This is a genomic window from Streptomyces sp. NPDC008092 (genome assembly GCF_042957285.1).
Taxonomy (GTDB): Bacteria; Actinomycetota; Actinomycetes; order Streptomycetales; family Streptomycetaceae; genus Streptomyces.
Window position 1 is genome coordinate 510,154 of the sequence record NZ_JBIBHY010000007.1, and the last position, 81,615, is coordinate 591,768.

Here is an 81,615-nt window from a genome sequence, read left to right on the forward strand (position 1 = left end):
AGCCACCGGGACCGTCGTACCCTCGCCCGCGCCGCCCAGCCGGTGACCCACGAGCCGGCCTGGACGCACGCGGCTCTGGTGAGCCCGGAGCGGGCCTCTCAGTGGTCGGTCTCCAAGTGGAGCTTGAGCAGGTCGACACCGTAGTCGCCGCCGTTGGGCGTGCGGATGATGGTGTGGATGTGCTGCTGGGTGGGCGTGCCGTTCGGGCCGCCCATACCACCGCCGCCCGGCCCGCCGGAGGGCATCCCGCCGGTGGGCTGCCCGGTCATCTGACCGGTGGGCTGCCCCGTGGGCTGTCCTGAGGGCTGCCCGCCGCCGGTGCCGGTCTTCGTGCCGTAGGCGAGCGGGGACTGGGCGTCGTACTCGATGAGGACGACCGGGCTGTGCACCCGGTAGTAGAAGGCCGAGGTGTCCTTGGTCCCGCCCAGCCAGTAGAAGTAGGTCTGGTCGAGGTGCTTCTCGACCTCCGCCATCTTCACCCCGGCGTGTCCGTCGTCCATGTAGCCGACATACACGCGCACCAGGTCGAGGAGCTTGTCCCGCTGGGCCGAGGTGAGCTCGGAGCCGGGCAGGCCCTGGTAGGCGAGCTTGAGGTTGTCGGAGCCGGCGCCCGCCTTCATGTCGGTGCCGGACTTGCTCACCTCCGAGTCGATCACCTTGGCGCGCTGGGCCGAGGTCAGGGAGCGCAGCAGCGTCAGGCCGGCCTTGGTCTCCGGCTTGAAGAGGGTGATCTTCTCGCCGTTGTAGGTGGCCGAGGTCGGCTCGGAGCCCATGAAGGTCGGCGTCATCACGACCTGGTCGCCGAGGACGAAGTAGTTGATGGCGACGTGGTGGCCCTCGTACTGGAAGCCCCACGGCCTGCTGGTCGACGGGGTGCCCATGAAGGTGAAGAAGTACGCGCCCTCGGTGAGGGTGTCCCGGTTGCCGCCGTTGTAGTCGCCCAGGAACTGGTTGAGCTTCATGATGTTGCGGGTCTGGGTGAGGCCCTTCGCGGACAGCGCGGCACCGAGCAGCGCGAAGCCCAGCTCCCGCTTCCCGTCCGTGATGTCGCCCATCCGAACGCCCTTGCGCTCGTAGCCGTCGACGTTGCTCCAGGCCAGCCACTCGTCGTCGGCCACGTCGAAGGTGCAGGACTTGCGTTCCTTCGCGCTGAGCCCGTCGAGGAACGCCTGCGCGGCCTTGACGACCTTGTCCGTGGAGACGCCGGTCGAGTGGACCGAGTACAGGCCGTCGACGGCCTTGCCGTCCGTGGTGAGGCCCGTGAAGTCCTTGTACTTGACCTCGCTCTGGCCGGGGCCCATGCCGCCGGCTCCGCCGGGACCGCCCGAGGGCATGCCGCCGCCGGGGCCTTCGGAGGAGGAACTCGACGCGTCGGACGAGCCGTCGGAGCAGCCGGTCATGGTCGCCAGCGCGGCGGCACCGCCGGCGAGCAGCGCCTTGTTCATGAACCAGCGGCGGCTGCGCTCGGCTTCGGGGGTGCGGGGGTGGTGTCCGTGCATGCGCCCAAGGTTCCGGGACAACCTGAAGCGTTCCTGAAGACCGTCAGGGCAGGGAACGGGACAGATAGGGCGCGGTGGCGCTGCCCGCGGCCCGGGCGACCTCGGCCGGCGGGCCCGCCGCGACGATCCGGCCGCCCCGGTCCCCGCCGCCGGGCCCCAGGTCGATCACCCAGTCGGCGTCCGCCACCACCGTCATGTCGTGCTCGACCACCACGACCGTGTGCCCGGCGTCGACCAGCCCGTGCAACTGCCGCATCAGCACCTCGACATCGGCCGGATGCAGTCCCGTCGTCGGCTCGTCGAGGAGGTAGAGGCTGTGGCCGCGCCGGCCGCGCTGCAACTCGCCCGCCAGCTTGATGCGCTGGGCCTCGCCGCCGGACAGCTCCGTGGCGGGCTGCCCGAGTCGCAGGTAGCCGAGGCCCACGTCGAGGAGGGCGGCCAGGCTGCGCGCGGCGGCCGGGGTGTCCGCGAAGAACTCCGCCGCGCTCTCCACGGTCAGGTCCAGCACCTCGGCGATGTTCCTTCCCCGGTACGTCACTTCGAGCGTCTCCGGGTTGTAGCGCGCCCCGCCGCAGTCCGGGCAGGGCGCGTAGGTGCTGGGCAGGAACAGCAGCTCCACGCTGACGAACCCCTCGCCCTGGCAGGTCTCGCACCGGCCTCCGGCCACGTTGAAGGAGAACCGCCCGACGCCGTAACCGCGCTCCCGTGCCTGCCCGGTGGCCGCGAACACCTTCCGTACGACGTCGAACAGGCCGGTGTAGGTGGCCAGGTTGGACCGCGGGGTGCGGCCGATCGGCTTCTGGTCGACGGAGACCAGGCGCCCGACCCCGGTCGGCCCGTCGCCGATCTCGCCCACCTCGCCCACCTCGCCCATCGCGCCGATCTCGCCGATCGCGCCGATCAGGGTCGACTTGCCGGATCCGGAGACCCCGGTGACGGCGGTGAGGACACCGAGCGGGAACTCGGCGGTGACCGCACGGAGGTTGTGCCGGGTCACCGGTCCGACCGTCAGCCAGCCCTCGGCGGGCCGCGGCGCGCGTGCCGGGACGGGATCGCGCGCGAACAGGTAGCGGGCGGTGGCGGACTCCGCGACCCCGGCCAGCTCCGCCACCGGTCCGCTGTGCAGCACCTCGCCGCCGTGCTCGCCGGCCCGCGGCCCCACGTCCACCAGCCAGTCGGCGCCGCGCACCACGTCCAGGTGGTGCTCCACCACGAACACCGAGTTCCCGGCCGCCTTCAGCCGCTCCAGCACGGTGAGCAGCGCCTCGGTGTCCGCCGGGTGCAGACCGGCCGAGGGCTCGTCCAGGACGTAGACGACACCGAAGAGCCCGGAGCGCAACTGGGTGGCCAGGCGCAGGCGTTGCAGCTCCCCCGCGGACAGCGTGGGCGTGGCCCGGTCGAGGCTGAGGTAGCCGAGGCCCAGCTCGACGACCGGGGCGATCCGGGAGGTGAGGTCCGCGGTGAGGACCCGTACGGTCTCCGAGGCGTCCCGGTCGGCCGCGTCGTCCAGGAGCCCGGCCAGCTCGGTCAGCGGCAGCGCCACGAGGCCGGCGATCGTACGCCCCGCGAACGTCACCGCGAGGGCCTCCGGCCGCAGCCTGCTGCCGCCGCACACCGGACAGGGCGCACTGGTCAGGAACCGCTCCGCCCTCGCCCGCAGCGTCGGGCTCCTGGAATCGGAGAAGGTCTTCAGCACGTACCGGCGGGCGCTCATGTACGTGCCCTGGTACGGCCGTTGGATGCGGTCCGCGTCCCGGACCGGGTGCACGGTGACCACCGGCTGCTCGTCCGTGAAGAGGATCCACTCGCGCTGTTCGGCGGGCAGCTCGCGCCACGGCCGGTCGACGTCGTGGCCGAGCGCGTCCAGGACGTCCCGCAGGTTCTTGCCCTGCCAGGCGCCCGGCCACGCGGCGATCGCGCCCTCGCGGATGGACAGCGACGGGTCGGGGACCAGCGACTCCTCGGTGGCCCGGTGCACCCGGCCCAGGCCGTGGCACTCGGGGCAGGCGCCCGCCGCCGTATTGGGGGAGAACGCGTCGGAATCGAGCCGCTCCGCGCCCGGCGGGTAGTCCCCGGCGCGCGAGAACAGCATGCGCAGGGAGTTCGAGAGGCTGGTGACCGTGCCGACCGAGGAGCGGGAGGTGGGGGCCGAGCGGCGCTGCTGCAGCGACACCGCCGGCGGCAGCCCGCTGATCTCCGCCACCTTCGGCGCCCCGACCTGGTGGATCAGCCGGCGCGCGTACGGCGCGACCGACTCGAAGTAGCGCCGCTGGGCCTCGGCGTAGATCGTGCCGAACGCCAGGGACGACTTCCCCGAGCCGGACACACCCGTGAAGACGGCCAGCACGTCCCGGGGGATGTCCACGTCGACGCCCTTGAGGTTGTGCTCACGGGCACCACGCACACGGACGTACGGGTCGTGGGGGCTGTGCATCGGACGGACACTCCGTGAAGGGCGGCTCGCGGGGCAGGGACAAACCCCGCGATCCTAGCCCGGAGCAGCTCGCTACTGCGGAGGGTCGCCCTGCCTCCGCTGCCGTTCGATGTAGTCGTCGGCCTGCTTCTGGGCCGTGTCGACCTGGGACTGGTACTTGTTGCCGGTCCGCTGGTCGATCATGTCGCCGCCCTTTTGGACGCCCTGCTTGGCCTGGTCCTCGTGGCCCTTCAGCATCCCCTTGAGCTTGTCCAGCATGGACATGGCAGCCCTCCTCGCTGGTTGCGGCTTCCACCCCCCAGCGTCACCGGGCGGGGCGCCGTCCGCATCTCGGCGGCCGTCCCCGTGCGGGCCCGGCGCGCCTGTGCGAGCTTGGAAGACGCGGACTTCCGCCGATCGCGGAGCCCTCCGGAGAGGCTCTCGCGCAGCCGCCCCGCGGAGCCGCCCCACACAGCTGTCCGCAGAAAGGCCCGGCCCCATGAGCACTTCCGGTTTCGGATTCGGACGCAGTCCCTTCGAGGAGTTCGACGAGCTGATGTCCCGCTTCTTCGGCGGTTCGGGGGCGGGCGCCCAGCCCCGCCGCCCGCAGCGCGTCGACATCGGCAGCCTGCTGTCCGAGCGGGCCCGGGAGCTGGTCGCGGACGCCCGCGACCTCGCCGCCGTCGAGGGCAGCGAGGAACTGGACGCCCGGCATCTGCTGGCCGCCGCCACCAACCACGACTCCACCCGGCGGCTGCTCGCCGAGGCGGGCGCCGACCCCGACCAGCTCAGGCAGCGGCTCACCGCCGGCCACGGCGGCGGCGAGAAGACCGAACCCACCGCCCTCACCCCGGCCGCCAAACGCGCCCTCCTCGACGCCTACCAGATCTCCCGCGCCGAGGGCGCCTCCTACATCGGCCCCGAGCACCTGCTGCGCGCGCTCGCCGTGAACCCGGAGTCGGCGGCCGGCCGGGCGCTCGCCGACAGCGGCTGGGAGCCGACCAGGATGCCGGCCGAGGGCGCGGGGGAGCGCAAGAAGCCCAGTACCACGCCGACCGTCGACGAGTACGGCCGTGACCTCACCGAGGACGCCCGGGCCGGGCGCCTGGACCCGGTGATCGGGCGCGACGAGGAGGTCGAGCAGACCATCGAGGTGCTCTCCCGGCGCAGCAAGAACAACCCGGTGCTGATCGGTGACCCCGGCGTCGGCAAGACCGCCATCGTCGAGGGCATCGCGCAGCGGATCGTCGCCGGGGACGTGCCCAAGACCCTCGAAGGCAAGCGGCTGGTCTCCCTGGACCTGGCCGGGATGGTGGCCGGCACCAAGTACCGGGGCGAGTTCGAGGAACGGCTGAAGAAGCTGCTCGACGAGGTCCGCGAGCACGGCGACGAACTCGTGCTGTTCCTGGACGAGTTGCACACCGTGGTGGGCGCGGGGGGCGGCGGCGACGGTTCCCTCGACGCGGGCAACATCCTCAAACCCGCCCTCGCCCGCGGCGAGTTGCACCTCATCGGTGCGACCACCGTCGACGAGTACCGCAAGCACATCGAGAAGGACGCGGCCCTGGAGCGCCGGTTCGCGCCCATCCTGGTCGGCGAGCCCACCGTCGACGACACCATCGAGATCCTGCGCGGCCTGCGCGACCGCTACGAGGCCCACCACCAGGTCCGCATCACGGACGAGGCGGTGGTGGCGGCGGCCGAGCTGTCCGACCGGTACATCACCTCCCGGTTCCTGCCCGACAAGGCGATCGACCTGATGGACCAGGCGGCCGCCCGGGTCCGGCTGCGCTCGAAGACCCCGCCCACCGACACCCGGGACATCGAGGACCGGATCGCCGCCCTGAACCGGGAGAAGGACCAGGCCGTCGCCGACGAGGAGTACGAGCGCGCCAAAGAACTCCGCGACCGCATCAAGGCGACCGAGGGCGAGCTGGAGCAGGCGGGCACCGCCGAGGAACACGCGCCCAAGGTCACCGCCGAGGACATCGCCGAGGTCGTCTCCCGCACCACCGGCATCCCGGTCGCCGAGCTCACCGAGGAGGAGCGGGAACGGCTGATGAAGCTGGAGGAGCACCTGCACGAGCGGGTCGTCGGCCAGGACGAGGCGATCACCGCCGTAGCCCGCGCGGTCCGCCGCGCCCGCGCCGGCATGAGCGACCCCAACCGTCCCGTCGGCAGCTTCCTCTTCCTCGGCCCGACCGGCGTCGGCAAGACCGAACTGGCCCGCGCCCTGGCCGCCGCCCTCTTCGGGGACGAGACCCGCATGATCCGCCTCGACATGAGCGAGTTCCAGGAGCGCCACACGGTCTCCCGGCTGGTCGGCGCCCCGCCCGGATACGTCGGCCACGAGGAGGCCGGCCAGCTCACCGAGGCGGTGCGCAGGCAGCCCTACGCCGTGCTCCTCCTCGACGAGGTGGAGAAGGCGCACCCGGACGTCTTCAACACCCTGCTCCAGCTCCTGGACGACGGCCGCCTCACCGACGCCCAGGGCCGTACCGTCGACTTCAAGAACACCGTCGTCATCATGACGTCGAACATCGGCGCCGACCGCATCCTGGCCGCCGGCACCGAGGACTACACCAAGGTCCGCGAGGCGGTCATGCCGGCCCTCCAGCAGCACTTCCGGCCGGAGTTCCTCAACCGCATCGACGAGATCATCGTCTTCCGCGGCCTGGACCGCACCCAGCTGCGCGAGATCGTCGACCTGCTGCTGGAGCACACCAGGCACCGCCTGCACGCCCAGGACGTCAGCCTCGAAGTCACCGACGCGGCCGCCGTGCTGCTCGCCAACCTCGGCCACGAACCGGACTTCGGCGCCCGTCCGCTGCGCCGCACCATCCAGCGCGAGGTCGACGACCGCCTCGCCGACCTGCTGCTCTCCGGCCAGCTGGTGGCGGGCGAGCGCGCGGTGGTGGACGCGGCGAACGGCGAGATCGTGATCAGATCCGACAAGCCTGCCACGGTCTGAGCGGCCTGGTCCTGATTGTCGTGCCTGATCCCGAGCGGCCTGATCCTGGGCGGCCTGGTCCCGATCGGTCCGCTCAGGAGGCGGCGACGATCGCGGCCAGCCGCCGGTACGAGTCCAGCAGTGCCGCCCGGTCGTGGGTGCTCGTGGTCACGAGCACCTCGTCGGCACCGGTCTCCTTCAGGACCGTCTCCAGCTCGTGCGCGACCTGGTCCTCGGTGCCGGCGACGTGCCCGGCGAGCCCGGACTCGTAGAAGCCGCGTTGCCGCGCGGTCATCGTCCGGGCCTCGACGGCCTCGGCCGGGGGCAGCGGCGGGAACGTGCCGTGGGTCCGGGAGTAGGCCGTCGACCAGGCCTCCGGGACGAGCAGCCGGCGCGCCGCCTCGGGGGTGTCGGCGACGGCGACCGTCCCGGAGATCACCACGTACGGCTCGGCGGCCCAGGAGGAGGGGCGGAAGCGGTCGCGGTAGTGGTCGATGCCGCGCCGCATCTTCTCGCGGCCGCGCAGATCGCCGATGACCATGGGCAGCCCGGCCCGGGCCGCGATGTCCGCGCCCTCGCCCATCGCCAGCACGAACGGCGGTACGCGCAGCCCCTCGGCCGGGCGGGCCCGTACCCCCGTCGGCGAGGTCCCCTCGAACCAGCCGAGCAGCTCGTCCAGCTGGGCCGCGAAGTCCTCGGCGTCGCCCTTGTCCCGTCCCAGCGCCCGGCGCACGCCGTCGGTGAAGCCCACCGACCGGCCGAGCCCCATGTCGATCCGCCCCGGATACAGCGACTCCAGTACGCCGAACTGCTCGGCCACCACCAGCGGCCGGTGGTTGGGCAGCATGACCCCGCCGGTCCCCACCCGGACGGTCCGGGTCGCGGCGGCCACGGCCGCGGCCAGCACGGTCGGCGCCGAACCGGCGACCCCGGGCACCCCGTGGTGCTCCGACACCCAGAAGCGGTGGTAGCCGAGCGCCTCCACCTCGCGCGCCAGCGTCACGGTGTCCCGCAGTGCCTCGGCGGGCGGGTGCCCCTCCCGGGTGCGGGAGCGGTCGAGGACGGAGAACCGGGTCCGGGCGATGGCTGCGTTCACACACGGTTCAACAGCCGCGCGGCCACAGGATTCCCGCCGGGCCGGTCCGCCCCGGGCCGTGGGCGCGGTGCGGCCGCCGCCGGCCGGATCGCCGGGGGCCGTCGCGCTCTAGGGTTGCCGTGTGACCGAGAGCAGCAAGCGTCCGATCGCCGTGTTCGACATCGACAACACCCTCGCCGACACCGCGCACCGGCAGCGGTTCCTGGAGCGCAGCCCCCGGGACTGGGACGCGTTCTTCGCGGCGGCGCCGCACGACCCGCCGATCGCCGAGGGGGTCGCGCTGGCCGTGGCGACCGCCGAGGAGTGCGAGATCGTCTACCTCACCGGACGGCCCGAGCGCTGCCGCCGTGACACGCTGGACTGGCTGGCCGCCCACGGGCTGCCCGAGGGGCGCGTGCACATGCGGCGCAACGCCGACCGCAGGCCCGCCCGGCACACCAAGCTGGAGATCCTGCGGCGGCTGGCCGAACGGCGCGAGGTCCGCGTCCTGGTCGACGACGACGAGCTGGTGTGCGACGCCGCCGAACGGGCCGGGTTCACCGTCGTACGGGCCCGCTGGGCCGACCGCTCGGCGGCCCTGGAGCAGGCCCAGGAGGGGGAGGGGCGGACCTGACGGCAGGGCCGTCAGCCCTCGTCGTCGATGCGGAAACCCACCTTCAGGCCCACCTGGTAGTGCTCGATCTGCCCGTTCTCGATCTGGCCCCTGACCTGCGTCACCTCGAACCAGTCCAGGTTGCGCAGAGTCTGGTTGGCGCGGGCGACACCGTTGCGGATGGCCTGGTCGATGCCCTCGTGCGAGGTGCCGACGATCTCGGTGACGCGGTAGGTGTGGTTCGCCATCGGGGGAACTCCTCTCGTCGTCACTCCACCGTGCCCCATCCGGAAGCGGAACGCGAGGCGTCGGTTCCGAAACGCTGACAGCCCTTGACCCTCCGTATTGGTCCATACCAAAATCCCGTACACCCGTACGAGCCCCGGTGCTCGTTCCCCCACGTCGGGCCCGTTCGCCTGTCCGCCAGACAGAACAGGAACCCCCGTGAGACATCCACGCCCGCTCGCCCTCGTCTGTGTGTCCGCCGCCCTGCTGAGCGCCTGTGGAGTCCTGCCGGGCGAAGGGGGTGGTCGGCACACGGTCACGGTGTGGCTGATGCGGAACAGCGCCTCGGCGGGCTTCCTGCACCGGTTCACCGCGGACTTCGAGCGCACCCACAAGGACATCCGCCTGGACATCCGCATCCAGGACTGGACCGGCATCGTGGACAAGGTGCAGACGGCCCTGAAGAGCGACTCCGCCGACGCGCCCGACGTCATCGAGGTCGGCAACACCCAGGTCCCGCAGTACGTCGAGGACGGCCGGCTCACCGACCTCACCCTGGAGTCGATGCGCGACTGGGGCAAGGACCACTGGCTGCCCGGCCTCGCCGAGCCCGGCCGGGACGACTCCCGCCAGTACGGCATCCCCTGGTACGCCGCCAACCGGGTCGTCATCTACCGCAAGGACCTGTTCAAAAAGGCCGGGATCACCTCCCCGCCGAAGACCCGCGAGGAGTGGCTGGCCGACACCGGGAAGCTCAACTCCGGCGGGAACCAGGGGATCTACCTCGCCGGGCAGGACTGGTACACCCTCTCCGGGTTCGTCTGGGACGAGGGCGGCGACCTCGCCCAGGAGACGGACGCCGGCTGGAAGGGCACCCTCGACAGCCCGGCCGCGCTGCGCGGGATGGACTTCTACCGGCAACTCCAGGCCCTCGGCAAGGGACCCGTCGACGCCGACGAGGAACACCCGCCCCAGGCGCAGGTGTTCGCGGGCGGCCAGGTCGCGCAGATCATCGCGGTGCCCGGCCTCGCCCAGTCCATCGTCCAGGAGAACCCCGAACTGAAGGACCAGATCGGCTACTTCCCGGTCCCCGGGCTCACCGCGGACCACCCGGGCGCCGTCTTCACCGGCGGCTCCGACCTCGTCGTACCGCAGAACACCGACCGGCCCTACGACGCGACCGCGGTCGTCGGCGCGCTGACCGGCGCCAAGTGGGACACCGACCTGGCCCGCACGATGAACTACGTGCCCAACAAGACCACCCTGGCGGGCGCGGTGGCCGGGGAGGAGGGGGTCGCCGCGATGGCGGCGGGTGCCGCGCGGGGGCGGGCGACGCCCCACTCCCCGGACTGGCCGGCCGTCGAGGCCGACAACCCGATCAAGGGCTACATGACCAAGGTGCTCGGCGGAGCGGACCCCGCGACCGAGGCCCGCCGCGCCTCCCGGAAAATCACCGAACTGCTCGCACCGGACTTCGGGTGACCGGGCGTCCCCGGTTCCGCAGCGCCCCAAAGGGGCACTGGGGGTACCCCCGGCCGAAGGCCGGGGGAGGAACCGCGCGACCAGCCACGACGCTGCCGCAGACGACGATTCAGCGGGCCACGCTCAGCGACAGCGCGAAGCGCCCCTGCGCGTCGGTCCACCAGTTGGTCAGCTCCAGCCCCGCGGCGGCCAGCTCGGCGGTCACGCCGTCCCGCCGGAACTTCGCCGACACCTCGGTGCGCAGCTCCTCGCCCGCCGCGAAGTCCACGGCCAGGTCGAGCGCCGGCACCTTCACGGTCTGCGCCACCCGGGAGCGCAGCCGCATCTCGATCCACTCGTTCTCCGCGTCCCACAGGGCGACGTGGTCGAAGGCGTCCGGGTCGAAGTCGGCGTCCAGCTCCCGGTCCACGACGGCGAGGACGTTCTTGTTGAACTCGGCCGTCACCCCGGCCGCGTCGTCGTACGCCCGGACCAGCACCTCCTCGTCCTTGACCAGGTCGGTGCCGAGCAGCAGCGCGTCGCCGGGGTTGAGCCGCCGGCGCACCGAGGCCAGGAACTCCGCCCGCTCGGCGGGCAGCAGGTTGCCGATCGTGCCGCCGAGGAACACCAGCAGCCGGGGCCCCGGCGTCTCGGGCAGCTCCAGCCGACCGGTGAAGTCGGCGATCAGGGCGTGCACGGACAGCCCCGGCCGCTCCGCGACGAGCGCCTGGCCGGCCTGCGTCAGCGCGCTCTCGCTGACGTCGACCGGGACGTACACCTCGAGACCGGTGAGCGCGTCGATGAGCAGGCGGGTCTTCTCGGAGGAGCCGGAGCCCAGCTCCACCAGGGTGCGGGCACCGCTCGCGGCGGCGATCTCGCCGGACCGGGCGAGCAGGATCTCCCGCTCGGCCCGGGTCGGGTAGTACTCGGGCAGCTCGGTGATCTGCTCGAACAGCTCGCTGCCCCGGGCGTCGTAGAACCACTTCGGCGGCAGCGTCTTGGGGGTCGCGGTGAGGCCGGTCAGGACATCGGCGCGCAGCGCGGCGTCCGTCGCGTCCTCGGGAAGGGTGCGGGTGACCAGGAAGGGACTCACGTACAAGGCTCCTTAGGTGGTACCGATGCCAGGTCCCCGACCGGGTTCTCGACGGGCGTGAGGACGACGCCCGCGCGGCTCGCGGTGAGCAGCGTGCGGTCGGGGACCTCCTGCCAGCGCGGGTCGTCGTCGTACGGCTCGGAGGCGACGACGGTGCGCAGGCCGGGTTCCGCGAGGTAGTGGAGGCTGTCGCCCCAGGCGGTGGCGGTGATGGTCGCGCCGTCGGTGAGGAGGAGGTTCAGCCGGGCGGCGGGGGCCGCCTCCGCTATCTGCTGAACCGTTTCGGCAAGGGCCGGGCCCGGCTCCGTACCGGACCGCAGCCGGTGCAGGGCCAGCGCCCAGACGAACGCCGAGTCGGTGCGGGCCTCCATCGACAGCAGGTCGGCCGGGGGCAGCAGCGGGACCAGGGGTGCCATGGACCCCGGCCAGCCCGGGATCGCCCCGTTGTGGCTGAACAGCCAGCGGCCCGCGGCGAACGGCGCCGCCGCGGCCTCCCCGTCGGCGCCCGCCAGGGTCGCGTCCCGGACGGCGGCCAGCAGCGCGCCGGTGCGCACGACCCGGGCCAGGTCGGCGAAGGACGGGTCGGCCCAGATCGGCCCGGCCCGCCGGTAGCGGGCCGGCTGCGGATCGTCCGCGGCGTACCAGCCCACCCCGAAACCGTCGGCGTTGACCGTTCCGTAGCGCTGCCGCCGGGGCGCCCACGACTGGCGGTAGAGGGAGTGCCCGGGCTCCACGAGGAGCCGGCCGAGCGGCTCCTCGGGTCCCAGACAGGCCAGATGGCGGCACATCAGACGGTCTCCGCGGCCGAACGGGCGGTGCGGAAGCCGGAGAAGATCTGCCGCCGGATCGGGTAGTCCCAGTTGCGGAACGTCCCCCGGCAGGCCACCTGGTCCACGGCGAACGAACCGCCGCGCAGCACCTTGTACTCGGGGCCGAAGAACACCTCCGAGTACTCCTTGTACGGGAAGGCGGTGAAGCCGGGGTAGGGCAGGAAGTCGCTGGACGTCCACTCCCACACGTCACCGATCAACTGCCGTACGCCCAGCGGCGACTCGCCCTCCGGGTAGCTGCCCGCCGGGGCCGGGCGCAGGTGCCGCTGGCCCAGGTTGGCGTGGGCCGGGGCCGGGTCGGCGTCGCCCCACGGGTAGCGCCGGGACCGGTTCTCGCCCGGGTGGTGCCGGGCGGCCTTCTCCCACTCGGCCTCGGTGGGCAGCCGGCGCCCGGCCCAGCGGGCGTAGGCGTCCGCCTCGTACCAGGACACGTGCAGCACCGGCTCCTCGGGCGGCACGACCTCCGTCACCCCGAACCGGCGGCGCAGCCACTGGCCGCCCTCCCGGTGCCAGAAGTGCGGCGCGGTGATGGAGTGCTGCCGGATGTGCGCCCAGCCTTCGGGCGTCCACCAGCGCTCCTGCTCGTAACCGCCGTCCTCGATGAACGCCAGGTACTGACCGTTGGTCACCGGAGTGGTGTCGATCCAGTAGGGCGCGACCTCCCGCCGGTGCGCGGGGCGTTCGTTGTCCAGCGCCCAGGGCTCGGTGGAGGTGCCCATGGTGAACGGGCCACCGGGGACCAGGACTTCGGAGGGACCGGTGAACGGCGGCGCCGGGGCCGGGTCGGGGGCGGTCAGGGCCTGTGGGCCCCTGCGGAGCTGATGGGTGATCAGCATCGTCTCGTCGTGCTGCTGTTCGTGCTGCGCGATCATCCCGAAGGCGAAGCCCGCCTCGGTCAGCCGGGTGCCGCTGAACGCCGCGCTGTCCAGCAGGTCAAGCGCCCGGCCGCGGACCTCCGCCGCGTACTGCCGGGCCTCGGCGGGCGGCAGCAGCGGCAGCGAGGGCCGCTCGGAGCGCGGATGCTCGAAGGCGTCGTAGAGGCTGTCGATCTCCGGGCGCATCGCCTCCCGGCCGCCGACGTTGCGCAGCAGCCAGAGCTCCTCCTGGTTGCCGATGTGCGCCAGGTCCCAGACCAGCGGGGACATCAGCGGGGAGTGCTGGGCGGTGAGGTCGGGCCCCTCCACGCAGCTGGTCAGCAGCGTGGTGCGGTCCCGGGCGGTGGTCAGGGACTTCAGCGCCCGGTCCCGCAGGGTCTCGATATCGATGTCGACGTCGGTCTCGGTCATGCGCTGATGTCCTTCCCACGGGCGCGACCTGCCGTGCCGCGCAGTCGGTCCAGCAGGTCGTCGGCCGGGCAGCGGCCGCGCAGCACGTACCGGTCCCGGTACGCCGCCACGGCGTCCATGACCCCGGGGGCCGCGCCGATCCTCGGCAGGGCCTCCAGCGCCGCCGTGAAGCAGGCGACGGCGGCCTCGTGCAGCTCCGGGTCGCGGAGCCCGGTGCGGGCCGCGTCGATCCAGAGCGGGTTGTTCGGGGCGGGCCGCGGCCCGGCGCGCTCGGCCAGCGGCTTCACCGTCCGGTACGCGGTCTCCGCGGCCTCCGGGTCGTCGAACAGGGCGGCCGTCACCGCCAGCGGCACGATCCACCCGTCCTCGCCCGGCTGCGCGTCGATCATCCGCAGCTCCAGATGACCGCGCGGCCTGACCGGCGGGAACAGCGTGGTGAGGTGGTACGCGAGATCGGCGCCGGTGGGCGGGGCGGGCGTCCCCGACCGGGTCCAGGCCCGGAAGGTCAGGCCCTCGGGCACCTCCCAGGGGCCGCCGTCCCGCCGTACGCACATCACGGGTGCGTCGAGCACGTGCCGGGCCCAGGCGGTGCGCGGGTCGCCGTCCAGCGGGGGAGCGCCCGCGCGGCCCGCGCCGATCTCCATCCACAGCAGCTGCCGGGTGGAGACCCAGCCGGTGGGCCGCTGCCCGACCAGCGGGGAGTTCGCGAACGCGGCGACCAGCACCGGGCCCAGCTGATGGGCGAGCCACCAGCGGCGGGTGTAGCCGAGCGGGCCGGGCTCCTCGTGGCCGGCGTCCAGGCAGACCTGGACGGACGCCGAGGAGCACATCATGTGGCGGCCGGCCGTGCCGGTGCGGTCCAGGCAGCTCTCCATCGCGTCGTAGCGCGGCTCGCGCAGGAAGCGGCGGGGGGTGTGCCAGGGATCGTGACCGACGCCCACGAGTCCGAGGTCCTGTGCGGCGAGGACCTTGCGGACGGCGTCCAGGTCGGCGGAGACGGTGCCTGTGCACTCCGTGAGGGAGGCGGCGGGCGGCGAGCTGAGCTCCAGCTGGCCGCCGGGTTCGACGGTGAGCGCCGACCCCAGGGGCACCGTGCGCAGTGCGGCGTAGGCCGCTTCGAGTCGTTCGGGTGTCACCGGGAGCTGCGGCGTGCGCAGCTCGTGGACCAGCCATTCCACTTCTACCCCGAGCGTGCGGGGCGGGCCGGTCTTGAAGCAGATGCCCTTGACCAGGGCCTCCACCTCGGCCTCGGTGACAGTCGTGCGGTCGTCCGAGAAGTCGGTCCTCACCGAGCCGTCGGTACAGTCGCCGCTGTCGGATATTGAATCGGACATGTCGGGATCCTCCTGAGATTCCACCATGCCACCGTCCCGGTCGTGGATACGTCCGGGGCGGCATCGTCCGTTCCACCCAAGACCGTCGCGCCCGTTCGCACAAGGGCACCTGTCGGGACGTCCTAGATCGGTAACCTCTGCTTCCTTGCTGCTTCGTCGGTGCTTCGTTGCCTGTTTCCGGCCGTTTCGGGACAGGGAAACCCCGTTGCACGGCACCACCAGCATCACCCAGGATGACTGCATGAGCACGACGGGGGAGGCCGCGCGGGCCGCGGTCATGGCGTCCACGGGGGTGGCGCCATGAGTGCGCGCCTGCGCGGCATCGCACGGCAGACCGAGGAGATCGTGGCGGCGGGGAGCTACCGCACGCCCGACGGCCGGGAGGTCCTGCTGGCCGCCGACATCGCGGCAGCACGGGCGGGGACGCGGCTGTACGGCCCGGAACCGGTGCCGGTCCCGCAGGCCCTCGACCTGGACGCCGTGTACGAGGTCACCGGCGAGAGCAGCCTGGAGGCCGCCCGCCGCCTCGCCGACGCGCCGGTGGCCGTGCTCAACTTCGCCTCGGCCCGCAATCCGGGCGGCGGCTACCTGAACGGCGCCCAGGCGCAGGAGGAGGCCCTGTGCCGGGCCTCCGCGCTGTACACGTGCGTGCGCGAGGCGGCCGCGTACTACGACCACCACCGCACCCACCGCGACCCCTTCTACACGGACCGCGTGATCCACTCCCCGGCCGTCCCGGTCTTCCGCGACGACCGCGGCGCGCTGCTCGCCGAGCCCTACCGCGCGGGCTTCCTCACGGCCGCCGCGCCCAACGCCGGAGTGATCCGCCGTACGGCTCCGGAGCGGGCCGGCGAACTGCCGGAGGCCCTCGCCGTACGGGCCGAACGGGTGCTGGAGGTGGCCGCCGCGCACGGCTACCGGAGGCTGGTCCTCGGCGCCTGGGGCTGCGGGGTGTTCCAGAACGACCCGGCACAGGTCGCGGGCGCCTTCCGGGGGCTGCTGGGCCCCGGCGGACGGTTCGCAGGAACCTTCAAACACGTGGTCTTCGGGGTCCTGGACCGCACGCCGGGATCGGTGGTCCGGGGCGCCTTCGCGGAGGCCTTCCGGACCGTGGAGGTCTGAGCGGATCGCGCCCCGTAGGGGCGCGGGGAACTGCGCGACCAGCCACGATGGTGCCGCGGACGGCAGACGGCAGACGGCGCCTCGCGGCAGTTCCAGCGGAGCGCCCTGCTCAGTTCCAGCCGTAGCGCTCGTGCAACCGGTGCCGTACGAGGTTGAAGCGCCCCCGGTCGAGCGCGCAGGCCTCGCGGCGCATGCCGTCCTCGTGCAGGCGCAGGACGCGGTCCACGTCCACCCAGGAGTCCCGCCCGGTGCGGTCCCACGGCCCGCTGCCGATCGCCACCCACTCGCGGTCGTTGTCGTGCCGCTTGCTGGACAGCTGGACGGCGAGCAGGGTGCCGGCCGCCTCCCGGGCGACGACCAGCACCGGCCGGTCCTTGCCCCGCCCGTCGTTCTCCTCGAAGGGCACCCAGGTCCACACGATCTCCCCCGGGTCGGGGTCGCCGTCGTGGGCGGGGGAGTACTCGGTGCGCACCTTGCCGACCTCGTGCGGGTCGGCTTCGGTGGTCGCGGTGGGGCCGTACCGGCCGGGGATGTTCTCGTCGTCGATGTACGCAGTCACGAGGGCACCCTATGGGGCCTCAGCCTGCGAGAACAGGCGGGGTGCCGGTGCGGTGCAGCTCCGCCTCGATCAACTCGACCGTGACGTCGGGGCGTTCCAGGTGCGGAAGGTGGCCGGCCTCGGGGATCGGCTCGAACCGGCCCTGCGGGAAGGCCTTCGCGTAGGCGGCTCCGTACGCGGGCGTGACGACACGGTCGCTCTCGCCCCAGATCACCAGCGCGGGCTGCCGCACCCGCCCCAGCCGGGGCAGCAGCTTCGGGTCGGTCATCCGGCCGCCGTCCGTGAGCAGCCGCATGGTCGCCATGTTGGCCTGGCGGCGGGCGAGTTCGGCCGCGGGCAGGGTGGCCGGGTCGACGTAGAAGCGGTCCGGGTCGTGCCAGGAGTGCTCGGCCTGGGCGCGCGGATCCAGCGCGAAGAAGTCGGTGACCTCTTCGCCCTCGATGTCCGCGCCGACCGCGTTGATGAGGACCAAACCGGTGATCAGCCCGGCCGTGTCACGTATGGCCATCTCGGTGACGAGTCGGCCGCCCAGCGAGGAGCCGATGACCAGGACGTCGCTCAACTCCCTGTCCTGGAGCAGGTGGAGGTAGGCGACGGCGAGGTCGTCGACGCTGGTCAGCCAGTCGGGGCGGGGCGTGCCGTCCCAGCCGGGGTGGACCGGGGTGATGGTGTGGGCCGACTCGGCGAGGCGGGCGGCGAGGCCGGCGACGGTGGCGGGGCCGCCGCCTCCGTGGAGCACGAGCACCGGGCGGCCGGAACCGGCCTCGGTCAGGGAGACGGGGAGGTCGGGGTACACCTGTGCGATGTGGTTCGTCGTCATGCCGCTCAATCTAACTAAGGATGTTGATATAAACAAGCTTAGTCATCGGTTACAGTGGAACCATGCACGATGACCTGCAAGTTCTCGGAAGAGCGGTGAAACAGGCCCAGTACCGGCAGCACCGGGCGATGGACAGCGCGCTCTCGGCCGTCGGCACCACCCTCGCGCAGTGGGACGCGCTACGCGCCATCGACCGGTCGCCGGGCGCCTCGGCGCGCGAGCTGGCCGGGGCCACCTTCCAGAGCGAGCAGGCCTTCGGCACGCTGGTGGGGCGGCTGGTCGCGCAGGGCCTGGTGGAGCGGCGGCCGGGCCACGGGCGGCGGATCCGGCACCACCTCACCCCCGACGGGGAGCGGACGCTGGCGGCCGGGCACGGGGTGGCCGGCGAGGTCCTCGCCGACTGCTTCGCCGGGCTGTCGGCGGCAGAGCGGGCGACGCTGCTGGAGCTGCTGCTGCGGCTCAACGCGCAGGAGGGACCACAGGGGTGACCGCAGGAGCGACCACAGGGGTGACCGCAGGAGTGACCACTGGGGTGCCCCCGGCCGCGGCCGGGGGCACCCCAGTGCCCGGGTCGTTCCCGGCGGTTACTCGCCGCCCTCCTCCACCTGCACCTTCTGCGACGTCGGGGCCGTGACCCCGTTGAGGGCCGGTGAAGTCCCGCCCGGCGCCTGCCCGTTCTGGTTCATCGACGCGAGGAGCTGGCGGGCGAGACCGAGCCCCGTGCCGCCCATGGTGAGTGCCTTCGCGAACAACTCGGCCATGCCGTCGGCGCCGTTGAGCAGCACCATGTTGTCGACGTTGCCGAAGGCGGAGGCGCCGGCCTTGACGATCTCCGGCCAGTTCTCGGCGAGTTGCTGGGCGACGACCGCCTCCTGGTTCTCCGCGAGGGCGGCGGCACGGGCCTTGATGGCCTCCGCCTCCGCGAGCCCCTTCGCCCGGGCCGCCTCGGCCTCCGCCAGCCCCTTGGCCTGTGCGGCGGCCGCCTCGGCCTCACCGGTGGCCCGGGTCGCCGCCGCGGTGGCCGCACCCCGGGACTTGGTCGCCTCGGCCTCGGCACCCGCGGCCGCCTTGACCCGGGTCGCCTCGGCCGCGGCCGCCAGCTCCGTCTCCTTCGCCTTGGCCTGGGCCGCCGAGATACGCGCGTCACGCTCGGCCTCGGCCAGCGTCCGCTTCTCGTAGGCCCTGGCGTCGGCCGGCTTGCGGACGTCCGCCTGGAGCTGCTGCTCGCGCCGGTGCGCCTCCAGTTCGGCGACCCGTGTCTCCTGGACCACGACCTCCTGCCGGGCTGCCGCATCCGCGAGCGGACCCGCCTGACGGGACTGGGCGGCCGCCTTGTCCCGCTCGGCCTGGTAGCCGGCCTGGAGGATCTCGCTGTCCCGGGTGGCCTCCGCCATCCGGGCGAACGACTGCTGCTCCGCCTCGGTGGCGAGCCGGTTCGCCTCCGCCTGCGCGATCCGCGCGTCCCGCTGCACGGCCGCCGCGTGCGGCATCGCCAGGTTCTGGATGTACCCGGTCGGGTCCTCGATCTCGTGGATCTGCAGGGAGTCCACGATGAGCCCCAGCTTCTCCATCTCGGTGCCGCAGGCGGCCCGGGTCTGCCCGGTGAGCTTGTCCCGGTCGCGGATCATGTCCTCGACCGTCAACCCGCCCACGATGGACCGCAGATGACCCGCGAACACGTTGTGCACCCGCTCGGACATCATCTTCTGCTGGTCCAGGAACCGGCGGCCCGCGTTGGCGATCGACACGAAGTCGTCGCCCACCTTGAAGATGACCACGCCCCGCACCTTCAGCGGAATGCCCTGCTGGGTCACGCAGTCCACCGACAACTCGGTCTCATTGAGGTCCAGGGACAGCTTGCGCACCGCCTGCACGCCCGGCAGCACCAGCGTGCCGCGCCCCGTGACGATCCGGAACCCCATGCCCTCTTCGAGACCCTCGGTCCGATGCTTCGAACCGGAGATGATGAGCGCCTCGTTCGGCTCGGCGACCCGCCACATCATCTTGAAAATACCGATCAGCACGAGAACGGCGAGAACCGCCACCCCCGCAACGACGCCGACAACCATCGGCATACGCCCCCTTTGAATGGTGCCCTTTCGGCACCGAACGAAGGGAGTGTGCGCCCGCGCGAGCGCCGGGTGAAGACGCTGACGATTCCTTGTTGCAATCTTGACGCATACGCCCCTCACCTGGGGCTATGCCCGCTCAACTGTCGTACGCGGGTGTGACGTAGACCGTCCGCGGCGGCAGGTACTCGACCACCATCACCACCGTGCCCCGCTCGATCCGGCCGGTGCCGTCGGCGGCGTACGCGAGGAAGTGCTCGGCGCCCCCGCGGACCCGGACGATCACCTCGCCGACGAGCCCGGGCCCGATCGTTCCGCTGACCCGACCCACGAGCCCGACCATCGACGCATCTTCCATGGTCAGAGGGTACGGGCAGGTCAAGCGGCGGGAAAGTGGCCTGCTCCCGGTCTGCTCCCGGCCTTCTCCCGGTCTGCTCTTATGCGGCCGGGGTGTCGACGGCCGCGGACTGCGGCGGCCAGAGCTGGTGCCAGCGCAGTTCGGCCTCCAGCCGGGCGGCGACGGAGACGAGCAGCGGCTCGCTGTCCGCCGGCCCGAGCAACTGCGCGCCCACCGGCAGCCCGTCCCCGACGAACCCGGCCGGCACGTTCACCCCCGGCCACCCCAGCACGTTCCACGGCCAGGCGTAGGGGCAGGCGGCGATCATCGCCCGGTCGGTGGCGAACTGGCCCAGGCCCAGCAGCGCGCCGACGCGGGGCGGGGGAGCGGCGGTGGTCGGCGCGAGGACGACGTCGTACGTCGTGAAGAAGGCGCCGATCCTGTCCCGCAGGGCGGTCTCCGCGCGCCGGGCGGCCCGCAGCGGGGCCCCGCCGAGCAGCCGGCCCAGGCGGGCCGCCTCCAGGGTGCGCCGGTCGAGCAGGTCCGGGTGCGGTGCCTCGCGGACCCGTTCGGCGATCCCGACCGTGGCGCGCGGGACGAAGGTGAGCCCGATCTGGCCGTAGGGCGGGTCGGCCTCCTCCACGGTGTGGCCCAACGCGGCCAGTTTCTCCGCGAGTTCGAGGATCCGGGTGCGCACCTCCGGCTGGAGGCGGGCGGGGAGCGCGGTGAACGGCGGCTTGAGGGAGAGGGCGATACGCAGCCGTCCGGGGTCGCGGCCGACCGCGTCGGAGAGCGTCAACCGGGCGGGCCGGTGCGGGTCCTGCGGATGGTTGCCGCTCGCCGCGTCCAGCAGCAGGGCCGCGTCGGCGACCGTGCGGGCCAGGGTGCCGTTGACCGTGATGCCCTGGAACGACTCGCCGCGCGGCCAGGTGGAGATGCGGCCGCGCTGCGGTTTGATGCCGACGAGGTGGGTCCAGGCGGCCGGGATGCGCACGGATCCGGCGCCGTCCGAGCCGAGCGCGGCCGGCACCAGACCCGCCGCGACGGCGGCCGCCGACCCGCCCGAGGAACCGCCCGGAGTGTGCCGGGGCTGCCACGGGTTGCGGGTGGCGCCGAAGGCCGGCCCCTCGGTGAACGGCCACTGCCCCAGCTCACACGTGTTGGTCTTGCCGACGATCACCGCCCCGGCCGCGCGCAGCCGCCGTACCGCCTCCCCGTCCTCGGCCACCGGCGGGAACTCGCCCGGGCAGCCGAAGGCGGTCGGCTCGCCGGCCACGTCCGTGTCGTCCTTCACCGCGACCGGCACCCCGAGCAGCGGGCGGCGCACCCCGGCGGCCAACTCCCGGTCGGCGGCCTCGGCTTCGGCGAGGGCGGCCGTACGGCGCACGATCCGGAAGGCGTTGAGGGAGTCCTGGGTGGCCTCGATGCGCGCGAGGCACTCCTCGGTGAGCTGACGTGACGTCACTTCACCTGCGGCCAGCGCGCGTACGGACTCGGCGAGGCCTGCGGAACGGTCGTACGACATACGGTGACCCACCTCCGGGGCGCAGCGTTTACCGGAGAGTAACGTCGATCCGCATCGCGCAGGACAGGTTTCGCACAGCCGGCGTCCAGCTGTGCCCCAGTCCTGCGCAAAGCATTGACGTGCACCTGGCGTGACTTCTACTTTCTGCGTCGACTTATCGAACTCAGTTCGAAATACCGGACGCGCCGCTGCGTCCCCGTCTGCACGAGCCCCGGAGAGCCGCCGTGACCACACGTCCCCCCACCCCGTCCCGCCGCACCCTGCTCCGCGCGCTGGCCGCCCTGCCCGCGACGGCCCTGGCCCTGGGCGAACTGCCCGGCCTGCTCGGCGCCGCCGACGCCGCCGCACCCGCGAGCGGCTCTGCCACCCGCTACACCATCGTCCCGTTCCTCAACAGCGACGACGGCACCGTGAACGTCTACCAGTCCGACGACGCCACCGACTTCCGCCTCCTGCAGTCCTCGGCCTACACCCCGCCCAGCAACCGCATCCGCGACGCCAGCATCTTCAAGCACACGGACGGCTACTACTACCTCACGTACACCACCCACACCTGGGAGGACGAGAGCACCACGATCGGCTTCGCCCGCAGCGCCGACCGGGCCGCCTGGACCTTCCTGTACGACTACACGATCCCCATCACGAACCTGTCCCGGGCCTGGGCGCCCGAGTGGTTCGTCGACAGCGACGGCAGCGTCAACGTCATCGTGTCCTGCTCGACCACCGACGACGAGTGGATCTTCACGCCCTACGTCCTGACGGCGACCGACTCGGCCCTCACCGCCTGGACTTCACCGGCCGCCCTGTCCGGCATCGGCACGAACCACATCGACACGTACATCGTGAAGAGCGGCTCGACCTACCACGCCTTCACGAAGAACGAGACGGCGAAGTACATCGAGTACGGCACGGCGTCCAGTCTCAAGGGCCCCTACACGATCTCCAGGACCGGCGACTGGGCGGGCTGGGGCAGCTACCGCGAGGGCCCCTCCGTGATCCAGCTCGACAACGGCGGCTGGCGGATCTTCTTCGACGGCTACGGCGACGGCAACTACTACTACAGCGACAGCTACGACACGTTCGCCACCTGGTCCGCGCCGACCGCCCTGCCGACCCTCTCGGGCACGGCCCGGCACTTCACGGTGATCAAGGAGACGGTGTCGGGCGGCGCGTCGGTCACGAAGAACGCGACCCGCTCCTTCCAGTCGGTCAACTACACCACCAGGTACTGGGAGGAGGTCTCCGCCCTCCTCAACCTCCCGGTGGTGACCAGCTCCAGCGCCACCGCCGACAAGCAGGCCGCCACCTTCACCGTCGTCGCGGGCCTCGCCGACAGCAATGGCTACTCCTTCCGCGACGCCGCCGGCAACTACCTGCGCCACTACGACTTCCGGGGCCGCTTCGACGCCAACGACGGCACGGCGGCGTTCGCCCAGGACGCCACGTTCATCGCCCGCACGGGCTCGGCCGGCGGTTCGGTCCGCTTCGAGTCGTACAACTACCCGGGCTACTACCTGCGCCACTACAACTACCAACTCCGCGTGGACATCTCGAACGGCACGGACCTCTTCCGGCAGGACAGCTCGTTCGTTCCGGTGACATCCTGGGCATGACCTGAACCGATGCTGACCTGGGCAAACGTTTTGATGACCCGTCAGTGGTTCCCGCGAGTTCCCTCGATGTGCCGGGATTTCCCGCGGAGATGTGCACTGGTTGTGCACTGGGCCTAGGGCGGCGGGGCTGACGCTCACGCGCAGTACCAGTGGCTCTGCCCCGCCCTATCAGTCAGAGGGCGGGGCAGGATCCGTGTTCTTCTTGTAGCCCGGTGCTGCGTGCGGCAGCGGGCTTGTCAGTGGCCGGCGACCTGTGCGGAGGTGATCGTCGCGCCGTCGCCGTTGGCTTCGAGCGAGACGTGCTTCCATGCCTCCCAGGTGTCGAGGCGGGACTTGTAGAGGTCGGGCACGAGCTGGGTGGGGAAGGTTCCGAAGAAGACGCGCAGCGGCGGCTGTTCGGCGTCGACGATCTTGAGCAGGGCGGGTCCGGCGGCCTTCGGGTCACCGATCATGCCGGCGGGAAGGCTGTCGCGCTGTTCTGCCATCTCGGCACGCAGGGGGTCGTACGCGGACAGTGTCTCGGCCCAGACGGCGCTGTTGCCCGCCCAGTCGGTGGCGAATCCACCGGGCTCGACGAGTGTCACGTTGATGCCCTGGCCGGCGACTTCCTGAGCCAGGGATTCGGTCAGACCCTCCAGCGCCCACTTGGACGCGTGGTACCCGCCGAGCAGGGGGAAGGCCGCGACGCCACCGAAGGTGGAGATCTGGACGATGTGTCCGGACCCCTGTTCGCGCAGGACGGGCAGGACCGCCTGGGTGACGTTCAGTACGCCGAAGAGGTTGACCTCGAGCTGGTCACGCAGCTGCGCGACACTGATCTCCTCGACGGCACCGAACAGACCGTATCCGGCGTTGTTGACGACGATGTCGATGCGGCCGAGACGGCTGTGGGCCTCCTGGACCACGCTGAACGCCTGTTCGCGGTCGGTCACGTCGAGCTGGAGCGGCACGATCGCGTCGCCGAACTGCTTGACGAGGTCGTCCAGCGCGGCGGTGTCGCGCGCCGTGGCGGCGACGCGGTCGCCGCGGTTGAGGGCGGCGAGGGCGAACTCGCGGCCGAATCCGCGACCGGCGCCGGTGATGATCCATGTCTTGGACATGAGTGTTCTCCGTGGGTTTGTCGGGCTGGTGTGGATGGTCGAGGTGCTGTCGCGATGTACGGGCGCAGGCGGGAACGGTCACCGGCTGCGCCGCAAGCGGCAGTGGCTGTGGCGTGAGGCGTCGGGCCGCCGTCAGAAGTCCTTCCGAGCCATGTTCGCTCGGGTGGCGGACCCGATCATCCTGGTCAGGTTGAACCAGGTCGGGCGGATCGTGTAGCGGGCGTTCGCGGCCATGAGCCGGTCGAACGGCGCCTTCTTGGTGTAGAGGAAGTGGGTCATCGACACGAACTGGTCGTAGAGGACCGCCTTCTGCACGTTCGCGTAGCCGAGCAGGTTTCCGAAGTTGCCGTGGCCCGAGACGACTTCGCCGTCGCGGTCGGCGCCACCCCAGATCAGGTAGGGGTTGGTGAAGAGCAGCGCCGGGATCGTGTTGACGGCGATGGCTCCGTACCGGAGGTCGTTGATCGCGGTGTCCAGCGCGCCCTGGTGGCTCTTCTTCGTGTCCTCGTCGATGACGATCATGCACGCGAGCGAACCGAGCAGCCGGTTGTTGCAGTACGTGACCGCCTGAGCGAGGAACTCCTCCGCGTCCGCGGGCGCGTCGAGCGCGATTTCGGCGATGACCTGGCAGAAGGCCTCGTTCGCCGCGGCGAAGCCGTCCGGTTCGGCTCCGACGATCAACAGCCCGTCGCTTGCCGCCTGTCTGCCGTGCTCGGGAACCAGTACCTCGGCATCCGGATACTGGGCGGCGAAACGCTCCTTGGCGGCGCCGCTGCCGGGGTAGTAGCTGCTGATCGCGGGGGTCTCCTCGACGAACGCCCTGCGTATGGCGTCGAGGAACTGCTCGCGCTGAGGCCAGTGCTTGGAGGTGACCAGGGTCTGGGCGCGCCCGCACACGGCTCCTCCGTTGATCTTCGCGAGGGACACGTACTGCTGGGCCTGGTGGACGATCTCCTTGTCGGTCCACGGCCGGTCGCCCGGCACGACGATGCACGGGTTGTTGCCGCCGCACTCGGCGACGACGGGGGTGTCGGTGGCCGCCATGATCGCCTGGGCCGATGCCGCACTGCCGGTGAAGTAGATCGCGGTGAGCCCGGGCAGCTGCGTGAGCTGGCTGCCCTGGTCGGCGTCGCAGTAGGCCAGTGCCCCGATCTCGACCAGTGGTGCGAACACCTTCTGCCAGACGGCGTCACTGGCGGCGTTGAGCGGGTGGGGCTTGTGGATCACCGCCTTGTTGTCCCAGAACAGCGCCTTGACCGTCTCGGTGGACGCGCTGTAGTTCCCGGCTCCCAGCACGGCGATGACTCCGGGAGCCCCCTCGCGGGGGTCCACCTGACGGGGTTCGCCCTTGACCCGAAGGTGCCCGCGCTGCCGGCCGGCCGTCATCCCGTCCTTGCGGGTCTGAGGGTAGACCTCGACGTCGTAGGTCCCGTCGCCGAACGCGGTGATCTGCTGGGCGGCAAGGGGCTTGCCGCGCAGGATCGACTGGTACAGATCGACGGTGGCGGCGATGGTTCCGCCGATCAGACCGACGGTGGAGTTCAGGTTCAGGCCCACGGAGAACACGTGCTGTTCGACCAGGCCGTCCTTCATCGTGCCGTCGGCCTCGGCGAGTTGATCGGCGTACTGGGCCATGTTGCGCTGGATCCGGTCGAGCAGCTTCAGCCGCTTCTCCAACGGCATGGCGGCCCAGGCATCGGGCTTGAGGGTCTGAAGAGCCTCGGTGGCGTGCATGACTGCTTCTCCTTGTCAGGTGTGGGAAGTTCTGGTGCTGGGGAAGTTCTGTGCTGCTCGGCAGGTCAGAGGACGACCGGGGCCTCACCGCTGCGGATCTCCTCGGGGATTCCGTTGCGGAAGAGAAGTGCGCTCAGCAGCGCGCCGCCGGCGAAGATGCCGGCCGCGACGGCGTAGGCCACCGAGTAGCCGTGCAGGGCCGCGTTCTGGAGTGCCGCGGCGCCGGTGCCGTGCGAGGCGATGTAGTTGCCGGCGGCAGAGGCGCTGAGCGTGCTCAGCAGCGCGATGCCGATCGAGCCGCCGACCTGCTGCGTGGTGTTCACCAGCGCTCCGGCGACGCCGTGGTCGCTCTCCTGTACGCCGCTGGTTCCCAGGTTGGTGGCTGTCGGGAAGATCATGCCGACGCCGACGCCGAGCAGCACCAGTGCAGGCAGGATGTTCTGCGCATAGCTGCTGTCGGCATCCAGCCGGGTGAGCCACAGCAGGTTCCCAGCGGCCAGCAGCATGCCGGCCGGGATGCTGACACGGGGGCCGATGAAGCGCGGGAACACGCTCAGCGCGAGGACGGAGCCGGCGAGAGTGCCGCCGATCAGCGGCAGGAAGGCCAGCCCGGTCTGGACGGGGGTGTAGTGGAGCGTGACCTGCAAGTAGTAGGTGAGGAACAGGAACGCTGAGAACACTCCCGTGTTCACCAGCAGCAGTGCGAGCAGCGAGGCGGCACGGTTGCGGTCGGCGAAGATCCGCAGCGGCATCAGAGGTGCACTCGCCCGTGCCTGCCAGGCGATGAACGCGGCCAGCAGGACTGCGCTCGCGGAGAGGCTCGACCACGTGGCGGTGCCCGACCAGCCGACGACCTCGGCACGACTGAAACCGAACACGAGCGCGAACAGGCCACTGGTGACCATCAGCGTGCCCAGCACGTCGATCCGCGCCCGTGACGCGGGCCGGTCGGGCCTGACGGTCAGCAGGGTGCCCGCGACCGCGACCACCGACAGTACGAGGTTGACGTACATCGTCCAGCGCCAGTTCAGGTGTTCGGTCAGCAGGCCGCCGACGAGCAGGCCCACGGCGGCTCCCAGTCCTGCGACCGTTCCGAAGACGCTGAAGGCGCGTGCGCGCTCGGTCGCGCGGGTGAAGGTCGCCTGGACGGTGCCCAGGGCCGCCGGTGCCAGCAGTGCGCCGCCCACGCCCTGCACTGCGCGGGCCGCGGCCAGCACGCCGAAGTTGCCGGCCGCCCCGCCGAGCGCGGACCCGATCCCGAACACGGCGAGGCCGACCAGCAGGGTCCGGCGCCGCCCGAGCGTGTCGGCGATGCGGCCGCCGATCAGCAGGAGGCTGCCGAACGTCAGCGCGTAGGCGGTGATGGCCCACTGGCGCGAGGAGTCGGAGAAGCCCAGCGCCCGCTGGGCCTCGGGCAGCGCGACGTTCACCACCGTGACGTCCAGCGCGATGATCAGCTGCGCCAGGGACATCACCGCCAGGACCCACCAGCGACGCCGGTCGGGTACGGACTGCGTGCTGGCCGCGGACGACGCGGCCTTTCCTACGGTGGCGCCGGTCGGCGCCGTCTCGGCATGCCCATCCATCTCAGGGATCCAATCAATGAGTTCCTCAATGAGTTGTCCAACATAAGCATGAGTGATTCAATGAAGTCAATAAATTGTTTGGGTGCGGACGGGAGGACCCCGCGATGCGATCGGAAGCTGACCAGGAGGCCGAGCGAGTGAGCCTGCTGCGGTTGGTGGTCTCCGCCTCGGATCTGGTCCGGCGGCAGACGGAACTGACGCTCAGGCAGACCGAGCTCACCGAACCCATGATCACGATGCTGTGGGTCCTCCAGCCGAGCACGGACATGTCGATGCGCGAACTGGCGGCCAAGCTGAACTACGACCCGTCGAACGTCTCCCTGCTGGCCGACCGGCTGGTCTCGATGGGCCTGGTCCAACGCCTGCCCCACCCCACGGACGGCCGCCGGCGCGTCCTGCGGCTCACCGAGCGGGGTGACGCGCTGTACCACGAGATACTTGAGCAACTGTTCGAGAGGTCGCCGATCTTCAAACTCTCCGCGGAGGAGCAGCACCAGCTCAGAGAGCTGCTCACGAAGATCCGGTCGTTCGAGTCGGCCGCGGACGACCACATCAGGCGGGTCCTTGACAGCTGATGTCGTCGCCGCGGCCACGCACACGAGACGGTGCGCGACTGCCGCGTCCGGCTCGGCGGCAAGGGGCTGGAGGCCGGACCGGAGCTGACATGTTGAAGAGCGTGTCGAGTCGTCCGTGACGGGCTGGTTCAGATTCGGTAGACGCGCGTGGCCGTCGCGGCGAAGAGAGCGGTGCGCTCATCGGCGGAGAGGCCGCTGGTGAGGGCCCGGGCACCGGAGACGACGACGTCGTACTCGGCGGCGAGCGTGCAGACCGGCCAGTCGGAGCCGAACATCAACCGGTCGACGCCGAAGGCCTCCAGGGCGATGTCCATGAACGGTTGCAGGTCGTGGGGCGTCCATCTGCTCCAGTCGGCCTCCGTGACCAGTCCCGAGAGCTTGGCGACGACATTGGGCAACTGGGCCAGTTCCCGCAGGTGCCGGGCCCAGGGGTCGACCTGGCCGGTGGCTACGGGCGGCTTGGCCAGGTGGTCGAGGACGAAGACGAGGCCCGGAAGCGCGGCGGCGGCCCGGATCGCCGCGGGCAGCTGCCACGGGGTGATGACCAGGTCGTACACCAGGCCCGCATCCTGGATCGTCCTCAGCCCGTGCTGCACGTCAGGGCGCAGGAGCCAGTCGGGATCGGGCTCGGACTGGACCTGGTGCCGGATGCCGACGAGATGTGAGCCGCCGTGACCCTCTTTGAGCGCATGGAGTCGGTCTGCGACGTCGACAGCGGTCAGGTCCGTCCAGCCGACGACGCCCGCGACGAGGTCGCTGCCCGCGCACAGGGTCAGGAGTTCGGGGGTCTCCTCGGCGACGGTGACGGTCTGCACCACCACGGTCCTGGTCACACCTGCGGCGCGGGCCTGCGGCTGGAAGTCGGAGAGCAGGAACGAGCGGCGGAGCGGTCGCAGGGCCTCCGCCCTGGTCCAGCCCTGGTCACGGACGGCCAGGTCCCAGAGGTGGTGGTGGGCGTCGACGATCTGCGTCATGTCGCCGCTCCCGAGTCCGTGGGCAGCGGGGCGTCCCAGGGGAGGAGCCCGCTCAGGCGCAGGGTGTTCCAGAGCTCCGCGGGGACGGGGTGCTGGATCATGCGGGCCGCGTCCTCGGCCTCCTCCGCGGTGCGGGCGCCGACCAGGACGCCGGCGATGGCGGGATGGCCGAGCGGAAACTGCAGGGCAGCCGCTCGCAGCGGGGTGCCGTGCTGCTCACAGACCGCTTTGAGGGCGAGGGCACGATCGAGGACGGCCGGGTCGGGAGGCCGGTAGTCGAAGGTCGCCTCCGGGCGCGGGTCGGCGAGGAGTCCGGAGTTGAAGACGCCGCCGACGATGACGGAGACACCCCGGCCGGCTGCCTGGGGGAGCACCGTGCTCAGGCCTGTCTGGTCGAGCAGGCTGTAGCGGCCGGCCAGGAGCACCACGTCCACGTCGGTGTCGCGAACGAAGCGCTCCAGCATGCGGGTCTGGTTCATGCCGGCGCCGATCGCTCCGACGATGCCCTCGGCGCGCATCCGCTCCAGCTCCGGATAGGCGCTGCCGAACGCCTCGTCCTCGTGGTCGTCGGGGTCGTGGAGGTAGACGATGTCGACGCGGTCCAGGCCGAGGCGGGTGAGGCTCTCCTCCAGACTGGCGCGCACACCGCGGGCGCTGAAGTCCCAGACGCGGCGGTGCGTGGCGGGGACGGCGAATCCGTTGGCGATGTCGTCGCCCGCCGGTGAGGTGTGCCGCAACAGCCGTCCGACCTTGGTGGAGAGGGTGAACTCCGCGCGGGGCTTGGCGCGCAGCACCTCGCCGAGACGGCGTTCCGAGAGGCCGAGACCGTAGTGCGGTGCGGTGTCGAAGGTGCGAATGCCGCTGTCCCAGGCCGCCTCGACCGCCGCCGCGGCCTCCTTGTCGCCGACCGCGGTGATCAGGTTGCCGATCGCCGCCGCTCCGAAGGCCAGCTCTGTGACGCTCACGGTGCCGCGTCCTAGCGTCGTCGTGCGCATGAGTGGGGGGTTGCCTCTCTTGGGTGGGGCCCGACCGGGCCGACGGGGGGCGAGTCTTCGGCCTCGTACGCTCGGACGGTGCTCGCCCTGGTCGGGGTCGGGCAGGTTGGCGCGGGGGGGGGCGTCAGCTTGCGACGGGGCGCAGCCGCAGGCCCGCCATCCCGCCGTCGACGGCCAGGGCCGTGCCGGTGGTGGAGCCCGCGAGCGGGCCGGCGAGATAGACGATGGCGGCCGCGACCTCCTCGGGGGAGACGAGCCTGCCGTGGGGTTGACGGGCGTTGAGGGCGGTGCGTTCGGCTGCGGGGTCGTCTGCCGCGTCGAGCAGACGGGAGACCCAAGGGGTGTCCACTGTGCCGGGGTTGACGCAGTTGACACGGATGCCTTCGCGGACGTGGTCGGCGGCCATGGCCAGAGTGAGGGAGAGCACGGCCCCCTTGCTTGCCGAGTACAGGGCGCGCTGGGGCAGTCCTGCCGTGGCGGCGATGGAGCACACGTTGACGACGGCGGCGTGGCCGGAGGCGCGCAGATGTGGCAGGGCGGCCCGGGTGGTACGGACGATGCCCAGGACGTTGACGTCCAGGACCGCGTGCCACAGCGCGTCGGGGTTGTCCTCCACGGTGCCGACGGCTCCCCGGCCGGCGTTGTTGACCAGGATGTCCAGGCCGCCCATGGCGGTGGCGGCCGCCTGGATCGCACCGCGGACGGAGTCGTCGTCGCCGACGTCGGCCCGGCAGCCGTGCATCGGCTCGGTGATTCCCCCGGGGTCGAGGTCCAGGACGCAGACCTCGGCCCCGCGGTCGGCGAGGAGACGAGCGGTGGCGGCGCCGATACCCGAAGCGCCGCCGGTGACGACGGCCCGCAGGCCCTTCAGCTCGCTCATGCCGTCGCCTCCCTTGCCGCGGTGAAGGTCTGGCGCTGGCTGCCCAGGCCGTCGATCTCCAACTCGACTACCTGGCCCGGTCGCAGATACGGGGCATCGGGCAGCCCCAGAGCGACGCCCGCGGGTGTCCCGGTGTTGATCACGTCGCCGGGCTCCAGGACCATGTACTGGCTCAGGTACCAGATCACGTGGGCCACGTCGAAGACCATCTGCTTGGTGTGGCCGTTCTGTCGCTGTACCCCGTCCACACGCAGGCGCAGGCCCAGGGACTGCGGGTCCGGTACGTCGTCCGCCGGGACCAGGACCGGTCCCAGGGGATTGAAGCCCTCGCAGGACTTGCCCAGGTCCCACTGCGACGAGTACTCCAGCTGGAACTCCCGCTCGGACACGTCGTTGCTGATCGCGTAGCCGGCCACGTACTCCAGCGCCGTGTCCGGTGAGACCAGGTAGCGGGTGCGTCGGCCGATGACGACCGCCAGTTCGACCTCCCAGTCGGTCTTCGTCGAACCGCGGGGAATCGGCACCGTGTCGTAGGGACCGACCACCGTACCGGGATCCTTCATGAACACCACCGGGCGTGCGGGGACGGCGGCGCCCGTCTCCTCGGCGTGGTCGCGGTAGTTCAGCCCGATGCACACCACCTTTCCCGGGCGGGCCACCGGCGCCCCGACGCGCACACCGGACACCGGCAGTTCCGGGAGGCCCCGGTCAATCGCGTGGCGTACCAGACGCAGACCACCGGCCTCCCAGAAGCCCCGGTCGATGTCGCGGGTCACCGGAGAGAGGTCGAGTACCCGCTCCCCGCCGTCGGCGTCGGCTGTCAGGACGGCCGGGACCTCGTGTCCGACGTCTCCGTACCTCATCAGCTTCATGGGGAAGTTGTCCCTTTCAGGGATCGCACCAGCCGGCTCCGGCCGGTCGTCGGGTTGGGCCACGCGGTGGCCCGGGTCGCTGCCGTGCCGCTCAGTCAAGATGGAAGACCTCTTCCGCCTCGGCCCAGCGTTCGCCTTCCGCAGTGCTGGCCAGGGGGAGTTGGCAGGGGTCGGTGAGAGTCCACCACCGCTGGGTGTCCGGGTCCGCGGCGATGGCGGCCATGTCCGAGGCGTAGTCCTCGCCCGTGTACTCGTAGTACGCGAACAGGGTGTCGTCCCGGAGGAAGATCGAGTAGTTCGTGATGTGTGCTCGGCGCAGTGCCGCGAGCACGGGGGCCGGGACGGCACGGTGCAGTGCCAGGTATTCCTCGGCCCTGTCCGGGCGCAATCGGATGACGGAGCCGATGCGGCGGGGCGCTGCCATGCCGTCACTCCTTGGTCGCGCCGGCGAGCATGCCGGACACCAGGGCTCGTTGGGAGAAGAGGAAGACGACCAGGACCGGCACGATGGTGATGAGGGTGGCCAGGGCCAGTTCGGGTCGCAGGATCTGGTTTCCCGTGCCGCTGGAGGTGTTGAACAGCGGCGAGGCGGCGAGCAGGTTGTTCAGCCCTACCTGGGCCGGGTACTTGGAGCTGTCGGGCAGCATCACGAACGGCAGGAAGAAGTTGTTCCAGTTGCCGACGAAGTTGAAGAAGCCGACCAGGGCGATCACCGGCTTGGCCAGCGGCATCGCGACGAGACGGAAGACCTGCCACTCCGAGCAGCCGTCGATCCGCGCGGCGGCCAGCAGGTCGGCGGGGACGTTGGAGGAGAAGTAGATGTAGGTGAGGTACACCCCGAACGGGAAGAAGGAGAAGGGCAGGATGACCGACCAGATCGTGCCGTCCAGGTGTACGGCGTTGATCTCCAGGTAGAGGGGCAGCACCATCGCGGCCGTCGGCATGAGCATCACGAGCATGGTGATCGTGAGCAGCGTCCGTCGCCCGATGAACCGGGTGAGGGCCAGCGCGTACCCGGCGGGGATCGACGTCATCAGGGTGACGACGAGCGCACCGAACGTGTAGACCGCAGAGTTCTGCAGCCAGGTGAGGATGGCACCGTCCTGGAAGGCGTAGAGGTGGTGCCAGGCGTCGGCGATCGAACCGAGGGACCCGAAGGAGAACGGGTTGTCCCGCACGATCTGGCTGTCGGTCTTGGTCGGGGCCAGCAGGAGCCACACCACCGGCACGCAGAAGAAGAGCAGAAACGGGCCCATGACGACGAGCCAGGCCAGCCGGGCGGCCAACGAGCTGGGGCGGCGGATCCGGCGCATGGGTTTCCTCGGGCTGGTACGGGCGCCGGCGGTGTGGGGCGGCTGGGTGCGGCGGACGGTGGTCGTGGGAGCTGTGGTCATCATTCGTCCCTGTCGAACAGGCCGGTACGGAAGACGACGAGCGCCGCACAGGCGAGGCCCAGGATGAGGAGGTCGACGGAGAGCGCCGCCGCGCCGTTGAAGTCGCCCGCCTGGAACGCGTACTGGTAGGACAGCTGATTGGGCGACCAGCTGTCGGGGATCATGCCCCAGCTGGCCACGGAGACCAGCTGAGGTTCGACGAAGAGCTGGGTACCGGCGGCGAAGGCCAGGATCAGCATGTACGCGATCCACTTGGTGACCATGGGGATCTGGATGCGCAGGGCGATCTGAAGGGTGCCGGCTCCGTCGATGCGGGCGGCCTCCAGGACCTCGTCCGGGATGTTGTTGAGCGCGCCGTACATGACCACGATCCAGCCCCCGGCCCCGGTCCAGAAGGCGATCACGGTGAAGAGCACCGGCAGGTGGCCGGGCGCGTTCACCTGGGCGAGCGTGTTCCAGCCGAAGTCCTTCAGCAGCCAGCCGACAGGGCTGGCCGCCGGGTCGAGCAGGATCAGCCAGAGCAGCACGCTCGCCACCCCGGCGAGGGCACCCGGCAGATAGAACAGGAACCGCAGGGTGGAGGAGGCTCTGCGCATACGGCCGTGCAGCATCAGCGAGAGCAGCACCACCAGGAACATCAGACTGCCCAGCCAGACCAGCAGGTACAGCCCGATGTGCAGGAAGGCCGGTGCGAAGCGGTAGTCGGCGAACGTGCGGGTGAAGTTGCCGATCCCGACAAGCTGGTTGCGGGAGTTGGACAGCGCCAGCCACACCGCGTAACCGGTGGGCAGGACGCCGAAAGCGAGCAGGAGCAGGACGTAGCCGGAGACGAAGACGTAGCCGGCGCGTCCTGCCGGGTTCCGGGCGGAGCGGCCGCTTCGGCGGCCGCCGCGCTCGTTCGCGAGGTGGGTGGTCATCGGTCCGCTTCGCTAGTTGACGGTGTATCCGAGGGACTTGGCCTTGTCCGTGATGGCCGTCTGCCAGGTGCCCAGGGTGTCGGTGAGGGTCTTGCCGGAGTTCAGGGCCGGGATCACGGTGGAGGAGTAGATCGCCTCCTGGCTGTACTGGGTGGCGGACCAGCCGGGCCAGATGAGCTCCGCGGCCTGCTGGAAGACGGGGCTGATGTCCTTGGCGAAGTAGCCGGTCTTCCGCTGGTTGACGAGCCAGGCGTCGGCGGCCGGCTTGTACGCGGGATAGGTGCCTGCGGTGGCCTGGTAGTCGTCGGAGGTCGTCATCCAGCTGACCAGGTCGGAAGCCGCCTTGAGGTTCTTGCTGTGGGAGGAGACGAACCACAGGCCACCGCCGACGTTGCCCGTGTAGTTCTTGGCGTCGCCTTCGAACTTCAACGGTGCGGCAGCGGCGATCCGGTTCTTGGGGATCTTGAAGGTGGAGTTGAACAGCACCTGCCCGTACCAGGAGGGGCCGGGGAGCATGAGCACCTTGCTCGCCTTGTTCTTGATGAAGCCGGCGCTGAAGACGGTGTCCTTGGAGACCGAGCCCTTGGCGATCAGGCCGTCGAGCAGCTTCGCCATCCGGGTGCACTTGGGGTCCTGCAGGCTCACGGCGACCTTCTTGGCACCGGTCGTGGTGCTGGCGGGGCACTGGCTGGCCCAGAAGTACACCTCGGGCGTCCATGCGTCCCCGGCGGTTCCGACCAGGTAGCCGGGGTGCTCCTTGGCGACCTTCGCACCGAGGGCCTGGTACTGCTCCCAGGTGGTCGGGACGGAGTACCCGAACTTGTCCATGAGGGACTTGTTGTACCAGAGCACGTTCTGGGCCAGGTCGTTGCGCAGGCAGTAGGTTCCGCCGTCGAAGGTGCAGGGGTTCAGCGAGCCGTCGGCGAAGCCGCTCAGCGTGGACTCGGGGATCAGCCCCTTGTCGACGGGCGCCGCGTAGGGGGTCTTGCCCTGGGCGGCCCAGCTGCCGTCGTTGACGTTGGCGCTGAAGGCGACGTCGGGCCAGCCGCTCCCGGTGCGGTCGAACAGCTGCACCTTCGTCTGTAGATCGTTGGCGCCGTTCGCGTCCCCGCTGTACGTGACGATCTTCATCTTCACGTCCGGGTGCGCCTTCTGGTAGGCCTGCACGCCGGGGACCCGGGCGGCGTCAGCCCAGACGGTGATCTCACTGCCGGCCTGCTGGGTGGCGGGCTTGAAGGCCGCGGGGGAGGAACTCGCCGCGGGAGCGGGGTCGGCGTTCCCGCACGCGGCGAGCGCGAGCAGAGAGACGGCGCCCAGGGCCGCGCCGGCTGCGCGTCTGACCTGGCGGCGGGAGGTGACGGGAACGTCGCTGTTCATGACTGACCTCATGTCTGCGTGTCAGTGGAGATGTCCACGGGATGTCGGCGGAGGCGCCGGATAGGGGAGGCGTGGAGGGATGTCGTACCGAAGGCGTGGAGGGAAGGGGTACGGCGGAATCGGGAGCGGGGGATTCGTGGTCGGTCAGGCCTTCGGCGGTGTAAAAGTCCCCTTGTCGACAAACCGCTGAAGGATCGGAGGGTAGTCCAGGCCGGCGGGCAGGGCCACGCCCGGCCCGGTGGGGGCGTGGACGAGTCCGTTGGCGTCGATGCCGCTCTCGCGGCTGATGGGATTGCCCATGACCAGGGACTCGTAGTAGGTGGTGTTCGAGATGGCCATGCACAGGTGCCGGTTGGGGATCTCCGGTCCGTGCACCTCGGCGCGCAGCCGGTAGGCGTCGGCGAGGTGGGCGGTGCGCATGGCGCCGGTGAAGCCGCCGCGCAGCTGGGTGGAGGCGCGGACGCCGAAGGTGGCGGCGCCGGCCTGGATGAAGTCGGCGGAGTTCATGTGGGCCCCGTCGGAGGTCTCGGCGACCAGGAGGGGCACTGCCACCGCGTCGGCGAGGCGCTTGTACGCGGTGATGCTGAACTCCCGGATCGGCTCCTCGTACCAGAGGTAACCGGCGTCGAACAGGGCGTGCCCGAGGTGGATCGCGTCGGGGAGGTCGAATCCGGCGGACGCGTCGAACATCAGGGGGACGGCATCCCCCACGTGTTCCCGGAGGGCTGTCGACAGCCGGGCGTCCCGGCGTGCGTCGCCCCAGGCGTGGAGCTTGATGGCGGGGTACCCGAGCTCCAGGGCCTGGTCGGCGATGTCCAGGTACTCCTCCACCGAGGAGTAGGTGACGGTGGAGGCGTAGGCGGGTATCGCGGTGCGGAAACCGCCCAGCACCTGCCAGGTCGGCCGGTCGGAAAGTCTGCCGGCCAGATCCCACAGCGCGATGTCGACGAGGCCGAGCAGGTAGAGGGGCAGTTCCTCGGTGCGGTCCAGTTCCCACATGCGGTGCCAGAGCCATTCCCTCTGCAGCGGGTCCTGGCCCACGAGTTCCTTGCGCAGGAAGCGGTCCAGCAGGTCCGCCAGGATGACCGCGCTGCCTCGGCGGGGTGCCATGGCCACCCCCTCGTCGCCCTCGTCCGTGACGATGCGCAGCACCGCGGCCTCACCGTCCGGCGGGCTGCCCAGCAGACCGTCACGCCAGACGAACGGCGGACTGGCTCCTGGAACCCGGACCGGATAGCTCTCCACATCGGCAATGCGCACGGTGTTGCCCCTTGCGACGGCAGCTGCTGCTGCGAAATTTTCGTGTAACGTAAGTCGTCATACGAATGCTGTCAAGGCTTCCGGCGCAGTAGACTCGGCGGTCGTCCACACCAGTAAGGGGGCCACATGGCGAAGAGCGGCAGAAGTGGTGTCGGGGATCCGCCGGCGCTCAAACCCTGGCCCAAGCGTCCTGCGCGGCTGGCCCACGCCGTCGTGGAATCCCTCACCGACGCCATCGTGTCGGGCGCCATCCCGCCGGGCTCCGCTCTGCCGGTCGAACCCGAACTGTGCGAGACCTTCGGCGTCAGCCGCATCACGATCCGCGAGGCCGTCAAGTCGCTGGAGGCCAAGGGGTTGGTACGGGCTCGGCAGGGCTCGGGCACCACGGTCACCCAGTCCGAGGAGTGGAATCTCCTGGATCCCGTCGTTCTGGCCGCCACCGTCCAGCACGACGACGAACTCGTCGTACTCGACCAACTCGTCGGCGTGCGATCGGCGTTGGAGGCCCAGATGGCGGCCCAGGCCGCCGAACTCGCCACCGACGACGACCTCCGGGCGGTGGAGCGGCTGCTCGGCCAACTGGACGAGGAGACCGCCACTCCTGCCCGCTTCGTCGAGACCGACGTGGCCTTCCACGACCGGATCATGCAGGCGTCCCGGAACAGGCTGGGCCGCTCCATCATCCGGGCCGTGCACACCCAGGCGCGTGGCACGTTCCTGTACACCGGCACACCCGACGTCCAAGCCTGTGAGCAGGCCAACGCCGAACACCGCCAGGTGGCCGAGCGGCTTCTGGCGCGCGATCCGCAAGGTGCCGCAGACGCCATGACGGCGCATATCGAAGCGGCGTGGCGCCGCCGCCGTGCGCCGCAGCCAGGTGCCACCCCCTGAGCGCACTGACCTTCTGGGTGCACTCGACCTCAACCCGCCCCCGAGCCGTCAGGCCGGGGGCGGGTTCCTTTTTCGGGCGCGGGCCTATTTCTGTCGCACATCTTGACGACATACGTATGACGACTAACGTTACGTCGCCGTATCACCTCCGAAATCACCGCCGGGCTGTCTCCCCATGACCGGGGCGCCCCGCGCGTGACCCCTTTGCACAACCGGAAGGTGCCAGATGCGCCCAACCCGCCTCCGTCCCACACTGCGTGACCGGCTCAGACCATGTCTGGCCGCACTCGCACTGCTCACCGCATCGGCCGGGGCCGTCCTCGCCCAGGCCGTACCCGCGTTCGCCGCCACCACGACGCTCTACGCGGCTCCGAACGGCACCGGTACCGCCTGCTCCGCCGGCCAGCCCTGCTCCCTCGCTCAGGCCAAGGCCAACGTCCGCGCCATCAACAGTTCGATGACGAGCGACATCACCGTCGAACTCGCCGACGGCACCTACCGGCTCTCCGCACCGCTGACCTTCACCTCGGCCGACTCCGGCACCGGTGGCTACACGGTGACCTGGAAAGCCGCGCTGGGCGCCCATCCCGTGATCAGCGGCGCGCAGCAGGCCACCGGCTGGACCCTCCACGACTCCGCCAAGAACATCTGGCAGGCCAGTGTCGGTACCGGTTTCGACACTCGGCAGCTGTACGTCAACGGCACGCAGGCGACGCGGGCCCGCGCCTCGCTCAACCGTTCCGACCTGACCGCGACCACCAGCGGTTACACGTTCACCAGCAGCACGCTGAGCTACCTCAACAGCCTCGCGAACCCGAGCCGGACCGAGATCCACGGCATCGGATCCTTCACCGACCGCTACGCCCCGGTGTCCGGCATCAGCAACGGCAGCATCACCATGGGCCAGCCGTCCTGGGACGACAACACCTTCGGCTACGACACCCTGACGAGCCCGTTCCGGGCGGGCCCGCTGTACATCGAGAACGCCTACGAATTCCTGGACGCGGCCGGCGAGTGGTACCTCGACACCGGTACCGGGACCCTCTACTACAAGCCGCTCCCGGGGCAGGACATGAGCACCGCCGACGTCGAGGTGCCAGAGCTGCAGTCGCTCGTCGACGTCGGGGGAAGCTATGGCTCTCCCGCCACCCACATCACCTTCTCCGGGCTGCAGTTCTCCGGTACCAGCTGGCTGCGGCCCAGCGCCGACGGCTACGCCAGCCAGCAGACCGGCGCCTACCTCAGCGGCACCTGGGACCGCCCGTCGGACGCCTTGACCTCATGCCAGAGCGGGTGCCCGCTCTTCGAGGCGACCCGCCCCCACTGGGACCAGATGCCGGCGGCCGTGCAGGTCTCGGCCGCCGACCACATCACCTTCACAGGCAACCGGTTCACCCAGCTCGGGCAGGTCGGCCTCGGCATCGGCAACGACGCCAACGCGCACGCGACCGGGGTGGGCCTCGGGGCCGACACCGTCACCGCCACCGGAAACGTCTTCACCCAGGACGCGGGCGGCGGCATCGTCGTCGGAGGGATCCAGGCGGACGCGCACCATCCCGGCGACAGCCGGATGACCAACCAGAACATCACCGTGAGCAACAACCTCATCCACGACGTGGCACTGGACTACCGGGACATGTCGTCCATTCTGCTCACCTATGTGAACGGCGCCACCGTGTCGCACAACGAGGTGTACAACCTGCCCTACTCCGGCATGACCATCGGCTACGGCTGGGGCACCAACGACCCCGGCGGCAGTCAGGACTACGTCAACCGCGGCCTGTACAACTACCAGCCCGTCTACACCACTGCGACCACAGCCGCGAACAACCACGTCACGGACAACTACATCCACGACATCATGCAGCAGATGAACGACGGCGGTTGCATGTACACCCTGTCGGCGTCGCCCGGCAGCACCTTCGAGCGCAACTACTGCCACACGAACAACAACTACATGGGCTTCTACCACGACGAGGGGTCCCGGAACTTCACGGACACCGACAACGTCTTCCGCGACACCGGACGCTGGGCCAACCAGAACGCCAGCTCCACCAACAACACCGGTGCCCTGACCCTCACGGACAACTGGACGAGCAACAACTCCACCAACGTCACCAACGGCAGCCGCGGGAACGTCGTGAGCGGCACCGTGGTCGTCACCGACGGCAACTGGCCGTCCGGCGCCCGGACGGTGATGGACAACGCCGGCATCCAGCCGCTCTACCGCCCCCTGACCACCGACCCGGTCACCGCCCCCTACAGCGTCTATTCCTCCACCCCGGCCTTCACCGGCCAGAGCGGCGGCCGTTTCACCATCACCGACGCGGGGGCCGACATCTGGGGCGCCGGCGGACAGCACGACGATGCCTACGGCACCGTCTACCTGGCAGGTGCCGCCGGCGACGGCACCTCGGTGACCACCCGGGTGGACAACGTGGACAACTCCAACGGCTGGGCCAAGGCCGGTGTCGTCCTGCGCAACAGCCTCACCGGCAGCGGGTCGTCGTCCGGCTACGCCGTCGCGGTGGCGACGCCCAGCCACGGCGTCTGCTTCCAGTGGGACTCCACCGCGGACGGCTACCTCGACCAGATGTCATGCACGGCGTCCACGGTCAAGGCGCCGGTCTGGGTACGACTCACCCGCACCGCCACCCAGGTGTCCGCGTTCTACTCCACCGACGGCGCCACCTTCACGCAGATCGGTTCGGCCGTCACCCTCCCGTCCATGGCCGCCGCGCAGGACGCCGGTCTCATCCACACGGCCCACGGCACCACCGTCGGCAGCGCGTCCTTCAGCAACCTGCGCATCGTCACCACCCCCTTCAAGGCCTACAGCTCCGTTCCGGCCGCCGTGGGCCAGACCCAGGGGGTGACATCCCTGACCAACGCGGGCATCGACACGTGGGCCGCGGGAACGAACCGCGACGACGACTACTCGGCGGCCTACCAGCCGGGCGCGGCGGGAACGTCGTCGACCGTGGTCGTGCACGTCGACAGCCAGGACAAGACCAACGACTGGGGCAAGGCCGGCCTGATGCTGCGCAACGACATCACCGGTACCGCCTCGTCCACCGGCTACGTCGTCCTCGCGGCCACCCCCGGGAAGGGAGTCTCCCTGCAGTGGGACTCCGACAGTGACGGCTACCTCGACACCAACACCACCAAGACCGGGAGCGCCGCCATCGCCCCCGTCTGGCTCCGCCTGGTCCGCAGCGGCACCTCGGTCACCGGCTCCTATTCGGCCAACGGCACCACCTGGACCACCGTCGGGACGGCAACGCTGACCGGAGCGAACAGCAGCGAGGACGCCGGCGTGTTCTTCACGGCCCACGGCGGAAGCCCCGGCACGGCGAACTTCAGTCAGTTCTCCGTGAACTGACGGGCCGACCGGAGCGTTCGTCCCTGATCCGGCGACCGGTCCCGCGTGGTGGTGCGGCATCACCGCCCCGCGGGACAGCGCCATGTCCGCTACCAGTTCCCCGGGGACATGGGTACTCCGCTCGTAGTACCTGCCCCCGCGGCAGTCATCGCCGGTCGTGGCTTCCTGCGCCGGGCAGGCTCGGCCCGTTCGCCAGGCCGATGCGCCGGGCGACGGCGGCGATGTGGTCGATCAGCGACTCGCGAGCGCTCCCGGGGTCACCCTCGGCCAGGGCGCGTGCCAGCGCGCTGTGTTCCTCGACGTCCTCCATGACGTGCGCGGGCCGCGTCGTCGAGGCGGCGCTGACGCGGATCTGCTGGTCCCACAGGGCCGCGTGGGAGGCGGCGAGGACCGCGTTGCCCCCGGCTCGCATCAGGCAGGCATGGAAATCACGTGCGGTCTCCAGGGCCTGGCGGGACGAGGGGCCCCCGTCCGCGTCTGCTTCACGGTTGGCCAGGGCCAGCAGCTCGGCGCCGGTGGCGCGGACGACGTCCGCGGGGCCGGCGGCCAGCGAGTCCAGGGCGAACAGTTCCATCAGCAGGCGGGCCTGCAGCACTGCCAGGGCCTCGCCGGGGGTGACCGGGACGACCATCGCGCCGCGCTTGGGGTAGAGCCGCAGGAAACCCTGGGCCTCCAGGCGCAGAAAGGCCTCGCGAACGGGGGTGCGGGAAACGCCCAGCTCCGCAGCGACCACGCCTTCCGAGAGCAGTTCGCCACCGGCGAGGTCACCGTCGAGAAGGCGGTCACGCAGACGGGTGTAGACGAGGTCGGCGGCAGGCTGAGGCTTCGGCATACACCCATTCTGGCCTGCACGAGCATTCTTTGCATCCAAGCTTGCATCCAAACTTGCATCTAAGCTTGCGTCTATCCTTGTATGCATGCTTCCATGAGCGGGCATTTCTCGCAGACCGAAAGGCGAACCGGTGAACGTCGCCCTCTTCGTGACCTGCCTGAACGACGCGCTCTTTCCTCGTTCCGGCCAGGCCGCCGTCACGCTCCTCCGCCGTCTGGGAGTGGATGTGGACTTCCCGTCCGCGCAGAGCTGTTGCGGGCAGATGCACTGGAACACCGGCTACCGCTCCGAGACGGTCCGGCTTGCCCGGCGCTTCGTCGACGTCTTCGCCGACTACGAGGCGATCGTGATCCCGTCCGCGTCCTGCGGTGGAATGCCCGCCGAGGCCTACGCCACCGCTGCCGAGGCGGCCGGTGATACGGGCCTCGTCCGGGCGGTGCGCGAACTCGTACCACGGGTGCACGAGTTGACGACGTATCTGACCGATGTGCTGGGCGCCGAGGACGTCGGCGCCTACTTCCCGCACCGGGTGACATACCACCCGACCTGCCACAGCCTGCGCGCCGCCCCCGTCGGCCACCGGCCCTACCGGCTGCTGCGCGCGGTCGCGGGCATCGACCTCGCCGAACTGCCCGCACAGCAGGAGTGCTGCGGCTTCGGCGGCACCTTCTCGGTGAAGAACGCCGCCGTCTCCGGGGCGATGTGCGCCGACAAGGCCCGCCATGTGGTGGAGACCGGGGCGAGCGTGCTGGCCGCCGTGGACAACTCGTGCCTGATGAACATCGGAGGCCGGCTCGACCGGGACGGGCATCCGGTACGCGCCATGCACCTCGTGGAGATCCTGGCCCGGACCTGGGAGGACGGCCCGGTGCCGGAACTCCCGCTGGCGGCAGGCGCGGTGGCCCGATGAGCCGCACCTTCGTCGGCTGGCCCGCCTTTCCCCGAGCTGCTGCCGCCGCCACCCAGGACATGCAACTGCGCGCCAACGTCACCCGCGCCACGGGGACCATACGCGGCAAGCGGGCGAATCTGGTCACCGAGCGGCCGGACTGGGAGGACCTGCGGGACTCGGCGGCGGCGCTCAAGGACGAGGTTCTGGCACACCTGGACCGCTACCTGCTCCAGGCCGAGGAACAGGTCACCGCCGCGGGCGGTACCGTGCACTGGGCGCGCGACGCGGCGGAGGCCAACCGGATCGTCACAGAGCTGGTGCGGGCCACCGGCGAACGGGAGATCGTCAAGGTCAAGTCGATGCTCACCGAAGAGATCGGTCTCGACAACGCGCTGGAGGCCGCCGGGATCAGTGCCCGGGAGACCGATCTCGCCGCCGCCATCGTGCAGCTGGGGGACGACCTGCCCTCGCATGTGGTGGTGCCCGCGCTGCACCGCAACCGCGGCGAGATACGGGACGTCTTCGTCCGGGAGATGGGCCGCCACGGCCGTCCGGCTCCGCAGGGGTTGACCGACGAACCGGCACAACTCGCCGAGGCCGCACGGCTGCACCTGCGGGAGAAGTTCCTCAAGGCCAAGGTCGCCGTGAGCGGCGCCAACTTCCTGGTGGCCGAGACCGGGACGCTCGTGGTGGTCGAGTCGGAGGGCAACGGCCGCATGTGCCTCACCCTCGCCGACACGCTGATCTCGGTAGTGGGTCTGGAGAAGGTCGTCCCGACCTGGCGTGATCTGGAAGTCTTCCTGCAGTTGCTGGCCCGCAACGCCACTGGGGAACGGATGGCCCCCTACACGACCACCTTCACCGGGGTCACCCCCGGCGACGGGCCGCAGCGGTTCCATCTGGTGCTGGTCGACAACGGCCGGACCAGGGCGCTGGCCGACCGGGTCGGACGGCAGGCACTGCGCTGCATCCGCTGCGGCGCGTGCATGAACATCTGTCCCGTCTACGAGCGCACCGGCGGCCACGCCTACGGCTCGGTCTACCCAGGGCCGATCGGGGCGATCCTCAACCCGCTCCTCAAAGGACCGGACGACCCTCAGACCGCCTCGCTGCCCTACGCCTCTTCGCTCTGCGGAGCCTGCAACGAGGTCTGTCCGGTGCGGATCCGCTTCACGGACGTGCTGCTGAAGCTGCGGCACGAGGTCGCCGAGGGCGACGCGAAGGTGAAACACCCGGTGGAGAAGGCGGCGTTGGGCGCGGTCGGCGCCGTCATGGAGCACCCGGCAGCGTGGAACGCCGCCGTGCGCGCGGCGGGCAGGGTAGGTCCCCTGATGCCGAGGAAACGGTTGCCCGGCCCGCTGAGCGGCTGGACGGGCACCCGCAACGTCCCCGAGATCCCCAAGGAATCCTTCCGGGCCTGGTGGAAGCGCACGGACGGGGGCACCAAGTGAGCACCGGTGCCCGCGAGGAGATCCTGGACCGGATCCGGTCGGCGACGGCCGACCTGACGACGCGGTCGCCCGAGGTGCCGCGCAGCTATCTGAGGCACGCGCCCGGCGTCGATCCGGCGGACCGCGAGACAGTGCTCGCGCTCTTCGCCGAGCGACTGGAGGAGTACGGCGCCACCGTGCACCGGGCGCGCCCGGCCGGCCTGGTGTCCACCCTGGCCGAGGTGCTGCCCGCCGGGCGTGTCATGGTGCCGGCCGGGTTCCCGATCGAGTGGCTGACGCAGTGGGCCGGGGAAGCGGTGGCGGAGGAGACGACGCCGCTGTCCAGGCGACAACTGGACGGGCTGGACGCGGTGCTGACGACCTGCGCGGTCGCGATCGCCGAGTCGGGGACCGTCGTGCTGGACACCGGTCCCGGCCAGGGCCGACGCGCGGCCACCCTCCTTCCTGACCTGCACGTGTGCGTGGTACGTGCCGGTCAGGTGTTCTCGTCGATGCCGGAGGTGATCGGCTCGCTGGATCCGCTCCGACCTCTGACGTGGATCAGCGGGCCCTCCGCCACGGCGGACATCGAGATGATCCGGGTACCGGGCGTGCACGGTCCACGCCGGCTGACGGTGGTGCTCCTGCTGGAAGAAGATCGGAGTCCCGGCGCCGCGGGATGATCAACGGCACGTGGCAGCCGAGGCGTCTCCGCCCGCCGTTTCGGCGGTTCTCAGGTGCTCGCGCAGCCACTGCTCGGTGTTGGCGACGTGCAGCAGTGCTGCGGCGTGGGCCAGCGCGGCGTCCCGCGCGGCCAGTGCGGCGTAGATCGCCTCGTGCTCGGCGAGGGTACGTCCCGCGGCCCGGGTGTCCACCAGGCCTCGCCAGATGCGGGCGCGCAGCGTGCGGCCCGAAATGCCCTGGAGAAGGGTGAGAAGTGATTCGTTCCCGGTGACGGATGCGATGGCACGGTGGAACGCGGCGTCGTGGGCGTTCAGTCGCTCCACGTCCTCGCTCGCCTCCCGCATGGCGTCCAGATGGTGCTTCACCTCGGCCAGACCGTCGGCGGATATCCGGGTGACGGCCAGTGCGGTGGCAGCGGGTTCGAGCAGGCGTCGTACCTCCATGAGGTCCAGCACGGCACCCGGGTCCCCCTGAAGCAGCTCCACCGCACCGCCAAGACCCTCCAGGAGCAGGCTCGCCTGCAGGCTTGTGACGTAGGTGCCGTCCCCTCGCCGGACTTCCAGGACCCGAGCCACAGCCAGTGCCTTGACGGCCTCGCGGGCAAGGTTGCGGGAGAGCCCCAGCTGGGATGCCAACTCCTGTTCGGGAGGCAGCTTGGAGCCAGGAGGGAGCGCTCCCGAAGCGATGAGCTGCCGAATCTGCGCGATGGCTTGGTCCGTCAGGGACAACGGGGTGCCTCCCATGAGTGCCGTCACCGGGCGGATCGCGTCCGTCGCGCCAATGAGTACGCCGGACTGTTCGGTTCATCCCATCATCCCTCAGGGGGAGTGGAGTGTCAGTGGCCGCTGAAACCCTCTTCGTGCTTCCAGACATGGGATGTCTATCGCAACAGAATGCGAATGAATGGGTTGAAAGGAGCTTGTCTCTTCGAAAGGAAGTGCCCTTCATCCCAGCACCATGGTTGACATGGCCCGGTCGAATGCACGAAGTTCGTGCCTGACATCCAATGACGCTCGCGCTGTTGTCGTTCGACGGGCAGCCCAGCCTGCTCCGTCGGAACACCTATGAATCCAGGAGTCGGACATGCCGTCAGGAAGCCCGTCCCGTCGTTCCGTCCTGGCCGCCGGCGGCGTCTCAGCCGCGACTGCGGCGCTTCCCGTGCTCTCCGGTTCGCCGGCCGAGGCCGCCACCGGCACGGCGACCGCGCTGAGAAGACTGGTGGACATGCGGTTCGGCATGTTCAACCACTTCAACATGGGGACGTTCACCGACGAGGAGTGGGCCGCGCCCGATCAGGACCCCGCCCTCTTCGCTCCGGGCACCGTCGACTGTGCACAGTGGGCCGCGGCCGCCAGGGCTGCGAAGATGAGCTACGGCGTGCTCACCACCAAGCACCACGACGGCTTCTGCCTCTGGCCGAGCAGGTACAACGACTACAACGTCGCCAACAGCGGGTACGAACAGGACATCGTTGCCCAGTACGTGAAGGCCTTCCGGGCGGAGGGGCTCCGGGTCGGCCTGTACTTCTCGATCTGGGACCGCTCGTACGGCGTTCAGGGGTACGACACCCGGCACGGGGTGGGAGCGGATCAGATCATCGTGCCCGGTGATCTGGCATACATCCTCGACCAGATCACCGAACTGCTCACGGACTACGGCGAGATCGACATGTTCGTCACGGACGGCTACGGATGGCAGATGGGACAACAGGCCATTTCGTACCAGCGGATCCGCGAACATGTGAAGTCCCTCCAGCCCGACATCGTCATGATCGACCACGGCGGACTCTCGGTGCCGTTCCTCGGCGACGCGATCTACTTCGAGGAGCCGTTGGGCATCACGGCGCCGGAGGGGAACACGCACGCGGCCGTACAGGGGCAGACGATCAGCAACGGATGGTTCTGGCGTCCCTCGACACCGACCACCGACCCCATCAGCAAGGCGTCGATCCTGTCCCACCTCGTAGATCTGGAGCCGAAGTACACCTCGTTCATTCTCAACTGCCCGCCCAACCGTGACGGCAGACTGGACGACAACATCGTGCAGAGACTGGCCGAAGTCGGAAAGGCCTGGCGGCCCGACTCCTCCCGCCCGCCGCTCCCCGCCCAACTGCCGCGCGCCGAACACCCGGTGACGCCGGTCAGTGCCTACGCCACCGGCTTCCACGACGGTGAGGGCGCCATGAACGCGATCGACGGACTCAGCGACAGGAACTTCGAGACGTGCTGGTCGACATGGAGCCTGAGCCTGCCCCACTCCATCACCATCGATCTCGGCGGGGTCTGGAGTGACGTGTCCACGCTTGAGTACCTGCCCAAGCAGTGGAACCGCAACAACTCCACCGACGGCGACATCATCTCGTACAAAATCTGCACCAGCGTCGACGGCACCCGTTTCACACAGGTGGGTGAAGGCATCTGGGGCGGCAGCCGGGCGCTGAAGGTCCTGGAATGGAGTCCTCGGGACGTGGGGTATGTGCGGATCCAGGTCGAGGAGGGCACCGGTGGCTACGCGAACGTGGGTGGTGTGCGGATCGGCGGCAGGAAGAAGAGGCCGGCACTGGTGTCGCGTGTGCTGCCGGGGGACTCGACGGTGTACCGGCTGGTGAACCGCGCCAGCGGTCAGGTGGCCGACGTTCTGGGAGGTGGCACCGCCGACGGCACCGACGTGCGCCAACAGCCCTGGCGGAACCGCGAGAACCAGAGATGGACCTTCACGTCCACCGGCGACGGCTACTACACGATCCAGGGTGTGGGCAGTGGGAAGGTGCTGGAAGTGGCCGGTCTCTCCCGGGTGGACGGGGGCAACGTCGGCATCTGGTCGGACGACAGTGTGCCCCAGCAGCACTGGGCGGTGACACCGACCGGCGACGGCTACTTCTACCTCACCAACAGGCTCTCCGGGCTGGCCCTCAACGTCGAGGACGGATCGACGGCGGACGGGGCGGACATCAACCAGTGGACCTACACCCGGGCGGAGCGGCAACAGTGGCGGATCGTGACCGGGTGACCGGTGCCGGGTCTGAAGCGGGGCGGGCACCCCTCTGGCGCGGTGCCCTCGCACATGATGATCCCTCTTGCCCGGCACCCCTCGGCCCTGCGCTGAGCCTCCCGGCGGGCCGATCAGAACCGGTGGGAGCCGAAGCGGCCCCACACGATCACCACCAGCAGAACGATGTTGATCAGGTTCCCGACAGCCTCGGAGGTTTCCGAGCGGCGCAGGTGGAGCCGGGTCGCGCCGATCATGATCGCGAGACCACCCAGTGCGGCACACGGGACGAGTACCGGTGCTGTGTCGGTAGCCCCCGGCAGGATGAGGCCGAGGCCCACCAATGTGTCCAGGACTCCGCTGATCTTGACGAACGTGTCGGAGGCCTGTCCGACCCAGCCGAAGACCGGGGCGAGCTGGACTCTGTTGCGCACGAGTTTCATCGTGCCCACTGCGAGGAAGACGGCGGCGACGAGGGACTGGAGGATCCACAGCAGAAGATTCATGGAGGACTCCCGGCGTAGAAGGCGCTTGGGTGGCGTGGGCATGGCATATGAGGGAGCGCGCGGCGGCTGTCGAGTCCTGGCATGAACGCGGCTCGCGACCTATCATGAACCGACGCTCACTTTAGTGCAAGCGTCGGGGTGGGCCGCCCGGAGGGGCGGGGCGTCGACGTGAGGGCCCCTTTGCCTTGCCTTGGTCAGCTGCTTGGAAGAGGATGAATGTCGGCTGCTTCGTATGCGGTCCCGACGTAGGCAGAGCGCCATGACGGAAGACACCGAGACATCCGGCCGGTTCCCCCCGGGGCTGCTCAGGGAGGTCCGAGGCACTGTCACGGTCGTTGTCACCGACTCCGCCGGCACGGTGACTCTCTGGAGCCGCGGTGCGGAGGCGCTGTGGGGCTGGTCTTCTCAGGAGGCCCTCGGCACCGGTCTGGCTGACCTCTTCACGTCCGACTGGGCCGTCCGGCACCGGGACGGCCGCGTGCTGGACATAGGCGTGGACGTCTGCCCGCTGCTGGTCGGAGAACGGAACACCGGGTTTCTGCTGGTGGCGGATCGCCGCGTGGAAGCGCAGGGGGCCCGGGACGAAGAATTGATGGCGTGGGTGTTCGACCAGTTCCCGGCGCCGCTCGCGATCAATGACCCCGAGGGTCGGGTCCTGCGGCACAACCGGGTCATGACCCGGCTGACCGGCCGTGAAGAGGACGAGATGCGGGGTCACTCCCTCACGGAGTCGGTTGCGGAGGCGACGACCGCGGAGGACGAGCGCAGGGTGACGCGAGTGGCCGCCACGGGCGAGCTGGAGACCACCGAGCGGTTCGTCAAGGTGCCGGGTGAAGCCAAGGCGCACGCGTGGGTCTCGGACTTCTTCCCTCTCAAGGACTCGACAGGGCGGGTGCGGGCTGTCGGTGTGACCTCTTACGACTACTCGCAGCAGTACGGCGCGCGGGAGCGGCTGGCGCTGCTGAGCGAGGCGCGGACCCGGATCGGCATGAGCCTGGACCTGGCCGGCACGGCCCGCGAGGTCGCCGAGGTGGCGGTGCCACGCTTCGCCGACACCGTGAGCGTGCATCTGCTCGACGAGGTCTTCCGTGGCGAACTGCCGCCGCCCGGCCCGTTGCGTCGGTCGGTCGTGCTGCGCAGGGTGGTGCCGTTGGCCGACGGTGAGGAGGCTGTGCCCGGTCAGCCCATCCATCCCTCGTCATCAGCGGTCGCCCGGTGCTTGCTCGGCAACGGCGCCCGACTGATCGAGGGCGGCGCGTCCGAGGTCGAGGGATGGTTCGGTGGCGAAGTCGGCCAGGGCGTCTGCTCGACCATCGCGGTGCCCATCCGCGCGCGCGGCACAACCCTCGGGCTTGCTCTGTTCCTGCGAAACGCAGCGAAGCGTGAACCGTACGGGCCGGACGACCTCGCCGTCACGGAGGACCTGATCGCCCGCGCGGCGATCTGCGTGGACAACGCGCGCCGGTTCACCCGCGAACACGGTATCGCCGTGGCGCTGCAGAGTGCCCTGCTGCCGCACGGCTCGCCATCGCATGCGGCGGTGGAGACCGCGGCGCGCTACCTTCCGGCCGGCGGCGGGGCACAGGTCGGAGGCGACTGGTTCGATGTGATCGCGCTCCCGGGATCACGGGTGGGCCTGGTGGTGGGAGACGTCGTCGGCCACGGAGTCACCGCCTCGGCCATCATGGGACAGCTGCGCACGGCCGTACGCACGCTCGCCGACATCGAGCTCCCGCCCGAGGAACTCCTCACCCACCTCGACGACGTGGTTACCCACGCGGCGGACGGGGAGTCTGCTTACCGGGATCCGTGCGCTCTGGGAGCCACCTGCCTCTACGTCGTGTACGACCCGATCGCCGGGGTGTGTTCTCTGGCCGCGGCCGGACATCCGCCGCCTGTCCTGGTGCGCCCGGACGGTACGTCCGCCGTCGTCGACATGCCCGTCGGTCCGCCGCTGGGCCTCGGCAGCCTGCCGTTCGAGGCGACCGACCTGGCCGTCCCCGAGGGAAGTCTGCTGGCGCTGTTCACCGACGGCCTGATCGAAACCCGTGAGCACGACGTGGATGCCCGCCTGGAGGAGCTCCGTGCTGCCATCGCCCGCCCGAGTCCCTCGCTCGACGCGCTGTGCGACACGGTCCTGGGCGCACTTCACAGCGGGCCCGCGGCCGACGACGTCGCGTTGCTGATAGCCCGTACCAGAGGACTGGCCAAGGACCAGGTCGCGGAGTGGGAGTTGCACAGCGATCCCGCTGTCGTGAGCGACGCGCGACGCCTGGTCGATGACCGGCTCGCCGCGTGGGGGCTGGAAGACCTGATGTTCACCACGGAGTTGGTGGTCAGTGAACTGGTCACGAACGCGATCCGCTACGGCGTCGGACCGGTTCACCTGCGTCTGATCAAGGACCGGTCCCTGACCTGCGAAGTGTCGGACGGCAGCGCCAGCGCCCCGCACCTGCGCCGAGCCCGGTTGAGCGACGAGGGCGGCCGTGGTCTGTTCCTGATCGCCGAGCTGACTCAGCGATGGGGCACTCGATACACCATGACGGGCAAGACCATCTGGGCCGAACAGGCACTGGATGTGGCTCGTTCGTTGGAGTTCTAGGAGCTGAAGCCGCCACACCCTCCTCGGGGTCTGTGGCAAGGGCTGCGCATTGCTGTTTGCGGTCACCGCCGGCTTGTCCCTCGCTCGCGCGCGGCGGGAAAGTCCTTGCATCAATGTGAATGATGGTTCAGGATATATTCTGAACCGGAGTTCATTTTGATGTCCGGGGATCGGAGTGGCCGGCCCCGGCCAAGCCCGGCCGCGCAGGCCTCCCTCGCCAGGAGCGGGCGGGCGCCTTCTGGCCTCAGCCGAATCGAGAAACCGCGAATGCCCGTTGAATCCAGCCCGCCGCCCGCTTCCGCCGACTCTCCTGCGTTGCCGTCTCGACGCACCTTCATCGCCGTGAGCGGCGCGGTCGGTGGTGCGGTCGTCGTCAGCGGCCTTCTGGACGGTCCTTCCGCGCTGGCCGCCGAGACGGCATCGGCCGTCGAGGCACCGCCCAGCAGCCGGGTCTCGTTGACCGTCAACGGCAAGCACCGCACGGTCACCGTCGACAACCGGACCTCACTGCTGGACCTGCTGCGAGAGGAGCTCGACCTGACCGGCACGAAGAAGGGCTGCAACGCCGGGGCGTGCGGTGCCTGCACGGTGCTGGTGGACGGGCGTCGCGTCAACTCCTGTCTGACGCTCGCCGTGCGACTGGAGGGCGCCCACGTCACCACCATCGAGGGTCTGTCCCGCGGCGATCGACTCCATCCGCTGCAGCAGGCGTTCATCGACCAGGACGCCTTCCAGTGCGGGTACTGCACCCCCGGACAGATCATGTCCGGCGCCGGCTGCATCCAGGAAGGGCACACGGGCTCCGCGGACGAGATCCGGGAGTGGATGAGCGGCAACATCTGCCGCTGCGGCTGCTACGTGAAGATCGTGCGCGCGGTCGAGCAGACCGTGGGCCGGAAGTGAGGCGCGGTCATGCATCCCTTCTCCTTCGTCAAGGTGTCCGACACACGTGAGGCGCTGGCGGCCGGCCGCCATGGCGGCCGGTACATAGCCGGGGGCACCACCCTGGTCGACCTGATGCGTGAGACCGTCGAGCGTCCCGAGACGCTCGTCGACATCACGCACCTGCCGCTGCGGGACATCACGGTCACCGGTCGCGGCGGCCTGCGGATCGGAGCCCTGGTCCGGATGGCCGAGGTCGCCGCCGACCGCAAGGTACGCCACCTCTATCCCGTCATCTCCGAGGCCCTGGAGCTGAGCGCGTCGGCCCAGCTGCGCAACATGGCGACCATCGGCGGCAACATCATGCAGCGCACCCGCTGCACCTACTTCCGCGATGTGACGGCCGCCTGCAACAAACGCGAGCCCGGAACCGGATGCGCGGCCCTGGAAGGCGTCAACCGCACCCACGCGATCCTCGGAACCTCGCAGGACTGCGTGGCCACCCATCCTTCCGACGCCGCCGTCGCGTTCGCCGCGCTGGACGCGACAGTGCACCTGCTCGGCCCTGATGGTGAGCGCGGTGTTCCCTTTGCGAACTTCCTTCTCCGGCCCGGCGACACCCCCGACCGCGAGCACGCCCTGCTCCCGGGTGAGTTGATCACCGCAGTGGAGATCCCCGCCCACCCGCGTCCGCTGAAGTCGGGCTACCTGAAGGTCCGCGACCGCCAGTCGTACGAGTTCGCACTGACCTCCGCCGCCGTCGCTCTGCACATCCGCAGGGGAGTGATCACCGAGGCGAAGATCGCCGCCGGCGGGGTCGGCACCGTGCCCTGGAGACTGCCGGCCGTGGAACAGCAGCTCATCGGCAGGCGCCCGTCCGACCGCCTGTGGGCCGAAGCCGCGGAACGGGCCGCCGAAGGGGCTCGTCCGCTCCAGCACAACCGCTTCAAGATCGAACTGCTTCGGCGCACCGTCGAACGTCAGCTGCGCATCGTAGGAGGTGGCAAGTGAGCCCCCAGCCGCAGGCAGCCGTCGGTGCACCCCTGTCCCGGGTGGACGGGCGGCTGAAGGTCACCGGCCAGGCGCACTACGCCGCCGACCACGCTCCCGAGGGAGTCGTGCACGCCGTCATCGTCGACAGCGGCGTCGGCCGCGGCCGGATCACCGGCATCGACACCCGCGCCGCCCTCGCCCAGCCGGGCGTGCTGACGGTGATCAGCCACCTCAACGCCCCCAAGCTGCCCTACCTGGACAACCCCGGGGGGTACTTCAACCCGCAGGGCCAGAAACTGCGGGCCTTCCAGGACGACCAGGTCCACTTCCGCGGCCAGCCCGTCGCGGTCGTGGTGGCCACCACCCTGGAGGTCGCGCAGCATGCCGCGAACCTGGTGAAGGTCGACTACGACACCCAGCAGGGCTCGACCGACATGACGGACGCCCCGTCGTTCGAGCTCATGAACTACGCACGCGGTGACGCCGAGGCGGCCCTGAGCTCCGCACCCGTGCACAGCGACCGCTCCTACACCGCCGCCCGCACCCACCACAACGCGATGGAGCTGCATGCCGCCGTCGCCCAGTGGAACGGGAACCAGCTCACCATCTGGGACAAGACCCAGTGGGTACTGGGCGCGGTCGCCGAACTCGCCACGGTGTTCGGTATCACTCCGGAGTCGGTGCGCGTCCTCTCGCCCTTCGTCGGCGGAGCGTTCGGCAACTCGCTGAGGGTCTGGCCCCACACCGTGATCGCGGCCCTCGCCGCCAAGATGACGAATCGGCCGGTCAAGCTGGTCCTCACCCGCAAGCAGCTCTACACCAACGTCGGATACCGGCCCCGCTACGAGCACCGGGTGCGCCTCGGCAGCGACCGGCGCGGCCGGCTGACCGCGATGGCCCACGAGCTGAAGGCCGAGACCTCACGCTACGAGACCTACGCCGAGGCCATCCTGGACCTCGGCCAGATGCTCTACGCCACCCCCAACGTCAGCCAGTCGTACCAGTCGGTGGCGCTGGACGTGAACACACCGACGCCCATGCGCGGACCGGGCTACTCCTCCGCCGCCTACGCCGTCGAGTCCGCGCTCGACGAACTCGCCCACGAACTGGGCATCGACCCGATCGAGCTGCGCCTGCGCAACGAACCGCAGGAGGACCCGGCCCACAACCTCCCGTTCTCGACCCGCAGGCTGCGCGACGCCCTCCGGACGGGCGCCCGTGAGTTCGGCTGGCACCGGCGCAACCCGAAGCCCCGGTCCACGCGCGACGGCGACTGGCTGATCGGCACCGGCATGGCGGTGGGCTGCTACCCCACGCACCGGCAGCCCGCCCAGGCCCGGGTCCGGCTCGACGCCGACGGCACCGCCCTGGTGCAGTCCGCGACCAGCGACATGGGACCGGGCACCTACACGTCCATGACCCAGGTGGCCGCGGACGCACTCGGCCTGACCATGCGTCAGGTGACGTTCCAGCTCGGTGACTCCGCGATGCCGCCGGCGCCCCCGCAGGGCGGCTCGATCACCATGGCCAGTGTGGGCTCGGCCGTCCAGGCCGGCTGCGACACGCTGCGGCAGCAGGCGATCAAGCTCGCCGTCGACGACGAGCGGTCACCTCTGTACGGCGCGGACCCCGACAAGGTCGTGGTCCGCGCGGGCCGTCTGAGCGTGCAGGGCGACCCTGGGCGCGGAGAGACCTACCGGCGACTCCTCACCCGCAACAAGCGCACGAACCTCGAAGTCCTCGGTGGCTGGAGCCCGCCGTCGGGAGCGGACCGGTTCTCGATGTACGCCTACAGCGCGATCTTCGCCGAGGTGGCCGTGGACGCGCGCCTCGGACTGGTCCGGGTGCGGCGGATGCTCGGGGTCTACGACACGGGACGCATCATCAGTCCCAAGCTCGCCGACAGCCAGGCGCTCGGCGGCATGGTGGGCGGCATCGGCATGGCCCTGCTGGAGCACGGCGAGTTCGACAACCGCGACGGCAGGCTCGTCAACGCGAACCTCGCCGACTATCTCGTGCCCGTCAACGCCGACATCCCCGAGATCCGGGCGATCTACATCGACGGCGAGGACCGCGAGGCCGACCCCCTCGGCGTCAAGGGCCTCGGGGAGGTCGTGCTGGTCGGCGTGGCCCCGGCGATCGCCAACGCGGTCTTCCACGCGACCGGACGCCGTGTCCGCGACCTGCCCATCACCGCAGAGGCCCTGCTCTGACCGACCCTTCACGGGGCGGTCGGCACAACCGCCGACTGCCCCGCTCGACCCCCACCGTCGCCCTTTCCGGAGCCACCCCCATGCTGAACATCGCGGACACCCTCGTTGACTGGTGCCGAACAGGCCGCGCCTTCGCCGTCGCCACCGTCGTCCATGTCAGTGGCAGCGCGCCCCTGCCTCCCGGCACCTCGCTCGCGGTCGACGCCGACGGCGTCGCGGTCGGCAGTATCTCCGGCGGCTGTGTGGAGGCAGCCGTGTACGAACTGTGCAGAGAGGTTCTGGACAGCCGCGGCACCCCCGTGCGGGCGCGGTTCGGCTACTCCGACTCCGACGCCTTCGCCGTCGGCCTTACCTGTGGTGGCGAGATCGACGTGCTGGTGCAGCGCGTGGCACCCGCGGACATGCCACACCTGGCCTCGGCCTTCGAGGAGGCCGTGCGCGGCCGGCCCGTCGCCGTGGCCCAGGTCGTCGACGGCCCCGGCGAGTTCCTCGGCGGTACCCTGCACGTTCTTCCCGGCAGCGACGACTGCGCCGGGACCGTCGGCGGCGCGCAGGAGGACCGGGAGGTCGCAGAACGCGCCCGCGCTCTGCTCCGGGCGGGACAGAGTGCCGTCGTCGAGGTCGGCGGGGACGCCGACACCTGTCCGCAGCGGCTGTCGGTGCTCGTCCACACCAACGCGACCCGGCCCCGGATGCTGATCTTCGGCGCCGTCGACTTCGCCGGAGCGCTCAGCGAGGCCGGGCGCTTCCTGGGCTACCACGTCACCGTCTGCGATGCCCGTCCCGTCTTCGCCACCCGCGCCCGTTTCCCGCATGCCGACGACGTCGTGATCGAGTGGCCGCACCGCTACCTGGAGCAGACGGCCGTGGACTCCCGCACCGCCGTCTGTGTCCTCACCCACGACACCAAGTTCGACATCCCGCTGCTTCGCCTGGCGCTCGGCCTCCCGGTCGGCTACGTGGGTGCGATGGGCTCGCGGCGCACCCACGAGCATCGCGAGAAGCTGCTGAGGGAAGCCGGTGTTCCGGAGCGCCGGCTCGCGCGCCTGCGTTCGCCGATCGGGCTCGACCTCGGCGCCCGGACGCCCGCGGAAACGGCCCTCTCCATCGCCGCGGAGATTGTCGCCGACATCCATCAGGGCACAGGCGTCCCGCTGTCTCTGGCAGCCGGCCCCATCCACCGCCTTCGGGCGGACCCCTGGTCCTCGGGCACGGCCACGGCCGCGTGACGAAACTCGACGCGACTGGTCTATCTTAGTTGACTAAGTGATACTCATGCCGTGGTGCAGTGTGCCGTGCGGAGAGGTGGAGGGACATGCAGCGCAGGCTCTACGAACAGGACCACGAGGACTTCCGGGCGATCGTCCGGGAGTACGTGGAGCGCGAAGTGGTTCCGCACCAGGAACGCTGGGACGCCGAGCGGATGGTCGAGCGGGGCGCCTGGCTGGCCGCGGGCCGCCAGGGAGTCCTCGGACTGTCCGTACCCGAGGAGTACGGCGGCGGTGGTGTGACGGACGTCCGCTACCGCAGCGTGGTGATCGAGGAGCTGGCCCGGGTGGGTGCCGCCGCGGTGAACCTCGGTTTCGGGCTGCAGGACGACATCTTCCTGCCGTATCTGCTGAGCCTCGCGACCCTGGAACAGAGGGAGCGCTGGCTGCCCGGTGTGGCCGGCGGAGAGCTCATCGGCGCGATCGCCATGACCGAACCGGGCGCCGGCAGCGACCTGCAGGGCATCCGCTCGACCGCCGTGCGCCGAGGTGAGGAGTGGATCCTCAACGGCACCAAGACCTTCATCACGAACGGCATCGCCGCCGACCTCGTGATCGTGGTCGCAAGGACCGATCCGGACGCGGGCTCCCGCGGGCTCAGCCTGTTCATGGTGGAACGCGGGATGCCCGGCTTCGGACGCGGCCGCAAACTCGACAAGATCGGCCTGGTGGCACAGGACACCGCAGAGCTGGTCTTCGAGGACGTCCGCGTGCCCGCCGGCAACCTTCTGGGCAAGGAGGGCGGCGGTTTCGCGCATCTGATGGAGAACCTGTCCAGTGAGCGGCTCTCCATCGCCCTTCAGGCCCTGTACCCGGCGCGGACCGTGCTGGGCTGGACGCTGGAGTACACCAAGGAGCGCACGGCCTTCGGCCGACCGCTGGCCGCCTTCCAGAACACCCAGTTCCGACTGGCCGACATGGTCACCGAACTCGATGTCGTCCAGGCCTACGTCGACGACTGCCTGCGAGCCCTGAACGCCGGCGAACTCACCGCGGTGGACGCGGCCAAGGCGAAACTCGCGGCCACCGAACTCCAGCAGCGGGTGGTCGACCGCTGCCTGCAACTCTTCGGAGGCTACGGCTACATGAGCGAGTACCCGGTCTCCCGGTCCTTCCTCGACGCACGCGTGCAGACCATCTACGGGGGTACTTCCGAGATCATGCGCACGATCATCGGCCGGGACGTCACGGGGGTGCGGTCATGACGGGGACGGCGGCGAACGGCCGGGACCACCTGCTGCGGGAGCGGCGGGGTGCAGCCGAGTGGCTTGTGCTCAACCGGCCCGAGCGGCGCAACGCGCTGACCGTCGAGTTGGTCCGCGACCTGGCCGACGCGGTCGCGCAGGCGGGTGCGGACCCAGAGGTGCGGGTCCTGGTCATCACCGGCGTGGCGCCGGTCTTCTGCGCGGGAGGTGATCTGGCCGCCCTTTCGGCTGTGGCCGAGCAGGGCGCACGCGCGGTCACCGACACCGTCTACGGGCAGTTCCAGCGCCTCGTACGGCTGATGCGTGACGTTCCGGTTCCCGTCATCGCGGCGGTCAACGGGGCCGCGCTGGGTGCCGGCCTCGACCTGGCCCTCGCCTGCGACCTGCGCTACGTCTCCCACGAGGCGAGCTTCGCCAGCTCCTGGATCAACGTCGGCCTCGTGCCCGGAATGGGGGGCGCCCATCTGCTGACCCGGGCGGTGGGCAGTACACGGGCGAGCGAGATGGTCATCACCGGGCGTATGGTCCAACCGCACGAGGCGTTGGCCTGGGGACTCGTCAACGAGGTGCTCGAGACCGGCCGGTTGGCGGAGCGGGTCGCCGAAGTGGCGGATGGGCTGGCCAAGTTGTCCCGCCCGGCGCTCAGCAGCAGCAAGGCATCGCTGCGCCGGGCGCTGAGTTCGGACTTCGATCACGAGCTGGCCGTGCTGGGCGCGGTCCAGGGCGGACTGCTCACCGGCCAGGACTTCCGCGACGCCACGGCGCGATTCCGACGCGGGTCCTGAGGCAGTCGGGCGGCGCACAGCGCGAGCACCCCCGGCGTACGGCCGGGGGTGCTCGCGCTGTGCGTTTCCTATTCATGTCATGGCGCAGTCATTCTTGCGCGCCTTCGCCAGTTTCCGGCAGTGAAGGTCCAGCGCCATCCCTCGCCGCGCGTTCGAGGTGACGCGAGTCAACCTGGGTGCATCCGGGAGATAGGTAGAGAGTGCACCTAGATTACTAGGTTGCTCTCATTTCATATCGGATCGTTATCTGTGGTGAATGCTGCTCAAACCCTTGTCAGGGCCCCATTGCGCACCCACACTCTCCCTTCAACGAAGTCAACTAAGTTGATGGGGTGTGCTATGTCTGTGGAGAAGTTCTCACGTAGGCCGGCCCGGGTGGTCGCCGGTGCCTGCACGGCCCTCGTCCTGACGCTGGTGGCGGCCTGCGCCGGCAATGGTGACGCCGGGGCGAACAGCAAGTCGGACAAGGCCGACAGCGCCCGTCAGGTCGAACTGCCGGTGAAGAAGGCGCAGGGCAAGCCGATCGTCGTCGGCATGATCAACAACGACACCAATGCCGCGGGCAACTTCGCGAACATGGGTCAGGCGACCCGCGCGGCGGTGAAGTACGTGAACAACAACCTGGGTGGTGCCGGAGGACGTCCGATCCGCCTGGAGTACTGCAACTCCAACGGCACGACCGCGGCCTCGGCCAACTGCGCCGCCCAGATCCTGGAACAGAAGCCCGCCGCGGTGATCGGCGGACTCGACCTCGGCTCGGACGGCTCCCTGCCCGTGCTCGCGAAGGCCGGTGTGCCGTACGTGGCCACGACGCCGATCAGCGCCACCGAACTCACGTCTCCCGACTCGTTCTCGTTCTTCGCGGGAGCCGCGGGGTCGCAGATCGCCGCGTCCGTCTACGCCGCGAAGGAACTGCACACCAAGAAGGCCGCCGTCCTGTTCAACGAGAACCCCCAGGCGCGACTGGCCGCCGAGCGGTTCGTCCGTGACGTGCTCAAGGCGCAGGGTGTGAAGAAGGTGACCATGGTCCCCTTCGGTGTGAACGAGACCGACGTGGCCGGTCCGCTCAGCCAGGCCCTCCAGGGCGGGACCGACACGGTGTTCGGCATCATGCCGGAACCCGGCTGCGTCAACGTCCTCAAGGCCAAGCAGTCGTTGGCCAGCACGGCGACCTACGTCTTCACCGGTAACTGTGCCGCGCCGGGCGTCCTGAAGGCCGGCGGAAGCGCGGCCGACGGGTCGTACTTCCCGGTCTCCGTGCAGCCCGCCGACGCGGACACTCCCGACACCAAGGCGTTCCGGGCCGCCATCGCGAAGTACGCCCCCTCCGTCGATCTCGGGTTCTACCCGGAATCCGCCTTCGCCGCGACCGTGTCCCTGTCCCGGGTGCTCGGCAGGACCGCCAAGCCGGACGATCCGGCGGCCGTGATCAAGGCCTTCCACGCGCTGAAGAACGAGCCGACCTTCGTAGGCCCTCCGGTCACCTGTGACGGTAAGCAGGTCGCCGGTCTGCCGTCCGTCTGCACCAACCAGGTCCGCATCGTGAAGAGCGAGAACGGCCGGCTCCAGGACGTCGCCGGTCGCTGGTACTCCGGATGATCACCCGTACGGCTCCGGTCGATCACCAGCAGACCCAAGGAACGACATGATCGAGATCCTGCAATTCGCCCTCCTGGGCCTCGGCGCGGGAACCATCTACGCCGCGCTGGGCACGGGAGTGGTGCTCACCTACCAGGCCGCAGGTGTCATCAACATCTCCCTCGGCGCGATGGGGATGTACATCGGATACACCTATGCCTTCCTGCACAACGAGGACCTGCTCGTCCTCCCGATCGGCACCATCGCGACGCCGGACCTCCCGGTGTGGGCCGCCATGCTGGTCTGCCTCGCTGTCGCGGCGCTGCTGGGCCTGGTCGCCTACGCGCTGGTCTTCCGTCCGCTGCGATCGGCGTCGGGTCTGCTGAAACTCGTGGCCGCCGTCGGCATCACCATGGTCCTGCAATCGCTGGTGGTCCTGCGGTTTCCCACCACGAGCGCGAGCGTGCCGCCGATCCTGGCGAACGACCCCGTGCGCTTCGGCGGGCTGACGGTGTCGTGGGACAGGTTCCTGCTCGCGGCCGTCGTCATCGTCGTCGCCGCCCTGCTCTGGGTTCTGACGCGGTTCACCCGGACCGGACTCGCGATGCGGGCGGTCGCCGAGGACGAACGGGCGGCCACGCTCCTCGGGCACTCGCCCGGGCGGCTCTCCGCCCTCGCCTGGATGGGCTCCTCGGTGCTGGCGGGACTGCTGGGCATCCTGGCCGGCCCGATCACCGGGCTCGACCCGGTGACCAACAGCCTGTTCATCGTGCCGGCCCTCGCCGTGGCGATCGTCGGCCGGCTTCGCTCCTTCGGGATCACGGTCGCCGCCGGTATCGCCCTGGGCATGGTCCAGAGCGTCGTGCTGAAGCTCCAGGGCGACTACTCCTGGCTGCCTCAGACCGGGCTGCGTGAGGTGCTGCCCTTCCTGGTGATCGTGGTGACGCTCGCGGTCAGCGGCGGGAGCCTGCCCTCCCGCGGCACGGAGGAGGATCCTCGGCTGCCGCCGGTGCCGCGCGGTGGTGCCAGTCCGGTCACGGTGGGCACGACGCTGCTGGCCGGCGTTGCGCTGGTCCTCACCTTGGACGGGCCTTACCGCACCGCCCTGACCACGACGGTCGTCTCCGTACTGGTCTGCCTGAGCATCGTCGTGGTCACCGGCATGCTGGGCCAGATCTCGCTGGCCCAGATGACCTTCGCCGGTGCCGCGGGCTTCGTGCTCAGCAACCTCACCACCCGCGCTCACCTAGGGTTCCCGCTCGCACCGCTCGTCGCGGTGGCCCTGGCCGTGCTCCTGGGCGTCGCCGTGGCCGTGCCGGCGCTGCGGATCCGGGGGGTGACCCTAGGCGTGGTCACCTTGGGCCTCGCCGTTGCCGTGTCGGAGTTCGTCTTCAAGAACCCGGGCTGGACCGGCGGTATGGGTGGCAGCCGGGTACCGGAGCTGCGCCTGTTCGGTGCCGGACTCGGCAACGGCGGCGACATCGGGTTCGCCCTGTTCGCCCTCTTCGTCGTGACGGCCTGCGCGGTCGGCGTGATCTGGCTGCGCCGGACCCGGCTCGGCGGACAGATGCTCATGGTCCGCGCCAACGAGCGGGCGGCTGCCGCCGCGGGAATCAACATCGCCGGTGTCAAGCTGACAGGGTTTGGCATCGCCGCCGGTCTCGCCGGGACAGCAGGCGTCCTCCTCGGATACCAGCAGGAGAGTCTGGCCTTCCAGAACTTCGACGTCTTCGTGTCGCTCACCTACGTCGCGGTGGTCTACCTGGCCGGCATCAGCCGCGTGTCCGGTGCGGTGATCGCCGGTCTGATGGCCCCGGGCGGCCTCGTGTACTACGCGCTCGACAGGTGGCTGGAGCTCGGCAAGTACAACGCGATCGTCAGTGCGATCGGGCTTCTGCTCGCCCTGGTGGCCACCCCTGGCGGTGTGGCGGGGGAACTGGACAGGCAGCTGCGGTGGCTCCTGGGCAGGCTGCGCCGGCCGACAGTGCCCGAGCCGTCCGGAAAGCAGGGCGCCGTACTCGGAGAGGAGACCGAGCATGCTGTCTCTCGCACTACGTGATCTGAGTGTGGCCTTCGGAGGCGTGCACGCCCTCGACGGCGTGACCCTTGAGGTCGCGCAGGGTTCCCTCACCGGTCTCATCGGCCCCAACGGTGCCGGCAAGACCACCCTGCTGGACGCGTGCACCGGCTATGTCACGGCACACGGCGAGGTCCACCTCGGCGATCGCCGAATCGACGGCCTGGCGCCGTACCGCAGGGCTCGCGCCGGACTGGTGCGCACCTTCCAGTCGCTCGACCTGTTCGACGACCTGACGGTGGCGGAGAACGTCGCCACCGGGATGCCGGGCGAAGCCCGCCCACGCTGGTGGCACCAGCTGAGGCGGATGCCCGCCGCGGACACGCCGGTGGTGCACGACCTGTTGGCGTCACTCGGGCTGGACAGCGTCGCGGGCTCCCTTCCCGGATCCGTCAGCCAGGGGCAGCGGGCGCTGGTCGCCCTCGCCCGCGCGCTGATCGCCCGCCCCGACGTCCTGCTCCTCGACGAGCCGGCGGCGGGTCTCGACAGCCACGAAAGCGAAGAGCTGGGCCGACGCCTCAGGGACGTGTGCGACCGGGGCACCACGGTCCTCCTGGTGGAGCACGACATGAGCCTCGTCCTCGGCAACTGCGACCACGTCCATGTCCTGGACGCCGGAAAGCTGCTTGCCTCGGGGACCCCGGCGGAGGTCAGAAAGGATCCCGCCGTTCTCGCCGCCTACCTGGGGGAAGGGAGTCCGTCATGACCGGTGCGGACAGCGCAGCCGACACGGCCGGCGCCGCCACCGCCGAGGCCGTACCTGCCCTCCTGCGGGTGCAGGGTCTGAGCGCCGGCCATGGCGCCAGTACGGTCGTACGCGACATCGACCTGTACGTGGAGCCGGGGGAGGTGGTGGGTCTCTTCGGGCCCAACGGCGCGGGCAAGACCACCACCCTGCTGACCCTGGCCGGCTGCCTGCCCGCGCACGCCGGGCAGATCGAGGTCCTCGGCGGTCCGGTCACCGCGCGCACCGGCGCCCGGACACTGGCCCGGCGCGGGTTGCGCCTGGTTCCCGAGGACCGGGGGCTGTTCCGGCAGCTGACCGTCCGGGAGAACCTGACGCTCTGCCTGGAACAGCGGCGTGGCGGCCGGGCCCTGATCGAGGAGGCACTGACCGTGCTGCCTCAGCTGGGCCCGCTGCAGTCCCGCCGCGCGGGATTGCTGTCGGGCGGTGAACAGCAGCAACTGGCCCTGGCTCGTGCCCTGTTGGGACGACCCAGGCTGCTCCTGGTGGACGAGATGTCGCTGGGCCTCGCCCCGAGGATCGCCGGAGAGCTGCTGCGGACCCTGCGTACCCTGGCCGTGGAACGGGAACTCGGCGTGCTGTTGGTCGAACAGCATGTCCCCGCCGCCCTGGAGGTGGTGGACAGGGTGTACGCGCTGGCCCACGGCCGCCTGGTGCACAGCGGCACCGCGGACGACCTGCGGCGCGACCCGGGTGTGCTCCAGGCGGCCTACCTCGGCGCGGACTAGCCGGACGGAACGCACGCGTGCCCCGGGCGCGAACAGCTCCCGGGGCACGCGCGTGACGTCGGCATCCACGCGGATCAGAGGAAGACCGAGCGCGTCTCCACGAAGTCGTCGATGCCCTCGGGGCCGAGCTCCCGGCCGTACCCGGACGCCTTGAAGCCGCCGCAGGGGATGGCCGGGTCGGTGCCGATGGGGCTGTTCACGGCGACGGTGCCGGTGCGGATGCGCCGGGCGAACTCCAGCGCCCGGTCACGGTCACCGCTGTAGACGGCGCCGGCCAGACCGTACCTGGAGTTGTTGGCGATCTCGACGGCTTCGTCCTCGTCCCGGTACGTCAGCACGGTGAGGACGGGGCCGAAGATCTCCTCCTGGGCCGCCGTCGAGTCGGGCGACACGTCGGTGATGACGGTGGGGGAGATGTACAGGCCGTCCTCCATCCCCTCCGGCCGCCCACCACCGGTGACGATGGTGCCGCCCTCGGCACGTGCGGAGTCGATGAAGCCCATCACCCGGTTGAAGTGCTGCTCGTTGATCATGGGACCGAGCTGGGTGGCCGGGTCGGCGGGGTCTCCTACGACGGTCTTCTCCAGCGCCGTCGCCAGCGCGCCTACGATCTCGTCCTTGCGGCGCTCGCTGACCACCAGGCGGCTGGGCATGGCGCAGATGGCCCCGTTGTTGAGCGGCAGGACGAAGGCCATGGAGCCTGCGACCAGGTCCACGGGTGCGTCGTCCAGCACCAGGGCGGCGGACTTGCCGCCCAGCTCCAGCGTGACCCGCTTGAGAGAGTCGGCGGCCGACGCGGCGATGCTCCTGCCGACGGCGGTGCTGCCGGTGAAGGAGATCTTGTCGACCCCCGGGTGCTTGACCAGCGCCTGGGAGACCTCGGTGTCGGCCGCGATGATGTTGATGACGCCCTCCGGCAGCCCGGCGCGCACCGCCGCGTCCGCGAGGTAGTGGAGGCTCAGCGGGGACTCGGGGGACGGCTTGAGGACCAGGGTGCAGCCCGCCAGCAGCGCGGAGGGCACCTTGAACGCGGCCAGCTTCAGCGGGGCGTTCCACGGGATGAAGGCGGCGACGACCCCGACCGGCACCTTCTCCACCAGCACCTTCGCACCGGAGGCGGCGGTGCGTTCCTCGGTGAGCGCGACGGTCCCGGCGAGCCCCGCGGCATAGCGCAGGAACTGCGGGATTCCCTGCGCTCCGTCGCGGCACATCGCGACGGCGAGGCCGGTCTCGGCCAGCGCCACCTGGGTCAGTGGCTCGATGTCGCGTTCGAGCTCCGCCGCCAGCCTGATCATGGCGGAGGCGCGCTCGGCGAGCGTCATCCGGGGCCACGGCCCACTGTCGAAGGCGCGGCGCGCGGCCGCCACCGCGTCGTCCAGGTCGGCGGGGCTCGCCAGCGCCGCCCGGCCGAAGACCTGCCGGGTCGCGGGGTTGACGACCTCCTCGTAGCGGCCGTCGGAAGAGGGGCGCCAGGTCCCGTCGATGAAGAGGCCGCGCTCGGTCGCCGGAGCGAGTTCGGAATGGGTGGTCATGGTGGTCAGCCTTCCTTGCCTGCCGCAGCAGGGGTGAAGGGACGGAAGACCGGAAGCAGCCAGCCGTCCGAGACGGGAGAGAAATCCACGACGAGTTCCATGCCGATCCGCACCTCGTCGGGATCGGCGTCGATCACGTTGCTGACGAGCCGCGCACCCGGAGCGTCGGGCAGGTCGACGACGGCGGCCACCACCACGGCGTCGTCCAGTCCGGGGATGTTGCGGACGACGGAGAAGCTGAAGACGCTGGCCCGGCCCGACAGCTGAACCCAGTCGACCTTCTGTGACTGGCACTCCGGGCAGAACGGGGTCGGCGGCAGCCGGAAGTGACCGCAGTCCGCGCAGCGCGGGGCGGTCAGCCGGCGCTCCCGGGCCGCCTGCCAGAACGGCTCGGTGACGTGGTCGGTGGCGATCTGCACCCGCTCGGGGGGCAGCGCGCGGGACAGGACGGCACTCATGCGTCACGCCCCAGGATCAGCCCGCTGACCGGAATCGTCGCCGGACCGCCGCTGACCAGGGCCAGCTCCGCGTCCGGTACCTGGTTCACGGCGGTGCCGCGCATCTGCTCCACCGCCTCCCGCACATGGGTCATGCCGATCACGTAGCCCTCCGAGAGATGTCCGCCGTGCGTGTTGACGGGGATCGAGCCGCCCTTGTAGCGGATGGCTCCGCTCTCCACGAAGGCGCCGCCCTCGCCCTTGGGGCAGAATCCGTAGTCCTCCAGTTGCATCACGACCATGGGCGTGAAGTGGTCGTAGAGAAGGGCCACGTCGATGTCGTCGGGGCCGACCCCCGCCTTGCCGTAGAGCCGCTGGGCGACCGCCGCGTGGCCGGAGGAGGCGAACGTCTCCTCCGGCATGCCCATCCAGCTGAAGGCACGCCCCCACTCCCGTCGGCCGCCATGCGCGGCGGCGATGACCGGCACCGGCTTCTGCCGCAGGTCACGGGCGCGTTCGAGGCTGGTGGTGAGGACGGCGACGGCGCCGTCGGTCTCCATGCAGAAGTCGTACAGGCACAGCGGCTCGGCGATCATCCGGGCGTTGAAGTAGTCGTCGAGGGTGAGCGGCGTCCGCCGCAGCGCGGTGGGGCGCGTGAGCGCGTTCTCCCGGGTGGAGATGGCGACCTCGGCGAAGGCCTCGCGGCGGGTGCCGTACATGTGCATGTGACGGCGGGCCAGCACCGACATCAGGTGCCCGGGACCGGTCAGCCCCGCGGGCTGGATGAAGGACTTCTCGGGCGTCGGCTCTGCTTTTCCGAAGACACCGCCCAGGCGGTACTGGGGAAGCTGCTGCAGAGCCATCACACTCACGACACAGGTCGCGTCACCCGCCACGATGGCGGCTCTGGCCAGGCCGATCGAGCCGGCCGAGCCACCCCCTCCCGCGGTCAGGGAGGCGGTGAAGGTGATCTCGGGGATGCCGAGGGTCTCCATGAGGGAGGCGGTCTCCATGGACCGGCCGTAGCCACCGCCCGCCATGGAGTAGTAGGCGAACCCGTCGATGTCCTTGACCGACAGCCCGGCGTCGTCGCAGGCCGCCAGGATCGCCTTGCCCGCCAACTCGGTGATGGTCTGCGGGTAGGACTCGCCGCGAGGGTAGTACGGGGTTGCACCGACCCCGACGATCGCGGTGTCGGGGGGTTGAAGGGCCATGGGCACCTCTCCTTGGCGGCCTCGTCCAGTGCCGCAGACCTAGGGTTCTTAGTTCACCATGTTAGACCAGGGTAGTTCTGGTCGTGGGCTGTCGGCAAGCAGTCGCGGTCCGGTGAGATAGCTATCCTCGTAAATGACGTAACCCAGGTGTGTCCGTATCGTGCGGCGGCTCGGATCGCAGCGAAACAGTGAGGGTGGAACCTATGGCGGGGTCGGACGACCGGCGTCCTGACGGTGTGAACTGGAACAACGGTGGAACGGTGGCCGCTGCCAACGGCGTGCGGGCACCGAAGACCGGCGAACTCGTCGCCCGGCGGCTGCGCCGCATGATCGTGGACGGCGAACTCAAGAGCGGCGACTTCCTGCCGCACGAGCCCGAGCTGCTGGCGCACTTCAACGTGTCCCGGCCGACCCTGCGGGAAGCGGTGAGGGTCCTTGAGTCCGAAGGGCTGGTCGAGCTGAGGCGAGGCTCGCGTACCGGTGCCCGGGTGACGGTTCCCGGCCCGGAGGCGGTGGCCCGGCCTGCTGCGCTCCAGCTCCAGCTCGGGGGCGCCACCCTCGCCGACGTCTACGTGGCGCGCAGCGCGATCGAGCCGCCGGCCGCGCGGCTGCTCGCGCTCGACGGGGACGAGGCGAAGTACGCGGCCCTGGAGCAGGTGCTTGAGGAGGAGCGGGCCAACCTGGACGACGTCGACCGGTTCGCCGTGGGTGCCGCCCAGTTCCACCTCCGTCTGGTCCAGCTCTCCGGCAACCAGACCCTGGCCGTCATGGCCGGGATGGTGTACGAGATCATCCTCCGCCAGTCGCAGATCGTGGTCCGGGCTCGCCGCGAGAACACGCCCAGCCTGAGCCGTCAGTACAACAACCGGGCGGTTCGCGCCTACGAGAAGCTGGTCAACCTGGTGCGCTCGGGGGACGGTGACGCGGCGGAGGCGTTCTGGCGCAAGCACTTGGCGGTGGCCGACGAGCTGGTGCTGGCCGGCAGTGAGGCGACGAGGGTCATCGACATCCTGGAGTGACGTGTCCCGCTGCGTCCGCCTCGTCCGGACCGGGCTCTTGTGTGGCCTCGACCGACCCGCTTACATAGATAACTACGTTAGTGTTCTTGCGGGTCGTGTCGCCAGCGAGGTCGACACCTCGGCGAAATGGGGCGAAACATGAGTGACGCATCTGTCCGTCAGCGGGACAGGGGAAACGCCTCCGACGAGGGCCCGCTCGCGGGCATTGCGGTCATCGACCTCTCCACGACCCTTCCCGGCGCGCTGGCCACGCAGTTCCTCGCGGACGCAGGTGCCGATGTGCTCTGTGTGGAACCCCCGGGTGGCAGTCCGTTGCGGTCCAGGCCCGGCTGGCCCGCTCTCGGCCGGGGGAAGCGCAGCGTCGTGCTCGACGTGCACGCCGAATCCGACCGCAAGGTGATCGACCGCCTAGTCGCCGGTGCCGATGTCGTCATCACCACGATGCGGCCCGCAGCCGCCGCTCACCTGGGTCTGGCGCCCGAATCACTGGCGGCCGTCAACCCCCGGCTCGTCAGCGTGGCCATCACCGGCTGGGGGTCCTCGGGTCCCTGGGCCCACCTCAAGGGCTATGAGGGACTGGTGATGGCCAAGCTCGGGATGTTCCACGTCAAGCGGAACATCGTCGGCCGGCCAGGGCCCGCCTTCGTCGCCGCACCGTATGCCAGCTGGGGGGCCGCCCAGACCGCCGTGCACGGCATCCTCGCCGCCCTCCTGGAGCGGGAGAGCAGCGGACGTGGCCAGCACGTCGAGGCAGACCTGGTGCGCGGTGTCTCCACCCTCGACACCTGGAACTGGTTCACCGAACTGGTCGGCATCCGGTGGCCGGGCTCCTTCACCGTCGTCGACGCCTACACCGACGACGGGCAGCCGCAGTCCCCCATGGCGCTGGGCCTGCTCGCGGCGCTCACCAAGGACGGCCGATGGCTGCAGTTCGCCCAGGCCGGACAGGGGCTCTTCCGCGCGCTGATGGAGGAACTCGGGCTCGGGTGGCGCTACGACGACCCCCGATGGAAGTCACTGCCCGCACTCGACACACAGGAGCTCCGCACCGAGCACTGGAAGACCATGCTCGACAAGGTGGGGGAGCGGACCTACGCCGAGTGGACGCAGGTCTTCGAGAGCAACCCCGACGTCAACGCCGAGGCCTACCGAACCGCCTCCGAGGTGTTCGACCACCCGCAGCTGCGGCACGACGGACGGGTGGGAGTGGTCGACGATCCCGACCTCGGGCCCGTCCGGCAGCTGACCAGCCTGGTGCACTCGGACGACCGGCCCCTGACGCCGCTGCGGCCCGCGCCGCGCCTGGACGAGCACGGTGCGGCGGCACGCGCCGTGACCGCCGTGCCGCAGATGCCGTCGCCGTCGGCCGAACCGGAGCCGGTCCGCCTGCCGCTGGACGGCGTGACCGTGGTGGAGTTCGCCCTCATGTACGCGGGCCCGTACGGCGCCACACTCCTGACCGATCTCGGCGCCCGCGTGATCAAGGTGGAGAGCCTCGACGGCGACCCCATCCGCCGTGCGGTGGCCTTTCCGGAGGCCGGGGGAGCGAAGGCCATGCTGGGCAAGGAGAGCATCTGCCTCGACCTGCGGACGGAGGAGGGGCGTCGGATCGCCCATGAACTGGTGCGCCGCAGTGACGTCGTGCTCCAGTCCTTCCGCGCCGGCGCAGCCGAGCGGATCGGTGTCGACGAGCCGACGCTCAGGGCGCTCAACCCCGGCCTGGTGTATCTGACCGCGGCGGGATACGGCACCGACGGCCCGTACGGGCACCGGCCCGCGTACGCCGCCTCGATCGGTGCCGCCAGCGGCTTCGCGCTTGCGGAGGCCCCGTACGTCACCGAGGTCAGCGGTGATCCGGAGAAGATCAGGGCGTCGGTACCCCGTCTCTACGCCGCAGCAGCGCGCGCGAGCCTGCAGTCCGACGGCGTCTCCGCCCTCGGTGTGGCCTCCGCGATGCTCCTCGGACTGGTCGCACGTGCCAGGCGGCGCCCGCTGGGAGCGCTGACGACCACCATGCTCGCGACCGCGGCCCATCCGCTTGTCGACTGGAACGCCGACTACGAGGGCCGTCCGCCCCTGCCCGCGGTGGACGCCGGAGGGTACGGTCACGGCGCTCTGTACCGTCTCTACCGTGCCGCCGACGGCTGGGTCTTCCTCGCGGCCCCGGCCGCCGACGAATGGCCGCCACTTGCCGAGGCCCTGGCCGCCGAGGCCTCTTTGGCCGGGGACCCCCGCTTCGTCTCGGCCGGACAACGCGCCGCTCATGACACGGAACTGGCCGAGGTCCTGTCGCGGGTCTTCAGCCGGCTGCCCGCGGCCGACTGGGAGGCGCGGCTCACCGCGGCCGACGTCGGCTGCGTCGCCGTGACCGAGCAGGCGCCGGAGACGCTGGTACAGACCGATCCCTCGCTGGCGGCCGAGTACGCCACCACGGTCGTGAGCCCGGTCTTCGACGAGCACCTGAGGCTGGCGCCGACGGTCCGGTTCTCGCGTTCGGCCACCCAGACCCTGGGAGCCTGTCTCGCGGGGGACCACACCGAGACCATCCTGCGGGAACTCGGATACGACATACAGGCGATCGCCGCGCTGCGTGAACGGGGCGTGGTCGGTTAGCCGCGCCCCGGCTCCCCGGGAGAGGCCGGACCATTGAACCGGCCTCTCCCGGGGAGCTGTTCACTCCGCGGACGATCCGGTGTGCTCCCGGGCCAGCCGCAGGCCTTCCTCCCTGCTCGTGGCGACGACCTCCCATCGCTCGCAGGCGCAGGCACACACATAGCCGCCCTCGTCGCGCGGTATGACCGACTGGGCCACACAGGCGCCCGCACCGGCCACGTCGTGCAGGAACTCCGTGGGGGAGTCGTACATCACGTTGTCGGACATGGCTCAGGCTCCCTTGACGGCCGCGGGCAGCGGGGGCACGTGGGGGAACAGCTCGGCGAAGACTCCGGTGGTGATGCGCTCGGTGACCTTGGGGTCCACCCCGTCGAAGAGGCCGTGCAGTGTCTCCTGGGTGTGCCCGAAGGTGCCCTCCATGTGCGGGTAGTCGCTGCCCCACATGACGTTGTCGTAGCCCATGGACGTGGCGGCGGCGACGGCGGTCCGGTCGTGCTGGAAGGACGCGTAGACCTGCGAGTAGATGATGTCCCGCGGGGACCGCTTGAGCTTCGGGCGGACCATCGCGGCGTGCTGCCGGTAACCCTCCTCGATGCGGTCGGCAATGAACGGCACCCACGTGGCACCGCCCTCCGCGACCAGCACCTTCAGGCCGGGGTGACGGTCGAGCGCACCGGAGGCGACCATCTTGACCACCGCCCGCTGACCGCCGAACGTCGTCTCGGTGTAGTTCAGCACCGCGCCGCCGGGACCCCGGTACACGACGCCGGCCATGGCGCCGGTGGAGAGGTCCACCGGGTCGGTGCCGATGTGGAAGGCCAGCACCATGTTCGCCGCCTCCGCGGCGGCCCAGAGGGGCTCCCATGCGTCGTCGTTGTAGTCCTTCTGGAGGGGATGCGGCCTGACGGGCAGGAACAGCGCCCGGAATCCCATTTCCGCGGTCCGCTCCAGCTCGCGGACGGCGTCCCCGATGTCCAGCGTGGACACCTGGGCGGTCGCCACCAGCCGTTCGGATGCCTGGTCGATGGTGTCCCAGGACCAGTCGTTGCTCACCCGCAGTGCCTCCCGCAGCGCCTCAGGCGTGCGGAACGACGAGCTCCACAGGCCCAGTGACGGGAAGACCAGCTCGCCCCAGATCCCCTCGTTGTCGAGGTCCTTCATGCGCAGGGCGACATCGCGGGCACCGGGCGCCCGGTTGGAGGCCTCCCGGAACTCCTGAGCCGCCGGCGGCGGAGTGGCGCGGCGGAAGGACATGCCGTCGATGTGGACGGTCTCCCACCTGCCGTCGGGGTCCTTGACGCTGTACGGCATCAGCTCGGCCAGGTGCTTGGGCACGTTGCTGCGCCACAGGTCGTCCGGCTCCATGAAGTGCGAGTCACCCGAGTTCGCCCAGATCTTCGTCATGGCTGTCTCCTTGCGCGCGGTTCGTGATGTGCCGCCTCGTCTACTGAAAATGACGTTTTCAACGTTGCCTCGCCGCCTCACGCCTGTCAACACTGCGACAGCGGGCCAGATGGTAAGCCCTCTGGGTCGGCGTAGGAGGTGGAGGGTGAAAACTCGATTTTCAACCCGCCCACTTGCCGGAGGCGCTGTAACATAAATAACTTCGTTAGCTAGGATCGTCCTGGGGCGAGTGAGGGGATGCCGTGAGGTTCACCGTCGAACACCCGATAGGGAGGCCCGGCTGTGCGCCGGAGCTGTACGGACCCGAGGGTCTGCGGACCTTTGCCCGCGCTGCGGAGGAGGCGGGCTTCGACGCGATCGCGTTCACCGAGCACCCGGCACCGTCGGCCAAGTGGCTTGCCCTGGGCGGTCACGCGACCCTGGATCCGCTCGACGCCCTCGCCTACTGCGCGGCGGTCACCGACCGGCTGCGACTGATGACGTACCTGATGGTGCTGCCGTATCACAGCCCGCTGGCGGCGGCGAAGCGGATCGCCACGGTGGACCGGCTCTCCGGCGGCCGACTGACGATCTGCGCCGGCGGCGGCTATCTCCGCTCGGAGTTCAACGCGCTCCATGTGGACTTCGAGCGTCGCGGTGAACTGTTCGACGAGGCCCTCGACGTGCTGCGGGATCTGTGGACGGGCAAGTCGTACACCGGCGAGGGCTTGCGTCACACCGCGCGCGGGACGGTGAGCACGCCTGGGCCCGTGCAACTGCCTCATCCTCCCGTCTGGATCGGCGGCAACGGGCGCAACGCGCGCCGCCGGGCCGCCCGTGCGGCGCAGGGCTGGTCGCCGCTGCTCAACGGCGCGGACATGGCGGCCACCACCCGGACCGCGACGCTGTGCACTTCGGCGGATCTGGCGGCGGCGGTCGACGAGCTGCGTCACTTCGCGGCACAGGCGGGACGGGACCCGGCAGCCATCGAGGTGCAGGTGCAGAGCCCGCACAGTGACGTCGGTACCGAAGAGGGCGCGTACGGCTCCCACCGTGAACACCTCGGAGAGCTGGCCGACGCCGGAGCGACCTGGTTCGTCGTCCGGGTGCCCGGAAGCAGCGTGGACGAGGCCGTCGCGGCGCTCAAGCTCTACGGACGCGAGGTGATCGAGACGTGCCGGTCGGAGAGGAGCGGGTCATGACATTCGAGTTGGGCTTGAGGGGCAAGGCCGCGGTGGTGACCGGAGCCGGCGCCGGTATCGGCCAGGCCATCGCGGTCGCACTGGCGGGCGCAGGGGTACGGGTCGGGCTGGTCGACATCGACTTCGAGCGGGCCGAGGCGACGAGGGCGCTGGCCGAGAAGGCCGGTGGTAAGGCGACCTCGATCGTGGCGGACGTGATGGACACCGCCGCCCTCACCGCGGCGGTCGCGACGGCGCACCAGACCTTCGGCGGGCTGGACATCCTGGTCAACAACGCCGGCGGGGTGCGGGCCAGGCGCTTCCTGGACCAGAGCGAACGCAGCTGGCGGCGCCACATCGACATCAACCTGGTCAGCATGATGGCGGCGACCTCGGCCGCCGCCCCGCTGATCGCCTCGTCCGGCGGCGGTTCGATCCTCAACATCACCAGTATCGAGGGCCGCCGCGCTGCCCCCATGTATGCGGTGTACGCCGCCTGCAAGGCGGGCGTGATCAGCTTCACCCGCACGATGGCGGTCGAACTGGCGGAGCATCGGATCCGGGTGAACGCGCTGGCCCCCGACCACACCGCGACGGCGGGCAACCGGGGAATCCTGACGGGTCCCGTCGATCCCGACGCGCTGCCGCCCCGGCCCCCGGACCGCGACGCCGCGATCAGGCACTACGTCCCCCTCGGCCGTGAGGGCGCCGCCGAGGAGTGTGCCGACGCGGCGTTGTACCTCTGCTCCGATCGCGCGGGCTACGTCACCGGCGTCACCCTTGACGTCGACGGCGGAACCGGGGCGGCCGGAGGCTGGGTCCGTTCGGACGGCGGCTGGACTCTGTACCCCGACGCGGCACCCCTGGCGAGGTGACGGGCAGGATGACGGACACCACGCCGATCACGGCGACCGAGCAGTGGTTCGACGGCCGCGTCGCCCTCGTCACCGGCGGCGGAAAGGGAATCGGCGCCGCCGTCTCCCTCGAACTGGCGCGCCGGGGCGCCGACGTCGCCATCAACTACCACCACGACGAGGAGGCCGCCGGCCGGACGGCGGAAGCCGTCCGTGCTCTCGGCGCGCGGGCGGCCCTGGTTCGGGCGGACATCACCGAACCCGGGAGCTGCGCGGACATCGTCGCTCGCACACGGAGCGCGCTCGGGCCTGTCGGTCTCCTGGTCAACAACGCCGCGTACACCCAGATCGTGCCGCCCGCCCGGCTCACCGTCCCGACATGGCGGAAGATGTTCGCCGCCAACGTGGAGGCGGCGTTCGAGCTGACCTGGCTGCTGAAGGACGACATGAGGGAGCGAGGCGGCGGGGCGGTCGTCAACGTGTCGTCCGTCGCTGCGCGGAACCCCAATCCGACCTTGATCGCCTATGGAGCGTCGAAGGCCGCCCTGGAGGCGTTCACGGCAAGCGCCGCACTCGCACTGGTCGCCGACAAGGTGCGGATCAACGCGGTGGCGCCCGGTTTCACGCGGACGCCGCGGGTGGACACCGTGGACCAGGAGACCCAGGCGGCGATCGTCGCACGACTGCCGCTCGGCCGGGCCGCGGAGCCCGAGGAGGTCGCCTCCGTGGTCGCTTTCCTCCTCTCCGATGCCGCCTCGTACGTGTCCGGTCAGGTCGTCCCCGTGCGGGTCGGCCCCTGACGGCTGGCCGATCCGAAGCGACCTCACTCCTGGACGGCCGCCCGGCCTCGGCCACGTCCGACCGCGCGACGCGATCACGTCACCGTCTCCCCGGCAGACCGATGCGGTAGCGGTTCTGCCAGGGGGCGACCAGCATGCCCGCTTCACATTATACGTAATTCGTTATATGAATTGCGGGACCTTCAAGCTGTCATGCCCTGCTCGCCGGTCGGCGAGTGACTGTCGCGCGCCGTTTGTGAGAGCGATTGCCCGTGAACGTGAAAAGCCCGCTGCTGGGGTACCGGTGAGCAGCCGGCAGCGGGGGCGCCCAGAGCGTCCACTCGATCCCGACGCGGGGCCGACGCAGCGCTTCGCCCATGAACTGCGCACACTGCGTGCGCGGGCCGGATCTCCGCCGTACCGGACGATGTCGGAACGGGCCGGTGTCTCGGTGGCCGCCCTGGCGAGGGCGGCCTCGGGCGAGCGGCTGCCGTCGGTGGCCGTCGCGCGCGCCTACGCGCGGGCCTGCGGGGCGGACCCCGAGGAGTGGGAGCGCCGGTGGGCGACGGCCGCCGACGAGATCGTGGTCTGCGGCACGGGGAACGGGGAGTCGCCCTACCAGGGGTTGGCGCGGTTCGAACCGGGCGATCAGGAACTGTTCTTCGGCCGGGACGAACTGGCCGAGAGGACCGTGAGGCTGATGGAGGAACAGCTGTTCGCGGTGCTGATCGGAGCGTCCGGCAGCGGGAAGTCCTCCCTGCTGCGGGCCGGGGCCATGCCCCGGCTGGCGAAGGTGGTGGAGGAGATGGGCCGCGGTGCGGAACTCCGGCTGCTCACACCCGGCACGCGGCCCGCCACCACCCACGGCCGGTTGCTGACACCGGGGCCCGACGAGCCCCACCGCATCGTCGTGGTCGATCAGTTCGAGGAGATCTTCACGCTGTGCCGGAACCGTGCCGAACGCTGGCTGTTCGTCGAGCAGTTGCTCGCCGCCAAGGACTCCGGCGGCCGGCTGCGCGTGGTCGTCGCGGTGGGCGCCGGCTTCCACGCCCGGTGCGCGGAGCACCAGGGCCTCGCGGAGGCGATGCGGAGCACGAGTCTCACGGTCGGGCCGATGACCCGGGAGGAGCTGCGGGACGCGGTCGTCAAACCGGCCACGGCAGCAGGCCTGAGGATCGAGCGGGAGCTGACCGCCCGCATCGTCGAGGACGTGTACGACCAGCCCGGCGCGCTGCCGATGCTCTCGCACGCCCTGCGCGAGACCTGGCGGCGCAGGCGCAGCGGAGTGCTCACCCTGGCCGCGTACGAGGAGGCGGGCGGCGTCCACGGAGCGATCGCCGCGGCGGCCGAGGACGTGTACGGCCGGCTGTCGCCCGACCAGGCAGGTACCGCCCGGCGGCTCCTGCTGGCCCTCGTCGCCCCCGGTGACGGGGCTCCCGACAGCAGCCGCCCGGTCAGGCGGGCCGATCTGGGCGAGTGGCCGGACCCCGAGGTGCCCGTCGTCCTCCAACGGCTCTCCCACGCCCGTCTCGTCACCGTGGACGAGGAGAACGTCGAACTCGCCCACGATGCCCTGATCACGGGCTGGCCCCGACTGCGGCGGTGGATCGAGGAGAACCGCGAACGGCTGCGTATGCGCCGCCACCTCACCGAGGCCGCCCGCAACTGGCAGGAGCACGGCCGGGATTCCGGCACCCTGTACCGGGGGGTCCATCTCGCCCTGGCCGACGCGCTGTTCACCCGCGAGCGGCTCGACGGCGATCTCACCGCGCGGGAGAGGGCCTTCCTCTCCGCCTCCCGGGTGGCCCACCGCATGGAGCGCTGGACGGCCGCCCGCATGCGGAGCCGCGTACGACGACTCGTGGTCGCGCTCACGTGCGCGATGTGCGGGGCCCTGATCGCCGGTCAGATCGCCTGGCACGAGCGCGGCGTGGCCGCGGCGGAGCGCAGCCTGGCGGCAGCCCGCCGGGTCGCCGACCTCGCCGACCAGGACCGGGTGACCGACCCGCGCACCAGGACGCTGCTCAGCATCGCCGCGTGGCGGCTCGCCCCGCTGCCGGAGACCCGAGCGGCCCTGGTCGACGCACTGGCCGACCCCGAGCGGGACGCCTTCACCGACCCGGACCCGGGCGGCGGCATCCATGACTTCCTGACCGACTCCGGGCGCACCCTGCTCGGCGTCGGGGGCGGCAGGTGGTCGGCGTGGGACGTGGCCACACACAGCCGCACCGGATCCGGGCAGCTGCCGGACCTCCCGGTGACCGCGGTCAGCCCCGACGGACGGACCCTCGCCCTGACAGGCTCCGGCGACGTCGGCGGCCCCCGGCTGTGGCGTCTGCCGGCAGCGGTGGACGGACCGGCAACGACCCACGACCCCGGCGGACATCGGACAGCCGCCGCCACGATCCCCGGCGTCGGTGCCTACATCGTGAAGGGCCCGGACCGGACGGGGCAGTTGCGTGCGCTCACGGACGACCCGGTGGTGCTGGAGCGGTCCGCCGCCGACGCCGTGATCCTCAGCGCGGACGGGCGACTGGCGGTGGTCTGCGCACAGGACCAGCCGCTCACGCTACGGGACGTCGTCCGTCACCGCACCGTCCCGGGCGCCTGGCAGGTCTCGTCGGGCGTGGACTGCGCGTCCGCCTCTCCCGTCCTCGACCGGACCGGGACCAGGCTCGCGGCCGTCACAGAGGCGGGAATACGAGTGTGGGACACCACCTCGGGCCGACAGCTCGCGGACATCGTCCAACCTGGGGCCTCCCACGTCGCGTTCACTCCGGACGGACGGTTCCTGGCCGTGACCGAGCAGGACGTGACGACGGTCTGGCGGACATCGGCGGCAGCGGCACCGGTGTTCCGCCACGTCTCGGCCGACGGGCCCGTCACCGCTCTGGCCTGGGACCCCGGCACCCCGACCCTGCGCTGTCTGACCGGCGGCACGGTCCACACCTTCGACCTCTCCGTGCCGCTCACCTCCCCGTGGCTCGACCGGTCGCCGGACCATGCGACGTTCAGCCCCCACGGCAGCCTGCTGGCCACAGCCGAACGCGTCGGCGAGCACTACCGTTTCCGTCTGCGTGACACCAGGACCGGCCGCGTCGTCGGCGAACCGCCCGCACTCGGGGCACCGGTACGGAGCGTGGCCGGGGACACCGAGCCGCTCATGGCGTTCAGCCCGGACAGCCGGTCCTTCGCCTACGCCGGCGGGGGCCCCGAGGCGCACGAGGCACGGTTCGTCGTATGGAATGTGACCGCCCACCGTGTGCAGGCGACACTTCACCCGGACGACCCGTCCACGGTGCACTCGATCGCGCTCACCCAGGGCGGCGGGAAACTGCTGGTCGCACGGGTGAATTCCGTCGGTTCGCTCACCGGAGAGGTGTGGGACACCGCCCACGGGACACGGACCGACCGGCCCAGGGCTCTGGCCGCCGCCCTGAGAGCCGCCCTGGGCTCCGGCTTCGCCGGCCCCGCCACCGCTCTGCCCTACGGCCTGGACACCGACGTGCCCCATGGCCCGGCCGACCGTGCGGACGTCGTCGCTCTCAGCCCCGACGGCGTCCACCTGGCCACCGGCGGCGACCTCGGGAGCGTCACGGTCCGGGGCGGCCGTGAGGAACGCAACCAGGACGCGGTTGTCCCGCCCGGTGCCGTGGCTTCAGGGGCCCGGGTCACCGCGCTCGCCTTCAGCCCCGACGGCCGCACGCTGGCCGTGGGCTACGGTTCCGGCACGCTGCGCGTCTGGGACACCGCCACCCGGCAGCCCCTCGGCGGCAGCCTCGACACGCAGGGCGACGCGATCCGTTCGCTCGCTTTCGACGCGGACGGCAACTGGCTCTATGCCGGAGGCGGTCACGTCCCCGTCCGGCGGTACGCCGTCGGACCCGCCCAGGTCGTCGCCGGGCTCTGCGTGCGCGCCGGTCGCAATCTCACCGCCGGTGAATGGTGGAGTTACCTCCCCGATGTGCCCTACAGGCGTCTGTGCGACGTGTCCGGCTCCGCGGACCGGATCGCGGAAGCCGGTCCCGTCCCGGCCGTGGCAGAGGCGCCGGCGCCGGCGAGCACTGCCTTGCCATCGCCCGCCTCGGCGTCGCCCGCCTCGGCGTCGCCCGTCGAGCGGAAGCCCTTGTCCCGGAAGCCCGGCACACGCGTCCGTGACACTGCGAAGCACACCGGCGTGACGCCTGGGACGGTGTGGTCCCGCGGAGCGCGACGCAGGGCCCCGTCCTCGCCGACGGCCGAACCGGAACCTCGCGGCGAGCCCCGGAGAACCGTCCGCCCAGGATCCGGAAGGAGCGGCGGGCGCCGCACCACGGCGACGCACGGCCGCTCACCGTACCGCTGATGACGGGACCGTGAACGGGGGCCCACATGTCTGATTCCTGGGCCCTGCTCGGTTGTTTACGCCTCTGACCTGCATTGATAGACAAATCCAGGCCGCCAAGAGTGAGGCTCGCCCAGAAACCCGATGGGCCGCTCACGCCGACGTCCCCGTCGGTGCCCGCTCCTCCTCACTGGAGTCAACGATGGCATTCGCACGCCGCAAGCCCGCCTCACCCAAGCGCACCCTTCGCACCGCCGGGGCGGTCGCCGCCTTGTCCCTGGGTGCCTCTCTGATGGCGGTCCCGCAGGCCTCCGCCGACGACAGCCCCACCACCAGGCAGCTCCTGGACGCCTGCAGCTGGGCGGACGTGTGCGACTTCCACCCGCAGTCCTACTGGACCTACACCGGCCCCAGGCACCAGGTCGGCACCACCGCTTTCAACTGCGGGAGCCAGACCAACCAGCACCGCATCGACTGGGCGGACACGACCGGCTCGACCAACACCGTCGGAATCACGATCGGCGCGAGCTACAAGTGGGAGGAGGTGTTCACGTTCAGCGTCCAGACCACGTACAGCCACAGCTGGGAGGTGTCGCACACGGACACCGAGAGCAACACGGTGAACATCCCGTCCGGCTACAAGGGCTGGATCGAGCGCGGCACGGGCAAGCAGCAGGCGAAGGGCTGGTACGAACTCCACTTCGGCAAGCGCTACTACGGCCACTACATCTGGTACATCTACGACTACCAGCAGTCCGGCTACGACTCGGACCACCAGAACACCGGCTACGTCAACTTCAAGGACGCGAAGATGACGTCGGCCGAGCGCGGCGCACACTGCCACTGATCCCGGACCGACAACGGCATGTGGTGCTCCCCGACTTCGCGAACCCGTTCCCGGCTCCGGCTCGCCGCCGCCGTGTGCTCGCCGGCCCTCCTGACCGGCTGCGCGGTGGGCGCGTCAAGCCACCCCGACACCGCCTGCGCGGACGGCGAGGGACCGACGGTGATCGGCGCCGACACCTCGCCGGAGAGCCGGGTGGTGGCAGCCGTTCACGGCGAGCTTCTCACCCGGGCCGGACAGAAGGTGCGGATGGCGACGGCGGACTACGCCTCGCCCTCCGCAACCGCGAAGGCCGTGGCGGCCGGGAGGATCGGGCTGGCTCCCGCGTACGAGAGCACCCTGCTGCACACGTTCCCGGGCGGGAAAACCCTGCCCGGGAACCTGCCGGCGACGCTGGGTACGGCGCTGCCGATGGGGGTCACCGCGCTTCCCCCGGCTGAAGAAGGCGTACGGCGTCACTCTCACCACCGTCGGCACCTCGGCGACCGCCGACGTGCCGGCCCTGCGCGGTACCGACCCCGTCATCGTTCAGTCTCCCTACACGGGCCTGGCCATGAGAAAGGCCCTGGCCCGGGTCGCCCGGTCCTCACGACGGACCAGCTGGCCGTCCTGGCCGCGTCCGTCCGAGCGGGTGGGTCACCCGGCGACCTGGCGCGGACCTGGCTGCGATCCAAAGACCTACTGGGCCGATCGCCCTCACTTCAACGGAATGGTGGTAGCGATATGCGTGACATCAAAAAGAGGTTCGCCGTAACGGTACTCGCGGCGGGTGCCGTCCTGGGAGGCCTGGCCTTTCCCACCACGGCCAGTGCCGACGACGTCGCCGCCGTGCAGATCACCGTCTGCAACGACTCGGACGCGAAGCTGCGGTTCTGGGCGTTCGGCTACAACCAGTTCAACGACTGGGACGACTCGCCGATCTGGTACGCAAACCCCCACACCTGCGCCACCGCCTGGAACTACTGGTGGAAGCAGAACGCGTCGATCGAATTCCACTACAAGTTCAGCAACCGCGGGTGGGCCTGGAGGCCGCAGTACCTTCCCAGGACCAGCAGTCAGACGACGACGTTCCACGTGTCGTAGGAACTCGGGCCGGACACCCACCGAACCAACAGCACGGAGCCGATCATGTCGGTGCCCGGAGGCATCGCGTGGTCGGCTCCGGCCGGCACGTGAGAGAGCAATTCCCGACAGCCCGGGACCGCCGGTCGGGCGGTCCGCTCCGAGGCCGCCGTGTCGTCGCACCGCGGTTGTGCCCGGTGTTCCGGACCGTGCGGTGGGTGCGGACCCGCGATACGGCGAGCCGGGCTCCAGCAATGGGGGAGTGCGCGCACCTCGAACAGGAAAGTGACCTCTGAACCGGCGCGGACGTGTCGGGCTCGCACGTGGGAGTGCGGCAGCCCGAGCACGGCCGAGCCGCGCCGACCGAGGCGACCGCCTGAGCGGTGCCGGGATGTGGCGCGATCGGGGATGTCAGTCCTTGCGGGTGCGGGTGCGGGTGTGGGTGGTGAGGCCGGTGAGGACGAGGGTGAGCCAGCGGCTGCGGTGCGCGGGGGGCTGGTCGGTGGGGGCTGTGGAGATGAGCAGATAGATGTCGTCGACGCTGACGTCGGCGTGGATGTCGCCGTCCGCGATGGCGACGGCGATCAGCTCGTCGAGTGCCGTGCGGGCGCGCAGTTCGACGTCGGGGTCGAGGCGGGCGCCGAGGGTGCTTGCGGCGGCCTTGACGGCGTGGTTGGTGGCGGTGGCTTCGACGACGCGGGCGAGGAAGCCGGTGATCTCTTCCAGGGCGCGGGCACCCTCGGCGGCGCGCTGGTGGGCGGCTTCGACGTCGTCGGCGATGCGGCTGCTGTACTCGGCCAGGACGGCGGCCACGAGATCGGTCTTGGTCGGGAAATGCCGGTAGAGGGTGCCGACGGCGACGCCGGCGGCGGCCGCAATCTCGTCCATGCCCGTGTCGGGTCCGTTGACGGTGATCTGTTCGCGTGCCGCGTCGAGGATCTTCTTGCGGTTGCGCACCGCATCGGCGCGTGGGGCTCGGGCTTGGGTCATGAGGGGCTCTCACTCTCCGAAGGGTGGGTGACAGGTGTCACGTGTCGGACCTGGGGTGTGCGGTTCGCGCAGGCGGGTTGGTGTCCGCTTCTCCGTCCTGGGGTCCGGTTCGGGATTCTGGACTTGCATTAACGTGAACCGAGGTTCATAGTAGTTGATGAACCCAAGTTCACCTTACCTCCAGGAACCCTCATGACCAAGACCGCTCTGGTCA

General features: G+C 70.5%; 68 protein-coding genes (1 of these 68 only partly in view). 33 read left to right on the forward strand and 35 right to left on the reverse strand.

Annotation, left to right across the window (positions count from 1 at the left end):
* Window positions 1-144 carry the 3' portion of a 1-acyl-sn-glycerol-3-phosphate acyltransferase gene (locus ACFZB3_RS25285; RefSeq protein WP_391378717.1) on the forward strand. The gene continues 720 nt to the left of window position 1, outside the view, so the window shows 144 of its 864 coding nt (coding positions 721-864); the start codon falls outside the window, past its left edge; its stop codon occupies window positions 142-144.
* On the opposite strand, the gene ACFZB3_RS25290 is transcribed toward ACFZB3_RS25285, so the two are convergent.
* The 3 genes from ACFZB3_RS25290 to ACFZB3_RS25300 form a co-directional block, all read right to left on the reverse strand.
* Complete coding sequence (locus ACFZB3_RS25290; RefSeq protein ID WP_391378719.1) at window positions 99-1,499, reverse strand: DUF3500 domain-containing protein; 1,401 nt, start codon at window positions 1,497-1,499, stop codon at window positions 99-101. The genes ACFZB3_RS25285 and ACFZB3_RS25290 overlap by 46 nt on opposite strands.
* Before the next feature lie 43 nt (window positions 1,500-1,542).
* The gene (locus tag ACFZB3_RS25295; RefSeq protein WP_391378721.1) at window positions 1,543-3,933 is read right to left on the reverse strand and encodes an ABC transporter; all 2,391 of its coding nucleotides are present in this window, start codon (window positions 3,931-3,933) and stop codon (window positions 1,543-1,545) included.
* A gap of 72 nt (window positions 3,934-4,005) precedes the next feature.
* On the reverse strand, window positions 4,006-4,197 hold the full coding sequence (locus ACFZB3_RS25300) for an Rv0909 family putative TA system antitoxin (RefSeq protein WP_391378722.1): 192 nt from the start codon (window positions 4,195-4,197) through the stop codon (window positions 4,006-4,008).
* Window positions 4,198-4,411: 214 nt separating this feature from the next.
* Here ACFZB3_RS25300 and ACFZB3_RS25305 point away from each other — a divergent pair, with 214 nt between their 5' ends.
* On the forward strand, window positions 4,412-6,883 hold the full coding sequence (locus ACFZB3_RS25305) for an AAA family ATPase (RefSeq protein ID WP_391378724.1): 2,472 nt from the start codon (window positions 4,412-4,414) through the stop codon (window positions 6,881-6,883).
* A 73-nt stretch (window positions 6,884-6,956) separates the two neighbouring features.
* On the opposite strand, the gene ACFZB3_RS25310 is transcribed toward ACFZB3_RS25305, so the two are convergent.
* Window positions 6,957-7,958 (reverse strand): MsnO8 family LLM class oxidoreductase, encoded by a 1,002-nt coding sequence (locus ACFZB3_RS25310; RefSeq protein WP_391378727.1) that lies wholly within the window; start codon window positions 7,956-7,958, stop codon window positions 6,957-6,959.
* Window positions 7,959-8,079: 121 nt separating this feature from the next.
* Between ACFZB3_RS25310 and ACFZB3_RS25315 the strand changes: the two genes are divergently transcribed.
* Complete coding sequence (locus tag ACFZB3_RS25315; protein ID WP_391378729.1) at window positions 8,080-8,571, forward strand: hypothetical protein; 492 nt, start codon at window positions 8,080-8,082, stop codon at window positions 8,569-8,571.
* Window positions 8,572-8,582: 11 nt separating this feature from the next.
* Here the strand turns inward: ACFZB3_RS25315 and ACFZB3_RS25320 are convergent, their stop codons facing one another.
* Window positions 8,583-8,798 (reverse strand): dodecin, encoded by a 216-nt coding sequence (locus ACFZB3_RS25320; protein WP_361293772.1) that lies wholly within the window; start codon window positions 8,796-8,798, stop codon window positions 8,583-8,585.
* 196 nt (window positions 8,799-8,994) lie between these two features.
* On the opposite strand from ACFZB3_RS25320, the gene ACFZB3_RS25325 reads away from it, so the two are divergent.
* Window positions 8,995-10,257, forward strand: a complete 1,263-nt coding sequence (locus tag ACFZB3_RS25325; RefSeq protein ID WP_391378731.1) for an extracellular solute-binding protein — start codon at window positions 8,995-8,997, stop codon at window positions 10,255-10,257.
* 109 nt (window positions 10,258-10,366) lie between these two features.
* On the opposite strand, the gene egtD is transcribed toward ACFZB3_RS25325, so the two are convergent.
* Genes egtD through egtA form a run of 4 tightly spaced genes read right to left on the reverse strand, consistent with a single transcriptional unit; the run spans window position 10,367 to window position 14,779 of the window.
* Window positions 10,367-11,329, reverse strand: coding sequence for an L-histidine N(alpha)-methyltransferase (gene egtD / locus ACFZB3_RS25330; protein ID WP_391378733.1), 963 nt, complete (start codon window positions 11,327-11,329; stop codon window positions 10,367-10,369).
* Window positions 11,326-12,117 carry an ergothioneine biosynthesis protein EgtC gene (gene egtC / locus ACFZB3_RS25335; RefSeq protein ID WP_391378735.1) on the reverse strand — a complete coding sequence of 264 codons (792 nt, stop codon included), beginning with the start codon at window positions 12,115-12,117 and terminating at the stop codon, window positions 11,326-11,328. Before egtC ends, egtD begins: the two co-directional genes overlap by 4 nt.
* The gene (gene egtB, locus ACFZB3_RS25340) at window positions 12,117-13,445 is read right to left on the reverse strand and encodes an ergothioneine biosynthesis protein EgtB (protein ID WP_391378737.1); all 1,329 of its coding nucleotides are present in this window, start codon (window positions 13,443-13,445) and stop codon (window positions 12,117-12,119) included. The genes egtC and egtB overlap by 1 nt, the downstream gene beginning before the upstream one ends.
* Window positions 13,442-14,779, reverse strand: coding sequence for an ergothioneine biosynthesis glutamate--cysteine ligase EgtA (gene egtA / locus ACFZB3_RS25345; protein WP_391378739.1), 1,338 nt, complete (start codon window positions 14,777-14,779; stop codon window positions 13,442-13,444). Before egtA ends, egtB begins: the two co-directional genes overlap by 4 nt.
* A gap of 300 nt (window positions 14,780-15,079) precedes the next feature.
* On the opposite strand from egtA, the gene ACFZB3_RS25350 reads away from it, so the two are divergent.
* Complete coding sequence (locus tag ACFZB3_RS25350; protein WP_391378741.1) at window positions 15,080-15,901, forward strand: TIGR02452 family protein; 822 nt, start codon at window positions 15,080-15,082, stop codon at window positions 15,899-15,901.
* 109 nt (window positions 15,902-16,010) lie between these two features.
* Here ACFZB3_RS25350 and ACFZB3_RS25355 read toward each other — a convergent pair whose 3' ends face one another.
* Both ACFZB3_RS25355 and ACFZB3_RS25360 read right to left on the reverse strand, forming a co-directional pair.
* Window positions 16,011-16,460 (reverse strand): type II toxin-antitoxin system PemK/MazF family toxin, encoded by a 450-nt coding sequence (locus tag ACFZB3_RS25355; protein WP_391378743.1) that lies wholly within the window; start codon window positions 16,458-16,460, stop codon window positions 16,011-16,013.
* A 19-nt stretch (window positions 16,461-16,479) separates the two neighbouring features.
* Window positions 16,480-17,280: an alpha/beta fold hydrolase gene (locus ACFZB3_RS25360; RefSeq protein WP_391378745.1), complete on the reverse strand. Its 801-nt coding sequence runs from the start codon at window positions 17,278-17,280 to the stop codon at window positions 16,480-16,482.
* A 62-nt stretch (window positions 17,281-17,342) separates the two neighbouring features.
* On the opposite strand from ACFZB3_RS25360, the gene ACFZB3_RS25365 reads away from it, so the two are divergent.
* Window positions 17,343-17,768, forward strand: a complete 426-nt coding sequence (locus ACFZB3_RS25365; RefSeq protein ID WP_391378747.1) for a MarR family transcriptional regulator — start codon at window positions 17,343-17,345, stop codon at window positions 17,766-17,768.
* A 96-nt stretch (window positions 17,769-17,864) separates the two neighbouring features.
* On the opposite strand, the gene ACFZB3_RS25370 is transcribed toward ACFZB3_RS25365, so the two are convergent.
* The 3 genes from ACFZB3_RS25370 to ACFZB3_RS25380 form a co-directional block, all read right to left on the reverse strand.
* Complete coding sequence (locus tag ACFZB3_RS25370; RefSeq protein WP_391378749.1) at window positions 17,865-19,355, reverse strand: SPFH domain-containing protein; 1,491 nt, start codon at window positions 19,353-19,355, stop codon at window positions 17,865-17,867.
* 133 nt (window positions 19,356-19,488) lie between these two features.
* The gene (locus tag ACFZB3_RS25375; protein WP_391378751.1) at window positions 19,489-19,707 is read right to left on the reverse strand and encodes a hypothetical protein; all 219 of its coding nucleotides are present in this window, start codon (window positions 19,705-19,707) and stop codon (window positions 19,489-19,491) included.
* A gap of 79 nt (window positions 19,708-19,786) precedes the next feature.
* Window positions 19,787-21,211 (reverse strand): amidase, encoded by a 1,425-nt coding sequence (locus ACFZB3_RS25380; protein WP_391378753.1) that lies wholly within the window; start codon window positions 21,209-21,211, stop codon window positions 19,787-19,789.
* 224 nt (window positions 21,212-21,435) lie between these two features.
* On the opposite strand from ACFZB3_RS25380, the gene ACFZB3_RS25385 reads away from it, so the two are divergent.
* On the forward strand, window positions 21,436-22,824 hold the full coding sequence (locus ACFZB3_RS25385) for an AbfB domain-containing protein (protein ID WP_391378755.1): 1,389 nt from the start codon (window positions 21,436-21,438) through the stop codon (window positions 22,822-22,824).
* 236 nt (window positions 22,825-23,060) lie between these two features.
* Here ACFZB3_RS25385 and ACFZB3_RS25390 read toward each other — a convergent pair whose 3' ends face one another.
* The 3 genes from ACFZB3_RS25390 to ACFZB3_RS25400 all read right to left on the reverse strand — a co-directional run bounded on the left by ACFZB3_RS25390 (window position 23,061) and on the right by ACFZB3_RS25400 (window position 27,244).
* The gene (locus tag ACFZB3_RS25390) at window positions 23,061-23,924 is read right to left on the reverse strand and encodes an SDR family NAD(P)-dependent oxidoreductase (protein ID WP_391378757.1); all 864 of its coding nucleotides are present in this window, start codon (window positions 23,922-23,924) and stop codon (window positions 23,061-23,063) included.
* Window positions 23,925-24,056: 132 nt separating this feature from the next.
* A complete protein-coding gene (locus ACFZB3_RS25395) occupies window positions 24,057-25,658 on the reverse strand; it encodes an aldehyde dehydrogenase family protein (RefSeq protein ID WP_391378759.1) in 1,602 nt (533 codons plus the stop codon).
* 65 nt (window positions 25,659-25,723) lie between these two features.
* A complete protein-coding gene (locus ACFZB3_RS25400) occupies window positions 25,724-27,244 on the reverse strand; it encodes an MFS transporter (RefSeq protein ID WP_391378761.1) in 1,521 nt (506 codons plus the stop codon).
* A 104-nt stretch (window positions 27,245-27,348) separates the two neighbouring features.
* On the opposite strand from ACFZB3_RS25400, the gene ACFZB3_RS25405 reads away from it, so the two are divergent.
* The gene (locus tag ACFZB3_RS25405; protein WP_391378763.1) at window positions 27,349-27,819 is read left to right on the forward strand and encodes a MarR family transcriptional regulator; all 471 of its coding nucleotides are present in this window, start codon (window positions 27,349-27,351) and stop codon (window positions 27,817-27,819) included.
* Between the two features lie 128 nt (window positions 27,820-27,947).
* Here ACFZB3_RS25405 and ACFZB3_RS25410 read toward each other — a convergent pair whose 3' ends face one another.
* The 9 genes from ACFZB3_RS25410 to ACFZB3_RS25450 form a co-directional block, all read right to left on the reverse strand.
* On the reverse strand, window positions 27,948-28,793 hold the full coding sequence (locus tag ACFZB3_RS25410) for an amidohydrolase family protein (protein WP_391378765.1): 846 nt from the start codon (window positions 28,791-28,793) through the stop codon (window positions 27,948-27,950).
* Window positions 28,790-29,788 (reverse strand): aldo/keto reductase, encoded by a 999-nt coding sequence (locus ACFZB3_RS25415; protein ID WP_391378767.1) that lies wholly within the window; start codon window positions 29,786-29,788, stop codon window positions 28,790-28,792. Before ACFZB3_RS25415 ends, ACFZB3_RS25410 begins: the two co-directional genes overlap by 4 nt.
* Before the next feature lie 124 nt (window positions 29,789-29,912).
* Window positions 29,913-30,668: an SDR family oxidoreductase gene (locus tag ACFZB3_RS25420; RefSeq protein WP_391378770.1), complete on the reverse strand. Its 756-nt coding sequence runs from the start codon at window positions 30,666-30,668 to the stop codon at window positions 29,913-29,915.
* Entirely contained in the window at window positions 30,665-31,540 is an 876-nt protein-coding gene (locus ACFZB3_RS25425) for a fumarylacetoacetate hydrolase family protein (protein WP_391378772.1), read from the reverse strand. The genes ACFZB3_RS25420 and ACFZB3_RS25425 overlap by 4 nt, the downstream gene beginning before the upstream one ends.
* 91 nt (window positions 31,541-31,631) lie before the next feature.
* A complete protein-coding gene (locus tag ACFZB3_RS25430; protein WP_391378774.1) occupies window positions 31,632-31,964 on the reverse strand; it encodes an L-rhamnose mutarotase in 333 nt (110 codons plus the stop codon).
* 4 nt (window positions 31,965-31,968) lie between these two features.
* On the reverse strand, window positions 31,969-32,853 hold the full coding sequence (locus ACFZB3_RS25435; RefSeq protein ID WP_391378894.1) for an ABC transporter permease subunit: 885 nt from the start codon (window positions 32,851-32,853) through the stop codon (window positions 31,969-31,971).
* An 80-nt stretch (window positions 32,854-32,933) separates the two neighbouring features.
* On the reverse strand, window positions 32,934-33,851 hold the full coding sequence (locus ACFZB3_RS25440) for an ABC transporter permease subunit (RefSeq protein ID WP_391378776.1): 918 nt from the start codon (window positions 33,849-33,851) through the stop codon (window positions 32,934-32,936).
* A 12-nt stretch (window positions 33,852-33,863) separates the two neighbouring features.
* Entirely contained in the window at window positions 33,864-35,228 is a 1,365-nt protein-coding gene (locus ACFZB3_RS25445) for an extracellular solute-binding protein (RefSeq protein WP_391378778.1), read from the reverse strand.
* Window positions 35,229-35,372: 144 nt separating this feature from the next.
* Entirely contained in the window at window positions 35,373-36,488 is a 1,116-nt protein-coding gene (locus ACFZB3_RS25450; RefSeq protein WP_391378780.1) for an enolase C-terminal domain-like protein, read from the reverse strand.
* Window positions 36,489-36,614: 126 nt separating this feature from the next.
* Here ACFZB3_RS25450 and ACFZB3_RS25455 point away from each other — a divergent pair, with 126 nt between their 5' ends.
* Both ACFZB3_RS25455 and ACFZB3_RS25460 read left to right on the forward strand, forming a co-directional pair.
* A complete protein-coding gene (locus ACFZB3_RS25455) occupies window positions 36,615-37,379 on the forward strand; it encodes an FCD domain-containing protein (protein ID WP_391378782.1) in 765 nt (254 codons plus the stop codon).
* Window positions 37,380-37,605: 226 nt separating this feature from the next.
* Window positions 37,606-40,761 carry a DUF1349 domain-containing protein gene (locus ACFZB3_RS25460; protein WP_391378784.1) on the forward strand — a complete coding sequence of 1,052 codons (3,156 nt, stop codon included), beginning with the start codon at window positions 37,606-37,608 and terminating at the stop codon, window positions 40,759-40,761.
* Between the two features lie 145 nt (window positions 40,762-40,906).
* On the opposite strand, the gene ACFZB3_RS25465 is transcribed toward ACFZB3_RS25460, so the two are convergent.
* Window positions 40,907-41,593 (reverse strand): GntR family transcriptional regulator, encoded by a 687-nt coding sequence (locus ACFZB3_RS25465; RefSeq protein ID WP_391378786.1) that lies wholly within the window; start codon window positions 41,591-41,593, stop codon window positions 40,907-40,909.
* Between the two features lie 130 nt (window positions 41,594-41,723).
* Here ACFZB3_RS25465 and ACFZB3_RS25470 point away from each other — a divergent pair, with 130 nt between their 5' ends.
* From ACFZB3_RS25470 to ACFZB3_RS25480, 3 genes are read left to right on the forward strand one after another with little or no spacing between them, the layout of a single operon-like run.
* Window positions 41,724-42,503, forward strand: a complete 780-nt coding sequence (locus tag ACFZB3_RS25470; protein WP_391378788.1) for a heterodisulfide reductase-related iron-sulfur binding cluster — start codon at window positions 41,724-41,726, stop codon at window positions 42,501-42,503.
* Entirely contained in the window at window positions 42,500-43,936 is a 1,437-nt protein-coding gene (locus tag ACFZB3_RS25475; protein WP_391378790.1) for a LutB/LldF family L-lactate oxidation iron-sulfur protein, read from the forward strand. Before ACFZB3_RS25470 ends, ACFZB3_RS25475 begins: the two co-directional genes overlap by 4 nt.
* A complete protein-coding gene (locus ACFZB3_RS25480) occupies window positions 43,933-44,598 on the forward strand; it encodes an LUD domain-containing protein (RefSeq protein WP_391378792.1) in 666 nt (221 codons plus the stop codon). The genes ACFZB3_RS25475 and ACFZB3_RS25480 overlap by 4 nt, the downstream gene beginning before the upstream one ends.
* On the opposite strand, the gene ACFZB3_RS25485 is transcribed toward ACFZB3_RS25480, so the two are convergent.
* Entirely contained in the window at window positions 44,599-45,327 is a 729-nt protein-coding gene (locus tag ACFZB3_RS25485; RefSeq protein WP_391378794.1) for an FCD domain-containing protein, read from the reverse strand.
* Between the two features lie 355 nt (window positions 45,328-45,682).
* On the opposite strand from ACFZB3_RS25485, the gene ACFZB3_RS25490 reads away from it, so the two are divergent.
* Entirely contained in the window at window positions 45,683-47,608 is a 1,926-nt protein-coding gene (locus ACFZB3_RS25490; RefSeq protein ID WP_391378796.1) for an RICIN domain-containing protein, read from the forward strand.
* A gap of 113 nt (window positions 47,609-47,721) precedes the next feature.
* Here ACFZB3_RS25490 and ACFZB3_RS25495 read toward each other — a convergent pair whose 3' ends face one another.
* Complete coding sequence (locus ACFZB3_RS25495) at window positions 47,722-48,093, reverse strand: DoxX family protein (protein ID WP_391378798.1); 372 nt, start codon at window positions 48,091-48,093, stop codon at window positions 47,722-47,724.
* A 259-nt stretch (window positions 48,094-48,352) separates the two neighbouring features.
* Between ACFZB3_RS25495 and ACFZB3_RS25500 the strand changes: the two genes are divergently transcribed.
* The 11 genes from ACFZB3_RS25500 to ACFZB3_RS25550 all read left to right on the forward strand — a co-directional run bounded on the left by ACFZB3_RS25500 (window position 48,353) and on the right by ACFZB3_RS25550 (window position 63,169).
* Window positions 48,353-50,695, forward strand: coding sequence for a SpoIIE family protein phosphatase (locus ACFZB3_RS25500; RefSeq protein WP_391378800.1), 2,343 nt, complete (start codon window positions 48,353-48,355; stop codon window positions 50,693-50,695).
* A 267-nt stretch (window positions 50,696-50,962) separates the two neighbouring features.
* Window positions 50,963-51,598: a 2Fe-2S iron-sulfur cluster-binding protein gene (locus ACFZB3_RS25505; protein ID WP_391378802.1), complete on the forward strand. Its 636-nt coding sequence runs from the start codon at window positions 50,963-50,965 to the stop codon at window positions 51,596-51,598.
* A 9-nt stretch (window positions 51,599-51,607) separates the two neighbouring features.
* Window positions 51,608-52,588: an FAD binding domain-containing protein gene (locus tag ACFZB3_RS25510; RefSeq protein WP_391378804.1), complete on the forward strand. Its 981-nt coding sequence runs from the start codon at window positions 51,608-51,610 to the stop codon at window positions 52,586-52,588.
* Complete coding sequence (locus ACFZB3_RS25515; protein ID WP_391378806.1) at window positions 52,585-54,783, forward strand: molybdopterin cofactor-binding domain-containing protein; 2,199 nt, start codon at window positions 52,585-52,587, stop codon at window positions 54,781-54,783. The genes ACFZB3_RS25510 and ACFZB3_RS25515 overlap by 4 nt, the downstream gene beginning before the upstream one ends.
* Before the next feature lie 80 nt (window positions 54,784-54,863).
* A complete protein-coding gene (locus ACFZB3_RS25520) occupies window positions 54,864-56,012 on the forward strand; it encodes an XdhC family protein (protein WP_391378808.1) in 1,149 nt (382 codons plus the stop codon).
* 86 nt (window positions 56,013-56,098) lie between these two features.
* Entirely contained in the window at window positions 56,099-57,256 is a 1,158-nt protein-coding gene (locus ACFZB3_RS25525; RefSeq protein WP_391378810.1) for an acyl-CoA dehydrogenase family protein, read from the forward strand.
* A complete protein-coding gene (locus ACFZB3_RS25530; RefSeq protein ID WP_391378811.1) occupies window positions 57,253-58,041 on the forward strand; it encodes an enoyl-CoA hydratase-related protein in 789 nt (262 codons plus the stop codon). The genes ACFZB3_RS25525 and ACFZB3_RS25530 overlap by 4 nt, the downstream gene beginning before the upstream one ends.
* A 339-nt stretch (window positions 58,042-58,380) precedes the next feature.
* A complete protein-coding gene (locus ACFZB3_RS25535) occupies window positions 58,381-59,640 on the forward strand; it encodes an ABC transporter substrate-binding protein (RefSeq protein ID WP_391378813.1) in 1,260 nt (419 codons plus the stop codon).
* A gap of 46 nt (window positions 59,641-59,686) precedes the next feature.
* Window positions 59,687-61,678 carry an ABC transporter permease gene (locus ACFZB3_RS25540; protein WP_391378815.1) on the forward strand — a complete coding sequence of 664 codons (1,992 nt, stop codon included), beginning with the start codon at window positions 59,687-59,689 and terminating at the stop codon, window positions 61,676-61,678.
* Window positions 61,656-62,402 carry an ATP-binding cassette domain-containing protein gene (locus ACFZB3_RS25545; protein WP_391378817.1) on the forward strand — a complete coding sequence of 249 codons (747 nt, stop codon included), beginning with the start codon at window positions 61,656-61,658 and terminating at the stop codon, window positions 62,400-62,402. Before ACFZB3_RS25540 ends, ACFZB3_RS25545 begins: the two co-directional genes overlap by 23 nt.
* Entirely contained in the window at window positions 62,399-63,169 is a 771-nt protein-coding gene (locus ACFZB3_RS25550) for an ATP-binding cassette domain-containing protein (RefSeq protein WP_391378819.1), read from the forward strand. The genes ACFZB3_RS25545 and ACFZB3_RS25550 overlap by 4 nt, the downstream gene beginning before the upstream one ends.
* 74 nt (window positions 63,170-63,243) lie before the next feature.
* On the opposite strand, the gene ACFZB3_RS25555 is transcribed toward ACFZB3_RS25550, so the two are convergent.
* The 3 genes from ACFZB3_RS25555 to ACFZB3_RS25565 are packed head-to-tail and all read right to left on the reverse strand — an operon-like array spanning window position 63,244 to window position 66,352.
* Window positions 63,244-64,701: an aldehyde dehydrogenase family protein gene (locus ACFZB3_RS25555; protein ID WP_391378820.1), complete on the reverse strand. Its 1,458-nt coding sequence runs from the start codon at window positions 64,699-64,701 to the stop codon at window positions 63,244-63,246.
* Between the two features lie 5 nt (window positions 64,702-64,706).
* Entirely contained in the window at window positions 64,707-65,159 is a 453-nt protein-coding gene (locus ACFZB3_RS25560; RefSeq protein ID WP_391378822.1) for an OB-fold domain-containing protein, read from the reverse strand.
* On the reverse strand, window positions 65,156-66,352 hold the full coding sequence (locus ACFZB3_RS25565) for a lipid-transfer protein (RefSeq protein ID WP_391378824.1): 1,197 nt from the start codon (window positions 66,350-66,352) through the stop codon (window positions 65,156-65,158). Before ACFZB3_RS25565 ends, ACFZB3_RS25560 begins: the two co-directional genes overlap by 4 nt.
* A 260-nt stretch (window positions 66,353-66,612) precedes the next feature.
* Here ACFZB3_RS25565 and ACFZB3_RS25570 point away from each other — a divergent pair, with 260 nt between their 5' ends.
* A complete protein-coding gene (locus tag ACFZB3_RS25570) occupies window positions 66,613-67,371 on the forward strand; it encodes an FCD domain-containing protein (RefSeq protein WP_391378827.1) in 759 nt (252 codons plus the stop codon).
* A 138-nt stretch (window positions 67,372-67,509) separates the two neighbouring features.
* Complete coding sequence (locus ACFZB3_RS25575) at window positions 67,510-69,984, forward strand: CoA transferase (RefSeq protein WP_391378829.1); 2,475 nt, start codon at window positions 67,510-67,512, stop codon at window positions 69,982-69,984.
* 60 nt (window positions 69,985-70,044) lie between these two features.
* On the opposite strand, the gene ACFZB3_RS25580 is transcribed toward ACFZB3_RS25575, so the two are convergent.
* Together ACFZB3_RS25580 and ACFZB3_RS25585 are read right to left on the reverse strand one after the other, a co-directional pair.
* Entirely contained in the window at window positions 70,045-70,251 is a 207-nt protein-coding gene (locus tag ACFZB3_RS25580; protein WP_391378831.1) for a hypothetical protein, read from the reverse strand.
* Window positions 70,252-70,254: 3 nt separating this feature from the next.
* Window positions 70,255-71,388: an amidohydrolase family protein gene (locus tag ACFZB3_RS25585; RefSeq protein ID WP_391378833.1), complete on the reverse strand. Its 1,134-nt coding sequence runs from the start codon at window positions 71,386-71,388 to the stop codon at window positions 70,255-70,257.
* A gap of 242 nt (window positions 71,389-71,630) precedes the next feature.
* Between ACFZB3_RS25585 and ACFZB3_RS25590 the strand changes: the two genes are divergently transcribed.
* From ACFZB3_RS25590 to ACFZB3_RS25615, 6 genes are all read left to right on the forward strand, one after another.
* Entirely contained in the window at window positions 71,631-72,569 is a 939-nt protein-coding gene (locus ACFZB3_RS25590; protein WP_391378835.1) for a TIGR03619 family F420-dependent LLM class oxidoreductase, read from the forward strand.
* Window positions 72,566-73,423: a glucose 1-dehydrogenase gene (locus tag ACFZB3_RS25595; protein WP_391378837.1), complete on the forward strand. Its 858-nt coding sequence runs from the start codon at window positions 72,566-72,568 to the stop codon at window positions 73,421-73,423. The genes ACFZB3_RS25590 and ACFZB3_RS25595 overlap by 4 nt, the downstream gene beginning before the upstream one ends.
* Window positions 73,424-73,431: 8 nt before the next feature.
* Window positions 73,432-74,202, forward strand: a complete 771-nt coding sequence (locus ACFZB3_RS25600) for an SDR family oxidoreductase (RefSeq protein ID WP_391378839.1) — start codon at window positions 73,432-73,434, stop codon at window positions 74,200-74,202.
* Window positions 74,203-74,485: 283 nt separating this feature from the next.
* Window positions 74,486-78,526: a helix-turn-helix domain-containing protein gene (locus tag ACFZB3_RS25605; protein WP_391378841.1), complete on the forward strand. Its 4,041-nt coding sequence runs from the start codon at window positions 74,486-74,488 to the stop codon at window positions 78,524-78,526.
* Between the two features lie 181 nt (window positions 78,527-78,707).
* Window positions 78,708-79,352, forward strand: coding sequence for a hypothetical protein (locus ACFZB3_RS25610; RefSeq protein ID WP_391378843.1), 645 nt, complete (start codon window positions 78,708-78,710; stop codon window positions 79,350-79,352).
* A 720-nt stretch (window positions 79,353-80,072) separates the two neighbouring features.
* Complete coding sequence (locus ACFZB3_RS25615; RefSeq protein WP_391378845.1) at window positions 80,073-80,432, forward strand: hypothetical protein; 360 nt, start codon at window positions 80,073-80,075, stop codon at window positions 80,430-80,432.
* Window positions 80,433-80,822: 390 nt separating this feature from the next.
* Here the strand turns inward: ACFZB3_RS25615 and ACFZB3_RS25620 are convergent, their stop codons facing one another.
* On the reverse strand, window positions 80,823-81,401 hold the full coding sequence (locus ACFZB3_RS25620; RefSeq protein WP_391378847.1) for a TetR family transcriptional regulator: 579 nt from the start codon (window positions 81,399-81,401) through the stop codon (window positions 80,823-80,825).
* Between the last annotated feature and the right edge of the window lie 214 nt (window positions 81,402-81,615).

Bases quoted from the DNA above. Each gene is read 5' to 3' on its own strand.
- ACFZB3_RS25290 (WP_391378719.1), bottom strand. From the start codon at position 1,499: ATGCACGGACACCACCCCCGCACCCCCGAAGCCGAGCGCAGCCGCCGC.
- ACFZB3_RS25295 (WP_391378721.1), bottom strand. From the start codon at position 3,933: ATGCACAGCCCCCACGACCCGTACGTCCGTGTGCGTGGTGCCCGTGAG.
- ACFZB3_RS25300 (WP_391378722.1), bottom strand. From the start codon at position 4,197: ATGTCCATGCTGGACAAGCTCAAGGGGATGCTGAAGGGCCACGAGGAC.
- ACFZB3_RS25305 (WP_391378724.1), top strand. From the start codon at position 4,412: ATGAGCACTTCCGGTTTCGGATTCGGACGCAGTCCCTTCGAGGAGTTC.
- ACFZB3_RS25320 (WP_361293772.1), bottom strand. From the start codon at position 8,798: ATGGCGAACCACACCTACCGCGTCACCGAGATCGTCGGCACCTCGCAC.
- egtC (WP_391378735.1), bottom strand. From the start codon at position 12,117: ATGTGCCGCCATCTGGCCTGTCTGGGACCCGAGGAGCCGCTCGGCCGG.
- egtB (WP_391378737.1), bottom strand. From the start codon at position 13,445: ATGACCGAGACCGACGTCGACATCGATATCGAGACCCTGCGGGACCGG.
- egtA (WP_391378739.1), bottom strand. From the start codon at position 14,779: ATGTCCGATTCAATATCCGACAGCGGCGACTGTACCGACGGCTCGGTG.
- ACFZB3_RS25350 (WP_391378741.1), top strand. From the start codon at position 15,080: ATGAGTGCGCGCCTGCGCGGCATCGCACGGCAGACCGAGGAGATCGTG.
- ACFZB3_RS25360 (WP_391378745.1), bottom strand. From the start codon at position 17,280: ATGACGACGAACCACATCGCACAGGTGTACCCCGACCTCCCCGTCTCC.
- ACFZB3_RS25365 (WP_391378747.1), top strand. From the start codon at position 17,343: ATGCACGATGACCTGCAAGTTCTCGGAAGAGCGGTGAAACAGGCCCAG.
- ACFZB3_RS25370 (WP_391378749.1), bottom strand. From the start codon at position 19,355: ATGCCGATGGTTGTCGGCGTCGTTGCGGGGGTGGCGGTTCTCGCCGTT.
- ACFZB3_RS25375 (WP_391378751.1), bottom strand. From the start codon at position 19,707: ATGGAAGATGCGTCGATGGTCGGGCTCGTGGGTCGGGTCAGCGGAACG.
- ACFZB3_RS25380 (WP_391378753.1), bottom strand. From the start codon at position 21,211: ATGTCGTACGACCGTTCCGCAGGCCTCGCCGAGTCCGTACGCGCGCTG.
- ACFZB3_RS25390 (WP_391378757.1), bottom strand. From the start codon at position 23,924: ATGTCCAAGACATGGATCATCACCGGCGCCGGTCGCGGATTCGGCCGC.
- ACFZB3_RS25395 (WP_391378759.1), bottom strand. From the start codon at position 25,658: ATGCACGCCACCGAGGCTCTTCAGACCCTCAAGCCCGATGCCTGGGCC.
- ACFZB3_RS25400 (WP_391378761.1), bottom strand. From the start codon at position 27,244: ATGGATGGGCATGCCGAGACGGCGCCGACCGGCGCCACCGTAGGAAAG.
- ACFZB3_RS25405 (WP_391378763.1), top strand. From the start codon at position 27,349: ATGCGATCGGAAGCTGACCAGGAGGCCGAGCGAGTGAGCCTGCTGCGG.
- ACFZB3_RS25410 (WP_391378765.1), bottom strand. From the start codon at position 28,793: ATGACGCAGATCGTCGACGCCCACCACCACCTCTGGGACCTGGCCGTC.
- ACFZB3_RS25415 (WP_391378767.1), bottom strand. From the start codon at position 29,788: ATGCGCACGACGACGCTAGGACGCGGCACCGTGAGCGTCACAGAGCTG.
- ACFZB3_RS25420 (WP_391378770.1), bottom strand. From the start codon at position 30,668: ATGAGCGAGCTGAAGGGCCTGCGGGCCGTCGTCACCGGCGGCGCTTCG.
- ACFZB3_RS25425 (WP_391378772.1), bottom strand. From the start codon at position 31,540: ATGAAGCTGATGAGGTACGGAGACGTCGGACACGAGGTCCCGGCCGTC.
- ACFZB3_RS25430 (WP_391378774.1), bottom strand. From the start codon at position 31,964: ATGGCAGCGCCCCGCCGCATCGGCTCCGTCATCCGATTGCGCCCGGAC.
- ACFZB3_RS25435 (WP_391378894.1), bottom strand. From the start codon at position 32,853: ATGCGCCGGATCCGCCGCCCCAGCTCGTTGGCCGCCCGGCTGGCCTGG.
- ACFZB3_RS25440 (WP_391378776.1), bottom strand. From the start codon at position 33,851: ATGACCACCCACCTCGCGAACGAGCGCGGCGGCCGCCGAAGCGGCCGC.
- ACFZB3_RS25445 (WP_391378778.1), bottom strand. From the start codon at position 35,228: ATGAACAGCGACGTTCCCGTCACCTCCCGCCGCCAGGTCAGACGCGCA.
- ACFZB3_RS25455 (WP_391378782.1), top strand. From the start codon at position 36,615: ATGGCGAAGAGCGGCAGAAGTGGTGTCGGGGATCCGCCGGCGCTCAAA.
- ACFZB3_RS25460 (WP_391378784.1), top strand. From the start codon at position 37,606: ATGCGCCCAACCCGCCTCCGTCCCACACTGCGTGACCGGCTCAGACCA.
- ACFZB3_RS25465 (WP_391378786.1), bottom strand. From the start codon at position 41,593: ATGCCGAAGCCTCAGCCTGCCGCCGACCTCGTCTACACCCGTCTGCGT.
- ACFZB3_RS25475 (WP_391378790.1), top strand. From the start codon at position 42,500: ATGAGCCGCACCTTCGTCGGCTGGCCCGCCTTTCCCCGAGCTGCTGCC.
- ACFZB3_RS25490 (WP_391378796.1), top strand. From the start codon at position 45,683: ATGCCGTCAGGAAGCCCGTCCCGTCGTTCCGTCCTGGCCGCCGGCGGC.
- ACFZB3_RS25495 (WP_391378798.1), bottom strand. From the start codon at position 48,093: ATGAATCTTCTGCTGTGGATCCTCCAGTCCCTCGTCGCCGCCGTCTTC.
- ACFZB3_RS25500 (WP_391378800.1), top strand. From the start codon at position 48,353: ATGACGGAAGACACCGAGACATCCGGCCGGTTCCCCCCGGGGCTGCTC.
- ACFZB3_RS25505 (WP_391378802.1), top strand. From the start codon at position 50,963: ATGCCCGTTGAATCCAGCCCGCCGCCCGCTTCCGCCGACTCTCCTGCG.
- ACFZB3_RS25510 (WP_391378804.1), top strand. From the start codon at position 51,608: ATGCATCCCTTCTCCTTCGTCAAGGTGTCCGACACACGTGAGGCGCTG.
- ACFZB3_RS25520 (WP_391378808.1), top strand. From the start codon at position 54,864: ATGCTGAACATCGCGGACACCCTCGTTGACTGGTGCCGAACAGGCCGC.
- ACFZB3_RS25525 (WP_391378810.1), top strand. From the start codon at position 56,099: ATGCAGCGCAGGCTCTACGAACAGGACCACGAGGACTTCCGGGCGATC.
- ACFZB3_RS25530 (WP_391378811.1), top strand. From the start codon at position 57,253: ATGACGGGGACGGCGGCGAACGGCCGGGACCACCTGCTGCGGGAGCGG.
- ACFZB3_RS25535 (WP_391378813.1), top strand. From the start codon at position 58,381: ATGTCTGTGGAGAAGTTCTCACGTAGGCCGGCCCGGGTGGTCGCCGGT.
- ACFZB3_RS25540 (WP_391378815.1), top strand. From the start codon at position 59,687: ATGATCGAGATCCTGCAATTCGCCCTCCTGGGCCTCGGCGCGGGAACC.
- ACFZB3_RS25545 (WP_391378817.1), top strand. From the start codon at position 61,656: ATGCTGTCTCTCGCACTACGTGATCTGAGTGTGGCCTTCGGAGGCGTG.
- ACFZB3_RS25550 (WP_391378819.1), top strand. From the start codon at position 62,399: ATGACCGGTGCGGACAGCGCAGCCGACACGGCCGGCGCCGCCACCGCC.
- ACFZB3_RS25555 (WP_391378820.1), bottom strand. From the start codon at position 64,701: ATGACCACCCATTCCGAACTCGCTCCGGCGACCGAGCGCGGCCTCTTC.
- ACFZB3_RS25560 (WP_391378822.1), bottom strand. From the start codon at position 65,159: ATGAGTGCCGTCCTGTCCCGCGCGCTGCCCCCCGAGCGGGTGCAGATC.
- ACFZB3_RS25565 (WP_391378824.1), bottom strand. From the start codon at position 66,352: ATGGCCCTTCAACCCCCCGACACCGCGATCGTCGGGGTCGGTGCAACC.
- ACFZB3_RS25575 (WP_391378829.1), top strand. From the start codon at position 67,510: ATGAGTGACGCATCTGTCCGTCAGCGGGACAGGGGAAACGCCTCCGAC.
- ACFZB3_RS25580 (WP_391378831.1), bottom strand. From the start codon at position 70,251: ATGTCCGACAACGTGATGTACGACTCCCCCACGGAGTTCCTGCACGAC.
- ACFZB3_RS25585 (WP_391378833.1), bottom strand. From the start codon at position 71,388: ATGACGAAGATCTGGGCGAACTCGGGTGACTCGCACTTCATGGAGCCG.
- ACFZB3_RS25595 (WP_391378837.1), top strand. From the start codon at position 72,566: ATGACATTCGAGTTGGGCTTGAGGGGCAAGGCCGCGGTGGTGACCGGA.
- ACFZB3_RS25600 (WP_391378839.1), top strand. From the start codon at position 73,432: ATGACGGACACCACGCCGATCACGGCGACCGAGCAGTGGTTCGACGGC.
- ACFZB3_RS25610 (WP_391378843.1), top strand. From the start codon at position 78,708: ATGGCATTCGCACGCCGCAAGCCCGCCTCACCCAAGCGCACCCTTCGC.
- ACFZB3_RS25615 (WP_391378845.1), top strand. From the start codon at position 80,073: ATGCGTGACATCAAAAAGAGGTTCGCCGTAACGGTACTCGCGGCGGGT.
- ACFZB3_RS25620 (WP_391378847.1), bottom strand. From the start codon at position 81,401: ATGACCCAAGCCCGAGCCCCACGCGCCGATGCGGTGCGCAACCGCAAG.